Origin of the sequence: Actinomycetospora lutea, assembly GCF_028737205.1 — a bacterium.
Taxonomy (GTDB): domain Bacteria; phylum Actinomycetota; class Actinomycetes; order Mycobacteriales; family Pseudonocardiaceae; genus Actinomycetospora; species Actinomycetospora lutea.
The window spans coordinates 1-112,947 of sequence record NZ_JAQZAL010000005.1 but is presented as its reverse complement, the minus strand read 5'-3'; the positions used below and the strand labels follow the sequence as shown (position 1 = coordinate 112,947).

The following is a 112,947-nucleotide window of genomic DNA, read 5'->3' as shown; positions in this document are numbered from 1 at the left end:
CGCAATCCCGTGACCGGCTTCCTCGCCGCGACCGCCCTGAGCTTCGCCGTCATCTTCGTCGCCGAGCTGGGCGACAAGTCCCAGCTGATGGCGTTGACCTTCGCGACGCGGTTCCGTGCACTGCCGGTCCTGCTCGGCATCACCGCGGCCACCACCGTCACCCACGCCGTGTCGGTCGGCGTCGGCTACGTCCTGGGCGCCACCCTGCCGACGTTCTGGATCGCCCTGGCGGCCGCGATCGCCTTCATCGTGTTCGGGGTCTGGACCTGGCGCGGCGACGCGCTCAGCGACGACGAGAAGAACAAGAGCAGCGTCACCCGGCGCTCGGCGTTCGTCGCCGTCGCGGTCGCCTTCTTCCTCGCCGAGCTCGGCGACAAGACGATGCTCGCGACGATCACCCTCGCCACCCAGTACCCGGGCGCCGGCGGCGTCAGCGGCGTGTGGCTCGGCTCGACGGTCGGGATGGTCGCGGCGGACGCCCTCGCGATCGTCGTGGGCCGCTGGCTCGGGCGGAACCTGCCGGAGCGGGCCATCCGGATCGGCGCCGCGGTGCTGTTCCTCGTCTTCGGGGCCTGGCTCGCGGTGGAGGCGTTCCTGGGGGTCTGAGGCGGGCGACCTGAGAGCCCGATGGGTCCGTCGGACCAGCCCGTTGCCCCGCGACGGCGTGTCGCCGGGCCGGGCATGATCGTTCGTCGTGCCCGGGCTGCCGCCGGTCGCACCCACCGGACCGGGCTCTCAGCGTGGCCCGGGACGCCGGGGCGCCGCCCTAGCCTCACCGCTCGTGATCGAACGGACACGGCCGGACAGGACGACGCGCCCCCCGCGCCTGCGGAGGGCGTGACCCGTGGGTCGACACCACACCGACGTGCCCGGCGCCCGGTCCCGCGGGCCGCGCCGCGCCCTCGAGGCCGTGATCGTGCTGCTCCTCGCCGCGGCCTCCCTCGTCCTCGGCGTCGCGTCGCAGGAGCCGCCGCCCGCGAGCGGCCCCCGGGGCGGTGGTGCCGCGGCGCCGGCTCCCGCCCCCGTCGCGCTCGACCCGTCCGCCCCGCCCGGCGGGTGCCTCGCGTTGCCCCCGAGCGGCCCGGGGCCGGCGGCGACCGTCGCCCTCGACGCCGGGCACGGCGGCCCCGACCCGGGCAGCGAGGGACGGTCCGCCGACGGGACGGTGCTCCGGGAGAAGGACCTCACGCTCGCCGTCACGCGGGCGGCCGCAGAGCGCCTGCGGGCGCGGGGGACGACGGTCGTGCTGACCCGCAGCACCGACGCGCTGGGCACGCCGCTGGGCCGCGGCGCGGTGCAGGACGGTGCGCTGACCACCGACGCGAGCCAGCTCGACCTCCTCGGCCGCGTGCGCTGCGCCAACCTCGCCCGCGCCGACGCGCTGGTGTCGGTGCACTTCAACTCGTTCGCCGAGGCCGAGGTCGGCGGCACCGAGACGCTCTGGGAGCCCGGACGCTCCTTCGCGGCGGAGAACCGCGCGCTGGCGCAGTCGCTGCAGACCACCATCCGCGCCCGCCTCACCGCCGCCGGGCACGCGCCGCTCGACCGCGGGATCGCCGACGACTCGTCCGGTGCCGAGGCCGGCGGGGGCCACCTCGTGCTGCTGGGGCCGCGGATCCCCGGCTACATCGACGAGCCCAGCGCCATGCCCGGCGCGCTCGTCGAGCCGCTGTTCCTCACCAACCCCGGCGACCTCGCGGCGATCGCCGAGCCGGCCGGTACCGACGCGCTGGGGGACGCGGTCGCGACGGGCGTGACGGACTTCCTGGACGGCGCGAAGCGGCGCTGACGCGGCCGATCGCGCCGACCGGGAGCGAGGGGTCCGCGGGTGGCACGGAGATCACCCCGCTGATCCGGTGGGAGCTCCACTCGGGGGTACACCCCGACGTCGGTGGCGCCCGCGGGTCCGGGCCCCGAGGATGCGTCAGACGTGACCGCACGCGAGGAGGAGGACCGATGAGCGACCTCGAGGTCGACGTCGTGGTGATCGGCGCCGGCCCGGTCGGTGAGAACGTCGCCGACCGCGCCCACCAGCAAGGACTCTCCGCGGCGATCGTGGAGTCCCGCCTCGTCGGCGGCGAGTGCTCCTACTACGCGTGCATCCCGTCCAAGGCGCTGCTGCGCCCCGTCGACCTCTACGCCGCGACGCAGCGCATGCCCGGCGTGACGCAGGCGGTGCCCGGCGCCGTCGACGCGGAGAAGGTGCTGGCGCGGCGCGACCAGTTCGCCGGCGAGGACGACTCGAGCCAGGCCGACTGGCTCTCCGGCGCCGGCATCACGCTGCTGCGCGGGCACGGGCGGTTCACCGGCGAGCGCGCGGTGGAGGTGACCCACCACGACGGGTCGACGACCTCCGTCGACGCCCGCTCGGTCGTCGTCGCGACGGGGTCGGTGCCCGTGTTCCCGCCGGTCGACGGCCTGGACACCGTGAACGCGTGGACCAACCAGGAGGCCACGCAGGTCAAGGAGGTCCCGGCCTCGCTCGTGATCCTCGGCGGCGGCGTGGTCGGTGTCGAGATGGCCACGGCGTACCAGGGCCTCGGCGCCCGCGTGACGCTCGTCCAGCACTCCGAGCGCCTGATCCCGGCCACCGAGCCCGAGGCCGGCCGGCGCCTGCACGACGCCCTCACCGCGAAGGGCGTCGACGTCCGGCTCGGCACGTCGATGAGCGCGGTGCGGCGCGAGGGCGGCGAGATCGTCGCCGCGCTCGGCGACGGCACCGAGGTCCGCGCCGCCGAGCTGCTCGTCGCCGCCGGCCGCCGGCCCGCCACCTCGGACCTCGGCCTCGAGACCGTCGGGCTGGAGCCCGGCACGCACCTCGCGGCCGACGACACGACGACCGTGCAGGGCGACTGGCTCTACGCGGTCGGCGACGCGAGCACCGGCGCGCAGCTGACCCACATGGGCAAGTACCAGGCGCGCATCTGCGGCGACGTGCTCGTGGCGCGGTCGAAGGGCGCCGACCTCGGCGGGCGGTACTCCCACCACGCCACGACCGCGGAGCACACTGCCGTCCCGCAGGTGATCTTCACCGACCCGCAGGTCGCGGCGGTCGGGCTGACCGAGGCCGCCGCCCGCGGCGCGGGGCTCACCGTCCGCGCGGTCTCCTACGAGCTGGGGAGCGTCGCGGGCGCCTCGCTGCAGGCCGACGGCTACGACGGGTTCGCCTCGATCGTGGTCGACACCGACCGTGGCGTGATCGTCGGCGCCACGTTCGTCGGCCAGGACGTCGCGGACATGGTCCACGCGGCGACGATCGCGGTGGTCGGCGAGGTCCCGCTCGAGCGGCTCTGGCACGCCGTGCCCTCGTTCCCGACCATGAGCGAGGTCTGGCTGCGCCTGCTGGAGACCTACGGGCTGTAGTGGGGGCGGGCACCCGACCGTCACGCAGGTGTCACCGTCCGTGCTCGTGTCGGTCGCCACGACGCGGGCGGGCGCCCGGTAGGCACTGCGCCGGTGCCTGCATACTCGGGGGTCAGCATGAGTATTCGTCGCGTCGCCGTCCTGCCCGCGGGCCTGGTGTGGCGTGTCGTCGGCGCCGGGTGGTGGGTCAGTCGCGGCTGGTGGACGCTCCGGCCCCGGGTGCTCGCCGTCCGCGAGGTCAGGCCCCGTCCGGGGCGAAGGTCGGTCGACCGTCTTCGAGCCCGGCGCGGACCCGGGTCCCGATCGGGACCGCCGACCTCGCCCGTCCCATCGCCCGCACCCCCTCGTCGAGGTCGACGAGCACGAGCACGTACGGCTCGCCCGACGCGGGGTGCACGACGCTGACGGCCGCCACGGTCCCGAGCCCCGACGCCGACAGCCGCCGGGGCGCCGCCCCGCACCGCGGGCACCCGGTCCTGGGCACGGTCCAGCGGAGACCGCAGGAGGGGCACTCGTCGTGGGCGAGCGTCACGGGACCTCCAGCACCGCGCTCGCGTGCGCCGACATGACGCCGCCGTCGCCGTGCACGAACCCGACCCGCGGCGCGCCCGGCACCTGGCGCGCGCCCGCGGCCCCGCGCAGCTGCGTCACCACCTCCACGAGGTGCGCCATCCCGCCGCCGACCCCGCAGTGCCCGTACGAGAGCAGCCCGCCGTGGGTGTCGAGCGGGAGCGCGCCGTGCCGGGCGAACCGGCCGGCCGCGGCGTCGGCGCCCGCCGTCCCCGGCGTACAGAACCCGATCTCCTCGAGCAGCATCGCCAGCGTGACGGTGAAGCTGTCGTAGACCCCGGCGACGTCGACGTCGCCCACCGAGCGCCCGGCCCGGGCGAACGCCGTGGACGCCGCCCGCCGCGCCCCGAGGTCGGTGAGGTCGGCCTCGGTGAGGTGCTGGTGGCGGTGCGCCTCGCCCACGCCCGTGACGGCCACGCGCGCGGGCGCCGCGGTCACCACCACCGCCGCCCCGCCGTCGGAGACCGGGCAGCAGTCGAGCAGGCGCAGGGGCTCGGCGATCGGGCGGGAGGCGAGGACGTCGTCGACGGTGATCGGCGTCGTGAGGTGCGCCCCCGGCGTCGTCACGGCGTGCGAGCGCAGCGCCACCGCGAGCGGGGCGAGGTCGGCGGGCGCCAGCCCGTGACGCGCGAGGTACGCCGAGGCCAGCAGCGCGTAGTACGCCGGCACGGTCCCGCCCAGCGGCACCTCGAGCTCGGCGTGGCCCACCTGCGCCAGCGTGCGGGTGGACGACTCACCGGTCTGCCCGCTCGCCCGGTCCTCGCCGCCGACGACGAGCACCGCCCGCGCGTCGCCGGCCCGCACCAGCCGCACCGCCTGGGCGAGCATGACCAGCCCCGTCGCCCCGCCCGCGCTCGTCCCGTGGGCGATCGCCGGCCGCGCCCCGATCCGTTCGGCGAGCACGTCGGCGGGCATGAGGTGCCCCGACGTGGTGGCGTAGCCGCAGATCACGGCGTCGATCTCCGGCGCGACCAGTCCCGCGTCGGCGAGTGCGGCCCCCGCCGCGGCGGCCTGCCAGTCGAGCGCGGAGCGACCCGGCTGCCGGCCGAAGGGGGTCACCGCGACGCCGGCGACGTGCGCCGTGATCGCCATTCGCGCCACTGTCACCGACACTGGCGACGATGTCCATGGACCAGGTGTTCTCGCGCGTGCTCGTCGCCAACCGCGGCGAGATCGCGATCCGCGTGGCGCGGGCGCTCGCCGACCTCGGGATCGCGTCGGTCGCCGTCCACGCCACCGACGAGCCGGACGCCCCGCACGTCGCGAAGGCCGACGCCGCCGTGGCGCTGGCGGGGTCGGGCGTCGCCGCCTACCTGGACGTCGACGACGTGCTGCGCGCGGCCGCGGAGGCTGGCGCGGACGCGGTCCACCCCGGCTACGGGTTCCTCAGCGAGAGCCCCGCGTTCGCCCGCGCGTGCGCCGAGCACGGCATCGTGTTCGTCGGGCCGTCGCCCGCGGTGCTCGCCGACCTCGGCGACAAGACCCGCGCCCGCGAGCTCGCCGCGGCCGCCGGGCTGCCCGTGCTCGCCGCCGCCGACCGCGACGGTGCGGCGGCGCTGCTGGAGCAGACCGGCGCGGTGATGGTCAAGGCCGTCGCGGGCGGCGGCGGCCGCGGGATGCGTCGCGTCACCGACCCCGGCGCGCTCGCGGACGCGCTGGCCCGCTGCGCGTCCGAGGCGGGCGCGGCGTTCGGCGACGACCGCGTGTACGTCGAGGAGCTGCTGACCCCGGCCCGGCACGTCGAGGTGCAGATCGTCGGCGACGGCACCGGCGCGGTCGTCGCGCTCGGCGAGCGGGACTGCTCGGTGCAGCGCCGCCACCAGAAGGTCGTCGAGGTGGCGCCCGCGCCCGGCCTCGACCCCGCGGTGCGTGCGGCCCTGCACGCGGGCGCGGTGCGGCTGGGCGAGTCGGTGCGCCACCGGGGCCTCGGCACGGTGGAGTTCCTGGTCAGCGGCGACCGCTCCGCGTTCATCGAGGTCAACCCGCGCCTGCAGGTGGAGCACACGATCACCGAGGAGGTCACCGGCGTCGACCTCGTCCGCGCGCAGATCCGGCTCGCGGCCGGCGCGACGCTCGCCGACCTCGGGCTGGACCCCGCGCCCCCGCCCCGCGGCACCGCGATCCAGGCGCGCATCACCCTCGAGCACACCGAGCCCGACGGCACGACGACCCCGACCGCCGGCACGCTCACCGCCTACGAGCTGCCCTCGGGGCGCGGCATCCGCGTCGACGGCGCCGGCCACGTCGGCCTGCGGACGAGCCTGCGCTACGACCCGCTGCTCGCGAAGCTGATCGTCTGGGATCCGGACGCCGACCCCGACGCCGACCTCGCCGTCGTCGCCGCGCGGACCGCCCGCGCGCTCTCCGAGGTCAACATCGCCGGCGTCGGGACGAACGTCGACGTGCTCGCCGGCATCGTCGGCCACCCCGCCTTCGCCGCGGGCGCGCTGACCACCGACTTCCTCGACGACCACCGCGCGGCGATCCTCGCCGCGGTGCGTCCGCGGCGGTTCACGCCGGCACCGTCCGGCGAGCACCCGGGGTCCGTGGCCAGGCCGGTGCCCGACCGGGACGCCGTGCACGCCCCCGCGCCGGGCACCGTCGTCGCCGTCGAGGTCGCCGAGGGCGACACCGTGCGCGCCGGCGGGGCGCTGCTGGTGCTCGAGGCGATGAAGATGGAGCACGTGGTCGCCGCTCCGGTCTCGGGCACCGTGGGGACGATCGGGGTGGCCGCGGGCGACACGGTCGCGGCCGGGGACCCGCTGCTGGTGGTGGCGCCGGACGACGCCGCCGTCGAGGACCTGGACCAGCACGCCGCCGTCGACCCCGACCACGTCCGCCCCGATCTCGCCGAGGTGCTCGAACGCCACGCGATCGGCCTGGACCACCGGCGCCCCGCCGCCGTGGAGAAGCGGCGCCGCACCGGGCTGCGCACCGCCCGGGAGAACCTCGCGCAGCTCTGCGACCCCGACAGCTTCGTCGAGTACGGCGCGCTGGCGATCGCGGCGCAGCGGGCGCGGCGCTCGCTGGACGACCTCGTCGAGCGCACGCCCGCCGACGGCATGCTCGCGGGCACGGCCACGATCAACGCCGACCTCGTCGGCGCCGAGAACGCGCACGCCGTCGTCATCGCCTACGACTACACCGTGCTCGCGGGCACCCAGGGCTTCACCAACCACAAGAAGAAGGACCGCGCCTTCGCGATCGCCGCGGAGCGCCGCTGGCCGCTGGTCGTCTACGCCGAGGGCGGCGGCGGACGTCCCGGCGACACCGACGGCAGCTGGGCCTCGATGCTCGACGTCCCCGCGTTCGAGATCTTCTCGCGGCTCTCGGCGCGGGTCCCGCTGGTGTCGGTCGTCGCCGGGCGCTGCTTCGCGGGCAACGCCGCGCTTGCCGGGCTCTGCGACGTGATCATCGCGGTCGAGGGCGCCAGCCTGGGCATGGGCGGTCCGGCGATGATCGAGGGCGGCGGGCTCGGCGTCGTCGCGCCGGACGACGTGGGCCCGATGGACGTGCAGGTGGCGAACGGGGTCGTCGACGTGCTCGTCGCGGACGAGCAGGAGGCGACCCGGGTCGCGCGGCGCTACCTGTCGTACTTCCAGGGTCCGGTGGCCGACTGGGAGGCGCCCGACCAGCGGCGGCTGCGCCACGTCGTGCCGGAGAACCGGGTGCGGGTCTACGACGTGCGCGCGATCGTCGAGGGCCTCGCCGACGTCGGCTCGGTGCTGGAGCTGCGCCGCGGCTTCGCGGCGGGGATCGTGACCGCGCTGGTCCGCGTCGAGGGCCGCCCGATGGGACTGATCGCCAACGACCCCGCGCACCTCGGCGGCGCCATCGACCACGACGCCGCCGACAAGGCGGCCCGCTTCCTGCAGCTCTGCGACGCGTTCGGGCTGCCGATCGTCTCGCTGTGCGACACCCCGGGCTTCATGGTCGGCACCGAGTCCGAGACCCGCGCGACCGTGCGCCACTTCAGCCGCATGTTCTCGGTGGGCGGCAACCTCTCGGTGCCGCTCGGGCTCGTCGTGACGCGCAAGTGCTACGGCCTCGGCGCGCAGGCGATGATGGGCGGCAGCCTCAGGGCGCCGGCGTTCGCCGTCGCCTGGCCGACCGGCGAGTTCGGCGGCATGGGCCTCGAGGGCGCGGTGCGGCTCGGGTACCGCAAGGAGCTCGACGCCGTCGAGGATCCCGACGAGCGCCAGCAGCTCTTCGAGCGCTACGTGGCCGCCGAGTACGAGAAGGGCAAGGCGCTCGCCGTCGCCGGTGTGTACGAGATCGACGACGTCATCGACCCCGCGGACACCCGCCGCTGGATCACCTCGTCGTTCGTCCCGCGGCCGGTCGGCCCCCCGGCGGAGAAGGTCCGGCCGAACATCGACACGTGGTGAGCGTCAGCGCGCGCCGCGCAGGCCCAGGACGTCCAGCCAGGCGGTGATGCCGTCGAGGGCCGCCTTGCCGCCGGCCTCGGTCTCGGCGAGCGGGGTGAACGTGCGCTCGTCGCCCTCGCCGGTGACCTGCTTGGCGGCGAAGGGGATCGGCACGGTGGCCGGCACCGGCGACATGCGCAGCGCGATGAGCACGGGGAGCAGCGCCTCGGTCGCCCGCGCGCCCGCGGCCACGCCGCCGTACCCGAGCAGCGCCACGGGCTTGCCCGCCCACTCCTGGTTGAGGTGGTCGAGCGCGTTCTTCAGGGCGGCGTTGTAGCTGTGGTTGTACTCGGGGTGGACGATCGCGAAGGCGTCCGCGCGCGCGATCGTCGCGCTGAACGCCTTCGTCGAGTCGAGCGTGTAGCGGCCGAGGCGGGGGTGCTCGGGCTCGGCGAACATCGGGAGGTCGACGTCGGCGAGGTCGACGATCTCCACCTCGAACGCCCCGTGCTCGCGGGCGTAGGCGGCGAACCAGCGCGCGATCGGCTCACCGACGCGCCCGGGGCGGGTGCTGGCGACGATGATCTGCAGCAGGGGGCGGGCGGCCTCCGTCATGGGGCTCCTTCACGCGGGAAGACGGTTGAGCTGACAACCATCTTCCTCCTCGACGCCGCCACGCGCCCGGTGACCTACCCCGGCGGGGTCGTGCCGAGCCGCCGCGCGATCTCGTCGAAGACGTCGCTGAGGCGCTGTCGCGCCCCGGGGTTGGCCATGCCCTGCTGGCCGGGTCCCGGCCCGCGCACGGGGTCGAAGCTGTCGAGCGCGGGGTGGGGGAGGGCCGCGTCCCACGTGGTCTCCGCGTTCCGGCTGAGCAGGGCGACCACCTGCAGCTTCGGGAGCAGCTCGAGCAGGCCGGGCAGCCAGCGGGCGCCGGCGCGCAGGTCCTCGACGCCGGGGTTCTTCCCCTTCGGCAGGGGCTGGGGCACCGCGTTCCAGTGGGTGATGCGCTCGGGCTCGAGCCCGATGCGCAGGCACTCGTCGAAGCAGTTGCGCGAGGGGAAGTCCTTGTTCTCCAGCGAGAGCAGCCCCGACCCGCCGCGGTCACGGATCGCGTGCTCGCTGGGGTGGGAGAGCACGAACAGGACCTCGGCCCCGGTGCCGCCGTGCGCCGGGTCGGGGTAGGGGATGCCGCCGGGCTCCAGGCCCAGGGCCCCCGCGACCTCGTCGGCGTAGGCGATCAGGGGTGCGGCGTGCGGCGCCTTGAAGTCCATCATCTTCCGCGCGCGTCTCCGCGGGCCCTTGACGAGATACCCCCCGGGGGTATGGTGCGAGCCATGGACCACACCACCACCACCGGGACCCGAGGCTGGGCGTCCGTGTCCTGGTCCACCGCCGCCCAGGCCACACTGCACTGCCTGACGGGCTGCGCCATCGGCGAGGTGCTCGGCATGGTCATCGGGACCGCGCTCGGGCTGCACGGCGCGGTCACCGTCGTGCTGTCCGTGACGCTCGCCTTCGTGTTCGGCTACGCGCTGACCATGCGCGGCGTGCTGCGCGCCGGGGTCGGGTTCCGCCAGGCCCTGCGCGTCGCCCTGGCCGCCGACACCGTCTCGATCGCCGTCATGGAGATCGTCGACAACGGCCTCATGGTCGGCATCCCCGGTGCCATGGACGCCGGGCTCGCGAGCGTCCTGTTCTGGGGCTCGCTGGCCTTCTCGCTGGCCGTCGCGTTCGTCGTCACGGTGCCCGTCAACCGCTGGATGATCGGCCGCGGGCGGGGCCACGCCGTGGTGCACGCCCACCACGCGGGGTGAGCGCGGCCGGGCCGGGCGGAGGTGCCGCCCGGCATGCTCTCCTCGGGACGTGATCGACGCCGTGTCGGTCGTGGATCCGGGAGGACGCATGATCGACAGGTCGGTGATCGGGCGCGAGGCCGTCAGCGAGGTCGTGACCCTGGAGCGCAGCCGGCTGCGCCTGTTCGCCCGCCTGCTCGGCCATCCGCCCGACGGCGTGCACCGCGACGTCGCGGCCGCGCGCGCCGCCGGCCACCCCGACCTCGTCGTGCCGCCGACCTACCTCGCGGGCCTCGAGACCGAGACGGAGGCGATCTACCGGACGCTCGAGGACGTCGGCGTCGACCTCTCCGCCGTCCTCAACGGCGAGCAGCACTTCACCTACCACCACCCGCTGCACGCGGGCGACGAGATCGTCTTCACCACCCGGGTCACCGATGTCTACGCGCGCGGCGAGGGGCGTCTCGAGTTCCTGGTGCGCGAGTCGGCCGTGACGCGCGCCGGCGAGCTGGTCGCGCAGCTGCGCAACACCATCGTCGTCGTGCGCGAGGTGGCGGCGTGAGCGCGCTCGAGGTCGGCACCGAGCTGCCGCCCGTGGAGACCGGCCCGATCACGCGGGCGATGCTGGCGCTGTTCGCGGGCGCCTCCGGGGACCACAACCCGATCCACATCGACACCGACGTCGCGCGCGCCGCCGGGTTCGACGACGTCTTCGCGCACGGCATGGTCGCGATGGGCCACCTCGGCCGGGTGCTCGTCGCGTGGTTCCCGCAGGAGCGGCTGCGCGGGTTGGGCGGGCGGTTCCGCCGGATCACCCCGGTGCACGCGCGGCCCCGCTGTCACGGCCGTGTCGAGGAGATCGTCGAGGTCGACGGCGAGCGTCGCGCGCGCCTGGCGCTGTGGGTGACGATCGACGACGGCGACCCGGTGATCACGGGCTCGGCGGAGGTCGCGCTCGACTGACCCGTTCGGCCCAGCGTGCTCGGGGCGGGTGACACCTGGTGAGCATGTCCTTGACCGACTTCGGTCCGCCGGGGCGAGAATCGGGGTGGCTACCCCTGCCGACGACGCCCAGGAGCGGACCCATGAAGAAGCTTCTCAACGACCCGGCCAACCTCGTCGCGGAGTCGTTGCGCGGTGTGGAGCGTGCTCACCCCGAGCTGCGCATCGACCACGAGAACCGCATCCTCTACCGCGCCGACGCCCCGGTGTCGGGCAAGGTCGGGATCCTCTCCGGCGGGGGCAGCGGTCACGAGCCCGCGCACGCCGGCTTCATCGGCCCGGGGATGCTCGACGCGGTCTGTGCCGGCGAGGTGTTCACCTCGCCCGTGCCCGACCAGATGGCCGAGGCCACCAAGAAGATCGACGGCGGCGCGGGCGTCCTGCACCTCGTCTGGAACTACACCGGCGACGTCATGAACTTCGACATGGCCGCCGAGCTCGCCGCCGCCGAGACCGACACGCAGGTCGAGGCGGTCGTCATGAACGACGACGTCGCGGTGGAGGACAGCCTGTTCACCGCCGGGCGCCGCGGGACCGGTGCCGCCATCGCCGTCGAGAAGATCGTCGGCGCGGCCGCCGAGCAGGGCCGCAGCCTGTCCGAGCTGGCCGACCTGGCCCGCCGCGTCAACGACAGCTCGCGCAGCATGGGCATGGCGCTGACGTCGTGCACCGTCCCGGCCAAGGGCAGCCCCACCTTCGACCTGCCCGACGACGAGATCGAGATCGGCATCGGCATCCACGGCGAGCCGGGCCGGCGCCGGGTCCCGCTCGCCTCCGCGCACGACATCGCCGGGATGCTCGTCGACCCGATCCTGGCCGACCGCGACTTCACCGGCGGCGAGGGCGTGCTCGTGTTCGTCAACGGCATGGGCGCCACCCCGCAGCTCGAGCTGTACCTGATGTACAACGAGATCGCCGCCCTGCTCGACAAGGCGGGGATCGTCCCGGTCCGCACGCTCGTCGGGCCCTACGTCACCAGCCTGGACATGGCCGGCTGCCTGGTGTCGATCACTCGCTTCGACGACGACATGCTCCGGCTCTGGGACGCCCCGGTCGCCACCTCCGCCCTGCGCTGGGGCATGTGATGGCGGATGTCGACCTCGACACCCTGCAGCGCTGGCTGCGGACCTTCGCCGCGTCCGTCGCCGAGCAGAAGGACGCCCTGACCTCGCTCGACGCCGCCATCGGCGACGCCGACCACGGCGCCAACATGCACCGGGGCATGTCCGCGGTCGTCGAGGGCCTGTCCACGCCGCCCGCGGACCCGGCGACGCTGTTCAAGCAGGCCGGGATGACGCTGGTGAAGTCGGTCGGCGGGGCGAGCGGGCCGCTCTACGGGACGTTCTTCCTGCGCATGGCCCCGGCCACGGGCGGGGCGGCCGCGCTCGACCCCGAGACGTTCGCGAAGGCGCTGCGGGCGGGACTCGAGGGCGTGGTCGCCCGCGGCAAGGCCGAGCTCGGCGACAAGACCATGGTCGACGCGCTCACCCCGGCCCTGGACGCCCTCGACGCCGCCCTGAGCAGCGGCGAGTCGCTCGCCTCCGCGCTGCGGGCGGCGTCCGCGGCCGCCGACGAGGGCCGCGACGCCACCACGCCGATGGTCGCCCGCAAGGGCCGCGCGAGCTACCTCGGCGAGCGCAGCGCGGGCCACCAGGACCCGGGCGCCACGTCGACGGCCCTCCTCGTCGCCGCGGCGGCCACCGCCGTCGCGGAGCAGGGGGACGGGTGACGGTCGGGATCGTCGTGGTCTCCCACAGCCGGGCCCTCGCCGACGCGGCGGTGGCGCTGGCCGGGGAGATGGTCACCGGGGACGGCCCGCCGCTGGAGGTCGCCGCCGGGCTCGACGACGGGGGCTTCGGCACCGACGCCGTGGCCATCGGCGAGGCCATCGCGGGCGCCGACCGCGGCGACGGGGTGGTCGTGCTGATGGACCTCGGCAGCGCCGTGCTGTCGGCCGAGCTCGCCCTCGAGTTCCTCGACGACGACGTCCGCGAGCGCGTCGTGCTGTGCCCGGCGCCGCTGGTCGAGGGCCTGGTGGTCGCCGCGGTCAGCGCGGCGGGCGGGGCCCCGGCCGCCGAGGTGGCCGCCGAGGCGTCCGACGCGCTGCTGGCGAAGTCGGGCCACCTGGGGCCTGCGCCCGCCGAGGCCGCGACGCCCGAGCCGAGTGCGGGGGCCGAGGAGACCGCCACGTTCACCGTCGGGATGCCGCACGGGCTGCACGCGCGCCCGGCCGCGGCGCTCGTGGGCGCGCTGCGCGGCCTCGACGCCGACGTCCGCCTGCGCAACGTCACCGTCGACGGGCCCGAGGTGTCGGGCGCGAGCCTGTCCCGGGTCGCGACGCTCGGCGCGCTGCAGGGCCACGAGATCGCCGTCCGGGCCGGCGGGGGCGACGCCGCCGAGGCCGTCCGGCGCCTGCTGGCGCTCGCCGAGGACGACTTCGGCGAGTCCGCGACCGTCGCCCCGCCGGCGCCGGTGAGCACCGGTCGCCCGATCCCCGCCTCGGCGGGCATCGGGATCGGGCCGGTGCTCGCGGCGGGTGCCGCGACGGTCGCCGTGCCCGCGCCGGTGCCCGGGGACCAACGCCGTCGCCTGGACGACGCCCGCGCGGGCGTCCGCGACCACCTGCGGACCGTCCGCGACCGGGCCGCCCGCGACATCGGGGCCGCCGAGGCGGCGATCTTCGACGCGCAGGCGCTGCTGCTCGACGACCCGGAGGTGCTCGCCGACGCCGGCGCCCGCCTCGACGCCGGCACCGACGCGGCGCAGGCCTGGGCGGACGCGCTCGACGAGGTCGAGGGCCGGCTGGCGGCGGCCGCCGACGAGTACCTGCGCGCCCGGGCGGCCGACGTGCGCGACGTGCGCGACCAGGTGCTGCGCGCGCTCGGTGGCGTGGCGGACGCCGACACGGCGGGCGACGGGATCCTCGTCGCCGACGAGCTCACGCCCGCCGAGGCCGCCGTGCTCGACCCCGCCCGCACGCCCGCCGTGGTCCTCGCCGGCAGCAGCCCCACCGCGCACGCCGCGATCCTGCTGCGCGCCCGCGGCGTGCCCGCGGTCGTCGGCGTCGGCGCGGCGCTCGCCGCCCGGGCCCGCGAGGCCGCCGTCCTCGCCGTCGACGGGAGCACCGGCGAGGTGGTCGTCGACCCCGACCCCGCGGCGCTGGCGGACTTCCGTGCCCGCGCCGAGGCGCTGACCGAGCACCGCGACGAGGCGTCGCGCCGGGCCGGCGAGCCGGCGGTCACCCGCGACGGCACCACCGTGCTCGTCGGCGTCAACGTCGGCTCGGCCGCCGACGCGCGGGCCGGGGTCGGGGCGGACCTCGCGGGTCTGGTGCGCACCGAGTTCGGCTTCCTCGATCGTCGCGAGGCCCCCGACGTGGACGAGCAGGAGGCGGCCTACCGGGCGATCGCCGAGGCCATGGGCGGGCGGCGGATCACCCTGCGGACGCTCGACGTCGGTGGCGACAAGCCCCTCGACTACCTGCCGATGCGAGCCGAGGCCAACCCGTTCCTCGGCGTGCGCGGCATCCGGCTGGCGCTGGCCCGCCCGCCGCTGCTCGCCGACCAGCTGCAGGCGATCGTGCGCGTCGCCCACGATCACCCGGTCGACGTCATGTTCCCGATGGTCGCGGGCACCGACGAGCTCGCCGCCGCCCGCCGAGCGCTGGACGAGGCGGTCGAGGCCGTCGGCCGCGGGCGTCCCGCCGACCTCCGTGTCGGGATCATGGTCGAGGTCCCGGCGGCCGCCCTCAAGGCCGCCGCCTTCGCCCCGGACGTCGACTTCTTCTCGATCGGCACCAACGACCTCACCCAGTACACGCTCGCCGCCGAGCGCGGCAACGACGCCGTCGCCGCGCTCGCCGACGCCCTCGACCCCGGAGTGCTCGCCCTCATCGCGGCGACCGCCGAGGGCGCGGGGGAGGACGTGCTCGTCGCCGTCTGCGGTGAGCTCGCCGGCGACGAGCAGGCCGCCGCCCTGCTGATCGGGCTGGGGGTGCGCGAGCTCAGCGTCGCCCCCGGGTCCGTGGCGACCGTGAAGCAGGCGGTGCGGGACGTGGACCTCGCGCTCGCCCGCGACCTGGCCGCGGCCGCCCTGACCTGCCCGGACGCGACAGCGGTGCGGTCGCTCCTGCGCTGACGGAAATCGCCCTTGTGGGCGGTGTCCCGGCGGCCCCCCGCGGTGACATCGTGGGCAGAGCCTGCGGGGGAGACCAGCCATGACCTCTGCTGAGGATGCTGAGGATCGGCAGAGCGATGTCCTCACGCTGGACGACGCCGAGCTCGTTCGCCGCGCGTCAGCGGGTGATCGCGCGGCGTTCGCTGCGATCTACGACCGGTACGCGGACGCCCTGTTCGCCTTCGCGGTGGCGATGGTGCGGGACGGGCACGAGGCCGCGGACGTCGTCCAGGACGTCTTCGTGGTCGCCGCGACACGGTGGGGCCGGCTGCGGGACGCGGGGCGCCTCAGGCCCTGGCTCTACGCGATCACCCGCCACGAGGCGCTGCGGCGCACCCGGCGACGCGAGCAGCCCACCGAGGAGCTGCCCGACGTCCCGGCCCCGGGGGACGATCCCGCGCGTCGCATCTCGCAGGCGGAGCTCGCGCGGCTGGTGCAGGCCGCGTGCGAGGGCCTCGCCGATCGCGACCGCGCGGTGCTCGAGCTCCACCTTCGCCACGGGTTGTCGGGAGCGGATCTCGGCGCCGCGCTCGGCGTGGGCGCCGCTCACGCGGCCGACCTGTTCTCCCGCGCGCGGGAGAGCCTGGATCGGGCCGTCGGCGCGCTGGTCCTCGCCCGTCACGGCGCCGGCGACTGCGCCGAGCTCGCCGGGCTCCTCGCGGGCCGGGACGGGCGTCCGACCCCGCCCATGCGCAAGCGCCTCGCGCGCCACGCGGACCGGTGCCCGGTGTGTACCGAGCAGCGGCGACGTCGCGTGCACCCGTCGGCCCTGTTCGCCGCGATCCCGTTCGTCACCGCGCCGCTGTGGCTGCGGGACAGGACGGTGGGCTCGGTCGAGCTGGTCGCGCACACGCGGCCCCTGCCCCCGGGCACGGACGGCGAGTGGTGGCCGCCCCCGGTCAGGGAGGAGGCGGCCGCGGGCCGGTGGTTCCGCCGACGCCCGAGGGCGGTGCGCACCGTGCTGGTCGCGTCGGTACTCGCCGCGCTGCTCACCGCGGCCTGGATGCTCACGCGGCCGGCGATCGCCGTGTCGACCTCGTCGCCGACCTCGAACTCCGGCGAGATCGCACCGAGGCCACCGGGTGCCGGGCCCCCGGCCGCGCCGTCCGCGGCCCCGCCGACGACCGCGACGCCGCCCACCGCCGCGCCGCCGATCATCCCGGCCGAGGACGAGCCGTCCGACGGCGCCGACTCCCCGCCCGGCGAGCGCGCCGATCCGCCCGTGGGGGACGACGGGGACGGCGGGAACGGCGACGACGGGGGCGGCGAATCCGGTGGTGACGACGGTGGTGACGACGGTGGAGACGACGGTGGAGACGACGGTGAGAACGGGGACCAGCCACCGGACGACGGCGACGGTGGCGCCTCCGGCGACGACGGTGGCGGCGACGACGAGTTCCAGGTCGAATGACGGCGCGGGCACGACCCCGGGAAGCTCCCGGTCCATCGCGATGAGTCGGTCAGACTCGCGATCAGCGCATGACAACGGTGTCATTCGGCACTCGGGCCGGCTGATAGCGTCGGTGTGGTGAACGGGTCCTCGGCGCGGGTCGCTTCGGTGATCGCCGTCGTGCTCGTCGCGTGCGGGTTCGACCTCCTGGCCGACGAGTCGCTCCTGCACGTCCTCGGGGTCGCCCTGGCCGCCGCGAGCGTGGGCGTGGTCCGCCTCGCGCTGCGGGGCCGCCTGCAGGGCCTGTTCGTCGTCGTCAACCTGGCCGTGCTCGTGCAGCCCGCCGCGCATGCGCTGACGACGCTGACCCAGGCGGGCGCCGCGCGCCTGCACCACGAGCACGTCGTCCCCGAGCACCTGACCGCGCTGGCCCTCCAGCTCGCGATCACGCTGCTCGTCGTGGTGGTCGCGAGCAGCGAGCCGCTGCTCGTCGCGGGCCGCCACGCCCACCTGCGGCTGCTGCGGGCCGCCCTCGGGCTCGCGCCGGTGCCGGCGCCGGGCACGCCGCGGCCGCGCCCGCCGGAGCCCGCGGCCCGCGTGGGGCGCCCGGCCGCCCTCCTGCGGTGCCGCCCCCACCGGGGCCCGCCCGCCGTCGCCGTGTCCGTCGCCTGACCCCACCCGGCCGTCCGCCGGGCGGGGCTCCCCGCGCCGGCTCGGCCCGCCGTGCCCACGGACACCGCTCGACCCGCACCGGGGTCGACCCATCTCGAAGGCTGCCGCGTGACGCTGTCCGCATCCCTCCCGACCGACCTCCCCGCGACCGCGAGCCACGGGCCCGTGTCGCTGACCTGCCCCTGGTGCCGTGACCGGCTCGCGTTCACCCCGACCCCCGTCGCGGCGTTCGCCGGGTCGTTCGGTGTCCTGACCTGCGGCTGAGGCGAGTACCCCGTGCTCGACGGCATCCCGGTGGTGCGCCGCGGACGCGTGGACGTGCAGGAGCACGCGACGGGGCGCACCGAGGTCGACGGCCCCACCGCCGGCGACCTCGTGGCCCTGCTCCGCGCCGGCCGCGGCGTCGACGCGCTCGTGGCGATGCTGGCGTTCCCGCCGCGGCTGCCGGGTCGGCTCACGCGGCGCGGGCCCGTGGCCGCGCTGGCGCTCGCCGCCCGCCGCGCCGAGGTCCGCGCGATGCTCGACGAGGTCGACGCGCTGACCGCGCAGGACTGGATGGAGCTCGCCTACCTGCGGTCCTCGGAGCGGATCGACGATGAGATGTTCGGCTACTTCTTCGTCCGCTACGGGCAGCCGCGCTACCTGGCGTCGATCTCCCTGCTGCGGGCGCTGCCCGACACGGACGCCCCGGTGCTCGACCTCGCGTGCGGGTTCGGCCACACGATGTACCACCTCGGCGCGCGGGCGCGGCCGGTGCGCACGGTGGGGGTCGACCGCAACTTCTTCCAACTGTGGGTGGGGCGCCGCTACATCGCCCCCGGCCAGACGTTCGTCTGCGCCGACCGGGTCGACGCGCTGCCGTTCGCCGACGACGCGTTCGCCGCCTCCACGTGCACCGACGCGTTCCACTACTTCGACGACCAGCAGGGCGCGATGGACGAGCTGCGTCGCGTGGCCCGCGCGGACACGGTGCTCATCGACCGCGTCGGCAACCGCGCGATGGAGCCCCGCGACGCCGCGGGGGAGCGGGACGCCGCCGGCTACGTCGCTCTCCTGCGCGGAGCGCCGTGGCGTCTGACCAGCGAGGACGAGGTCGTCCGCGACTACCTCGACGGCCACGGCCCCCGCCTGGCCGAGCGGCGCCACCCCGCCGGGCTGCGCCGCAGCAAGTGGCTCGCGCTCTTCTCGAGCACCGACCGCAGCCTGTTCACCGACCACGGCCCGTTCGACGCGCCGCCCCACGCCGCGGGAGCGCTGGGGATCAACCCGGCCTACGCGGTGCGCCGCGACGGCGACGACGTCGTGCTCGCGTTCTCGTTCCCGTCGACCTGGTACGCGTTCGAGAACGCGGCGATGCTCGGCTACACCTCGCCGGGCGAGCGCCTCGACGCCGAGGAGTTCGAGGACCTGGTGGCCGGGCGGGCCGGCGGGTCGGTCGCGGAGCTCGTCGAGCGCTTCGTCCTGCTCGGGCTCCCGCCGCGCTACGCCCGCCGGCCGGGGTCGGCGCCGCACGCGTCGGTGCTGCGGGGCCTCGCGGCCGGGGTGCGCTCATCGGTGGCGGCTACGCGGGCGGGCGCGAGACGTCGTCGATGGTGAGCGTGCCCAGGTCGGTGTTGGCGATCCACACCTCGGTGCCGTCCGGGGAGACGGCCAGGGCGACGCCGTCGGCGAACTCCTCGACGAACCAGCCCGTGCTGACCGCCCGGGTCGCGACGTCGACGGCGGCGAGCTCCGGCGGGTCGGTGGCCAGCGTGACGAACACCCGGGAGCCGTCACGGGCGACCGCGATCCCCGACACCGGACCGGGCAGGGCCACCTCGTCGAGCGGGGCGGCCCGGTCGGGGTCGACGAGGGTCAGGGCGTGCCGCGGGTCGGTGCTGCCCAGGTAGATGGTGTCGCCGTCCGGGGCGGCGACGGCGAGGTGGGCGGGTGCGCCGAGCCGGATCGACCGCACGGGGGCGCCGGTGCGGACGTCGACGACCTCGGCGGTGGAGCGGCGGTCGTCGACGGCCAGCAGCCGGGTGCCGTCCACGCCCGCCGCGAGGCCCCCGGGACGCCGGTCGAGCCGGCCCACGGCCCGCCCGGTCCCCAGGTCGACGACCAGCACGCCGGCGCGGACCGGGACGAACACGGTGGTCCGACGGGCGTCGACCACCGGTGCGCCCACCGCAGGCTCCGGGAGCGGCAGGGTGGCCGCGACGGCCGACCGGCGCAGGTCGACCACGACGAGCTCGTCGCGCGCGCGGCGGGTGGTGGCCACGTACAGCTGCTCGCCGGCGGCGTCGGCGACGGCGCCGACGGTGCGCCCGTCACCGAGCGGGATCTCCGCGACGACGCCGCGCCCGCGGGTGTCGAGCACCGTGACCGTCCGGCTGCCCGCGTTGGCCACGACGGCCTCGGCGCCGCTCGCGGTGAAGGCCACCGCCACCGGACTGATCCCGATCGAGATCCCGGTGCCTGCGTAGCGGCGCACGGCGGCCACGCCCGCGACGACGACGAGGGCGACGAGCGCGACGACGAACGTCCGGCGGACCCACCGGGGCAGCGGCCGGGGGGCGATCGTGGACCACCGGTGCGGCGCGACGACCCGGTCGGCGGGGGGCGGCTCCGGGTCCGGCTCCGGCGGGTCGAGCGGCGCGGTGGGGCGTCGCCGCAGTGCCGCGGCGGCGTACGCGGCGAACGCGCCGGCGCTCGCGTACCGCGCCGCCGGGTCCTTCGCCATGCCGCGCGCGACGACCTCGCCGAGCGCGGCGGGGACGTCGTCGGGCAGGACGGGGGGCGAGAGGTAGAGGTGCGCCCCGACCAGCGCGGACGGGTCCCCGTCGCCGAACGGCGGCGCGCCGGTGAGGCACTCGTGCAGGACGCAGGCGAGCGCGTACACGTCGGACCGCGCGTCGGCGGGCTCGGCGCGCAGCCGCTCGGGCGCCATGTAGGCGAGCGTCCCGATCACCGCGCCGTCCTCGCCGACGCTCACCGAGCCCGCGGGGCGCGCGATGCCGAAGTCCGCGAGGTGGGCGAAGTCGTCCGGGCCGACGAGGACGTTCGAGGGCTTGACGTCGCGGTGCACCAGCCCCGCCCCGTGGGCCGCGTCGAGGGCGGCGGCGACCTGCGCGACCAGGGCGACCGCCCGCCGGGGGTCGAGCGGGCCGGCGCGGAGCAGCGTGGCGAGGTCGGTGCCGTCGATGAGCCGCATGTCGAGGTAGAGCTGGCCGTCGATCTCCCCGTAGTCGTGGACGGGCACGACGTGCGGCTCCCGCAGGTCGGCCGCCGCCTCGGCCTCGCGACGGAACCGCTGCCGGTAGCCCTCGTCGGCGCCGAAGCGGGCGTGGAGCAGCTTGAGGGCGACCCAGCGCGAGCGGCGGGTGTCCCACGCGTGGAACACCTCGCCCATCCCGCCGCTGCCCAGCGACCGGCCCAGGCGGTAGGGACCCAGCTCGGCGGCCACGCACTCCAGCGTCCACCAGCGACGACGCCGTCACCACCGCCCGTCGGGGCTCAGCGCGACGCGGACGCCCTTCCGCTCCGGCGCGCACCGGCCCGCAGCCTCCACCGAGCGCCGCACCGGTCACGGTCCGAGATCGATCTCGGGGTCGGCGTCCCCCGGTCGGCGGCTCGGGCGCGCGCCGCGTCCCGTCGATGGAGGGGGCGACGACGGACGGGGAGGCAGCGGCTTCCCGGCGAGGAGGAGGTCCACCCATCATCGACAAGACGGCCCGGCCGGTCGGCCGGCACCGCGCGGCAGACGCCTCTCGGTCTCCCCGGAGATGGTGGACGACCATCGGCCTCGGGGTGGTCGCCGTGGCGACCGCCGGCACGCTCGCCGTCCCGGCGCTGGCCGACAGCGGCCCGACGGCGAACCCGGAGACCAGCCCCGTGGCGCAGGCGGCGCACGCGGAGGCGGTCGTCCCGGGAACGCCCTGCTCCGTGTCGGCACGGGCGTGCGTGGACCTCGAGTCGCAGCAGGCGTGGCTCATCCGCGACGGCCGGGTCGTGCGCGGCCCGATGCGGATCGCCTCCGGCGGGGAGGGCAAGGCCACCCCGGTCGGGCACTCCTACCGCGTCTACCGCAAGGAGGAGCACCACGTCAGCAGGGAGTCGACGACCCGCGACGGGCGGCCGGCCCCGATGCCGTACTCGACGTTCTTCGCCGACGGGGGCATCGCCTTCCACGCCGGTGACCCCTCGCGGTCCTCGGCCGGGTGCATCCGCATGGAGACCGCCGACGCCCGCGCCACGTTCACCGAGCTGCAGAACGGCGACAAGGTCCAGGTCGTCAACGCCTCCGAGGAGGCCGCCGCGCGCGGCGCCTGAGAGGTCCGCCGCGCCAAGGGCCCTCGCGGCGTCACGGGGCTCGACGGGGTCCACCCGGCCACGACGTGGTGTCCCCGGTGAGCTCGGCCAGCACGGTCTCCCCGCGGGCCCTGGCCTCGACACCGCGTCGGGCGGCCTCGGCGTAGAGGAGTCCGTAGGTGAACCCCGGTTCCCCCGCGGCGTGGGCGAGCGCCACGAGCTCGAGGATCACCTCCCGTTCGACCACGGTGTCCTGGTGGTCCCCGAGGCGGGTCTGGACGGTCTTCGCGACGGCGGCGACGCGCGCGGCCTCGCCGTCGTGCACGCCCTCGGCGGACTCCGCGGCGTAGCGCAGACGCTTGGCCGCCTTGCGGACCTCGTGCAGGAGCTCGGCGCGATCCGGCTCGGAGCTCGCGCGGGCCACGGCCCGCACCGCGGCGCGCAGACGCCGGTCGTCCCGGCGGACGCACCGGGTGAGGACGCCGGCGGCGTCGTCGGCGGCGACCTCGGTGAGCGGGGGATCGTCGGTCAGGTGCTGCAGTCCCGCGACCAGGTCGGCGAAGCGGGCCCCGTCGACGATGGTGACCAGCTCGCGGTGGGCCCGGCGATAGCGCCGGCGGAGGACCGCGTGCACCCGCTGGTCGACGGGCCCGAGGACGTGGACCGCGGGGATCGTCGCGAGCATCTGCGTGAGGTGCTCCTCGGCGACCTCGGCGTCGCGCGCGGTCCCGGCCTCGCCGGCCACCCAGCGCAGCTCGTCGCGCAGCGGGTCGGTGACCTCCCGTCGCAGCACCGGCCGGTAGGTGGCCATCACGGTCCGTAGACGCCGGGCGCCGACCCGGAACTGGTGGACCGCGTCGGGCTCGTCGGCCCGCACCGGGTCGACCGTCCCGCGCAGGGCGTCCACCCGCGCAGCCACGATGTCCAGCACGACGCGACCGGCGTCGGGCCCGGTACCCATGAGGTCGTCCTACCACCGAGGGGGTGGCGGCGGCGATCTCGATTCCGAGACGGGCGGGTCCGCACACCCCGGTACTCGATGGGTTGGTCCCCGGGATGCCCGGGACATCACAGAGCGCCCAGCAGGATTCGCACCTGGGACACCGGCTTCAGGAGGACCGCCGAGTCCTTGGCGGGCCGTTTCTCGGAGGACCGGACGGTTGGTCACGGGCCCGGCGACCTGCCCGCTTCGTCCGCACCTGCTTCGCCCCTCGTCGCGTCAGCCGTCGGTGATGATCCCGGTGTCCGGCTCGACGACCTCGCGGGGCTCGTCGCCGTGCTCCTCGGCGAGGCGCTGCTCGTGGTGGGTGCCGTCGTGGTGGGAGCTGTGGTGGTGGCGGCATCCGTCGTGCTGGTGGTGGTCGTGCTGGTCGGAGGAGCTGTCGTGGTCTCGGTGCTCGAGGTTCCCGAGCCCCTCACCGGGCTCGTCGCGGGCGCGTATCCGTATCGCCACGGCGGTGGGACGATCACGTAGGTGGTGTTGGTGGCCACGTCGACGACGGTGAGCTCGTCGACGAGCACGGCCGCGGGCTGGACGACCACGATGTTGCTCTGCGCGAAGGTCGGCCACGCCGTTCCCTCGAACCGGAGCGACAGGTCGCGCGGGGGTGCGGTGAGCGGGTTCCCGCAGTAGCACTTGACCCGTGGGGTGCCGTACCCGTCGACCAGGACCGCGGTGCCGCTCTGGAGGATCGCCGCACGGCTGGTGAGGTGCCCGTCGGCATACCCGTAGTTGGTCACCGCCGTGTCCGCGCGGAGGACCACGGGACTGAGGTGCGCCAGGAAGTCACCGATCTGGCTCGGGTCGATGCCCTGGGCCTGCGCCCACGCCGCGCCCAGGTCGGGGTGGCCGGCCAGGAAGTCCGCCATCTCGTCGCGCCGACACGCGTTGCTCCCGCTGCCGCCGAACAGGCCCGGGGTGTTGCCCCCCACCGAGCCGGCCGCGTCGGGCGGCGAGGCCACGCCGGGAGCATCGGTACCGCCGGCCTGCGGCAGGAACGGGTTGGCCTGGGCGGTGTTCACCGGCTCCAGGGTCGTCTCACTCGCCGCCGCCGGCGGCCCCACCAGCACGACCAACGCGAACCCGGCCACGACGAGCACCAGCACGACCGCGGCCGCCCAGACGGCGATCAGCCGGCGCCGCGGGATCGTGACCGCGCGCCGGCGGCCTCCGGCGACCGTCTGGGCGGAGGTGGCGAGTGCCGGGGACGGGACCGAGGTACCCGGCCCGGCCGGCCGCACCGGCGGGACCATCGGGCGGGCGGGGGCGCTCCGACCGATCGGGACCGGGCCCGTCGGTGGGTGCATCGCGTCACGCGGTCCGGTGGGGCCCGCGCCGGTGCGAGGGTCGGACCGGTCCATGGTCGTCGTCACCGGCGCGGCCCCGCTGCGCGGCCCGGTGAACGTGCCGCCGTCGTCGACGAAGCCGCGGCCGGACATCACCGCGGCGCCGAGCACGATCGCGTGCTTGGGGTGGGCGTCGACCGCTGTGGGTCGCCCGAGCTCCGCGGAGACCATCTGCGAGACCAGCGGGATGCGCGACGAGCCGCCGACGAGCAGCACGGTGTCCAGGTGGTCGGGCGTCACACCCGCCGAGAGCAGCGTCCGGTTGAGCGTCTCGATGGTCGCCCTGATCGAGGGCCGGATCATCTCCTCGAACTCGCCGCGCGTGAGGCGCACCTCGGTCTGCAGGTCCGGAAGCATCACCGGGATCGTGGTCTCGGTGTCGGCCGAGAGGGCCTCCTTGGCCCGTACGCAGTCCTCGCGCAGGCGGATGACCGCGCTGGTGTCGTGCGGGTCCGACGGGTCGAGGGCGGAGAGCGGACCACCGAGGCTGCGGTCGACGTGGCTGAACACGGCCTCGTCGAAGTCGATGCCGCCGAGCCCTTCGAGGCCCTCGGGCGTCCCGAGGATCTCGAAGCCCCTGCCGGCCTTGCGCAGGACCGTGGCGTCGAACGTCCCGCCGCCGAGGTCGTAGACGGCGACGAGCGCGCCCTCCTCGAGCCGCTCGTTGGACGCGTAGTGCGCGGCCGCCCCCTCCGGCTCGGTGAGCATCCGGACCCGGCCGAGGCCGGCGATCTTCGGGATCTGGCTGAACAGCTCCCTCTTGTACGGGCCCCAGTTCGCGGGGTGGGTGAGAGTCACCACGTCGGGCGCGCCGCCCTCGCGCTCGCTGACCAGCTTCACCACGTCGCGCAGCTGCAGGCCCATCAGCTGGGTGGCCGCATACGGACTCCCACCGAGCACCAGGGGCATCGGGTCGCCGAGGCGTCGCTTCACCTCGCGGGCGACGCGGTCGGGCTCGGTCACGGCGCGGCGGTCGGCGGCGTCGCCGACGAGGATCGTGCCGTCGTCGCGGATGAGGACCACCGACGGCACCGCTGCCGACCGGTCGCCGAGCGTCACCATCTCGACGCGCCCGTGGCGCTCGACCGCCGCGGCGGTGAACGTGGTGCCGAGGTCGACACCGAGCCCGTATTCCACCGGTCTTCCCCCTCGCCTGTCTCGCGCGTCGGCACCCCTGCGTGACGTGGTCGGACCCCCCCGCCGTGTCGGACGTGCCGCCGAACTCCTCTCCGCCCCCGTGATCCGCGCGGCGGCGTTCTCATCCCCACGACGTGCAGAGGCGTTCACGGAGCGTCGTAGCCGATCGCGGCCCGGTCTCAGTCGTGTGAACCGACCAGCGTAGCGAGCTGCACGCTCCGTCAACACCGAGAACGAGTTGCTTGTCGAGCAGGCTCCGTGTCCTGCACCGTCAGCGCAGCGCCGACCCCGTGGTGGGAGCCTCCGTCGCGATCACGCAGGCCACGTACACGGAGTTCTTGCCCGGCGAGCTCACGACACCGTGCATCCGCGCGGGCAGGTAGCGATCGTCGGTCCGCACGCCGTCGCGGAGATCGGTCCGGAACGAGTTCGTGCACTGCTCACCGGACTGCGCCTCGGCGCCGCCCTCCCACGTCAGGTTCGGGTAAGCGAGAGTGGTCACGACCTGGCGCGTGTGCGGGCTCGAGCAGGGCACGGGAAGGACCTCGTCGACGGCCACGGTGGACCCGTCGGCGGGGATCGCCGGCGAGTTGAAGCAGTCGCCGGTCGTGAGCTGGAGCACCGTGACCGGTCCCGGACCGGACGACCCGGCCGACCCCGGGCCCGTCGCGGGAGCGGCCGACGACGGGCCCCGGACGAGCGTGACCACCATCGCCATCACGAAGAGGAGGACGGGGACACCGACCATCACCGAGGCGATGATGCCGACGACGCGGAGCGCGCTGCGTCGTGGCCGGTCCGGGGGCGGCGGGGGCTGACCGGTCGGCGGTGAGGGTGGCCCCCAGGCGGGGCCGCCCTGGCCGCCGGGGTACGGGCCGCCGGAGTACGGGCCGCCGGAGTATGGGCCGCCGGGATACGGACCGCCCGAGGACTGCGTGCTGGTCATGATCGTCTCCTGGTGCGAGGTGGTCGCGCCGTGCGCTCGTCACCGCCCCCGGCGTCGTCGCCGTCGTCGATCGCCCCGCCAGGGGGCGGGCCAGGAACAATCGTCCGCGAGGTCGGAAAGGCGGGACCATGACCGCGGGGTGAGGGTGTGCTGCCGGTCCTGGCAGGTTTCACTCACCTGACGGTGAGGTGCGGCCTCGCATCCGCCATGGCGCACGGGTCCACCCCGACCCCGGGCACCGCTCCCTGGCCCGACGCACTCCACTCGCGGCCTACCTCGCCCGACGGGGCCACGCCACCGGTCCAGCCAGCCGCGCGAACCTGTGAGGGTCCGGGGCTGTGCCGATGTCCTGAGACACCCCTGAGCGCCCCCGGCAGGATTCGAACCTGCGACACCGGCTTTAGGAGAGCCGTGCTCTATCCCCTGAGCTACGGGGGCCCGGCGAGAAGGGTAGCGGCCGCGCCCGCGCGGCGATCCCGGTCCCGTCCGGGCCGTTTCGGGAGGGCACCGGATCGGGAAACGGTTGGGCACTGCTGGCCGACGGCCGGCGGTCGGGGCGGCTCCGCCGGCCGTTGAGCCAGCAGCGACGGCGGGGTCGTCACCGCTCCGGCCCGTCCGTGATGTGGGTCACCCGATGCGGACGAGCGATCACGAAACCGTGCTCGTCTGCGGGCATGAACCTCGAGACCGTCACCGCCACGCTCCGCTTCCCCGACACGCTGGTCGTCGAGGCGGACGGCGACGTCTACGCGATCTGCGATTCCGACGGCACCTACGCGCAGCGTCCGCGCAACGGCTGGGCCACGGTGGTCACGTCCGACGCCCACGACACCGCGTCGGACCTCGACCGGCCCGGCGTGTTCCGTCTGAACCTCGGGCTGCCGCGGGAGCGTGCGGCCGAGGTGGTCGGGGGGCGCACCGACCCCGCCGAGCACGACCTCACCGCGCTCGACGTGCTGATGCCGCACCCCGTCTACGGCGCGTACGGCTTCGTCTGCGTGCTGAACCCCGATCGCACGTGGTCGGAGGTGCAGCGGCTGATCGACGAGGCGCACGCCCACGCGGCGGCCCGGGAGGGCGCGCGCCGCCCGCGCCGCGAGGGGTCCTAGGAGACTGCTGAAGAAGTCAGCGCGTCGGCGCTGGTGGTCGGCGCTGGGGCTGGGATCCTCCTCGGGTGCAGGGTCGCTCGGATGATCAGCGTGAGTTGCTGGATGTGGAGTCGGTCGCGGGGCACCTGCTCAAGCCGGGCAGCGTGTTCGCGTTCCTGGCCGCGCACCGGGCCCGGCTGTTCCCGCCGGAGCTGTTCGCCGACCTGTTCCCCACCAATAGGGGCCGGCCGAGCGTGCCGCCGGAGGTGGTGGCCACGGTGCTGGTCCTCCAAGCGCTGCACGGGCTCTCGGACCGGGAAGCGGTCGAGGCACTCACGTTCGATCTGCGGTGGAAGGCCGCCTGCGGGCTGGCGATCACCGACACCGCGTTCGACCCGTCGACGTTGACCTACTGGCGACGGCGCCTGGCGGGCTCCGACCGTCCGAACCGGATCTTCGAGACCGTCGCCCAGGTCGTCGCTGAAAGCGGCGCCGTGGCCGGCAAGACCCGCCGGGCGCTGGACTCGACCATCCTTGATGACGCGGTGGCCCGCCAGGACACTGTGACCCAGCTGATCGCTGCGATCCGCCGGGTCGCTCGGGAGGTTCCCGACGGCGCCGACATCATCGCCACCGTTGCCACGAGTGGCCACGACTACGCGCGGCCGGGCAAGCCCGAGATCGCCTGGGACGACCCGCAGGCTCGTGACGAGCTGGTCTCGGCGCTGGTCAACGACGCGTTGGCGGTGCTGGCCGGACTCGAGGCCCGCTATCCCGGTGGCGTGGGGCTCGAGGAGAAGGCCACGCAGGCGGTGGCGTTGTTGGCGCTGGTCGCCGGCCAGGACGTCGAGCCCGCGGAGGGCTCGGATGGCACCGATGGGCGGTGGCGCATCGCGCGGCGCACCGCCCCGGACCGAACGATTTCCACCGTCGACCCCGACACCCGTCACGCGCACAAGTCCCGGGAGCGCCGCCAGGACGGGTTCAAGGCCCACGTCGTGGTCGAGCCCGACACCGGACTGATCACCGCCACCGGACTGACCAAGGCCACCGGCCCGGACAACAGTGACGCCACCGTCGGCATCGGCCTGCTCGCCGACGACCCGAGCCTCGATCGTGCCGCCGGTGAGCCGGTCGAGGTGCTGGCCGACTCGGCCTACGCCACCGGCGACGCCCTGGCCGCGCTCGAGGCGGCCGGGCACCGCGCGATGGTCAAGCCCTGGCCGCTGCGGCCGACCGTTGCTGGCGGGTTCACCCTCGACGACTTCACCCACGATGCCACCAGCAACACGGTGACCTGCCCGAACGGGGTTACCCGCCCGGTCGCCGCCAGCGGGGCGGTGACCTTCGGGACGCACTGCCGCGGCTGCCCGCTGCGCCAGCGCTGCACCACCGCCATCGCCGGGCGCAGCCTGACCCTCGGGCCCCATCACGCCCTGCAACGCGCCCACCGGCTCCGGGCACGCAGCGCCGATCACCTCGAGAGCTACCGCCGGCACCGGCCGATGGTGGAGCGCTCCATCGCCTGGCTCACCCGCGGCAACCGGCGCGTCCCCCACCGCGGGGTGACCAAGAACAACGCCTGGCTGCACACCCGCGTCGCCGCGATCAACCTGCGACGGCTCCTGAACCTGGGTCTTCACCTCGACCGCGGTCGCTGGGCCCTCGCCGGCGTCTAAGCCGCCGGCACCGGCAGCCAAGGACTCGACACCATGCCCCTTCGAAGCCACCATCCCCACCGAGCGGGGCAACCTCTTGTCGCACCCACGGGTGCCGACCTCACCGCAGCACGACTGCCGAGGCGCCCCGCCCCCAACCCCTGTTCTTCAGCGGTCTCCTAGGAGAACTCGGGCGAGCGGGTGCCGACCTCGGACTCCGCCGGGAAGCGCGACGCCGGCACGTCGACGCGGCGCGAGTCCTCGGCGGCCTCGAGCAGCGCGCGGTGGAACCGGGCGATCTCGGGGCCGGCGTCGGTCTCGATCAGGCGCGAGCCGCGCTCGGTGGCGCCGACCGGCGTGCCGACCAGCTCGAGGCCCGGCTCCGGGCCGTCGACGCGGGTGACCTCGAGCTGCTGGAGGCGGTGGAACGTGACCTGGGCGTCCGTGTCGGGTCCGTCCGGGTCGCGGTCGGTCACGACGAGCACGTCGGCGGTGAGCAGCAGCTCGATGGCCCGTCGGCGCTGACGGCCCCGGCCGAACCAGCCGGTGGTGCTCGTGACCAGCTCGGTGCGCACGGCGTGCGTCACCTCGGGCAGGGGGTCGCGGTACAGCCCGCGGACCGCGGCCTGCTCCTTGATGAGCGAGATGACGGCCATCGGCAGGCTGTGCACACCGATGACGCGCGATGTCGACTGACGGTGGGTCCCCACGACACCCTCCCCCTGCGCGCCGGAGCCGGGGTTCCGTCACCCGGAGGTGCTCGCGACGTCGCACGGGTGTGTTCGGGGTGAATCAAGTGCGCGTTACAGCCGCCACCCGGACGGGGGACAGTGAACGCATGAGTGCCGACGAGGATCCGGACATCGCCCGGGCCGCCGACCTCCTCGGCCGTGCGGAGCGCGTGACCGTGTTGACCGGAGCAGGCGTCTCCACCGATTCGGGCATCCCGGACTTCCGTGGCCCGCAGGGTGTGTGGACCCGCAACCCGGCGGCCGAGCGCCTGTCGACGCTGCAGGCCTACGTCGAGGACCCGGAGGTCCGCCGCGAGGCGTGGCGCCAGCGCGCGGTGCACCCGATCTGGGACGCCCGCCCCGGCGCGGCGCACGCGGCGCTCGTCGACCTCGAGCGCTCGGGGCGACTGGTCGCCCTGCTCACCCAGAACATCGACGAGCTGCACCAGGCGGCCGGATCGTCGCCCGACCTCGTCGTCGAGCTGCACGGGACGATGCACCACACGCAGTGCCTGAGCTGCGGGGCCCGTGCGCCGATGGGCGAGGCGCTCGCGCGCGTCGCCGCCGGCGAGGACGACCCGCCGTGCCCGCGGTGCGGCGGCGTCCTCAAGTCGGCGACGATCTCGTTCGGCCAGGCGCTCGACGCCGGCGTGCTGATGCGCGCGCGCCGGGCCCCGGTCGACGCCGACGTGCTGCTCGCCGCCGGCACCTCGCTCGGCGTGCACCCGGCGGCCGGCGTCGTCGACCTCGCCGCGGCGGCCGGGGCGGCGGTGGTCATCGTCAACGCCGAGCCCACCCCCTACGACGACGTCGCGACGGTGGTGCTGCGCGGCGGCGTGAGCGGGATCCTGCCGCGCCTCGTCAGGGACCTGACCGGCTGATCCTCAGCGACCGGGCCCGTGCAGCCCGAAGATCAGGGTGGGGTCGGCGGGGTCCCAGGTGTTGTCGACCTGCGAGCGCCGGCCGATGTCGCGGCAGCGCTCGAGCAGGCGGCGCCCCACGGCGAGCCGGCCGCGCTCCCACGCGGCGAGGGCGGCGGTGACCTCGCCCCCGTCGGCGACGCCGTGGTCGTGCAGCGCGTCGACCAGCGCCCACGCGTCGTCGGCGGCCTTGGCCGTCCCGGCGGCGGCGTGCGGGCGGACCGCGAACGCCGCGTCGCCGAGCACCGCCACCCGCCCCGAGGTCATCGCAGGGACCTCGATGTCGTAGACGGCCTGCACGAAGGGCTGCTCGGCGCCGGCGACGACCTCGGCGATCGGCGGCGCGAGCTCGCGGCGCGCGGTGCCGCGGAACTCGTCGACCGCCTCGTCGGTGAGCATCCCGGGCGGCACCGAGACCCGCCGCTCCGCCCCGTCGCGGCCGGCGAGCAGCCGGTCCAGCGGCTCGCCGTCGGCCACGTTGCGGTACCAGACGAAGTTGGCCAGCCGCTCGCCCGGCACGGTGGTGCCGCCGGGGCCGGGGATGGGGTAGACGAGCACGTGGCTGTCGGTGATCACCTGGTAGGTGATCGCGTCGCGCAGCTCGGCGAACGCCGCGTCGGTCAGCTCCCCCTCCGCCAGGGTGCCGCGGTAGGCGACGTAGCCCGCGTAGCGCGAGGTCGCGGCGGGGAAGAGCCGCTCGCGGGTGATCGAGTTGATGCCGTCGGCGGCGACGAGCAGATCGACGTCCTCGGTCGACCCGTCGGCGAACGCGACCCGCGCGCCGTCGTCGTCGGTGGTGAACGCGGTCATCTCGCGGCCGAGGTGGTAGCGGTCGGCGTCGAGGAGCGCCAGGAGCTCGCGGTAGATCGCGTTCCACGACGAGAAGCGGTAGGCGTGGTCGATCCGGTGGCGGCACGAGCCGTCGGGCCACAGGTAGCGGATCGCGGACGTGCGCGAGCAGAACCCGTCCGGGTCGACCCCGCCGCGCTCGCGGAAGTAGCGCACGGTGGCGTCGAGCACCGCGATCCCCGCCCCGCGGGCGTCGAGCTCGGCGTGCGAGCGCTCGTGGACGTGCACGTCGCAGCCGAGGTCGCGCAGCAGCAGGGCGGCGGTGAGGCCACCGATCGAGCCGCCGACGACGGCGACGCGCAGGGAGACGGAGCGACCGGACGAGCCCGCCGACAGCGCAGCTCGACCCGTCGATGTCGTCACGAGGGCGGGACGCCGAACGTCGCGATCTTGTCGACGGTCAGCTCGAAGAGGATGCGGCTCTCGCCCACCGAGGCGTCCCGCAGCCCGTAGCTGCCGTCGTCGCCGGTGTACTTGCGCCAGATGCGGTCGAGCTGGTCGGTGACCCGCCGGCCGTCGGTGGGGTCGTCCTCGGCGATCTCCCGGTGGACGGTCGTCTTGATCGAGACCCAGTGATAGGGCTCGTCGGGGTTCATCAGCAGGAACGTCGCGTGCGGGTTGGCGCGCAGCCAGCCCACCTTCTTGCGGTGGTGCGCGAGGTTGAGGAGCACCAGCTCGCCCTCGTAGTCGAACCACACCGGCGTCAGGTTGGGCAGCCCGTCGTTGCCGAGCACGGCCACGGTCGCGGTGACCGGCCGGTCGAGGAGCTGGCGGTAGGTCGGGTCGAGCTCGCCGAGGTGGCCCACGGTGTGCCGGTCGCCGACCGTGAACTGGCCGGGCTGCACGCCCTGGGAGACGTCCTTGATGTTGGCGACCCTGATGGCCACGACGGCCTCCCGCGACGGTGTGGGCGTGATCCGATGGCCGAGCGTAGGTTCCGGTGATCAGGCGCACAACGCTCCGACGACGCTGAGCAGGAGTCCCGTGACGGCACGAGCGCTGGCGGTCCACCTCGCGCGGGCCTGGCGGGCGGCGGGCACCCCGGTGCTGTTCGGCGTGCCCGGCGGCGGGGCCAACCTCGACGTCGTCGGCGCGGCCGAGGAGGAGGGCCTGCGGTTCGTCCTCGCCCACGACGAGACCGCCGCAGCGATCATGGCCGGCGCGCACGGCCTGCTCACCGGCACGGTCGGCGCCGCCGTCGTCACCCGCGGCCCGGGCGTCACCGCCGCGGCGACGGGGCTCGCGCAGGCCACGCTCGACCGCTCGCCGTTGCTGCTGGTCAGCGACGCCGTGCCGCGGCAGGCGGCGGCCCGGGTGGCCCACCAGCGCCTCGACCAGGAGGCGGCCACCCGCCCCCTGGCCAAGTGGTCGGGCACGCTCGGGACGCGGGAGCCGGCGGCGGTGGCGCAGGCGGCCGTCGCCCTCGCGCGCCGCGGCCCGGCCGGCGGCGTGCACCTCCAGCTCGACCCGACCGCCGACGGCGGACCGCCGCCACGGCTCGACCCGCTCCCGGACCTCGACGGCACCGCGCTGGACCGGGCGCTCGCCCGCGCCCGGCGTGCGCGCCACCCGGTGGTGCTCGTCGGCCCGGCGGGCGTCGACGCGCCCGGGCTCGAGGCGCTCGCGGCGCGTGTCCCCGTGCTCGTCACCTACCAGGCCGCGGGCGCGGTCGCGCACGACGCGGGCGCCGGGCTGTTCACCGGCGGGGCCCTCGAGCGCCCGCTGCTCGAGGCCGCGGACCTGGTGCTCGCCGTCGGCGTCGACCCCGTCGAGCCCATCCCGTCCGCGTGGTCGCACGGCGCGCCCGTGGTGATGCTGCACCCCGAGCCCCTCGACGGCCGGTGGTTCGGGGAGCCGGAGATCGTCGTCGGGCCGCTCGCGCGGACGCTGCCGGCGCTGCTCGACGTCCTCGACCCGCGGTGGGAGCCCGGGACCGCCGCCGGGCACCGGCGCCGCACCCTCGCCGCCCTCGAGCCCGCGGGGGCGGGGTTCACTCCCCACGAGGTCGTCCGCGCGCTGGCCGGGTGCGCGGGGCCGACCACGACGCTGACCGTCGACGCCGGCGCCCACATGCTCGTGGCCATGCCGCTGTGGCCGGCCCGGGCGCCGCGCCGCGTCCTGATCTCCAACGGCCTGGCCACCATGGGGTTCGCCCTGCCCGCGGCGATCGGGGCGGCGCTGGCCCGGCCGGGGGAGCCGGTGGTGTGCTGCGTCGGCGACGGCGGGCTCGGGATGACCCTCGCCGAGCTCGAGACGGTCGTGCGCCTGGACCTCGACGTCACCGTCGTCGTGTTCGACGACGCCGCGCTGAGCCTGATCGAGATCAAGCAGACCGCGGGCCAGGGCGCGGCGAACGCGGTGCGCTACGGGGCGATCGACTTCGCGGCCGTGGCCGCCGCGATGGGCATGCCGGCCGACGTCGTCGCCTCGCGGTCCGCGCTGGACGCGGTCCTGGCCCGGTCCGGTCGCGGTCCGCGGCTCGTCGACGCCCGCATCGACCCCGCGTCCTACGCCGCGGTCCTCGCCGCGACGCGCGGGTGACGGCGCGGGTGACGGTGCGGGTGACGGCGCGGTCTCAGCGCGCGAAGTCGTCCAGCACGCGCTGGATCGGTGCCGGCGGCACCGCGACGTCACCGAGGAACGGCTGGTCGATCGCGATGGCGACGAAGAGCAGCACGCCGATCGTCGCCGCGAGGCTGCCCGTCATGAACAGGTGCAGGGCGGTGCTGCGCAGCCCGAAGATCAGCCCGAAGGCGATCGTGACGACCCCGCCGAGCACCAGCGCCACCCAGAGGACGCCGGGCAGGCCCTGGCCGACGAAGTCGAGGCGCTGGGACCGGTAGGAGACCACCTCGGCGAACCGGTCGGCCTCGACGGCCACGTACTGCTGCTGGATCGGGGTGTCGGTGGGCAGGGCGGCGAGGTGCGCGGCGGTGCGGTCGAGCGCGGCCGCGACCGCGGGGTGCCCGGGCTCGCCGCGGCCCATCGCGGGCCACTCGTGGGCGATCACCACCGCCGCGTAGTCGCGGACGTCGCCCTGGATCTGTTCACGGACCTCGGGCGGGAACGCGACGCTCTCGCGGTAGAGGCCGCGCAGCGCGCTCGCCTCCTGGCCGACGACCTCGCCCGCCTGGCTGAACTGCTGCCACGTCACGACGACGACGAAGGCCAGCAGCACGGCGTAGATGACGCCGACGATGGCGATGAGGTAGCCGGCGACGTCGTTGTGCTCGCCCTCGGCGAGGTGGGGCCAGCGCCGGCGCACCAGCACCTGCAGCCCGAGGACCAGGAGCGGCCCCACGACCACGAGCAGCACGAAGAGCAGCCAGACGGGGAGCATGGTCACCGCTGGTCCCGGTCCTCGGCGGGCACGGGCGGAGCGTAGCGGGCCCGGGGGACCGACCCGCCGCTGCGCGCCCGCCGACACGGGCGCACGATCGGCCCATGACCACAGTCGACCTCGCCCAGGTACCGCAGCGTCTCGCGACGGGCGCCTTCATCCTCAACTCCGGCCTGCAGAAGTGGTCGGGCGACGAGGAGACCGCTGCCGGGCTGCACGGCTTCGCCGCGGGTACCTACCCGTTCCTCGAGGACATGGACCCGCCGACCTTCCTCAAGGCCGTCTCCGTCGGGGAGATGGCCGTCGGCACCACGCTGCTCGCGCCGTTCGTCCCCGGCCGCCTCGCCGGCCTCGTGCTCAGCGGCTTCTCCGCGGGCATGCTCGGGCTCTACCTGCGCACGCCGGGCATGCACGACGGGAACCTGCGCCCGACCCAGCAGGGCACGCCCATCGCAAAGGACATCTGGATGCTGGGCATCGGCGTGGCGCTCGTGCTGGGCAACGGGGCCCGGCGCGCGGAGAAGAAGGCCGAGAGGCGGGTGGCGAAGGCCGAGAAGCGCGCGGCCGTCGCGGAGCTCAAGGCGGGGAAGAAGGCCGCGAAGGTGGCCGACCGGGCCTGACCCCCACCACGCCGGCGTCGTGCGCGCGAGACTGGCGGCGACACCGGCACGGGAGGTCCTGTGATCGAGGAGCGGCTCGGGGATCTGCGCCGGCGCCTGCGCGCGTCGGGGCCGGTCGTCGTCGCCTTCTCGGGCGGGGTCGACTCGTCGGTGGTGGCCGCGGTCGCGGTGGAGCAGCTCGGCGCCCGCGCGACCGCGGTCACCGCGGTGTCGCCCGCGCTGGCCTCGGGCGAGCTCGACGGGGCGCGGGAGGTCGCGCGGGCGCTGGGGATCGCGCACGAGGTGGTCGACACCGCGGAGCTGGAGCGTCCCGGCTACCGGCGCAACGACCGCGACCGCTGCTACCACTGCAAGAGCGAGCTCTACGACCGCCTCGACGGGCTCGCGGCCGGCCGGGGCGGGGCCGTCGTGGTCTCCGGCGCCAACGCCGACGACCTCGGCGACTGGCGTCCGGGCCTGCGCGCCGCCGCCGAGCACGGCGTGCGCCACCCGCTGCTCGAGGCCGGGATCGGCAAGGACGGGGTGCGGGCGATCGCGCGGCTCCTGCGCGTCCCGAGCGCCGAGAAGCCCGCCTCGCCGTGCCTCTCCTCGCGGCTGCCCTACGGCACGGAGGTCCGCGTCGACGTGCTGGCGCGCGTCGACCGGGCCGAGGCGGGCCTCAAGGCGCTGGGCCTGCGGATCCTGCGGGTCCGCCACTTCGGGACGCTGGCGCGCGTCGAGCTCGGCGCCGACGAGCTGGCGGCGCTCGACGACGGGGCCCGGGCGCGCGTGCACGAGGTCGTCCGGGCCGCCGGGTACGACGAGGTCGTCGTCGAGGACCGGCCGTTCCGGTCCGGCTCGCTCAACCTGGTGCTCACGCCGGTGGAGCGCGGGTGACCGAGCACGCCGAGCTCGACCACGACCGGCGCCGGCGCACCGGGGTCCCCGAGGTGGTGCTCGCCTCCGGCAAGACCACCGGGCAGACGCTCGCCCTGCTGGCGGCGCTGCGGCGGGGCGACCCGTCCGGGCCCGCGCTCGCCACGCGCTGCCCCGACGCGGTGCTCGCCGCCGCGCCCGACGCGTTCCCCGGCGAGCCCGTGGCCGTGGATCCGGTGGGCCGCACGGTCGTCGTCGGCGCGGTCCCCGTGCCGGTGGGGGACACGGTGCTGCTCACCGCGGGCACGGCCGACGTCCCGGTGGCCCGCGAGTGCGCCGCGACCCTGGCGGTGCTGGGCGTCGCGGCGGAGCTCGTCCCCGACGTCGGCGTCGCCGGCCTGCACCGGCTGCTCGGGCACCTCGAGCGGGTGCGCGCCGCGCACGTGGTGGTGGTCGTCGCGGGCATGGACGGGGCCCTGCCGAGCGTCGTCGCGGGGCTGGTCGCCGCGCCGGTGATCGGGGTGCCGACCAGCGTCGGGTACGGGGTCGCGGCCGGGGGCCTCGCGGCCACCGCGAGCATGCTGGCCACCTGCGCCCCGGGCCTGGTCGTGGTCAACGTCGACAACGGGTTCGGTGCCGCCGTGCACGCGGCGAAGATCGAGAGGTCGGCGGCCGGTGGGTGAGGCCTGCTGGGTCGACGCCACGGCGGGCGTCGCCGGCGACATGCTGCTTGCCGCCCTGGTCGACGCGGGGGCGGACGAGGACCGCGTGCGCGCGGCGGTCGCGTCGCTCGGGGTGCCCGGGCTCGCCGTGCACACCGACACCGACCGCCGCGGCGGTCTGCGGTGCCGCCGGGCGCACGTCACCGCGCCGGGCGACGACCCGACGCACCGGCACCTCGCGGCGATCCTCCCCCTGGTCGACCGCAGTGCCCTCTCCGGACGTGCTGCGGACGCCGCCCGCCGGACGTTCACGCTGCTCGCGGAGGCCGAGGCCGCGGTGCACGGGACGTCGTCGCAGAACGTGACCCTGCACGAGGTCGGCGCCCACGACGCGCTCGCCGACGTCGTCGGCGTGGTCGCGGCGGCCGACGACCTCGGGCTGCTCGCCGACGGCGCCGCGGTCGTGTGCTCGCCCCTGGCCGCCGGGAGCGGGACGGTCCGCGCCGCGCACGGGCGGCTGCCGGTGCCGGTGCCCGCGGTGGTGGAGCTCGCCGCCCGCCACGGGCTCGCGCTGGGCGGCGACGACCTGGCCGGCGAGCGCACCACGCCGACCGGGGCCGCGCTGCTCGCCGCGCTCGCCCGCCCCGGGTCGTTCCCGGCGCTGACCGTGCGCGCGGTCGGTGTCGGCGGGGGAGCGCGCGACACCCCGGACCGGCCGAACGTCACCCGCGTCGTCCTCGGGGCCGCGCCCGTCACCGACGCCGTCCGGACCGGCGAGGTGGTCGTCCTCGAGGCCACCGTGGACGACCTCGACCCGCAGCTCTGGCCCGCGGTGCTCGAGGCCGTGCGGGCGGCGGGCGCGTGGGACTGCTGGACCAGCCCGATCGTCGCCCGGCACGGACGGCCCGGGCACGTGCTGTCGGCGGTGTGCGACGAGGCGGTGCGCCCGGCCGTCGCCGACGCGGTGTTCCGGCACACCACGACGATCGGGCTGCGCTGGTCGTCCCGGCACCGCGCGACGCTGCCGCGGCGCGCGGTCACCGTGCGGGTCGGTGCGCACGAGATCGCCGTGAAGATCGCGCAGCTCGGCGACGGCACCGAGCGGGCGAAGCCGGAGATCGCCGACGTGGAGGCCGCCGCGCGCGCCCTGGGCCTGCCCGCCGCGGAGGTGGCCGAGCGGGCCCGGCGCGCGCTCAGGTCGTCGTGATCGCGATCGGCGGGTTCCCGCGCAGGGTGTTCGTGACGTAGCAGACCCGCTCCGCCACCGTGGCGAGCCGCGCGAGCTCCTCGCCCCGCGGTGCCTCGGCGCGCACCGCGATCTCCACCGCGGTGAAGCGCGGGCCGTCGTAGGTGCCCGTCGCGTCCACCGACAGCCCGCGCAGCGCGATCCCGCGCTTGGCGGCGCTGTGGGCCAGCGCGAGGGTGAAGCACGACGCGATCGCGCCGAGGAGCAGCTCGGTGGGCTGCGGTCCCTGCCCGGTGCCGCCGGCCTCGGGCGGCTCGTCGACGACGAGGGGGAAGCCGCCGGCGTCGACCGTGCAGCGCATGCCGCCCTCCCAGACGGCGCCCACGGAACGCTTCGTCACCGTGTCGCACCCGCGTGCAACACCGGTGCAACAGCGCGGAGCACAGTGTCTCGCGTCACAGCGTCACCGTCCCCGGAGGTGAGGGCAGCATGACCCGGTCCGTCGCGAGCGACGTCGTCGTCCCGCTGACCCCCGACCTCGGGCCCGTCCGGTGCGGCTGCGCCCCGTCGCGTCGCCGCAGCGCCCACCACGATCGCCTGCTGGCGGTGGAGTCCGACCCGGACGCCGTGCTGGACCTCTTCGAGATCGCCGTGACGTGGGGCGAGCTGGACTACACGCACGAGGACGTGCTGTCGCCGGAGTCGTGGCTCGACTTCGCGTCCGACCACGTGTGGCGGTGCCCCGACCGCGTCCTGCGGCTGTTCGCGCTCGCCGCGGACGTGGCGCTGCGGGGCGCGCCGGTGACCGGGGTCCGGTGCGCCCTCTGAGGCTCTCACCGGTCGTCCCGCGTCAGCCGGGTGACGCCCTCGCGGGTCAGGTCGAACGCGTCGGCCACCTCGTCGCCGCGGCGCAGGCGCACCCGCCCGGTCTCGTCGATGCGCCCGACCACGGCCGCCTCGAGCCCGCGCGCCCGGAACGGTCCGACGGCGTCGGCCTCGCGTCCCGGGGGCACGCAGAGCAGGAAGCAGAAGCTCGGGAAGCAGGTCAGCCAGTCGCCGAGGTCGACGCCGGCCGGGGTCGGCACGGCGTCCAGGTCGACCTCGACCCCGAAGGTGCCCCACTCCAGCAGCATGGCCAGCGAGCCGACGAGGCCCGCCATGCTGACGTCCTTGGCCGCCACGGCGGCGCCGCGGCGCGCGAGGGCGGCAAGCACCCGGACATCGCCGGCGCAGCGCCCGCCGCGCTGCTCGAAGGCGGGGAAGAAGGGGAAGTCGGGGCGCATCGTGCCGTCGAGGGCGGCCGCGACGACGAGGCCCTGCCCGGGCGCCACGCGGGTCACCGAGAGCGGCTGGTCCACGGCGCCCAGCGCGAACGCGGAGATCGACGGCTCGCCGTCGTGGCTCGTGAGGTGCCCACCGAGGACGGGGACGTCGAAGAGGGCGCAGGCGTGCCTCATCCCCTCGAGGGCGGCGCGGGCGTGGCCCTCGGACGCGCTGACCGTGTTGACGATGCCGAGCGGCTCGGCGCCCATGGCGGCGACGTCGTTGACGTTGGTGAGCACCGCGGCGAACCCGGCGCCCCAGGGGTCGCGCGCCACGAACGGCGGCCACAGCGCCTCGCCGCAGGCGACCACGCGCCCGCCGCCGGTCTCCACGACCGCGCCGTCGTCGCCGGGGCCCCGCAGCCAGTCGGCGCCGCCGAAGACCTCGCTGACCAGCCCGATCGCCGCCTTGCCACGGGTGCCGGGGTGCGTGGCGACGCGGCGGGCGAGCGCGTGGAGGTCGCGGACGGGAGCCTCAGCAGGGGTCACCCGGGTCACGTCCCATCGTCATCGATAGTGGTTGCCCGTTCATTATGTGATCTAACATCGGCTCATGGCGACCCCGAGCTTCCTGACGCTGCCTGACCGGTCGTCCGCGCCGCGGACGGTCGGGCTCACGCACGTCCTCGACCCGGGGGTGAGCCCCGCCGCGGCGGCCGACCTGCTCGCCGGCGCCGGGGCCTTCGTCGACATCTGGAAGACCGGCTGGGGCACCGCCTACGTCGACCCGCGGATCGCCGAGAAGATCGCGGTGCTCGACGGGCACGGGGTCGCCTCCTGCCTCGGCGGCACGCTGCTGGAGATCGCGTGGGCGCAGGGCGTCGCCGAGCAGTGCCTGGCGTGGGCGCACCGGGTCGGGTTCCGCCAGGTCGAGGTCTCCCGCGGGACGGTGCCGATGACCGTCGCCGACAAGCGCGCCCTCGTCGAGCGGGCGGCCGACCGCTTCGCGGTCGTCACCGAGGTCGGCGCGAAGGACCCCGACCAGCAGCACACCCTCGAGCAGTGGCGCGACGAGGCCGCCGCCGACCGCGCGGCCGGTGCGCACCTCGTGGTCGCCGAGGGCCGGCAGAGCGGCACCGTGGGGATCTTCGGCGCCGACGGCGGCGTGCGCGAGGACGTCGTCGAGGCCCTGGCCGACGCGGTCGGGCCCGCGCACCTGGTGTTCGAGGCGCCGCGCGCGCACCAGCAGGCGTGGTTCGTGCGCCGGTTCGGGCCCGACGTCAACCTGGGCAACATCGCGCTCGACGACGTCATGGGCCTGGAGACCCTGCGGCTCGGGCTGCGCTCGGACACCGCCTCGAGCACGGTCGGCGCCGCGATCAGCGCCGAGCTGGCGCGATGACGGCGAACCTCGTCCCGGGCCGCTACCGCGGCGTCGCGGTGGCGCGCGCGCCGCTGCCCTACGACGAGGCGACGCTGCGCGAGCGCTACCTCGGGCGCGAGGCGTACTGGAAGACCCGCTTCCTCGTCGTGCGCCCGCCCGACACCGACCACGGCCCGGTCGCGCTGCTCGCGGTGGCCCGCGCCGGTGACGACGAGCTGTTCAGCCCGATCGTCGAGGTCACGCTGCTCGCGGGTCCCGACGAGACGGTCCTGCTGCACCGCCCCGAGCTCGACACCGGCGTGCCCACGCTGCTCGCGGCCGCGGCGGCCGAGGTCCCGGAGGCGCGCGCGGTCGTCGTGCAGGGCCGCTACGAGCACGTGAACTTCATCCTCGACGCCCGCCCGCTCCCCGTCACCGTGCGGGAGGTGGTGCCGCCCCGGCCGGCGAAGCTCGCCGACCAGGCGCGCCGGGTGCTCGAGGTCAGCGAGGACCTCCCGCCGATGGCGCTGACGCCGCACACCGTCGACCTCGCCGAGCTCGCCGCGGCGCACCCGGCCGCGCACTACCTGCTGCCCTGCCGCGGCGGCGGGGGCGAGGTGCCGGGCGCGGCCGTGTCCTACCTCGACGAGCGCCCCCCGGAGGCCGACTGGACGCTCCTGGGCTGCGAGCGCTCCCGGCAGATCCACCGCTGGTTCTACGGCCGCGAGGCGCCCGGGGTGGACACCTGCCCGCTCGCCGCGGTCGCCGCCGAGGGAGCCGGCGCGGTGCTCACCAAGTGCTGCCTGCAGCAGGAGGAGCTCGCCGAGGGCACCGTCGAGGGACCGGACGGCGCGACGCGGTGGGTGTCGGTGCCGTGGGGGTCGTCGCTCGAGCACGTCCGCGAGGCCCTGGCCCGCCTGGCGCAGCGGGAGGAGCCCCGGTGGTCGCCCGCCTGACCGACTCGCCCGTCTACGCGCACCTCTGGACGACGCCCGAGCTGACCGCGCTCCTGGGCGAGGAGGCCCGCTGGCAGGCGTGGCTGGACATCCTCGTCGCGCTCGCGCGGGTGCAGGCGCGGGCGGGCCTCGTGCCGGCCGGGGCGGCCGAGCAGATCGCCGCCGGCGCGCGCGTGGAGCGGCTGGACTGGGACGAGGTCGCCACGCAGACCCGCGCGACCTCGCACTCCACGCTCGGGCTGATCCGGGGCCTGCAGGCCGTGCTGCCGGAGAGCGCCCGCGAGCACGTCTACGTCGGCGCCACCGTCCAGGACGTCACCGACACCTGGTTCGGCACGGTGATGCGCGACGTCGGCGCGCTCGTGCGCCGCGACGTGCGCGCGGTCTCCGACCGCGTGCTGGCGATCGCCACGACCCACCGGGCGACCCCGATCGCGGGCCGCACCCACGGCCAGCCCGGGGCCCCCGTGACGTTCGGGCTCAAGGCGGCGTCGTGGGCCGACGAGCTGGACCGCCACGTCGCGCGCCTCGACGAGGGCCGCCCGCGTTGGGCGGTCGGCCAGCTCGCCGGGGCCGTCGGCGCGCTGGCCTTCCACGACGACGACGGCGTCGACCCGCTCGAGCTGCGCGCCGCGTTCTGCGCGGAGCTCGGCCTCGGCGACCCGGGGATCTCGTGGACGACGAGCCGCGACCGCGTCGCCGAGTTCGGCGGCGTGCTCGCGATGATCGCCGGGACCCTCGCGCGCATCGGCGGCGAGGTGTACGAGCTGGCGCGCCCGGAGATCGGCGAGCTCGCGGAGCCGACCACCCCGACCGCCGTCGGCAGCATCACCATGCCGCACAAGCGCAACCCCGAGGTCAGCGAGCACCTCGACACCCTGGCGCGCCTGGCGCGGTCGTCGGCCGGCGTGCTGCTCGAGGGCGTGGTCGCCGCGCACGAGCGCGACGGGCGCGCGTGGAAGGCCGAGTGGGCGGCGCTGCCCGAGGTCTGCCTGCTCGTCGGCACGGCGGTGTCGCTGGCGCGGACATTGCTCGACGGCCTGGAGGTGCACGCCGACGCGATGGCGGCGAACCTCGCCCGCCACGGCGACCGGCTGGGCTCCGAGCGCGTGCTCGCGGCGCTCGCCCCGCGCCTGGGCAAGCACGCCGCGCAGGACCTGCTCCAGTCGGTGCTCGCCGACGGCGGCGACCTCGCCGGCGAGCTGGCGGCGCGGGGGATCGCGAGCGCCGACGAGGTGCGGGGCTGGCTCGCGCGCCCGGCCGACCGGGTGGCCGTGGCGATGGTCGACGCGACGGTGGCGCGGCTCCGCGAGGCCGGGTCGTGACCCCGCGGTTCCCGCTCGCCGTCCTGCCGACCCCGCTCGTGCGGGCCGACCGGCTGCGCGCGGCCCTGGGCTGCGGCCCCCTCTGGCTCAAGCGCGACGACCTCACGGGGTTCGGCGTGGCGGGCAACAAGGTCCGCGCGCTCGAGTACCTGCTCGGCGACGCCCTCGCGCGGGGCTGCGACGTGCTGGTCACCGGCGGCGGGCCCGACTCGAACTTCGTCGCCGCCGCGGCCCAGGCGGCACGCGTGGCGGGGCTGGACTGCGAGCTCGTGGTGTGGGGCGACGTCCGCGGGACCACGAACCTGGCGCTGGCGACCGCCGCGGGCGCGCGCATCCACGCCCTCGGCTCCGACGACCGGGGCCGCGTCGACGGCGAGGTCGACCGCCTCGGCGCGGAGCTCGCGGCGGCTGGTCGGCGTCCGCTGGCCGTGCCGCGGGGCGGGTCGACGCCGGTGGGGGCGCTGGGGTTCGCGGGCGCGGCGGCCGAGGTCGTCGCGCAGTGGGGCGGGTCCGACGCGCCGACCGTCGTGCTCCCGGTCGGCTCCGGCGGCAGCGTCGCGGGGCTGCTGGCGGGGCTGGCGGGCACCGGGTGGCGGGTGCTCGGGGCGTCGGTGAGCCGCCCACCCGACGAGATCACCGCGAAGGTCCTGGGGCTCGCGGGGGAGACCGCGGCGCTCGCCGGCACCGCGTCGCCGCGCCCGGAGCAGCTGACGATCGTCGACGCCCGCGGTCCCGGGTTCGGGGTGGCGTCGCCCGCCGACCGGGCCGCCGCCGACCTGGTGCTGGGCACCGAGGGCGTGCTCCTCGACGACACGTACGGCGCCAAGGCGGCCGCCGTCGCCGTCGAGCACCGCACCGACGGCCCCGCCCTCCTCTGGCTCACCGGCGGCCTCGTCTCCGCCCTGACCCACGTGAGCGAAGTTCCGGGCTATAGCCCCGAAGTTCGCTCACATACGACAGAAGGAGCACCGTGAGCACCTCCCGCGACGAGGGGCCGCCGGTCGGCGGCCCGGCGCCCGAGCTCGTGGCGTCGGGGTTCGCGCTGGAGAACGCCGACGCCCCGTTCCTGCACCGCGGGCTCAACCTCGCGGACATGGCGCACGTGCTCGACCTGTCCCGCCGCGGCCTCGTGCCCCCCGAGGCCCGGCGCGCGCTGCTCGAGCTGCTGCTCGTCGCCCAGGCCACGCCCGCGCAGGACTTCCCGTACGACCCCGAGCTGGGCGAGCCCTACAACTCCCGCGAGGCGTGGTTCGTCGCGCAGCTCGGCGACGTCGCGGGCTGGCTGCACGCCGGCCGACCGCGCCGCGAGGCCGTGCGGATCGCGCTGCGCCTGCACGTGCGCCACCAGATCGCCGAGCTCGTCACCGAGGCCGCCCGGTTCGGGCGCGACGCCGTCGCGCGTGCCGAGGAGCACGCCGAGACGGTGATGCCCGACCAGACCTACCTGCAGCACGCGCAGCCCTCGACGTTCGCGCACTACCTGCTCTCGTTCGTCTACTCCACCGTGCGCGACGGGCACCGCCTGCTCGCCGAGCTCGACTGGGTGGACACCAGCCCGGGCGGCGCCGGCTGCGTCAACGGCACCCGGCTGCTGGAGGACCGCGCGTTCGTCGCCGAGGCGCTCGGGTTCGACGGGGTCATCGAGCACACGCGCGACGCGATGTGGCAGGTCGACGGCCTGATCTCGGTGCTCGCGGTCGCGTCCAGCCTGGTCTCGAACCTCTCGAAGCTCGCCGAGGACCTGGAGATCTGGTCGTCCAGCGAGTTCGACTACGTCGACCTCGACCACGGCTTCACGCGCGCGAGCGTGCTCATGCCGCAGAAGCGCAACCCGTACTCGCTCTCGATCATCCGCGGGGCGTCCGGCGTGCTGATCGGGCGGCTGTCGGGCTTCCTCGCGGTGAGCAAGAGCCCGTCCGCGCGCAGCGACAACCTGATCTACGCCTACGGCGAGGTGCCGCGCGCGCTCGACCTCACCCTGCGGATCACCCGCCTCGCGTCCGGTGTCGTGCGCACCCTGCGCGTCAACGCCGACCGGCTCGCCGAAGAGGTCCGCGGCGGCTACAGCCAGGCCACCGACCTCGCCGAGCACCTCGTGCAGACCTGCGACGTCGACTACCGCACCGCCTACCTCGTGGTCGGGCGCGCGGTGCGGACCGCGAGCCGGGCCGGCGTGCCGGGCGTCGAGATCACCGGCGAGATGCTCGACCGGGCGGCGGTCGAGCACACCGGCCACGCGCTCGGGCTCGCCGGCACCGACCTCACCGACGCCCTCGACCCCTGGCGGATCGTGCTCTCCCGCGACGCCCAGGGCGGCGCGGCGCCCGCCGCGGTCGCGCGCATGACGGCCGACCTCACCGCCCGCCTCGATGACCTCGACGCGCGGGCCCGCGCGCGCCTCGCCGCGTTCGACGGCGCCGAAGCGGCCCTGCTGGAGACCGTCCGGCACGCCACCCGCCAGATGGAGGAGACCCGATGAGAGTCCTGCCCGACGAGATCGCCGTGGTCAACGTCGGCCTGCCGATGTTCGCCGAGGCCGTCCGCGCGCAGGGCGGCACCGTCACCCACGTCGACTGGCGCCCGCCCGCCGGCGGCGACCCGGACGCCGTGCGCGCCCTGACCCGCCTCGCCGCCGACCCGGCGATCGACACCGCCAACGCCGAGGTGCTGCGCCGCCTCGACACCGGCGTGCCGTTCCTGACCGCCGTGCGCCGCGCCGACGAGGTCGTGCCCGGCGTGGCGGGACGGATGCTCCTGCACTGCGGTCCCGCGGTCGACTGGGCGCACGCCTGCGACCCGCTGCGGCGCTCGATGCGGGCCGCCACCGTCGCCGAGGGCTGGGCCGCCGACGTCGAGGAGGCCGACCGCCTGCTCGCCGGCGGCGACGTCCGGCTCGAGCCCGCGAACCACCACGACATGGTCGTCCCGATGGCCAGCGCCATCGGGCCGTCGGCGCCGGTGCTCGTCGTCGACCTCACCCCCGACGACGGGTCGGAGCCCGTGCGCGCGTTCGCCCCGATCAACCAGGGTCCCGGCGAGGTGCCGTGGTTCGGCCGCGACACCGACGCGGCGATCGCGCGCCTGCGCCTGCTGCGCGACGTCGTCGGTCCCGCGCTGTCCGCGGTGCTGGAACGCTCCGGGCCGCTCGACGTCCTCGCCGTCGCCGCCCAGGGCATCGCCATGGGCGACGACCTGCACATGCGCACCCAGGCGGCCACCAACCTGCTCGTGCGCAGCTGGGTGGGGCACGTCGCGGCGCTGCCCGACGACGTCCGCGGACCCTTCGCCGACTTCCTCGCCGGCAACCACCTGTTCTTCCTCACCCCCGCGATGGGCGCGGCGAAGGCGCTGACGCTGTGGGCCGGGCGGGTGCCGGGCTCGTCGATCGTGACGTCGATGGCGCGCAACGGCACGACGTTCGGCATCCGCCTGCCGGGCTCCGAGCGCTGGTACACGACGGCCGCCCCGCCGGTCGGCGAGGCGCTCTACTACTCCGGGCTGGGCCCGGACGACGCCGCGCCCGACATCGGCGACAGCGCCGTCCTCGAGCTCGTCGGCCTGGGCGGCCCGGCGGCGGCGAACTCCCCGGCCGTCGCGGCCTTCCTCGGCGGCTCCATGGCCGACGCGGCCGCGGCCACCGACGCGTTCCGCCGGGTCTGCGTCGGGTCGAGCAGCCGGTTCACGCTGCCCGCGGCGGGGTTCGCCGGGACGCCGGTCGGTGTCGACCTGCGCAGGGTGGTGGCGACGGGCGTGACGCCCCGGGTCACCACCGGCATCCTCGCGGCCTCGTCGGGGCAGGGCCAGGTCGGCGCCGGGGTGGCGACGGCGCCGCTCGCGTGCTTCGTCGAGGCCCTGGCCGCGCTCGCCGGATGATCGTCGACGCCGGCCTCGGCGCCGCCGGGCTGCTGCGCCGTCCCGTCGCCGGGCGCGTGGTGTCGGTGCACCGCAAGGCCGCCTACCTGCGGCTGGACACGGAGCAATCAGGGGAGCACGCCGATAGGGGAGCCGGACACATCGACGGGGCGGGCGCGCTGGTCGCGCTCGTGGCGCCCGGGGTCGAGCCGGGTCCGGTGCACGTCCGGTGCACGACACTGCCGCCCTGCCGCATCGGTGAGGCGGTCACCGGCGACGGGAGCAGGCTCGCCGGTCCGCGCTGGGCGCTGCGGGGGCCGGGCGCGGTGTGGTGGGGCACGACGCCCGGCCCGGACGCGCTCGCGGCGCGTGACGACGACCTCGTGCGCGCGGCCCTCGTCCCGGGCGAGCTGCTGGCCGCCGCGGCCCGGGCGACGAGCCCCGAGGACCTCGCCGCCGCGGTCGGCGGGCGCGGCCCGGGCCTGACACCGGCGGGCGACGACGTGCTGGCGGGCGTGGTGCTCGTCGAGCGCGCCGCGGGCGGGCCGGGCGTCGAGGACCGCCTGGCGGCGGTGTGCGCCGCGGTCCGCACCACCGGGCCCTCGCGCGCGTTCCTCGCCTGGGCCGCCCGCGGCCAGTCCGTCGCCCCGGCGCACGACTGGCTGCACGCCGTCGCGGCCGGCGACCGGGCCGCCGCGACCCGCGCCCTGGCGCGGCTGCACGCCCTGGGCGCCGACTCGGGCCGGCACCTCGCGGCGGGGATGGCGCTGCGCCTGCTGACGCTGCCGGGTCAGCTGCCCCGCGTGGTGAGCCAGACCGCGCGCGCCGCCCCCGGCCCGGGATTGCGCCACCGGGTGTGACGGTCGGCGGGGAACTGGATGGTGTCGCCCGCGCCCAGGACGTGGCGCTCCCCGGCCACCTCGACCTCGAGCGCGCCCTCGAGCAGGTGCACCAGCTCCTCGCCGGCCTGCGGCCCCGCCGACGAGCCCTCCGCGCCGGGCTCCACCACCACCGCCGCGCCGCCGACCCGGAAGCGCTCCGGCGCGGCCGTGATCGCGGTGCGGGTGGTGCCCGATCCGTCGGTCACCTCCGCGCCCGCCCCGGCCGCGACGACGCTCGCGACGGTCGTGGGGCCCTCGTCACCCACGAAGTGGGCGATGGGCCGCTCGAGGGCGTCCGCGAGCTTCAGCAGCGTGGTGATCGTCGGGACCATGTCGCCGCGCTCCACCTTGTGGATGGCGGCGGCCGAGACGTCGGCCCGGCGGGCGAGCTGCTGGAGCGACAGCCCCGCCTGTTGGCGCAGGTCACGCACCTTGGGGCCGATCGCGTCGACGACGGTCTCCCAGACGCGCGGCGTGTCGGCCGGGCCTGCGGGCTCGGCTGCTGATCGGGCCATGGCGCTACTCCTTGACACCCACGACGCGGTCAGTATGGTCAACACGCATCAACTTTGGTGGACATCTTGTCGGATCCGGCGCGTGTCGTCGACCGGCTCGCAGCCACGCATCGTAGGGCTTTCGAGGAAAGGGTCCGCGTGCCGCACAAGACCGTGATCATCGGCGGCGGGGCCGCCGGTCTGGGCGCCGCCGGTGGGGTGAAGGCGGCGCGGCCCGACGCCGAGGTCGTCGTCTACACCGAGTTCGAGGACGTCGCCTACAGCCCGTGCGGCATCCCCTACGTCCACGGGCAGGAGATCCCGGACTTCGAGCGCCTGTTCCTGGCCACGAAGGAGCAGTACGTCTCGGTCGGCATCGACGTCCACTACGAGACCTCGGTGACGGGCATCGACACCGCGGCGCGCACCGTGCAGGTCACCGGCGAGGGCACGGTCGGCTACGACACGCTCATCGTCGCCACCGGCTTCGAGTACGCCGACCCCGGCGTGCCCGGCGGCGACCTCGAGGGCCTCTACTACGTCAAGAACATCCGCGCGGCGATGGAGTGGGACAAGGTCCTCGACTCGGTGAAGCGGGCCGTGGTCGTCCACGCGACCCCGCTGGGCGTCGAGATGACCACCTCGCTGGCCCACCGCGGCATCGAGACCCACCTCATCGACCCGAACCCCTGGCCGCTCGCCGACATGGCCGACGCGGACATCATGGCGCCGGTCGAGGAGTCCTGGCGCGAGCTCGGGGTGGTCGCGCACTTCAACACGACGCTCAAGGGCTTCGTGGGGCAGGGCCACGTCAGCGCCGTCGCGACCTCCGACGGCGAGCTGCCCTGCGACCTGGTGGTCGTCGCGACCCACAAGACGCCCAACGCGCGGCTCGCCGCCGCCGCCGGCCTCAAGATCGGCTCCACCGGCGGGATCATCGTCGACGAGCGGATGGCCACCTCGGTGCCCGGGGTGTTCGCGGCCGGCGACGCCGTCGAGGTCCCGCACGGGCTCACGCGGGTGCCGCTGCAGGGGCTCACCGGCAGCCACGCCTACGCGCAGGGCAAGACCGCGGGCACCAACGCGGGCGGCGGCTCGCGGGCCTACAGGGCGGTCTACGTCCCGTGGGGCACGCCGGCCGGCAAGTGGGTCATCGGCGGCGCCTCGTTCGGCGAGACCACGGCCACCGCGCTCGGCATCCCCTACGTGCTCGGGCAGGCCCAGGGCATCTCGCGGGCGCGCTACTACCCGGGTGTCAAGCCGGTGAAGGTCAAACTGCTGGCCGAGCCGGGGAGTCTGCGCCTCATCGGGGCCCAGATGGTCGGCCAGGAGGGCATCAAGGAGCGCGCCGACTTCCTGGCGATGGCCGTCAGGCACGGCTTCACGTTCCACGACCTGTCGACGATGGAGAACGTCTACTCCCCGGCCATCGGGGCGCTGAACGAACCGATCGTCGTCGCCGCGACCAACGGGCTCGAGGAGCTGCGCACGGCGGGGAAGCTCTGACATGGCCGGCAGCAGGGCGCGCCCGTCCTTCTCCCGGTGGCTGCGCGAGAACTCCCAGCACTACCTGCTGGTCGGCGCCCACGAGCAGATCGCGCGGCGCTACCCCGGCACCCGACGGCCGCGCCGCCCGCACGGGGCGCTCGAGCTCGCCTGGCTGCGCGTGTTCGCGCCGGTCTACCGGGCGCTGCCGTGGCCCCTGCGCCACCGGATCCTGCGCGCGATGCCGGGCAGCCACCGGCAGACCTGGGCGCCGCCACCGGAGCGGCGCGAGCCGGCCGTCTGACGGCCCCACCGGACAGCGGCGGGACCCACCCGCCGGGAGCACCACCGAAGACAGAGACGAGGGGTACCAGTGGTCCAGATCGTGGGTGAGCGTGTCAGCCCCGGCGACGCGATCGTCGACTACGAGGACAAGGTCTTCGACGACATCCAGGCCGAGGCGGGCGAGAAGGCCTACATCTTCATGCACACGGTGCCCTTCGAGGGCTCCGTCGGGCTGGTCAACATGCTGACCGCGACCCGCGTGAACCGGAAGGGGTTCGACACCAGCATCGTGCTCTTCGGCCCGGGGTCGCTGATGGCCTCGGCGTCACGCGGCTTCCCGAAGGTCGGTGACGAGGCGTTCCCCGGAGCGCTGGGCTACAACAAGCAGCTCACGACCTTCATGAACGAGGGCGGCAAGGTCTACGCCTGCCGGTTCTCCGCCGCGATGCTCTACGGCATGCGCGAGGTCGACATGATGGAGGGCGTGAAGCCGATCAACCCGCTCGACGTCCTCGACGCCCAGCTCACCGCGCGGCGCGAGGGTGCGCTCGTGATGCAGACCTGGACCGTCTGACCCCACCGCCCGCGGGGCGGCCGGACCCGACGCCGGCCGCCCCGGGACGTCCGCGGAGCCCGAGGAGGGGCCTGGAGCATGGACTCGATCGCCGACATGGGCGGGATGCACGGGTGGGGCCCCGCCCAGGTGCCCACCGACGAGCCGCCGTTCGCCGAGCCCTGGGAGGGTCGCAGCTTCGCGATCACGGTCCTCACAATGGGCCGGATCTCGGGGCAGAACCTGGACGCGTTCCGCCACGCCCTGGGACGGCTGCACCCCGTCGACTACCTCGTCGACGGTTACTACGGCCGGTGGCTGAACGCCGCGGAGCTGATGCTCACCGACTCCCGCATCCTCGCGCCGGGCGCCGTCGACGCCCGGGCGCGTCGCAAGCAGGGGCAGGACGTCACCGAGCCGGCGTTCCCCGAGCCGGCCCGCCCGGACTACAAGCCCACCGCGGCCGGCTCGCTGCGCGAGGTCGACGCCGAGCCGCGGTTCGGGGCCGGGGACGTGGTGCGGACCTTGGACCTGCAGCCCGAGGGGCCGACCAAGCTGCCGCGCTACGTGCGCCGGCGGTCGGGCACCGTGACCGCGATCCGCCCCCCGCACGTGCTGCCCGACACCCACGCCGTGTTCGCGGGGGAGAACCCCCAGTACGTCTACACCGTCGGCTTCCCGTCCACCGAGCTGTGGGGTCCGGACGCCGAGCCGTTCACGCTGCACGTCGATCTGTTCGAGAGCTACCTGGAGAACGCGTGAGTGAGGCCGCCCCCGCCGACCGCCTGTCCCCGGCGCTGCGCACCGAGGCGCTCGAGGAGCTCCTCGTGGAGCGCGAACTGATCGACCCGGCGGTGATGGACAAGTTCATCAAGACCTACGAGCAGGACGTGGGCCCGCTCAACGGCGCCAAGGTCGTCGCCCGCGCCTGGACCGACCCCGAGTACCGGGCGTGGCTCCTGCGCGACGGCACCGCCGCCATCAAGGACATGGGCTTCGGCGGGCCGCAGGGCGAGCACATGGTCGTGGTCGAGCAGTCCGACGAGGTGCACCACGTCGTCGTGTGCACCCTGTGCTCCTGCTACCCGTGGCCGGTGCTCGGGCTGCCGCCGAGCTGGTACAAGGACCCGGCGTACCGGGCGGGCATCGTGCGCACCCCCCGCCGCGTGCTGCGCGAGATGGGTCTCGAGGTGTCCGAGGGCAAGGACATCCAGGTCTGGGACTCCAGCTCCGAGGTGCGCTACCTGGTGCTGCCCCAGCGCCCCGCGGGCACCGAGGACCTCGACGCCGAGGCGCTCGCCGGCCTCGTCACCCGGGACGCGATGGTCGGCGTCGCCGAGGTGGCCGCGCCGTGACGACCGTGATCGCACCGCTCGACGTCGACGGGCCGGCCGCGCCGCCGCGCAGCAACGGCGAGCTGGTGTTCGCCGCGCCGTGGGAGAGCCGCGCCTTCGGGATGGCGGTGTCGCTGGCCGACGCGGGCGCGTTCACGTGGGACGCGTTCCGCGACCGCCTCGTCGCGCGCATCGCGGCGTGGGAGGCGGAGCACGGCGTCGGTGCTCCAGGGGCCCCGGACTTCCGCTACTACACCTGCTGGCTCGACGCGCTCGAGGACGTGCTGGTCGACGGCGGCTCCCTGAGCGGCGACGACGTCGCGGCGCGCTCGATCGAGCTCGCCGCCCGCCCGGCCGGGCACGACCACCGCGACGACGAGCATGGCCACGGGCACGGTCACTGACGCACGGCGCTCGCCCGCACGTCGTCGTACACGGCGATGTGCCGGCGGGCGCTCGCGGCCCAGGTGTAGCGCGCGAGCGTCTCCCGCCCGCCGGCGCGCAGCCGGCGGCGCAGGGCCCGGTCGGCGTACATCTCCTGCATCGCGCGCGCGAGCTCGGCGGGGTCGCCCGACGCCGGCATGAGCGCGTTGTGACGGTGCAGCAGGTACTCGCGGAACACCGGCAGGTCGCCCGCCACGACGGGCAGGTCGGCGGCCATCGCCTCGAGCACCGCCAGGCCCCAGCCCTCCGAGAGCGAGGGGAAGCAGAGCGCGTCGGCGCTGCGGTACCAGCCGCCGAGGTCGGCCTCGGACACCGTGCCGAGCAGCACCACGTCGCGGCCGAGCTCCAGGCCCAGGTCGGGCAGCCGGGCGAGGGTCTCGGCGCGGTAGGCCGCGTAGTCGCGGAACGAGTGCCCGCCGACGATCGCGAGCATCGGCGGGTGCGGCATGGTGGCCGTCAGCCGGCCGAGGGCCTCGAACGCGACGTGGGTGCCCTTGCGCGGCTCGACCCCGCCGACGCCGAGGAACAGGAAGCGGTCCTGCGCGCCGATCGAGGCCCGCAGCTCGGCGACCCGCTCGGGCGTCACGGGCGGGAACCGGTCGGGGTCGACGCCGTTGGGCACGACCGTCGACTCGCGCGCGTGGTCGTCGCGCAGGATGCGCCGCCACTGCTCGCTGACGACGAGCACCCGGTCGGGCTCGCGGATCGCCGCGCGCTGGCACTCGACCAGCGCCGGGGTGGTGAAGTCGTCGACGTGGTGCACCGTGCGCACCACCGCCACGTCGGCGCCGGCGTCCCGCACGCGAGCCGCGGCGCGCGCGGCGATGCAGTCCTGGGTGTGCAGCACGTCGAAGCGGGGGGCGAGCTCGCCCAGGGCGCCGGCGAGCCGGTCGATCGAGGCGAACACCTTGTCGGTCAGCGACCCGCCCGACGGCGGGGCCGGCAGCACCGTGAACGGCACCGTCGTCGGCCGGAAGAGCCCTGCCGCGGGGTCGCCCTGGCTGATGACGTGCACCGGCTGCCCGGCGGCCTGCAGGGCCTCGGCGAGCGCGAGCGTGTGCACCATCCCGCCGCGCGGCGAGGTGGAGTGGGTGACGAGGGCGAGCTCCCTCACCGGGCCTGCCCGATCGGGACGAGCTCCGCGAGGGCCGGATCCCGCCGGGCGATCGCCGCGGCCGCGAGGGCGGCGCGCGCGGCGGTCTCGGTGACCACGCACCCGGCGTCGCGGAAGGCACGCCGCTGCGCGTCGAGGCCCTGCGGGTCGCGCTCGGTGCCGAGCACGTAGACCACGACCCGTCCGCCGTCGGCGACGATGCGCGCGCACTCGGCGGCGAGCTCGCCCGCCGGGTCGGGGTGCGCGCCGTGACCGAGCACGACGTCGAGCACGATCGCGGCGACCTCGGGGTCGGCGCCCTGCTCGCGCAGGTGCTCGAGGCGCGCCTCGGGGTCGATCATGGGGTGCGGGCGGCCCTGGGTGTACTCCTCCTCGCCGAGGTCGAGGCACACGTGGCTCGACGGCGGCGCGGGGACGGCGAGGGCCTCGTCGAGCGGGGTGTTCGACCACACCGGGCCGAGCGCGTCGGCGAGCACGACCAGCGACTCGTAGCAGAGTGTCCCGCCGGAGTAGAGCCCGCGGACGAGCGTGCGGCGCGGGTCGAGGTCGGCGATCGCCGCGTCGACCTGCGCGCGCAGCCCGGCCGCCGGGTCGGGGGCGTCGCGCCCGAGCACACCCAGCACCGCCAGCGCGCCCGCCTCGAGCGTCGGGGCCTGGACGGCGGCGCCGCCGAGCGGCTCGTCCATGCCGATGAGGGCGGCGACGAGCGGGGTGTCGCCGGCCTCGGCGACGACGGTGCGCGCGACCTCGGGGTCCGGCGGCTTGGAGACGAGCAGGATCGCGTCGGTGGCCGGGTCGGCGGCCATCGTGCGCACGGCGAGCCGTCCCATCGGCCCGCCGACCCGGGCGCCGAGGTCGCGCCCGCCGAGCCCGACGACGTGGGTGACGCCGACGCCCCAGCGGTCGAGCAGCGCGGCGACCTCCTGGGCGCCGGTGCCCGCGGCGGCGACGATCCCGACCGCGCCGGCGCGCTCGGCGAGCGGGGCGACGACGTTGGCGAACCCGAGGCACGTCCGGCCGAGCATCGCGGTGCCCGCGCCGGGCCCCATCACCAGCCGGCCCAGCTGCGCGGCGCGGGTCTTGAGCGCGATCTCGTCGTCGAGCGAGACGTTGTCGCTGAACAGCAGGACGTCGAGCCCCGCGCTCAGGGCCTGGTGGGTCTCGAGGGCGGCGTAGTCGCCCGGCACTGAGATCACCGCGACGTTGCTGTCCGCCTGCCGGGCGACGGCCTCGGCGAGCGAGCGGGGGTCGGGCTCGGCGACCCCGGTGGCGGCGGCCTCGCGGGTGCGGAACGCCGCGTCGCGCCCGGCGTCCTGCGCGGCCGCGCGCGCCTCCTCGGAGTCGGCCCGCACCGCGAGGAACAGGTCGCCCGGCCCGGCGCCCGCCCACGCGGCGGGGTCGAAGCCCTCCTTCTCCAGGGTCTCGAGGTTCGCCTCGGTGGCCATCGCCACGGCCGCCCAGTCGACGCCGGGCACCTCGCGCATCGCGCGCGTGCCCGAGAGCTGCACGACCGAGTCGAGGTAGGTGTCGCGGAAGAGCAGGAGGCTCGTGCCCGCGCTCATCGCCCGTTCCCCACGATGCGCGTGCCGATCCGCTCGGCGTCGTAGGCGTCGCCGGCGTCGAGCGACGGCCCGGCGCGCTCGGCGGTGGTGATCACCGCCGTGCGCCCGCCCTCGCGGATGAAGCGCACGGCGGCCCGCACCTTCGGGCCCATGCTGCCGTCGGGGAAGTGCCCGTCCTCGAGGTGCTTCGCGGCCTCGTCGACCGACATCTGGTCGATCGCGCGGCGGTCCGGGGTGTCGAAGTCGACGTAGACCTTGGGGGTGTCGGTGACGAGCACCAGCGCGTCGGCGTTCACCGACACCGCGAGCCGCTGCGCGGTGAAGTCCTTGTCGATCACGGCGTCGATGCCCTCGAGGCCGTGGTCGCCCGCGATCACCGGGATGCCGCCGCCCCCGCCCGCGACGACGATCATGTGCTGCTCGATGAGGGCCCGCACGGCGTCGACCTCGACGATCCCGACGGGCTTCGGCGACGGCACCACGCGGCGGTGGCCGCGCTCGCCGTCGGGGATCATGTCCCAGCCGCGCTGCCGGGCGAGCACGCGCGCCTGCGCCTCGGTGAAGTAGGGCCCGACGGGCTTGGTCGGGCGCTCGAAGGCGGGATCGGCCGGGTCGACCATGACGTGGGTGACCACCGAGACGACGCCGGGCAGCCGCCCGCGGCCCTCGGCGAGCAGGGCCAGGCCGAGCAGGCTGCCGAGCTGGCCCTGGGTCATGGAGTTGACGCAGAACAGGGGGAGCGCGGGGACGATCGCGGCGGCCTCGTCCTGCTGGATGGCCAGGTTGCCGACCTGCGGCCCGTTGCCGTGGACGAGCACGACGTTCCAGCCCGCGTCCCGCAGCGCGCACACCGCACGGGCCATCGCGTGGGCGTTCTCGGCCTGCTCGGCGTAGGTCCCGGCCTGGCCGCCCCGGGTGATGGCGTTCCCGCCGAGGGCGACCACTGCGGTTCTGGGCATCGGTGTCCGTCACTCCTGATCCATGATGAGCAGCGCTCGTCTACTATAGTGGACATCATGAACGCTGCGGTGCGCTCCGGGGAAGAGGCGGCGCTCGACCGGGCGCGCGCCCGGTGGCGGGCGGCGGGCGACCGTCTCTGGTCGATCGCGGTGGTCGACGGCGAGGAGTACCGCCGGGTGGCCGAGCGCGTCGGCGGCGTCCTCGACGAGGTCCGGGCGGCGACGCCGACCCTCGAGGCCCTGGTCGCGCTCGACGCCGACCCCGGCCCGGCGCTCGCGCGGGCGGGCACGCGCGCCGTGCTCGACGCCGCCCTCGCGGTGCGCGCCGACGAGCTGGTCGCCGCCCGCGCGCGCGACCGGCGGGCCGCCGCGATCGCGGCCGCCCGCGCGGCGGGGGAGCGCTGGGTGGTCCTCGACGAGACGGCGGGCGCGACCCACCGCACGGTCGAGATGCACCTCGCCTCGGGGCTCGCCCTGGTCGCGACGGCCGACCCGTACGCGGGGGCCGAGCCCTACGCGCTGGGCGAGGTCGTGGTCGACGCCGTCACGGGCGAGGCGATCACCGGGCGGGACGGCGACGAGCGGTCGTTCGCCGACGCGGCGGCGTGGCACGACGAGCGCGCCCGCCGCCGGGAGGAGATCGACTCACGCCTTGACGGCGGCGACGCGATGCTTTCCGATAAGTGATGACCGTAGCCGAAAGTGGACGCGAGGCGGGTGGCGCATGACGGGCCTGATGGGCGAGGAGACGGTCGCGGCGCAGGGACCGGACCCCGCGGCGATCGCGTCGGTCATCGTCGCCGTCCAGAGCGCCGGGATCCGTCTCGAGACGCCCGTGGAGACCCGCACCGGCGGGGCGGGGCCCACCGACGCGGGCATGCTCTGGATCGAGGGCTTCCCGGTCACCGTGCCCACCACCCCCTCGTCGGAGTACGTCCTGCGCTCCGAGGACAACGGCGCCCAGGGCCTCTACCGCCACGGCGAGCGGCTGGCCTCGGTCACCGGCGCGCGCCGGCCCCGGTTCTACGACCGCGCGACCGCCGACGGCACGCCCTACTGGAAGATCGCTCTGCTGCACCTCGACTCGCTCGCGAGCACGGTCGTGCAGGCGTGCAACTACTGGAACACCGCCGACCAGTGCGCCTTCTGCGGGATCGGGGTCTCGCTCGACTCCGGCAGCACGGTGGCCCGCAAGACCCCCGAACAGCTCGCCGAGGTCGCGGTCGCCGCCAAGGAGCTCGACGGCGCCGTCGACGCCACGCTCACCACGGGCAGCTCGGTGGCCCCGGACCGCGGCGCCCGCTACGTGGCCCGGTGCGGGCGCGCGGTGAAGGACGCGGCCGGGCTGCCGGTCGAGATCCAGTTCGAGCCGCCGCGCGAGCTCGGGATCCTCGACGAGGTGCACGGCACGGGCGGTGCCGACGCGGTCGGCATCCACGTGGAGACCTTCGACCCCGCGGTGCTCGCGCGCGTCGCGCCCGGCAAGGCGCGCACGGGTCTCGACACCTACTACCGGACCTGGGAGCGCGCGGTCGCCCTGTGGGGCCGGGGGCGGGTGTCCACCTACGTCATCCTCGGCATGGGCGAGGACCCCGACCTCACGGTCGAGGGCTGCCGGCGCGCCGTCGACATCGGCGTCTACCCCTTCGTCGTGCCGCTGCGCCCGGTCGCGGGCAGCCTGCTCGCCGACGCCGCCCCGCCCGACGCCGCCTACACCGATCGCGTCTACCAGAAGGTCGCGGCCTACATGACCGAGCGGAACATGTCCTCGGCCGACGCCGTCGCCGGCTGCGCCCGCTGCCAGGCCTGCTCGGCGCTCAACGCGGTGCAGCCGCTGCTGCAGATCGGGCGCCGTCCGGGGTCAGCGGGGTCCGGGTCGTGACGCGCTCGGTCGCGCGGCCGGTGGTCTGCGCGGTCGCCGCGGACGCCGCCGAGCGCGCGGAGCACCACCGGGTGCGCCGCGCGGTGTTCGTCGACGAGCAGGGCATCTTCGCCGGCGACGATCTCGACTCCCACGACGCCCGCGACGACGTCCTGCACGTGGTCGCGCGCGTCGGCGACGACGTGGTCGGCACCGTGCGGCTCTTCCCGCTCGACGGGCGGACGTGGCAGGGCGACCGGCTCGCCGTCCTCGGCACCGCGCGCACCGCCGGCGCCGGCGCACCCCTGGTCCGCTTCGCCGTGGCGACCGCGGCGACGCGCGGCGGACGGCGCATGGTCGCGCACGTGCAGCCCGCCAACCAGCGCTTCTTCGAGCGCCTCGGGTGGACCGCGCACGGCACCGAGGACTACGCGGGCCGCCCGCACGTGTTCATGACGATCGAGCTAGCGGACGGTGTGCGGGACGACCAGGCGCCCGTGCTCGACGAACCGGGGACGCAGCTCGGCGGGTAGCGCCGCGGCGATACGGTCGCGCGCCGGGCCCCGCGCCGACGGGGCGCCGACCTGTGCGACGACGAGGTCCGAGCGTGTGCGCAGCGCGGCCGACGCCGCTTCCTGGGGCCGCCCGAGGTGGGTCAGGGCGAGCGCCTCGTACTTCGCCGACCGGTAGGTCCGGGCGGTCGCGAGCAGCTCCTCGGCGCGCTCGGGCTCCCAACGCGCCTGCATCTCGAGCAGGCGCATCGCCGCCCGCGGCCGGAAGGGCAGCGAGCGGCGCAGCAGCGGTGCGGCCTCCTCGACGGTCGCGCCGGCGTCGTCGTCCTTGCCGGCGAGCAGCAGGCAGTCGGCGCGCGCGAGCAGGGCGTGCAGCTCCTGCTCGAGCTCGAGCGCCCCGCCGCCGCGGTGGGCCAGGTCGACCGCGGTCTCGGCGTGCTCGCGCGCGCGCTCGAGGTCGCCGAGCTCCTGCCAGAGCCACGACGTCGTGGTCTCGATGCCCGCGCGGTAGTAGCCGACGCCGGCGTCGTCGATGAGGCGCCGGGCGCGGTCCAGGGCGCGCAGGGCCCCGGCGAAGTCGCCGGCGTCGCCGCGGGCGAGCCCGCAGAAGAACAGGCTCTGCAGCAGGCTGCGGAACTCCCCGGTCCGGCGGCACAGCCCGACCGCGCGCTCCAGCACCGCGCGGGCCTCGGCGAAGCGGTCCATGTGCTGCAGCAGCGCGCCGCGGTAGGCCATCGCCACCGCGCCCAGGGCGTCCTCGGTGCCCACGGCCAGCACCTGCTGGTAGGCGTGGGTGGCGCCGGAGTAGTCGCCGTCCCAGTGCCGCACCCGCCCGAGCAGCAGCAACGAGCTGCGCCGGGCCCCCGGGGCGGCCGCGGCGGACTCGGCGAGGTGCCCGGCCTGCTCGGCCAGCTCGACGGCGGCGAACGCGTCGCGCGCCCAGAGCGCGGTCCAGCCCAGGGCCTCCAGCGCGCGGGCCTCGAGCTCCTCGTCGCCCAGCGCGCGGGCCAGCGCGAGCGCGGCGTCGTGGTCGGCGTGCGCCCCGTCCGGGCCGTCGAAGCGCGCGAGGTCGCAGCGCGCCTGCCCGCGGCGCAGCAGCACGGTGGTGCGCAGCACGGCGTCGCCGGTGCGCTCGGCGCTCTCCAGCGCGGAGGTCAGCAGGCGCTCGGCGTCGCGGTGGGCGAACACCAGGTGGGCGGCGTCCGCGGCGGCCAGCCACGCCTGCGCGGCGGCCGCGTGGTCGCCGGCGGCCGAGTGGTGCCCGGCGGCGGCCTCGGGCCGGTCGGCGAGGAGCTCGGCGGCGCGGCGGTGGCGGCTGATGCGCACCGGGAGCTCGGCGCGGGAATAGGCGACGGTCCGGACGATGTCGTTGGCGAAGCGGTAGCGCTCGCCGTCGGAGACCAGCAGGCCCGCGCGCACGGCCCGCTCGGCGCGGCGGGCGCACTCCTCGGGCCCGACCCCGGCGAGCGCGGCGGCGTCGTCGAGCGAGAACGACGACCCGAGCACCGCGGCCTGGCCGAGCAGCAGCGCGACGTCCTCGGCCGTCGCGTCCAGCCGGCGGCGCAGCAGCGCGTAGAGGTCCTCGGGGATCACCGGACCGTCGGCCGGGGCGGGCGCGGGGTGGCGCAGCAGCTCGCCCACCAGCAGCGGCGAGCCCCCGGTCCAGGCGAAGAACGTGTCGGGGTCGTAGCCGGCGCCGGACGCGGCGAGCAGGGCGGTGACGGTGGCGCGCGGCAGCGGGCGGACGCGCAGGTGCGTGGCCACGTCGAGCAGGCTCTCGGTGCCGCTGCGCTCCTCGGCGGAGCGCTCGGTGGCGAGCACGAGGACCCGCCGGGCCGCGAGCCGTGTCGCGAGCACGTGCAGGGCCTCCACGGTCGTCTGGCTCGCGTGGTGCAGGTCCTCGACGACCAGCAGGATGGGGTGCACCTCGGCGGTGCGCCCGACGAGCTCGGCCAGCGCGAGCAGCGTGCGGCGGTGCCTGAGCTCGTCGGTGGCGGGGCGGGGGTCGGCGGTGTCCGGGGCCAGTTCGGGGGCGAGGTCGGCGAGCGCCTCGCGCTCGACGGGGTGCAGCACCCGGGAGCCGGCGGCCTGCCGGCCCACCAGCGTGCGCACCGCCTCGGCCAGCGGCTGGAGGTAGAGCGAGCGCTCGGCCTCCTGGCAGCGGACCTCGAGGACGGTGGCGCCCGCGTCACGTGCCTCGCCGGCCAGGACGCGGACGAGCGCGCTCTTGCCGATGCCGGCCTCGCCGGTGACCAGCACGAGCCCGCCGTGGCCGCGGGTCGCGGCCGACCAGGCGCGGCGCAGCTGGGCGAGCTCGCGGTCGCGCCCGCGGACCGCGACCGGCGCGGCGGCCGGGGTCCGGTCGTCGGGGAGCAGGAGCGAGCGGTAGATCTCCTGCGTGGCCGGCGACGGATCCGCGCCCAGCTCCTCGGACAGCGCCCGGCGCAGCTGCTCGTAGGCGGCGAGCGCGGCGCCGTCGGCGCCCTGGCGGATGTAGGCGCGCATGAGGGCGCGGGCGGCCGGCTCGTCGAGGGCGTCGGCGGCCAGCGCGCGGGAGGCGAGGTCGATCGCCGTCCGGTCCTCGCCGAGCGCCAGCGCCGCGGTCCAGTGGCAGGACCGCGCCCGCGACAGCGTCGTCGCGACCAGGCGCCGCACCTCCTGGGCCCACGGGGCGTCGGGCTCGCCGACCAGGGCCGTGCCCCGCCCGAGCAGCTCCTCGGCGCTCTGGGCGCCGGAGAGCGCGCGCAGCATGAGGCCCCGGTCGAGGTCGCGTTCGGCCTCCTCGGCGAGCGCGAGACCCTCGTAGACGTCGACGGTCGTGGTGGCGTCGCGGACGAGGCGGTAGCCGGTGGGGTCACCCTCGACACGGTCCCGGCCGATGCTGCGGCGCAGCCGGCTGACCAGCGCGGCGAGGTTGCGCCCCGGCCGGCCTGCCTGGCCGGGCGCGGCGTCGGGCCAGAGCGCGCCGATGATCGTGTCGGTCGGCACGAAGCGGCCCTGGTGCGCGGCGAGCACGGCGAGCAGCCGCTGGGCACGGCCGTTCGGGACGGTCACGGACGCGTGACCGTCGAACCCTTCGAGGGCGAACCGGCCGACGAGCCGGATCCGCAGACCGCCCGCTGTCATCGGCCTCATCGTACGTCCGCCTGGGTGGTCGCGGTCACACGCGCGGCGGTCGGCTCATCCCTCGACGGGCGGATCGAGGGTGGCGAGCCAGCGCACCCGGTCCTCCAACCAGCAGCGGGCCGCCTCCTCCGAGCCGGTGCGTTCCACGACGAGCAGATGGGCGAGCCGGCTCAGCCCGCCGACGAACCCGACGAGGACGTGCGGGTCCTGCAGCGCCCGGGCGAAGGTGTCGTCCATCGCCGTGCGGTCCTGCCGGGCGGTGGCCAGCACGTAGGCCGTGGCGAGACGGTAGGCCTCCCAGTCGTCCACCGCGCCTCCGAACGACCGCTATCGTCGATGAATGCCTACGATAGTGGACGGGCGTGGTGGTGTCAGCTCGTCGGGTTGGGCGGGCGGAGATCGGTGACCCCCTGTCCGTGGCGGAGGAGCGCGGGGACGTGGTGGAGCAGGGCGCCGACGACGGGCTGTTCGGGCCGACGTCGGTGACGTGGCGGGTCCAGCTGGAACCCGTGCTGTGGGTCGCGGGCATGCGGGCGCTGCTGCTGCAGTCGCTGCACCCGCAGGTGATGCGCGCGACCTACCAGAACTCGGCGCTGTTCGACCCGAAGAAGGCCTGGCCCCGGTTCCAGCGCACGGTCGGCTTCGTCGGCACCCGCACCTTCGGCACGCGCGCGGACGTCGCGACGGCCGCGAGCCGGGTGCGGCGGCTGCACGCGGGGCTGCGCGGCACCGACGCCGACGGCACGGCGATCGCCCTCGACGACCCGGAGAACCTGCTCTGGGTGCACAACGCCGAGATCGACTCCTACGTCGACGTGGCCCGCCGCGCCGGCGTCGTCGACGACGCCGAGGCCGACGCCTACGTGGCCGAGAGCGTGCGCGCGGCCGAGGTGGTGGGCCTCGATCCCGCAATCGTGCCGGCGTCCCGCGCCGAGCTCGCCACCTACTTCGACCGCGTGCGCCCCCGCCTGCGGCTCACCGACGAGGCCCGCCGCGGCGTCGGGGGCCTGCTCACCCCGCAGCCGAGCGCGCCGACCGGGATCGCGCTGACCCTGTCGTCGGTCGCCGCGATCTCGTTCTCCACCCTGCCCCGCTGGGCGCGGCGGATGTACGGGCTGCCGGGCCTGCCGACCACCGACCTCGGCGTCACCGTCGCCCTCAAGGCGCTCTACACCGCGACCACGGTGCTGCCCGACATCCCCGCGCCGCCCGAGATCGCCCGCGCCCGCCGCCTCGTCCGCGAGGCCCGCGCCGCGGGGTGACGTGGTCGCCTCTGGTGTCGGCCCGGGCGGCCATGCTGACATGCACCGTCAGCGGATCCCCGCGATCACCGGAGCGAGGAGGCACGCGTGGCCGTGACCGAGGCCTACATCGTCGACGCCGTCCGCACGCCCGTCGGCACCCGCAAGGGGGTGCTGGCCGACGTGCACCCCGCCGACCTCGGGGCGCACGCGCTCACCGCTCTCGTCGAGCGCACCGGCATCGACCCGGGCGCCGTCGAGGACGTCCTCATGGGCTGCGTGAGCCAGCTGGGCCCGCAGGCGGGAGTCATCGGACGCACGGCGTGGCTCTCGGCCGGCTACCCCGAGCACGTCCCCGGCACGACGATCAACCGGGCCTGCGGGTCGTCGCAGCAGGCCCTGCACTTCGCCGCGCAGGCCGTGCTCTCGGGCACCCAGGACATGGTCATCGCCGCCGGCGTCGAGAACATGGCGATGGTCCCCATCGACGCCAACGCCGCCGTGCTCGAGCGCATGGGCACCCGCCGCGAGGGCCCGGGCTGGATCGAGCGCTACGGCGAGCAGGAGATCAGCCAGTTCCGCGGCGCGCAGCTCATCGCCGAGAAGTGGGACCTGCGCCGCCCGCAGCTCGAGGAGTTCGCGGTCGAGAGTCACCGTCGCGCGGCGCGGGCGACCGACGAGGGCCGCTTCACGAGTCAGCTCGCCCCGCTGAACGGCCTCGACCGCGACGAGGGCATCCGGCCCGACGCGAACGTCGAGAGGATGTCGACGCTGCCCCCGCTGCGTGAGGGCTACGAGATCACCGCCGCGGTCTCGAGCCAGGTCTCGGTCGGCGCGGCGGCGCTGCTCGTCGTCTCCGAGGACGCGCTGCGCACCCACGGGCTGACGCCGATCGCGAAGGTCACGACGCTGTCGGTGGTGGGGGAGGACCCGGTGCTCATGCTCACCGGCCCGATCCCCGCCACGCGCGACGTCCTGCGCCGCGCGGGGCACACCATCGACGACATCGACCTCTTCGAGTGCAACGAGGCCTTCGCCCCCGTCGTGCTCGCCTGGGCGCTCGAGACGGGCGCGGCGCTGGAGCGCACCAACGTCAACGGCGGGGCCATCGCCATGGGCCACCCGCTGGGCGCCACCGGCGCGATCCTCGCGACCAAGCTGATCCACGAGCTGGTGCGCACCGGCGGCACCCGCGGCCTGCAGACGATGTGCGAGGGCGGCGGCCAGTCCAACGCGACGATCATCGAGCGGGTCTGACACCGTCGCCCCATGGAGCTGACTGATCGCGTCGCCGTCGTCACCGGGGCCGGCGGCGGCATCGGGCGGGCGCTGGTGGCCGCGCTGCGGGAGGCAGGCGCCCGGGTCGCGGCCACCGACCGGGACGGGGCGCTCGACGGCATTCGCGACGGGACGGACGCGGACCTCGTCCGCCCCCTCGACGTCACCGACGCCGACGCCACCGCCGCGCTGCTCGCCGAGGTCGAGGGCGCCCTGGGCCCCGTCGACCTGTTCTTCGCCAACGCCGGCGTCGCGGCGGGGACCGACCCCGTCGAGACCCCCGACGACGTGTGGGACACCGTCCTCGACGTCAACCTCCGCGCCCACATCACCGCCGCCCGCCTCCTGCTGCCCGGCTGGCTGGAGCGCGGCGCGGGCTACTTCGTGGCGACGGCCTCGGCAGCGGGGCTGCTGACCCAGATCGGGTCGGCGCCGTACGCGGTCAGCAAGCACGCGGCGGTGGCGTTCGCCGAGTGGCTCTCGGTGACCTACGGGGCCCGCGGGATCCGGGCCAGCGCGGTGTGCCCGATGGGCGTCGCGACCCCCATGCTCGAGGTCGACCCGGGCGGCATGGGCTCACGTGCCACCGGTGCCGTGCGGGCGGCGGGCGAGGTGCTCACCCCCGGGGCGGTGGCGGGCGCGGTCCTCGAGGGCGTGCGGCACGAGGAGTTCCTCATCCTGCCGCACCCCGAGGTGCTGACGTTCTTCCGTCGCAAGGGCGACGACTACGAGCGCTGGCTCGCCGGGATGCGCCGGTTGCAGGACTCCCTGGGCTGAGTCACGGGGCCGACCAGCGCCGGCGCAGCGAGTCCGCCTCGGTGCGCAGGTAGCTCCTGGTCAGCCCGGTGGTCAGCGCGCCGAACACCGCCGAGAGGCCGCGCTGGTCGAGCCCGAGCGCGATCCGCGTGGCGCCGTCGGGCAGCACCGTGAGCTCGTGGGTGGCCCGCGTTCGCCCGGCCGACGGGCCGCTGACCCACGAGAACGCCTCGCCCGGGCGCACCTCGTCGACGGTCCACACGAGCACGGGCAGGCGGGGCTGGGCGATCCGGACGCGCGCGCCCGGGACGAGCTCCGCGCCGTCGAGGATCTTCACCCGGCGCATCGTGGGCGTCCATTCGGGCCAGCGTTCGACGTCGATCAGCACCGCCCAGACCTCGTCGGCGGGCGCGGGGATGTCGGCGGTGCTGTCGTGGCGCACGGTGACGACGCTAGCGGGCCCGGGACACCGTGTCGGTGGTTCCGCAGCGGCCGATGTGGGGCGACGATGCCGCGCCATGACCGACACCTTGGCGCTGGCCCGCGAGGAGCGCGCCGAGCTCGCCGACTTCCTCGCCACCCTCACCCCGGAGCAGTGGGACGCCCCGACGCTGTGCACCGGGTGGAACGTCCGCGACCTCGTCGCGCACATCATCAGCTACGACGTGCAGGGCATGAGCGGGTTCGTGCGCACGCTGGTGATGTCGGGCATGTCGCCGGACCGGGCCAACCAGAAGGCGGTCGACGCCCTGCACGACCTCGACCCGTGGGGGCTGGTCGACCTCGTGCGCCGCTACCGGACGCCGGAGGGCCTCACCGCCCGGTTCGGGTACCGGATCGCGCTGACCGACGGCACGATCCACCACCAGGACATCCGCCGCCCGCTGGGCCTGCCGCGCACGATCCCGCCCGAGCGGCTGCGGGCGGTCCTGGCCTTCGCGGTGGTCGCCCCGCCGATCCACGCGGCGCCCCGCATCCGCGGCCTGCGCCTCGTGGCCACCGACGTGGACTGGACCTGGGGGCGGGGACCCGAGGTGACCGGGCCCGGCGAGGCCGTGCTCATGGCCGCGGCCGGACGCTCCGACGCCCTCGACGAGCTCGGCGGGCCGGGGGTCGCCACCCTCACGTCCCGCGTGATCAGGCGAGCCTAGGCTCGTCCCCGTGGACGTCCGCTTCTGGTTCGACCCGATCTGCCCGTTCTGCTGGATGACGAGCAAGTGGTTGCGGGTGGTCGCCCGGCAACGGGACCTCGCGATCGAGTGGCGGTTCATCTCGCTGCGGCTCGTCAACGCCGGCGTCGACTACGCCGCGCAGTTCCCGCCCGAGTACGAGGCGGGCCACACGGCAGGCCTGCGGGGGCTGCGGGTCGCGGCGCGCACGCGCAAGGAGCACGGGACCGAGGCGCTCGACCGCCTGCAGGAGGCGTTCGGGAACCACGTGTTCGAGCAGGAGTGGGTGCCCGACACCGCCGCGGCGCGCGAGACCCAGGGCTCGGAGGCGTTCCTGGCGAGCGTGCTGACCTCGGCGGACCTGCCGACCACGCTCGTCGAGGCGGCGACGGACACTGCCTGGGACGAGGTGGTCCAGGCCGAGACCGACGAGGCCCTGGCCCTGACGGGGCGCGACGTCGGCACGCCCATCATCCAGGTCGACCCGCCCGACGGGCTCGCGTTCTTCGGCCCGGTGATCAGCCGGATGCCCACCGAGGAGCAGGCCGGCGAGCTGTGGGACCACGCCGTCGGGCTGGCGCGGTTCCCGGGCTTCGCCGAGCTCAAGCGCAGCCTGCGCGAGCAGCCGCAGCTGCCGTCGTTCGGCGTCTCGACCGACCAGGTCGGCATCACCGAGGACTGGCACGGCGGGAGCCGGCGCCAGCACCGGTGACGGCTCAGAACACCGACAGCTGGTAGTCGCCGCGGCCCTCGTCCCACTCCATGGTCACCAGGTCGCGGGCCCGGGCGGCGCGGGCGAAGGACAGGAAGCCGTTGAAGCCGTAGCGCTTCTCCGAGAAGCCGGGATCGCGCTTGCGCATCTGGTCCTTGAGCCCGGAGAGCTGCGGCGGGCCGCCGGCGGCCTCCTCCAGGTCGCGGACGGTGGTGGCGAACAGGGCGAACGCCTCGTCCTCGGCCGAGGTGTCCTCCGGGAACGCCACCTCCGGGTCGCCGGCCGCGGTGCCCGGCGCCAGGGCCAGCACCCCGCGGCTCTCGAGGTGGCGCAGGAGCTCGCCGAAGCCGCGGAACCCCTGGTCGCCCTCGTCGAAGGTCGGGTCCTTGCGCAGGATCGCGCGCTTGAGGGTCGACGCGCGGACGGGACCGTCGGTGGCCCGGGCGAGTCCGGCGAGCGTGCTGGTGACGACCGTGGCGAGGTCGGGGTCGGGACCGCCGGCCGTGTCGGTGTCGTCGGGTGCCGGGTCCGGCTCCACGGGGGCGACCGGCGCAGCGGGCTCGGCGGGCGCGACCGGCTCCGGGGCGGCCGCCGGGGACGTCGGCCGCCGCCGCGACGGTCGGGCGGGAACGGGTCGCCCCTCGACGCCGGGGAGGCGGTCGTAGAACAGGAACTCGTCGCACGCGGCGGGCAGCAGCTTCGAGGTCGAGGACTGCACGCCGATGCCGATGACGCGCTTGTCCATCTCGCGCAGCTTGTGCATCAGCGGGGTGAAGTCGGAGTCGCCGGTGCCGATCGCGAACGTCGTAACGAACCCGCGCTCGTAGGCGAGCTCGATCGCGTCGACGGCCATCTTGATGTCGGCGGCGTTCTTGCGGGACCCGCCGATCCGCTGCGGGATCTCGATGAGCTCGACCTGGGCGCGGGCGAGCAGGCGGCGGTCCTCGTCGAACGCCGACCAGTCGCCGTACGCCCGCCGCGTCACCACCCGGCCCCGCTCGGCCAGCGCGTCGGCGACCGGCCCGAAGTCGAACGGGCTCACACCGAGGCCGTCGCGTGCCCCGATCGCGAGGTTCTCGTAGTCGAGGAACAGGGCGATGCGTTCGTCCTCCGGAGCCACCGGGGCAGCGTAGGCCCTCCCCGACACGGCGCCGCGCGCTGCGCCGACCGGCCCACCAGGGATGACGATTCCGTTGCAGACCTTGCGTGCTCGGATAGTACGTGCTCGGATTTAGGTCGGAGGTGGTCGACCGATGGACCAGAACCTGTTCAACGACATCTGCTTGCAGCAGCTGAAGCTCTCCGGGGTGCACGAGGGCGAGACCGTCGCCGTGCTGACCCGGGGCGCGGACCGCGGGGAGTACGCCGACGCGTTCCTCTGGGCCGCCCAGCAGCTCGGCGCGGCGACCTTCCACCTGCGCCTCCCGCCGCCGGCGAGCGCGTCGGGCGCGTGGGCGGTGGGCGACTCCGGTCTCGGGGACATCCCGCTGGCCGTGGAGGCGCTCAAGTCGGTCGACATGCTCGTCGACTGCACCTTCCTGCTCTTCTCCCCGGAGCAGTTCGCGATCCAGGACGCCGGCACCCGCATCCTCACCGCGGTCGAGCCGCCGGAGCTGCTGGCCCGGCTGATGCCGACCACGGAGCTGCGCGAGCGCGTCGAGTACGGCGCCGACCTGCTGGCCAAGGCCCAGACCATGCGCATCACCAGCCCCGCGGGCACCGACGTCACCTACCGGCTCGGCGTCTACCCCACGATGAGCGAGTACGGCTACACCGACACCCCCGGCCGCTGGGACCACTGGCCCGCCGCGTTCGTGTTCACCGGCGGCGCCGACGACGGCGTCGACGGGCAGATCGTGCTCTCGCCGGGCGACGTGCTGCTGCCGTTCAACACCTACGTGCAGACCCCGGTCACCCTGACGATCGAGCAGGGCTTCATCCGCGACATCCGCGGCGCATCCGGGCAGTCGAGCCTCGACGCGGAGCTGCTCGCGTCCTACATCAAGAGCTTCGACGACCCGCGCGGCTACGGCATGTCCCACGTCGGCTGGGGTCTCGACGAGCGCGCGCACTGGCACGGCCTGACCCAGTTCCCGGGCGGCATGGGCATGGAGCTGCGCAGCTTCTACGGCAACGTGATGTTCTCGATCGGCCCGAACAACGAGCTGGGCGGCCCGAACGACACGCCGTGCCACTTCGACATCCCGATGCGCGGCAACTCGCTCTACCTCGACGACGAGCTCGTGGTGGACGCCGGCGAGCTGACGATCCCCGAGATGCGTCCTACCGTGAAGCGATGAGGGACCACCACATCGGGATGATCGTCCCGAGCTCCAACCTCACGATGGAGACCGAGCTGCCGCGGATGCTCGCCGCGCGCGAACAGGTGCTCCCCGAGGACCGGTTCGTCTTCCACGCCGCCCGCGCCCGCATGCAGCACGTGACTCCCGAGCAGCTCGCGGCCATGAACGAGCAGGCGGCCCGCGCGGCCACCGAGCTCGCCGACGCCCGCCCCGACGTCGTCGCCACCGCCTGCCTGGTGGCGATCATGGCCCAGGGCCCCGGGTTCCACTGCACCGCCGAGGACGACATCACCGCGGCCCTGCGGGCGGAGGGTGCCTCCGCCCCCGTCGTCTCGAGCGCGGGCGCCCTGCTGTCGGGCATCGCGGCCCTCGGGGCGGAGCGGGTGGCGATCGTGACGCCGTACATGAAGCCGCTGACCCAGGCCGTCGTCGACTACCTCACCGATGCCGGGGTGGAGGTCGTCGACTCCCTGTCGCTCGAGGTGCCCGACAACCTCGCGGTCGCGCGGCTCGACCCCGCCGACCTGCGGGAGCACCACCGGAAGCTCGACATCAGCGGCGCCGACGCGCTGGTGCTCTCGGCGTGCGTGCAGATGCCCTCGCTGCCCTCGATCGAGGCGGTGCAGGACGAGGTCGGGATCCCGGTGCTCTCGGCGGCGACGGCGACGACGTTCCGCATCCTGTCCTCGCTGGGCCTCGAGACCCGCGTGCCGGACGCCGGCGCGCTGCTCGACGGCACCCGCGCCGACCCCGGCGCCGTCACCCGCGCGGCCTGAGTCGTCCCGTCTGTGTGACCGAAGGGCCCCTTTCGCGAGTAGATCGAGCGAAGGGGCCCTTCGCTCAGATCAGGGCGCGCAGGGCCTCGCGGGTCGTGGCGAGGGCGGCCGCGGGCTCGTCCCAGAAGACCATGTGCCCGGCGCGCGGGACCTCGACGATCGTGGCCCCGGGGTTCGCCTTCGCCGCCTCCTCCGCGCCGGCGGCGGTGACGACGGGGCTGTCGCCGCCGTGGACCAGCACGGTCGGCGCGGGGACCGAAGGCCAGGTGGCGAAGAAGTCCTCGGACTCGAAGCCCGCGTGGGTCGCGACGATCGCGTCGCGCGAGATCGAGCCCATCCAGTGGGCGCGCAGCTCCTGCTCGCGGCGGGGCCAACGGGGCCACGACTGCGCGACCTCGTCGGCGTCGGTACCGCGTCGGGCCTGGTCGAGCTGGCCGAGGAACGCGTCGAGCGTCGTCGGGTAGGGCCCGCGTCCGGGGCCGCTCATCGGGGGATCGACGAGCACGGTGCCGCGCAGGTCGAGGCGGGTGACGGCGACGGCGGTGATCCGCGCGCCCATCGAGTGCCCGAGCACGAGCGGGCGCTCGAGGCCGAGCTGCTCGATCACCGCGGCGACGTCGGCGGCGTAGGTGTCGAGGTCGTAGGCGTCCCCGTTGTCGGAGAACCCGCGGCCGCGCACGTCGAGGACCAGGGGGCGCACGAGGTCGGTGAGCTCGCGGGCGACGAAGTCCATGCTGATCGCCGGGCTCGTGATCCCCGGGATGATCAGCAGCGGGACGCCGTCGACGGGGCCGTGGTCGAGGACGTGCAGGCGGACGTCGCCCCCCGACGGCTGCCGCGAGCGCACCCAGCGGCTCACCGCCGCGGTCTCGGCGAGGTCGGCCAGCGCGGGCTGGGTCAGGACGCGCGCAGCTGCGGGTTCGGTCACCGATCGGCCTTCCGGAAGGGGTCGTCGAGGTAGGACACGGCGTCGTCGAGGGTGACGACGTCGGAGTACTTGGCCTGCAGGTCGTAGAGCGCGGCGTCGTGCGGGCCGCGTGCGCGGTCGCCGCAGGCCTCGGCGACGACGAGCGTGTCGAAGCCGGACTGGACCGCGTCGACGGCGGTCGCGCGCACGCAGCCCGAGGTCGTGGCGCCGCAGATCACCACCGTGTCGACGTGCAGGCCGGTGAGCAGCGCGGCGAGCGACGACCCGTGGAACGCCGAGGCGCCCTTCTTGAGGATGAGGTGGTCGTCGGGGGACAGGCCGAGGCGCGCGTCGAGGGCGACGGCCTCGCTGCCCTCGCGCAGTGCGCGCACGCCCGGGGCCTTGCGCAGCCACGCGACGGCGTCGCCGTCGGCCTCCGCGGCGGTGAACGAGACGGCGGTCGCGATGACGGGGACGTCGCGGTCGTGGGCGACCTCGACGAGCCGGGCCGCCGCGGCGACCTCCGCGGTCAGGTCGGCGCCCAGCGGGAAGCCGGGCTCGGTGAACCCGCGCGTGAGGTCCACGACCACCAGCGCGGGACGCGGGCCCCGCGGGACGGTGGCGCCGAAGCCGGCGCGGTCGTAGACGGCGTCGGTCTCGGCGCCGTGCAGGGTCTCGTCAGCGGTCACGGTGTCGCAGCTCCTCGATCAGCATCTTCTGGCCGCGCAGGCGGCCCCACAGGTAGCCCTGGACGACGCCGACCAGCGCGGCGCCGGCGAGCGCGGCCCAGCGCCCGGCGTGGGGCGGCAGCAGCATCGCGAGCCCGTCGAGCGCCTGGTCCTCGCTCGGCGTGTCGCGCGGCGAGGATGTGGCGATCCTGGCGTCAGACGCCAGCGATGCCGCATCGCTGGTACTGCCCGCGAGCTCGCCGGCCAGGTTGCGGGCGAACTGGTCGAGCAGGCGGCTCGACACCGTCGTGATCGCGCCCTTGCCGAACTGCGCGATCTTGCCGCGGATGAGCAGGTCGGTGTGCAGGTCGAGGGTCGAGCCGCCGTCCGCCTCGATCACCGAGAGCACGACGTCGGCCTCGGCGTCCCCGGCGCCGTGGGCGTCCGAGGCGCGCGCGGACAGGCGCAGCGTGCGCTGGTCGGGCACGACCTCGGTGAAGCGCAGGGTGCCCGCGTAGGCGGCGCTGATCGGGCCGACCTTGACCTTCACGCGCCCGCGGTACGCCTCGCCGTCACGGCCCTCGAGCGTCGCGCCGGGCAGGCACCCGGCGACGCGCTCGACGTCGTTGAGCAGCGCGAACACCGCGTCCGGCGCGGCCGGGACCGCGAGGTGGTTGTCGAGGATCACGACGGAATCTCCTGACGTCGCGAGCACGCCGTCGCGTGCACCGCGTCGACGATGGTCTGGTAGCCGGTGCAGCGGCAGAGGTTCGCCGAGAGCGCCTCGCGGATCTCCTCGCGCGAGGCGTCCGGCTGCTCGTCCAGCACGCCCTCGGCGAGCATGAGGAAGCCGGGCGTGCAGAAGCCGCACTGCAGGCCGTGGTGGTCGGAGAACGCCTGCTGGAGGTCCGACAGCCGGCCCTCGGCATCCAGCGACTCCACCGTGCGCACCTCGGCGCCCTCGGCCTGCACGGCGAACACGAGGCACGCGCGCACCGGGGCGTCGTCGAGGAGCACGGTGCACGCGCCGCACACCCCATGCTCGCAGCCGACGTGCGTGCCGGTGAGGCGCAGGTCGTGGCGCAGGACGTCGGCGAGCGTGCGGCGGGGCTCGACCACCACCTCCTGCTCGGTCCCGTTGACGGTCAGCGACAGCAGATGCGGATCGTTCACAGCCCGCCCTCCAGTGCGTCCAGTACGACCCGGGGATGGATCGGCGTGGCGTCGAGCTCGACGCCGGTGTGGCGCAGGGCGTCGTTGACGGCGTTGAGCACCGCGGCGGGCGCGCCGATCGTCCCGCCCTCGCCGGCGCCCTTCGCCCCGTTCTCGGTGAACGCGCACGGCGTCTCGAGGTGGGCGATCGACACGTCGGGGATCTCGGTCGCGGTCGGCACGAGGTAGTCGATGAACGACGCCGCCGACGGCTCGCCGTGGGCGTCGTAGGTGATCTCCTCGAACAGCGCGCCCGCGATGCCCTGCGCGATCCCGCCGCGGCACTGCCCCTCGACGACCTTCGGGTGGATCACGACCCCGCAGTCCTCGACGCACGCATAGCGCAGGATGCGGATCGCCCCGGTGCCCGGGTCGGCCTCGACGACCACGGCGTGCGTGGCGTTCGAGAAGGTCCCGTCGCCGGGCACGTCGAAGCTCGCGGTGGCGGTCAGCGCCGGCTCGACGTCCTTGGGGAGCAGGTGGCTGCGCAGGTAGGCGACGTCGGCGATGTCCTCGTACGTCAGGCGCCGGTCCGGGTCGTCGAGCTGGACCACGCCGCCGTCGCCGTCGAGCGCGACGTTGTCCGGGCGCGTCTCGAGCAGGTGCGCGGCGATCCGGCACAGCAGCTCGCCGAGCCGCTGCGAGGCGAGCGCGACGGCCGAGCCGCCGATCGTCACCGACCGGGACGCGAACGTGCCCCAGCCGTAGGCGATGCGCTCGGTGTCGCCCTGGCGCAGCTTGACGCGCGCCGTGTCGATGCCGAGGCGGTCGGCCACGATCTGCGCGAACGTCGTCTCGTGCGACTGGCCGTGGTTCATCGTCCCGCTGGTGACGACGACGGCCCCGGTGGTGTCCATCCGGATCTCGGAGAGGTCGAAGCCCGGCACCACGGTCATCTTGCGCTTGGCGAACGCCTCGGAGCCGTAGCCGGTGCGCTCGGAGAAGCAGCAGAAGCCGATCCCGATGTGCCGGTCGGTGCTCTCGCGCAGCTCGTACCAGCCCTCGTCGCGGATCGTCGCCTCGGCGAGGTCGAGCGACTCGCGGTAGGTGCCGGGGTCGTAGGTGACGGCGTTGACGCCGGTGTAGGGGAACTCGGTGATGACGTTGCGGCGGCGGACCTCCACCGGGTCCAGCCCCAGCTCGCGGGCGGCGCGCTCCATCACCCGCTCGATCGCCACGACGTACTGCGGGCGGCTGACCCCGCGGTACGGGGCGGTCGGGGCCTTGTTGCTGGTCAGCGCCCGGCCGCGCACACGGTAGGCGGGCACGCGGTAGACGCTGGGCATCTCCGCGGACGCCATGAGCGGCTCGATGCCCGCGGTGAAGGGGTAGCAGGAGTAGGCGCCCATGTCGCAGACGACGTCGACGTCGAGCGCGGTGATGTGCCCGTCGGCGTCGAACGCCGCGCGCGTGCGGTAGGTCTGCTCGCGGGCCAGGAAGCCCGCGGTCAGCGCCTCGCGCCGGTCCTCGATCCACTTCACGGGACGGTGCAGCCGCTGCGCGACGGCGGCCACGGCGACCTCCTCGCGCCCGACCACGCACTTCTGCCCGAAGCCGCCGCCCATGTCGGGCACGGTGACGCGCACCGTGCGCTCGGGGACGTCGAGGCAGCGGGCCACGAGCGTGCGCACCTGGTGCGGGACCTGCGTGCAGGTCTGCACGAGCAGTTGGTCGTCGCGGGCGTCCCACGACACGACGACGCCGCGCGTCTCGAGCGGGAGCGCGTTCTGGCGCCCGCTGCGGGTGGTCACCTCGACCGTGACGTCCGCGTCCGCGAACGCCTCGTCGACGCCCGGCGTGTCGAACATCGACACGTCGAGCAGCACGTTGTCCGGGGCCTCGTCGTGGACCGTCGTGCTCGCGCGCAGCGCGGTCTCCTCGTCGACGATCGCGTCGAGCGCGGTGTGCTCCACGACCGCGGCCTCGATGCCGTCCTCGACGGCGTAGGGGTCGCGCGCGACGACGATCGCGAGCGGCTCGCCCACGAACCGGATCTTGTCCTTGGCGAGGATCGGCATCGCCGTGGGCGTGAACTCCTCGGCGGGACGGTCGAGCAGCGCGACGATGTCGCCGAGCGCCAGGTCGCTCGCGTCGTAGGCGGCGACGACGCCCTCGACCGCGCGCGTGGCGGTCAGGTCGATACCGGTGATCTGCGCGTGCGCGACCGTCGCGCGCACGAAGCCCGCGTGCAGCATCCCGCTCAGGGTGATGTCGTCGACGAAGCGCCCGCGGCCGGTGAGCAGGCGCGGGTCCTCGTGGCGGGGGATCGAGGCGCCGACCCAGCGGCCCCGGTGCCCGTCGAATCGAGGGCCCTCGGCGCGCGGCTCGGTGGCGTGGCCGTCGCCGGGGAGCTCGGTCGCGGTCATCGCAGCCCTCCGGAGGCCTCGCGGCAGGCGTCCGCGACCAGCGTGCGGGTCAGCCGGCGGCGGTAGGCGGCCGTGGTGGTGGCGTCGTCGGGGGGATCGACGGCGGCGGCGGCCGCGTCGGCGACCGCGCCCCAGAGGGCGTCGCCGGCGGCACCGCCCGCGGCGAGCACCGCCTCGGCCTCGGGCACGCGGACCGGCGCGGGGGCGACGCCGCCGAGCACGATCCGCCCGCCGGTCGCGGCGGTCCCCTCGAGGTCGAGCGCCACGGCGGCGTCGACGACGGCGAAGTCGCCGTGGCGGCGCGCGAACTCGCAGAGCGCGGCGTGCGGGGCGGGCCGGGTGAAGCGGACCTCGACGACGACCTCGTCGAGGTCGACGGCGGTGGCGTAGAAGCCGTGGAAGAGCTCGTCGGCGGGGATCTCGCGGCGCCCGGACGGGCCCTCGGCGACGACGACCGCGTCGAGCAGCAGCGCGAGCAGGCACCACTCGGCGGTCGCGTCCCCGTGCACGAGGCTGCCGGCCACCGTGCCGCGGCTGCGGATCGGCAGGTGCCCGACCCAGCGCATGGCGCGGGAGAGCACGGCGAAGCCCTCCGGCAGCGTGGCCTTCTCCACGGCGTGGTGGGTGACCAGCGCGCCGAGGGTGAGGTGATCACCGTCGGAGCGGATCGCGGTCATCGCCGGCAACCGGCGCAGCGGCCCCAGGTCGACGAGTGCCGAGGGGCGGGCGAGCCGGAAGTTCATCATCGGCATGAGGCTCTGCCCGCCCGCGATGACCTTGGGGTCCTCGCCCGCCGCGGCCAGGTCGGTGAGCAGCGCGACGGCGTCGGCCACGTCGTGCGCGCGGTGGTAGGTGAACGCGGCGGGCTTCACGTCGCGGGCCTCCTTTCCGTGGAGCGTTCTGGCGAAGGGCACCCCCGGCCCGTCTAGCTGACCGAAGGTGCCCTTCGCCCGGAACGGGGAGCGCGGCGTCAGGCGCGGGTGCGCTCGGGGTCCGTCGTGGCGGGCTCGTCGGGCTCGTCGGCGGGCACGTCGGTGGTGATCCGGTCGAGCTCGCGGCCCGCGGTCTCCGGCGCGCCGACCCACATGAAGATCACGGCGCCGACGACCAGCACCCCGAGCAGGGTGAACGTCAGCGGCAGGCCCAGCACCGGCCAGAGCACGCTGCCGAACAGCAGCGGGGCGAAGCCGGTGATCGCACGGCTCGAGGACGACGCCCAGCCGAAGCCCGAGGCGCGCAGCTCGGTCGGGTAGAGCTCCGAGACGTAGGCGTACATGACCGGGATGACGATCAGCGCGAACAGCCCGAACGCCCCGATCGCGATGACCGCGGCCGTCGGCGTGCCGAGCAGCAGCGAGAAGGCGACCAGCGTCGCCGCGGCGACCGGGCCCGCGATCGCGATGACGCGCTTGCGGCCGTAGCGGTCGACCACCAGCACGGACAGGGCGACACCGACGATGCCGAGCGCGTTCATCAGCGTGGTCGAGGCGAACGCGGCGATCTCGCCGAAGCCCTCGGCCTTGAGGATCGAGGGCATCCAGCTCAGGGCGGCGTAGTAGACGAGCATGACGGCGATGAACAACGACCACGCGACGGCGGTGATGGTCGGGTTGAACGCCCAGACGCGGCGCAGCTGGTCGGCGGCCGCGGCCCACGCCCCACCGCGCTTGTCCTCCTCGACGGCGGCCGGGATGACGTACGGCTCGTGGGCGGCGCCGGTGCGCGCCACCATGTCGTCGATGACCGCGCGGGCCTCGGGCTCCCGGCCCATGCGGGAGAGGTAGAGCGGCGACTCGGGCACGCCGCGACGGACCCAGAACAGCAGCAGCGCCGGCAGGATCATCAGCACGAGCATCCAGCGCCAGTTGCCGTCGACCGGCACGAGCAGCGTCGCCGAGACCCCGGCGAGCGTCGCGCCGATGGGCCACCAGCCGTCCATCGCGGCCAGCACCCGGCCGCGCTGCTTCTTGGGCGAGAACTCGCTGACGATCGCGTAGTCGACGGGGATGCAGCCGCCGAGGCCGACGCCGGCGAGGAAGCGCAGCAGCAGGAAGACCTCGATGTTCGGCGACAGCGCGCCGAGCACCGAGAAGATCGCGAAGATCAGCAGGGTGATGCTGAAGGCCTTCTTGCGGCCGATGCGGTCGGCGACCGTGCCCCAGGCGACGGCGCCGACGGCCATGCCGATGAGGTTCGCGGTGGCGACGAGCCCCCGCTGGGCGGGCGAGAGCCCGAACTCGGTGCCGATCAGCGGGGTGAGGAACCCGTTGAGGGCGACGTCCCAGGCGTCGAACATGTAGCCGAGGCCGCCGATGAGGAAGATCTTTCCTTGGACGCCCCAGCGCCAGGGAAGATCCTGGACGATCTGGTCTCCGGTGCGCATCTGTTCGCTCCCGTCGCGGGTGGTGGGGGGTGGTGTCGGTCCGCGCGTCAGCGGGCGAACTGGTAGTGGATGGACTCGGTGTCGTGGTCCTGCAACGGGCTGCCGTTCCACAGCCAGTCGTACGAGACGTCGGACTCGCCGTCGAACCGGCGCAGCTTCTCGTCGCGCTCGCGCTGCTCGGGGCCGTCGGGCAGGTGGTAGAACGCCATGTTCTGCAGCGAGGCGTCCTGCACCATGCCGGCGTGCTTGGCGCGGCGGTCGACGTAGCGCACCAGGGCGCCGTCGATGTCGTCGCGGGTCACCCGGCCGAGCTCCTCGGCGAGGACGGCGGCGTCCTCCATCGACTGCGAGGCGCCCTGGGCCTGGTAGGGGAGCATCGCGTGGCAGGCGTCGCCGAGCAGCGCCACGCGGCCGTCGACCCACACCGGGTCGCGCCGGCGCCGGTACATCGCCCACAGCGAGACGTCCTCGGGCTTGGCCTTCGAGAGCATGGCCGGCACCCGGTCGTCCCAGTCGCCGAAGTCCGCGGCGAGCTGCTCCGGGGTGGCCGGGCCGCTCCAGTCGGCGGCGATGGTGTCGGTGCACGGTACGATGGCGACGACGTTGAGGTACTGGCCGCCGCGGATGACGTAGTGCACGAGGTGCTTGTCGGGGCCGTACCAGATGGTCGAGTGGTAGCGGTCCACGAGGAAGCGGGTGGCCGGGTCCGCGGCGATCAGCTCGCCGGGGATGAGCGCGCGGTAGGCCATCTCGCCGGAGAAGACGAGCGAGTCGTCGAAGCCCGCGAGGTCGCGGACCGCCGAGCGGATGCCGTCGGCGCCGACCAGGACGTCGCCGGCGAAGCGGCGGCCGTCCTCGGCGACCGCGACGGGACGCGTCGGGTCGGTGCGGTCGAGCTCGGTGACCTTGGCGCCGGTGTGCAGCGCGACGACCGGGCCGGGGCCCTCGGGGTCGGCGCAGGCGTCGAGCAGGACGCGGTGCAGGTCGGCGCGGTGGTAGTGCCAGTACGGGGCGCCGTACTGGTCGATCACCCGCTGCCCGAGGGGGAGCTGGGCGATGATGCTGCCGTCGGCCCAGCGGCGGCGGACCTGGTCCTCCGGCTGCGTGCGGATCGCCTCGAGCTGCGCCCGCAGCCCGAGCCCGATGAGGATGCGGCTGGCGTTCGGCGCGGTCTGGATCCCGGCGCCGATCTCGCCGAGCTCGGGCGCGGCCTCGACCACGGTGACGCGCGTGCCGCGCTGGCGCAGCGACAGCGCGGCGCACAGGCCGCCCAGCCCTCCTCCGACGATGGTGACCTCGAACGACTGGCTCGCCATCTGGCCGCCCTCCCGGTGTGGTGCTCGCGTTCGGCTGCGTTAAATCCGAGCACGTACTATCCGAGGACGCAATACCTCGACGGGTCCCGAGACGCGGCTGTAACAGATCGCGGGCGCGCGGATGGGCCGTTCGGCCTACGAGGGAGGGCTCGCCCGCTCAGAGCGCGTCGCGCTCGGCGACCCGCTCCCACTCCTGACCGAGGTCGTTGAGGAGCGACGCGAGGTGCGGGCGGTGCTCGGCCGGGCAGCCGGCGAGCAGGGCCTCGTCGAGTGCGCGGGCGCGGCGGTTGGTCTCCGCGAGCGCCGCGGTGCCCTCGTCGGTGAGCGTCAGGACCTTCGCGCGGGCGTCGTGCGGCGCCTCGTGGCGGGCGATGAGCCCGCGACGCTCCATGCGCCGGCAGACGTCGGCCATGGTCGAGGTGTCGAGGGCGACCGCGCTGGCCAGGGACGTCTGGTCCGCGTCCGGGTAGGCCCGCACGGCCGAAAGCACGGCGAACTGGGGGCCGGTGAGCACCGGGTCGACGTGGCGGGTCCACGCGGCGAGGTAGGCCTGGTAGAGCCGCCGCGCGCCGTAGCCGGGCGCGGCCACGAGGTCGGACGGCGGGTCGAGGCGGACGCGGCGCCGGGTCGTGTCCTTGCTGGTCGCCGCTCTCGTCACCGCGCTCACCCCGTCCGTCGCGCCCCACGTGACCCTCGGGCCACTCCCCGTTCCTCGGATAATACGTGCTCGGAACGAATGCGGGGCCCGACGTGACGCGTCCGATCGGTCGGTCCACGGCCTCGAGCGCGAGGCCGGTGCTGCGCGGCCCGAGGAGCCCGACGTCGTGGCGGAGCAGCAGGATCACGGGCACGACGACCTACGTGACCCGCGAGAGCGTCCCCGGTGTCTGCCTAGGAGACTGCTGAACAACGGCGTGTTGGGTGGGCGGGGCGCCTCGGCAGTCGTGCTGCGGTCAGCACCTGTGGGGTGCGACAAGAGGTCGCCCCGCCCGGTGGCGATGGTGCGTCGGCGAGGGTGGGTGTCCAGGTCGGTGAGCTGTCCTGTGGCCGGATCGTTCAGATGGTGCCGAGGGCCCAGCGGTCGTGGTCGAGGTGCAGCCCGAGGGTGAGCAGGCGGCGCAGGTTGATCGCGGCGACGCGGGTGTGCAGCCAGGCGTTGTTCTTGACCACCCCGCGGTGCGGGACCCGGCGGTTGCCGCGGGTCAGCCAGGCGATCGAGCGCTCCACCATGGGCCGGTGCCGTCGATAGCTCTCGAGGTGCTCGGGGAGCCCGGCGCGGGCGCGGTGGGCGCGTTGCAGGGCGTGGTGCGGCCCGAGATGCAGGGTGCGCCCGTCAGTGGCGGTGGTGCATCGCTCACGCAGCGGGCAGCCCCGGCAGTGCACCCCGAAGATCACCGCTCCGCTGCCGGTGACCGGGCGGGTGACCCCGTTCGGGCAGGTCACGGTGTCGGTCGTCGCGTGGTGGGTGAAGTCGTCGAGGGTGAACCCGCCGGGGATCGCCGGGCGCAGCGGCCACGGCTTGATCACCGCCTGGTGCCCGGCCGCGTCGAGTGCGGCCAGGGCGTCGCCGGTGCCGTAGGCCGAATCGGCCAAGACCTCGACCGGCCCGACCACGGCCGCGCAGTCGAGGGTGTCGAGGGTGGAGTCGTCGGCGAGCAGGGCGATCCCGACGGTGGCGTCGCTGTTGTCCGGGCCAGCGGCCTTGGTCAGGGCGGTGTTGGTGATCAGCCCGGTGTCGGGCTCGACCACCACGTGGGCGCGGTAGCCGTCCTGGCGGCGCTCCCGGGACTTGTGGGCATGGCGGGTGTCGGGGTCGACGGTCGAAATCACCCGGTCAGGGGCGACCTTGGTCGCGATCCGCCAACGCCCGTCGGTGCCATCCGAGCCCTCGGCCGGTTCGACGTCCTGACCGGCCACCAACGCCAACAACGCCACCGCCTCGACCTGCTTGGCATCCAGGCCCCGGCCGTGAGGGTGGCGCGTCTCGAGCTCGGCCAGCACCGCCAGCGCGTCGCCCACCAGCGCCGAGACCAGCTCGTCGCGCGCGGCCGGATCGTCCCAGGCGATCTGCGGCTTGCCCGGCCGCGCGTAGTCCTGCCCGCTGGTCGTGACCGCGGCGACGACCTCGGCGCCGGCGGGGACCTCACGGGCGACCCGGCGGATCGCAGCGATCAGCTGGGTGACGGTGTCCTGACGGGCCACCGCGTCATCGAGGATGGTCGAGTCCAGCGCCCGGCGGGTCTTCCCGGCCACCGCCCCGGTCTGCGAGACCACAGCCGCGACGGTCTCGAAGATGCGATCCGGCCGGTCGGAGGCCGCCAGCCGTCGCCGCCAATAGGTCAACGTCGAGGAGTCGAACGCGGTGTCGATGATCGCCAGCCCGCACGCGGCCTTCCACCGCAGATCGAACGTCAGCGCCTCGACCGCCTCCCGATCCGAGAGCCCGTGCAGCGCCTGGAGCACCAGCACCGTGGCCACCACCTCCGGCGGCACACTGGGCCGGCCCCGGCGGGTCGGGAACAGATCGGCGAACAGCTCCGGCGGAAACAACCGAGTCCGGTGGGTGGCCAGGAACGCGAACACGCTGCCCGACTTCAGCAGATGCCCCGCGACCGACTCCACATCCAGCAACTCACGCTGATCATCAGAGCGACCCTGCACCCGACAAGGATCCCAGCCCCAGCCCGGACCGCCAGCGCCGACGCGCTGACTTCTTCAGCAGTCTCCTAGCGGACGAGAAGTCCCTGCGGGTCGCGGCCGAGCCAGGCGACCAGCCGCTCGTGGGGCGCGGCGTCGGCGGCGACCGCGACCGGCGGGCCGAACGGGATGTCCCCGCCGCGGGGCTCGGCCGGCAGCACCCGGTGGGCGGTCTCCTCGACCGCGAGGGCCAGCTCGTCGTCGAGGCCCTCGGTGCGCCCGGTCGCCGCGGCGAGGTCCCAGGCGTGCACGGTGAGCTCCTGGACGTAGCCGAAGCCGACCAACCGGCCGGGCATCGTGCCCCACGGCACCGTGAGCACGCGGTCGAGGACCGCCTCGTCGTGCACCCACACGCGGTCGATGTCGACCCGCGCGGCGGCGATCTCGGCGTCGTGCGTGCCCCGGGCGACCTCGGGGGTGGAGGTGATGTCGGCAAAGTGGCCGCCGGCGCCGACGTGGGCGATGCGGCGGTGCACGCCGACGAGGTGGTCGAGCAGGGTGCGGACGTCCCAGTCGGCGCACGGCGTCGGGCGCTCGAGGGCGTCGGGCGCGGTACCGGCGACGAGCTCGCCGATCTGGTCGAGCGCGCGGGTCAGCAGGGGGCGGGGGTCGGGCGCGGTCATGGTGCTCTCCTTCTCCGGGGGATGATCAGCGGTGGTCGTCGTGGCGTGCCACGCGCAGGAGCAGCGCGGCCCAGGTGCGGTAGGGGCGGAGCCCGTCGATCAGGTCGTCGAGCGGGTCGTCGGCGTGGCGGCCGTGGAGGCGGGCGAGCGCGGCACGGCAGCGGGGCTCGCCGTCGGGCCACTCGTCGACCACCCCGCAGGAGCGCAGCCAGATCAGCGACGCCCCGAAGTCGCCGATGCCGCGGAGGCGCGTCAGCGCCGCGCGGGCGCCGTCCGGCCCGAGCGCGCGCAGACGGTCGACCTCGAGGTCGCCGGCCAGCGCGGCGTCGGCGACACCGTGCAGCCGGCGCACCTTCTCGGCATCGAGGCCGGGGAACTTCTCGACCGCCCGCAGCGCCTCGGGGCCCGGGAACGCGTCGACCTCGGCGCCCGCCACGGTGAGCGTCTCGCCGTGGGCCGCCGCGAGGCGCCGGAAGACGGTGCCGGCCTGACGCTCGCCGATCCGCGCCGAGACGACGCTCCACGCGGCGGCCTCGTACGGCGTGCCGAACAGCGTGGGGCGCAGGCCGGGGTGCGCGGCCATGAGCCGGCCGATCGCGGGGACCCGCCGTCCGACGTCGGGGTAGTCGCGCGCGTCGTGGTCGAGCGAGAGCAGGCGCGCGACCTGGGCGAGGGCCCGGTCGGGCGCGGCGTGGGCCCCGGCGATCTCGACCTCGACCGGCCCGTCCGGCGCGGCCTGGCGCAGCGCGACGGCGACGGGGCGCTGGTCGCCGTCGAGTGGTGCGGTGAGGCGCAGCGGCTCGCCCGCCGAGGGCGCGTGGCGGGTGATCGGGCCCCAGCGGCCGACGAAGGCGCGGGTCTGCTCGAGGTCGAACGGGCCGAGGGGCTCGAGGACACCGGTGGCGAGTGCGGCGGTCATGAGGAGAGAGTGCGACCTGATACACGACACCTGCTGTCGTGTTTCTCGGGCATTCTCGGGACGTGCGCTCGGACCGCCTGCTCGCGACGCTGCTGCTCCTGCAGACCCACGGGCGGATGCCCGCGCCCGAGATCGCCCGCCGGCTCGAGGTCTCGACGCGCACCGTGCAGCGCGACGTCGAGGCGCTGTCGTCGGCGGGGGTGCCGGTGTACTGCGAGCGCGGGCGGCGCGGCGGCGTCGCGCTGCTCGAGGGCTACCGCACCGACGTCACGGGGATGACCGACGACGAGCTGCGCGCGCTGGTGGCGCTCGGCGCCTCCGCGGACGGGGGCGCGCTCGGCACCGCGCTGGCCTCCGCGTCGCGCAAGCTGCTCGCGGCCGTGCCGGACGCGCGGCGCGAGGGCGTCGACCGGGCCCGGCGGCGCCTGCTCGTCGAGCACCAGGGCTGGCGGCGCGCGCCCGAGGACCTGCCCGCGCTGCCCGCGCTCGACGCCGCCCTGGTCGCCGACGAGCGCGTGCGCATCCGCTACGCCACCGGGGACGCCGCCGTCGCCACGTGGCGCACGGTCGACCCGTACGGCCTGGTCAGCAAGGCCGGCACCTGGTACCTCGTCGCGGCGCACCGCGGCCGGCCGAAGATGTACCGCGTCGGCCGGGTCCGCGAGGTCGCCGCCACCGGGGCGCCGGCCCGCCGCCCCGACGGGCGCGACCTCGGCGCGGTGTGGGCCGAGCTGCGCGACCGCCTGGAGGCGCCGACCGACGAGGTGGACGTGCGGGTGCGCGTCGACCCGGAGTGGGCCCCGACGCTGCGCCGGGTGGCGATGGCCGTGATGGCCGGGCCGTGGCGCCACGAGGGCACCGACGCCGACGGCCGCGAGGTCCTGGTCGCGCCGTTCCGCTCGCTGCTCGCCGCGCGGGCCGGGCTGCTGGGCTACGGCGACGCGGTCGAGGTGCTCGCCCCGGAGGCGCTGCGGGACGAGATGGCGGCGGCCGCCGCGCGTGTGGTGGCCCTCTACAGCGTGCCGTCCCCGCCCCCGCCCGATTAGGGTCACGCGCCATGACGAGCGTGCTGGTGACCGGCGGCGGCGAGCGACTGACCGAGGTGGCGGAGGCCATCAGGGCCACCGGGGCGGAGACCACGGTGGTCGACACGCTCGACCGCCTCGGCGAGGCGGTGGAGGGGCGGACGTTCGACGCCTACGTGCAGCTGCCGGTGGCGATGACCCCGCGCGGGGGCAGCCTGGTCGGGCGGGTCGAGCAGTTCCTGTCCGAGGGTCTGCTCAGCCGCTTCCGGGCCGCCGAGACCGTCCTGCCCGTGCTGCACGACGCCGCGACGGTGGTGCTGGTCGGCGGGCAGACGAACATCGACACCGAGGCGCCCGACGACCAGCAGGCGCGCACCGCGCTCATGCGGGTGCTCGCCCACGCCCTGCGCGCCGAGCGGGCGCCCGGGCACCTCCGGGTGCGCACCGCGGGGCCCGAGTGGAGCGGCGCGGACATCGCGGCGAGCCTCGACGGCAGCAGCACCCCCTCGCAGACCCCGTCCGAGCACGGCGCCGACCGCCAGGCGATCGGCAAGGCCTACGCCGACTGGCGCGCCGAGGTGCTGGGGCTGGTCCGCGTCGAGTTCTAGGTCGTCCGGACCGCACCGACCGGGTGCGGGCCCTCGGGACCGCCGTCCACCGACGTGGCGGCGGGCCCGAGGGCGCGCTCCGGTCAGGTGCTGGCCAGCGCCGAGCCCTGGCGGTACTCCTCCCACGGGATCGTCCAGTCGGCGATGTCGCCGTCGCGCGTGGTCAGCGGACGCTCCGAGCCGACGATCTCCACCGGGTCGCCCATCTGCACCCAGTTGAAGAAGAACTGGCCGTTGGCGGGCGAGAGGTTCACGCAGCCGTGCGAGACGTTGCTGCGGCCCTGCTGGCGCGTGGTGGCCGCGTTGACGTGCACGAACTCGCCGTTGTTGGAGATCCGCACCGCGAGCGGCAGGTCCTCGTCGTAGAAGCCGGGCGTGCCCTCGGCCGGACCGCCCCACGTGTCCGAGCGCATGCGCTTGACCTCGTGCTTCTCGAACGCGACGTGCACGCCGTACTGCGTCGGGTACTGCGCCCGGCCGTAGGACGCGGGCATGGTCCGCAGCTCCTGGCCGTCCTGATAGAGCACGAGCGTGTGGGCGTTGACGTCGCCGCGGGCCCGCTGGTCGCGGCCGACGGTGAACGAGAACGAGCGGTCCTCCGCGCCGTAGACGCCCTCGCCGCTGTCGACACCGAAGAGGCGGGCGGTGACGCTCACCTGCGTGCCCGGGCGCCAGTACTCCTTGGGTCGCCAGTTGAGCTGCTCGTCGGACATCCAGCGGAACGAGCCCTCGGTCGGCGTCGAGGTCGCCACCGACACCCGGCGCTCGACGGCGGCCCGGTCGGTGACGGGGGTGTCGAAGGTGATCGAGATCGGCATCGCGACGCCGACCGTCTGCCCGTCGGTGGGACGGATGCTCGCGATCTCGAGGGTCTCCTCGGGCGCGACCGTCCGGAAGGTCTGGTCGAGCGGGGCGCCGGGGCGGCCCTGCTCGTCGACGCCCGCGGCCTGCACGCGGTACTCGGTGCCGTAGGCGAGCTGCGGGCTCGTCCAGCGCGTGCCCGAGGGATCGGGCGTGCCGGCCAGGGCGGCGCCCCCGCTCGGGGTGACCGTCACCGACGTCAGCCGCCCGCCGGCGGCGGACACGATCAGCGGCTCGGCCGGGGCGACGTCCACCGCGCCCGGGGCGACCGACGCGGCCAGGGCGACCGGCGGCACGGGCGGCGGCGCCGGGGCACCGGCGCCCGCGCACCCACCCAGGAGAGCGATCAGGGCGAGCAGCACGACCACCGGGCCCGTCGTCGCCCGATCGAGCCCCCGACCCGTCCGCATGCGGCTGCTGTCCGTCCTCGACACACCGTCCCCCTCGTCCCGATCCGGGACATCCGATTCCTCATCCTCAACCATGCGAGACGCATCGGCACCGTGCGCGGTTGCGTGTCGACGGTGTCGATCCCGCATCGGACATCTCGGGCGCACCGAGAGCCACCGTCCGCCCCCGGACGGCTGGGTCGAACGGGTGACGCGCGGTCGGCGCGTCTCAGCACCGTCTCAGGCCGTCCGGCCACACTGGGCGGATGCGGATCCTCGTCGCGGACGACGACCGGGCGGTGCGCGACTCGCTGCGCCGGTCGCTGGCGTTCAACGGCTACCAGGTCGAGCTCGCCTCCGACGGGCAGCAGGCGCTCGACGCCCTGGCCGACGACGCCGGCCCCCGTCCCGACGCGCTCGTCCTCGACGTGATGATGCCGCGCGTCGACGGTCTCGAGGTGTGCCGCCGGCTGCGCAATGCGGGTGACGACATCCCCGTGCTCGTGCTCACGGCGCGGGAGGCGGTGTCGGACCGGGTGGCCGGGCTCGACGCGGGCGCCGACGACTACCTCGCCAAGCCCTTCGCGCTCGAGGAACTGCTGGCGCGCCTGCGCGCGCTGCTGCGCCGCACGTCGCCCGACGACGGGGCGGGCGCGCCCGACCCGGAGCCGCTGCGCTTCGCCGACCTCTCGCTCGACCCCGTGACGCGCGAGGTCCGCCGGGGCGAGCGCCCGATCAGCCTCACGCGCACCGAGTTCTCGCTGCTCGAGCTGTTCATGGCCAACCCGCGCCGGGTGCTGACCCGCAGCCGGATCCTCGAGGACGTCTGGGGCTACGACTTCCCGACCACCGGCAACGCACTCGAGGTCTACGTCGGCTACCTGCGCCGCAAGACCGAGGCCGAGGGCGAGGTCCGCCTCATCCACACCGTCCGCGGCGTCGGCTACGTCCTGCGCGAGACCCCGCCGTGAGTATGTGAGCGAACTTCGGGGCGATAGCCCCGAAGTTCGCTCACATGGGGACGGGCTACTTCGTGGCGACCTCGTCGGCGTACTTCTTCGTCATGTGGTCGACGGCCTCGAGCTGGGTGGCCGCGTACTCGTCGCGCTTGAGCCCGGCGCGCTCCTTGGCCGCCTGGGTCGACTCGGCGTGGCTGCGCCCGCCCCACGTCGTGCCCTGGAAGTGCGGGACGACGTTCTGGGCGATGAGCTCCCACGAGCGCTTCGTGGCCTGCGGGTTGGCCCACTCGTGCCCGAGCAGCAGCATCGCGCCGAAGCCGCCGGACTGGTCGGCGAGCCGCTGGACCTGGGCCTTCGCGTCGTCGGGCGTCCCGATCGCGCCGATGCCGGCCTCGTTGATGAAGTCGATCATCTCCTTGACGTCGCCGCCCTCGACCGCCATCTGCGGGAACGCCGCGGTCTTCTGGAAGTAGCGGAACCACGACTCGATCCCGTACTCGACGTCGCGGTAGGCCTGCTCCTTGGTCTCCGCGATGTGCATGAGCCCGACGAGGCGCCACTTCTCGCGGTCCGGCGTCGGCTGCCCGAAGTGCTGGGCGCGCTCCTCGACGACGTTCCAGTGGTGGGCCAGCGCGTCGAAGCCGTCCGGGGAGAGCGTCGCGCCGATCGAGAGCAGGCCGACGCCGTGCCGCCCGGCCATCCGCGGCCCGGTGGGGGAGGCGACGGCCGCGACGGCGATGTCGAAGCACGGCTCGGTGTAGGGCCGCAGCTGCAGCTGGGCCTCGACCAGGTTGTGGGTCTTCGTCTGCTCGGTGACGACCTCGCCGCGCAGCAGCCGCATGATGATGTCGAGGTTGACGTCGAGCAGCTCGCGCGTGTCGGTGGGGTTCAGCCCGATCATGGCCGAGTCGCTCGGGAGCGAGCCGGGGCCGACGCCGAGCATCGTGCGCCCGCGCGTGAGGTGGTCGAGCAGGACCATCCGGTCGGCCACCCAGAGCGGGTTGTGGTAGCTCGCCGAGGTGACGCCGGTGCCGAGCTTGATCCGCTTGGTCCGCTCCGCCGCCGCCGCGATGAAGATCTCCGGGGACGCGATGATCTCGCTGCCCGCCGAGTGGTGCTCGCCGATCCATGCCTCGTCGATGCCCAGCGCGTCCAGGTGCTCGACCAGCTCGAGGTCGCGCTGCAGCGCGAGGGTCGGGTTCTCACCGGCGCGGTGGAACGGGGCCAGGAACGTGCCGAAGCGCAGTCTGCTCACGGGGGTCTCTCCTCGACGTCTTCCGTCCGACCACCCGACCGTAAGCCGGGTCACAGCCATACGTACAGACCCTGTGACGCTGCGTAGCAATCGTGTCGAACGTCAGCGCGTCGTCAGCTCCGGGGCACCCAGAAGCGCAGCAGCGCGCCGCCCTCGGGCGCCCGGGCCGCGGAGACGCCGCCGTGGTGGCGGTCGGCGACCTGGGCGACGATCGAGAGCCCGAGCCCCGACCCGCTCATGGTCCGCGCGTCCAGCGAGCGGTAGAAGCGCTCGAAGACGAGGTCGAGCTCCTCGTCGGCGATCCCCGGGCCCTGGTCGGCCACCTCGAGCACGGCGGTGCCGGGCCGCTCCGGCGCGACGCCCTCGCGCAGGGTCACGCGCACCCGTCCCCCCGGCGGGCTCCACTTCGCGGCGTTGTCGAGCAGGTTCAGCGCCGCGCGCTCGAGGGCATTGGCGTCGCCGGTGACCTCGCACGACGCCAGCTCGACGTCGAAGGTGACGTTCTCGGCCGCGGCACGGCGCCGGGCCCGGTCGAGGGCGCGCTCCACGACGTCGGCGAGGTCGAGCGGCTCGGCGGTGACCTCGGGCGGGTCGTCGCGGGCGAGCTCGACGACGTCGCCGATGAGGTTCGCGAGCTCGTCGACCTGGGCGCGCAGGTCGGCCTGGAGCTCCTCGCGGTCCTGTGCCGACAGGGTCGGCGCGCCCGGCTGCCCGGACGCCCGGTCGGAGGCCATGAGCAGCTCGAGGTTGGTCCGCAGTGACGTCAGCGGCGTCCGCAGCTCGTGGCCCGCGTCGGCCACGAGCCGGCGTTGTCGTTCGATCGACGACGCCAGCGCGGCCAGCATGGCGTTGAAGCTGCTGGTCAGGCGGGCGAGCTCGTCGCCGCCGGTGACGGGGATCGGGCGCAGGTCGCCGGTGCGCGCGACGCGCTCGGTCGCCGAGATCAGCCGCTCGACCGGACGCAGCCCGGCGCGCGCGATCGCGACGCCGGTGAGCGCGGCGAGCAGCACCCCGGACGCGCCGGCGACGAGCAGCACCACCGCGAGCTTCGAGAGCGTCCGCCGCGTCGGGTCGAGCTCCTGGGCGAGCACGAGGGCGCGCCCCTCGCCCGCGTAGACCGCGACGACCCGGTAGACCTCGCCGTCGGCGATGCCCGTGCGCACCGACGTCGCCGGGGCCTGGCGCGCCGCGGACACCTCGGCGGCCCCGAGCGGCGGGCTGTTGCCGCGCAGGGTGACGAACTCGCCGTCCGCCGTGACGATCGCCACCCGCACCTCGCCGGCGGCCAGGGCGTCCGAGGAGACCCGCAGCAGGATCGCGGGGTCGGCGAGGTCGCCGGACGCGGCCACCGTCGCGCGCTGCACGAGACTCTCGTCGAGCTGGTCGTAGAGCGCGCGCTGGGCCGTGAAGAACACCGCGATCGCGATGAGCGCGACGAGCAGGCCGCCGCCGACCGAGACGAGGATGCCGACCCGCCGGCGCAGCGGGATGCCCTGCAGGATGTTCCGGATCAGCCCGGGCGGGGGCTCCTCGTCGTCGCTGACCGCGGCGCGCCCGTCCGGGGCGCGGGTCGGGGCGCCGAACGGGACGCCCGGGCGACCGGTGGGCGCTCCCGTGGTGTCCGCGGCGTGACCGTCGGCGCCGCCGACACGGTCGTCGACGGCGGCGGGACCCTCGGTCGACGGGCCGGCTGCGGGACGTTCCACCCCTCCAGCTTCCCCCGTCCCCGGACCGGGCGGGGGCGGGACGCCGGGCGACGCGGCCGGAGGGTCGATGCGAGAGGCTGGGGGCATGAGCGAGAACGACGCCGCGCCCTCCGCTCCGGACGGCCCCGGCCCCTCGGGCGGCGACGCCCCCGGCGGCTCGACGTCCGCCTCGCCCACCGTCCACGGTGCCGCGGAGACGGCGCCCACGGGCCCCGGTGGGGTGCGCTGGGCCGAGGGCACCGGCCGCGAGTACGAGACCGCGCGCGTCGCCACCGGTGAGGGGGCGGCGCCCTACAGCGCACCGAGCCAGGCACCGAGCCAGGCACCGAGCCAGGCGCCGACGCAGGCCACGCCACCGCCGCCCGGCCAGGCCCCGCCCGGTCTGGGTGCACCCCCGTCCTCGACGGGCGCGACGGCGGCGTTCGGGCCCGTGCCGTCCTACCCGCCGACGGCACCGCAGACCCGCGAGGCGCCGCTCGGCGGCCCGCCGACGTCGCCGGGCGGCCCGGGCACCGGCTGGGGCGCCGCCTCGGCCGGGCCGGCGACCCCGCCCGGCGGCTGGCCCCGCGACCCCGGCGGCGGCTGGGGCGCCGCGACGCCCGCCGGCCCGGGTGGCCCCGGCGGGCCGGGCGGCGGCTCCGGGTCGCGGCGTCGCGGCACGCTGGGGCTGGTCGCGCTCGCGCTCGTCGCCGGACTCGTCGGCGGCCTGCTGGGCGGCCTGATCGTCGGCGGCACCGGCGGCTCGTCCAGCTCCTCGCAGGGCACCGCCCTCGACGAGCCGGTGCCCGAGGGCGAGGGCCCGGCGCCCGCGCCGGGGTCGGTCGAGGCGGTGGCGGCGAACGTGCTGCCCAGCGCCGTGCAGATCCGCGGCCGGGCGGGCGAGGGCTCGGGGATCGTGCTCTCGGCCGACGGGCTGATCATGACGAACAACCACGTCCTGCAGGCCGGCCAGGGCGGCGGGCTGGAGGCCATCTTCTCCGACGGGCGGGCGGCGCCGGTCCAGGTCGTCGGGACCGCGCCGGCGGCCGACATCGCGGTGGTCCGGGCGAGCGGGGTCGGCAACCTGCGGGCGGCGACGCTGGGCAACTCCGACCAGCTCGTCCAGGGCCAGCCCGTGATGGCCGTCGGCTCGCCGCTCGGGCTCTCGGGCACGGTGACGACCGGCATCGTCAGCGCCCTGCAGCGGCCCGTCGAGGCCGGCGGGTCCGGCGCCGGGCAGAGCAGCGTGCTCGACGCGATCCAGACCGACGCCGCGATCAACCCCGGCAACTCCGGCGGTCCGCTCGTCGACTTCGAGGGCCGGGTGATCGGCGTGAACACCGCCATCGCGAGCGTCACCGGCAGCGCCGGGCAGGAGGGCGGCTCGATCGGTCTCGGGTTCGCGATCCCGATCAACCAGGCCCGCCGGCTCGCGACCGAGCTCGTCGACACCGGCCAGGCCACCCAGGCCGTCATCGGGGTGGGCGTGGCGAACGCGGCGCCGCGCGGGGCGGCGATGGCCGACGTGCAGCCGGGCTCGCCCGCGGCGACGGCCGGGATCGCGGCGGGCGACGTCGTGGTGGGCGTCGACAACCGGGTCATCGAGGACGCCAACGCGTTCGTCGCGGCGATCCAGTCGCGGGCGCCGGGACAGACCGTGACGCTGACGCTGCAGGCGCCGGGCGGCACGCGGCAGGTGCCGGTGACGCTCGGGAGCCGGGTGATCGGCGGCCGCTGACGCCGGCGGGCCGCGGAGCCTCAGGCGGGGGCGAGCTCGACGAACGTGCGGGTGCCCTCGTCGCGGGCGACCACGGTCAGCCCGGCCTCGGCGGCCACGGCGTCGACGGCGTGCGGGCCGAGCACCGCCCACGGGAACCACGGCGCGTCGCTCAGCGTGTCGAAGCCCAGCGTGTCGAAGCCCAGCGTGTCGAGGCCCCGCGTGTCGAGGGCGGGCTCGTCGAGGCACTCGAGGTGGGCGACGCCGCACCACAGCCCCGCGCCGGGCTCGAGCTCGAGCAGGACAGTGCCGCGCTCGGCGAGCAGGGCGCGGCAGCGGCGCAGGAGCGTCACCGGGTCGCCGCCGATGCCGATGTTGCCGTCGGCGAGCACGACGTGCTGCCAGCGGCCCTCGCCGGGCAGGCGCTCGAAGGCGTCGCGGTGCAGCACGGCCGCCCCGCGCTCGAGGCAGCGCTGGACGGCCTGCACGGACACGTCGACGCCCAGGGCGGGCACGCCCCGGTCGGCGAGCGCGACGACGAGCCGGCCGGGCCCGCAGCCGAGGTCGAGCGTGGGCCCGGCGCAGCGGTCGAGCAGCCAGTCGTCGTCGGTGTCGGCGTCGTCGTGCCAGCGCTGCACCGCCAGGGGCAGCACGACCCCGTCGTGGCGCACGAGGCGGTGGCTGCGCCCCGCGAGCGCCGCGTCGAACACGGTCCCGGTGTCGACCGGGCCCGTGAGCATCTCGGCCGCCGGCGGGGCCGGGAGGGGCGTCGACGTCGTGCGGGTCATCGTGGGAGGCCTCCGGGGGCGGCGGGGAGACGCATCGACGCGGAGCTCGACCCTGCGGTGGGGAGACGCAGCGAAGCGGAGCTCGACCCTGCGGCGGGGCGTCGCAGCGGGGCGGAGCCCGACCCCGTGGGCGGCAGGGCGTCCGCGACGGCGCGCGCGAAGCGGCCGGTGGGGACGAGGTCGGCGACGGCGAGGGCGTCGTCGGGGGTGTCGACGTCGGACAGGGCCGGCAGCTCGAGCACCCGGTCCGGCCGCAGCCCCTCGTGGCCGGCGCGGAGCTCGGCGAGCGTGCGGGCGCCGGTGTCGCCGCAGGAGGTCGGCACGTCGGCGATGAGCGCCGCACGGCGCGGGTCGGCCAGCGCGAGCGCCCACCAGCCCCCGTCGAGCGCGAGGCCGAGCGCTGCGTCGGCCGCCGTGGCGACGAGGTCGAGCGCGTCGGCGAGCAGCGCCGCGTCGACCTGCGGGGTGTCCATCCCGATCTGCACGCTCACCGCGCCCGGGAACGTGTCGGCGACGTCCTCGTGCGCGGCGGTGATCCGTTCGCCGAGGGTGTCGCCGCGCTGCGGGACGACGACGGTCCCGGCGAGCGCCGCGGCGATCTCGTCGTGGCGCTGCGCGTCGGCCGGGTCGCCCTCGAGCGCGACGAGCACCGCCGCGTCGCGGACGGCCCCGGCCGCCTCGAGGGTGTCGAGCAGGGCCGCGGCGGCGATGCCCGCCGCGCCGGTGGGGGTGGTGGCCGTCGTCAGGCGGGTCTTGACCCGGCCCGCGACGGGGGCCTTCGCGAGCACGAGGACGACCCTCGTGACCGGCGCACTGGTCCGCATGGTCCGCGCGTTCGTACGGGGCCTCGTGATCGGTTCGACCCCGATCCTCATCGACCGGTGCCGCGGTCGTCGGGTGCGGTGGACGGTGCCGTCGCCGTCGCCGGGCGGGTGCGCGCGATCGCCGTCGACATGTCCCGGACCGCACGGGCGGTGCCCTTGAGCGAGCCGGAGACCTTCGACCGGCCGCCGGCCCGCGGGCGGTAGGCGACGTCGACCTCGCGGATCCGCCACCCGGCGGCGCCGGCGCGGATGAGGAGCTCGAGCGGGTAGCCGAAGGCGCGGTCGGTGATCCCGAGGTCGAGCAGCGCCTGCCGGCGCGCCACCCGGATCGGGGCGATGTCGCGGACCGCCGCGCCCCGGGTGCGCAGGAGCCCGGAGAGCACGAGGTTGCCGACCCGCGCGTGCCAGGGCCAGACGCCGCGGGCCGCCGGCACGCGCCGGCCGACGACGAGGTCGGCGTCGGTGTCGAGCAGCAGGCGCACCATCGCGGGCAGCTCGGCGGGATCGAGGGAGCCGTCCGCGTCGATCACCGCGACGACCTCGGTGCGCGTCGCCTCGAGCCCGGTGTGCACCGCGGCCCCGTAGCCCGGCGTCGCCTCGTGCACGACGAGCGCGCCGAGCCCCGCGGCGATCCCGGGGGTGCCGTCGGTCGAACCGTTGTCGCACACCACCGCGTCGAACCCGTCGGGCAGGGCGGCGAGCACCCCGGGCAGGGCCTCCGCCTCGTCGAGGCAGGGGAGCACAACGTCCACGCGACCTTCCACCTCGGTCACGCTATGAGGTCGGGCGTGTGCTCGCCGCTCGGGGCTCCTCCCCGGGCCGGGTGGCCCCTCGGCCGCCAGGGCGTGCCGAGGATGCCCCGTCCGGGCGACCCACAGCGGCTTCACGGACCTCCTCACCCCGAGATCACCGAACCTCCGTACTGTCCGGCGGCGATGACCACCGAGCTGCGGGACCGCCCCGGACCCGCCGGCGAGCCACCCTCGGCGACCCGCCCCCCGCTGCGCCTGCGGGGCGACCTGCTGGCCGTGCTCGTCGCCGCGGCGCTGGTCACGGCATCGTCCGTGATCGGATGGCAGCTGATCGACGCGGGCGTCCCCGTGCTGGTCGGGTGGCCGCCGTTGCTCGCGGAGTGGCTCCCGCACGTCGGCCCGGGCACGGTGCCCGCGGTCCTCGTGGCCCTGCTCGTCGCGCTCGGTGGCCCCGCGGTGGCCCGCCGGCTGCGCTGGGGCCCGCTGCTCGCCGTGGCCTTCGCCGCCTCCGCAGCGTGGACCTTCGCCCTCGCGACGATCGACGGGTGGATCGTCGGGGTCGCCGAACGGCTGGCGACGCCGACCGAGTACCTCGCGGAGATCCCGCGCACGGGCGAGATCGGCGTCTTCCTGCAGACCTTCGCCGATCGCATCGCCGGTCAGACGCCCGACACCCTGGTCACCCACGCGTCGGGGCACCCGCCCGCCGCGACGCTCTTCTACGTCCTGCTCGACCGCGCCGGGTTCCCGGGCGGCGAGTACGCCGGCGCCGTCACCGCGACGGTCGGCGCCTCGGCGGTCGTCGCCGTCGCGATCACCGTCGCCGCGCTGGGCGACCGCGACCTCGCCCGCGCCTACCTGCCCTTCGGCGTGCTCTTCCCGGGCGCGGTGTGGGTCGGGGTGTCCGCGGACGGGATGTTCGCCGCGGTCCTCGCGTGGGGCGTGGCCCTGCTCGCCCTCGGCGCGGTCCGCCGGGGCCTCGCGGGGCACCTGCTGTGCGTCGTCGGCGGGGTGGTGCTCGGGCTGTCGCTGTTCCTGTCCTACGGGTTCGTGCTCGCCGGGCTGCTGCCGGTCGCGGTCGCCCTGCTGAGCCGCCGCGTGGCCCCGCTGCTGACCGGCGGGCTCGGTGCCGCGGCGGTCGTCGCCGCCTTCGCCGCGGCCGGGTTCTGGTGGTACGCGGGGTACGAGCAGGTCACGGTCCGCTACTACCAGGCCGACGAGTACGGGCTCCTGCGTCCCTACGGGTACTGGGTGTGGGCGAACCTCGCCGCCCTCGTGCTCGTGCTCGGCCCGGCGGTGGTCGCGGGCCTGCGCCGCGCTGCCCGGCGTCCCCGCGCGGCCCCGATCGTGCTGGTGGCGCTCGCGGCGGCCGGCCTCGCCGCGGTGCTCCTCGCCGACCTCTCGGGGCTCTCGAAGTCCGAGGTCGAGCGCATCTGGCTCCCGTTCGCGGTGTGGATCGTGCCGGTCGCGGCCCTGCTGCCCCGGCCCTCCTGGCGCTGGTGGCTGCTCGCCCAGGCCGTGCTCGCCCTCGCCGTGAACCACCTGCTGGCGACGGTCTGGTAGCTCCGCGGGGGTCCCGGCCGCGGTGAACGGGCGCGGTGCTCCTCCGGGGACGAGTCCCCGGTGGTCACCGGGACGTCAGCCGACGGCGTCGCGCAGCGGGTCGGTGGCGAACGCCGCGATGCCGTCGGCGAAACTCGTGCGGGCGCGGAAGCCGAGGAGGTCGGCGGCACGGGCGGGGTCGGCGGTGACGTGCCGGACGTCGCCGGGCCGGGCGCCGCCGACGATCTCGGGCGCCGGGCCGTCCATCGTGGCCGCGAGGGTGGTGGCGAGGTCGCCGATCGTGCGGACCTCGCCCGAGCAGACGTTGAGCGGCACGCAGCGGCCCTCGGGGGCCGGCGTCTCGAGGGCGGCGACGTTCGCGGCGGCGACGTCGGTGACGTGCACGAAGTCGCGCCGCTGGCGCCCGTCCTCCATGACGCGCGGGGCCTCGCCGCGCTCCAGCGACGAGCGGAAGATCGATGCGACGCCGGCGTACGGCGTGTTCTGCGGCATCCGGGGGCCGTAGACGTTGTGGTAGCGCATCGCCCAGACCCGCCCGCCGGTCGCGCGCGCCCACGCCACCGCGAGGTGCTCCTGCGCGAGCTTCGTCGCGGCGTAGGTGCTGCGCGGCTCGAGCGGCGCGTCCTCCCCGATCAGCTCGCCGGCGAGGTCGCGGCCGCAGTGCGGGCAGGGCAGGTCGTAGCGGCCGGCGTCGACGTCGGCCCCGGTGCGCGCGGGCGGGGGGACGACCCCGTGCTCCGGGCACGAGTAGCGCCCCTCGCCGTAGACGACCATCGAGCTCGCCATCACCAGCTCGCGGTGCCCCGAGCGGAACATCGCCGCCAGCAGGACCGCGGTGGCGAGGTCGTTGTTCTCGACGAACGCCGGGGCGTCGTCCGGGTCGACGCCGTGCCCGACCATCGCCGCCTGGTGGCACACCGCGTCGACCTGCGGGAGCAGCCGGTCGAGCAGGTCGGCGTCGCGGACGTCGCCGTGCACGAGCTGGTAGCGGTCGAGCCACTCCGGCGCCTTGCCCGCCGCGTGGGCCTGGGGGAGCAGGGCGTCGAGCAGCACGGGCGAGTGGCCGCGCTCGGCGAGGAGGTCGGCGATGTGCGAGCCGATGAACCCGGCCCCACCCGTGAGGAGAACGCGCACGCGGGCACGCTAGCCGCCCGGCGCCACGCACCGTGACCCGACCGTCGCCGGGCGTCCACTTCGTGCCGCTCGGGGGGTCCCGACTACCTTGGCGACCATGGAGAACTCGCCGCTGCACGGCGGCACGGAGGAGATGCTGGGACGGGCCCTCGTCGTCGTGGTCGACGACCGCGTCAGCCGGGGCGAGAGCGCGGACTCGATCGGGCCGCTGGTCACCGAGCTCCTCGGTGAGGCCAACCTGGTCGTCGACGGCACGATCGTCGTGCCGGGCGAGTCGGTGGCCATCCGCAACGCCCTGAACACCGCGGTGATCGGCGGGGTCGACCTCGTCGTCACCGTCGGCGGCACCGGGGTGTCGCCGCGCGCGGTGACCGCCGACGCGACCGCGGGCGTGCTCGACCGCCCGATCCCGGGCATCGCCGAGGCGATCCGGGCCTCCGGCCTCGCGGCGGGCGCCGTCGACGCCGGTCTCTCGCGCGGTCTGGTCGGCGTCTCGGGCAGCACCCTCGTCGTGAACCTCGCCTCCTCCCGCGCCGCGGTCCGCGACGGCATGGCCACCCTCACCCCGATGATCGCCCACGTGATCGCCGAGCTCTCGGGGATGGAAGAGCACTGAGTCCCGACCCGCAGCCCGACCCGCCCGGCGCGCCGGAGGCCGCCTCGCAGGCCGAGGCCCGGCAGCGGGCGGCGCGGCGGGCCGCGATCTTCGGCGACGACGCCGTGGCGTCCTCCGACGAGCGCGGGCCCGGCCGCGGGGCCGCGGACCCGGACCGTGACGAGGCCGACCGCCGCCGCTACGACGACGAGCGTCCCCCGCACCACGACCGGCCCTGACGGTCCGTCCCGCGGCGCGCGTCAGCGCAGCGTGACCGTCACCTCCTCCCGCAGCGACACCGTGGCGACCCGCGCCGCGAGCCCCGCGGGCAGGGCGACGACGACGACCGGTGCCGACCCCGCCGTGCGCTGGGCGGGCGGCAGCACGGCGAGCACCACCGCGCCCGGGGCGAGCACGGCCCCGTCGGTCACCTCGGGCGGGTCCGGACCGCCGCTCGCGGAGCCCTCGGGGCCGGCCGCCACGAGGTCGACCCGGGTGCCCGGCGCCAGCAGCGCGGCGACGCCCGCGTCGGCGAGGCGCACGGGCACCCCGGCCGCGTCCGGGACGCCCGCGGCGGCGACCGCGGCGACCGGCCCGAGCAGCCGCACGTCGGTCAGCGCCTCGCCCGCCCGGACCCCGCCGACCACCTGACGCCCGGCGACCGTCGCCGGCTCGCCCAGCGCCCCCGCCGGCACGAGGTCGGGCGGCAGCGAGCGCACCGCCACGTCGGCGGGCCCCAGCGCCACCCCCGGCGCGAGGTCGCGGGCGGCCACCAGCACGGGCGTTCCCGCCGGCGCGACCCCGGGCGCGGCGAGGAACGCGACCGCGAGCAGCGCCAGCAGCCCCGCCGCGGCCCGGCGCAGCGCCACCACCCGCCGCCACCCGGGCGCCGGGAGCCGCCACCCCGTCCGCCATCCCGTCCGGCGCCGTCGCTCCCCGCGTCCGGGTCCGTCGCGTTCTCGCACGTCGTCGACGCTAGGGCGAAAGCCCGCGCGGGACCCGTCGGTCACTCCGACGGCCGTGGACGCGATCGGACGATGGGGACGGCGTTCGGCCCAGCGCGATCGGGGCGTCCGCCCGGCCCGGCGCGGCGACCGCACCGGGACGGGCGGTAGTTTGCGGCCGAGGGTCGCCGACGAACGGAAGAGGGCGGGCGCAGGCATGGCCGTGGTGCTCGTGCTGCTCGCGACCATCGCGAACGCGACGGCCCTGGTCCTGCAGCGCAAGGCCGCGCAGGACAGCGCCCGCGCCCGCGGGATCAGCGCCGGGACCCTGCGCGACATGGTCCAGCGGCCGGCGTGGCTGATCGGGACGTCGATCTTCGCGGTCGCCGTGGCGCTGCAGGCGACCGCGCTGAGCCTCGGGTCGATCGCGCTGGTGCAGCCGGTGCTCGTCATGGAGCTGCCGTTCACGCTGCTGCTCGGCTGGTGGGTGCTCGGCGGCGCGCTGCGACGGCGGGAGTGGATCGCCGTCGCGATCATGTCCATCGGCCTGGTCGTCCTGCTCGTGACCCTGCAGCCCAGCGGCGGCGACGCGCTCGGCGCGGGCACGCTCACCTGGGTCCTCGGCACGGCCGTGACGATGGGCCTGCTCTGGGTCACCAGCTCGGTCGCGAAGCGGTCGCGCACCGTCACCCGGGCCGCGTGCTACGGGATCGCCGCGGGCATCGGGTCCGGGTTCGTCGCCGTGATCGTCAAGGCGATGTCCGAGGCGCTGCAGCGCGAGGGCGTGGTCGGCGTCTTCACGACGTGGCAGAGCTACCTGCTGATCCCGGTCGCGCCCGCCGCGTTCTTGGTGCTCCAGCACTCGCTGCGCGCCGGGCGGTTGCTCGCCTCGCAGCCGGGGCTGATCCTCGGCAACCCGCTGCTCTCGTCGACCTGGGGCATCGCGCTGCTGGGCGAGGAGATCAACGGCGGCTTCGCGCTCCTGGGCGGGCTCGCCGGGGCCGTGCTCATGGTGATCGGGGTGTTCCTGCTGTCGCGCTCGCCGCTGTTGGCCGCGCAGGAGGGCGGACCGCGGGACGGCTCGGGGGCCGCGCGACACAGCCCGGGGAAGCGCCGACGGCCGCTGTGACCGAGTCCTCCGGTCACCGAAACCTCACCTCTGTCACCCGTTGGGGTGATGTGCGGGAGAATCGGCAACCTTTCTGTCTCCCGGATCGTCTTCTCGGGTGTGAGGCCCTCGACGCCGACCGCTGGGGAGCGGGTGGGCGTCAGGTAGGTCCGGGACGCCGACTCGGGGTCGGCGTCCTGGACCACCCCTCGCCCACTACCTCCGGTGGGTCCGCTCAGGCCGACTTCGCCGTCGAGCCCGAGCTCGAGGTCCCGGACGAGCCGGACGAGCCGGACGACCCGGACGAGCTCGACGATCCGGCGTCCGAGGTGGCTTTGGAGTCGCCGGAGCTCTTCGACTCGCCCGAGCCCGACGACTCGCCCGAGTTCGACGACGACTCCGACGAGGACGAGACCTTCTCCGAGGAGCCGGACCCGTTGCGGGCGTCGTTGCGGTAGAAGCCGCTGCCCTTGAACACGATCCCCACCGACGAGAACACCTTGCGCAGCCGCCCGCCGCACACCGGGCACTCGGTCAGCGACGGGTCGGAGAACGCCTGGACCTGCTCGAAGCGGTGGTCGCAGGCGGTGCAGGCGTAGGGATAGGTCGGCACGTGCACTCCTGAAGTCGTCCGCCCCCGCGCCGGGGGTCGTGATGTCCGCGCAGAGTGTAGATGGCACTCGCGCCTCGAGAGTGCCAACACCGACAGGGTCACGACTGTTCCGATGTGGGACGGGGCGAGGACCGTTCCGGCGTGTCGCGCGAGCGAGGATGTGGCGATCCTGGCGTGTGACGCCAGCGATGCCGCATCGCTCGCACGTCTCGTCTCGTCTCGTCACGCCGACAACCACGTCACTCCGGACGACGGGCGCCAGACGGCGTGGACGCCGACGTCGTGGGGCTCGGCGGGGAGGTCGTCGGCGAGGAGGCCGTCGTCGCCCACGAGCGCCACGAGACGGGTCTGCGCGCCGGCGAGGGGCAGCGAGCGGTCGTAGTGCCCGCCGCCGCGGCCCAGGCGCACGCCCCGGTGGTCGACGGCGAGCGCCGGGACCACGACGAGGCCGGCGTCGGCGAGCACCGCGGGCCCCAGGCGCGGTCCCATCGGTTCGCGCAGCCCGTGCGGGCCGGCGCCGAGCGACTCGGGACCGTCGTAGGGCGCCCAGTCCAGCGGCGCGGCGCCGACGGTCACGGGCAGGAGCACCCGGCGCCCCATCGCGCGCGCGGCGTCGAGCACGGGCAGCGCGCCGTCCGGGGTCGCGCCGGGCTCCCCGCCGACGGCGACGAACAGGCAGACCGGGTCGGCGACGCCCTCGAGCAGCGCCGGCAGCCCGGCAGCCAGGGCGGCGGCGTCGGCCCGGCGCGCCTCGGGCGAGCGGGCCCGCCGCGCCGCCAGCAACGAGCGCCGGAGCTCGGCCTTGGTGGACGTCACCCCCGCAGCGTCTCGCCGTCCCCGACGTGGCGCGGCCCCTCGACCGTGACATCGCCCTCGACGACCACGTCCGCGCCGAACGTGACGTCCCCGGAGACCGTCAGCGACGTCGCCCGCGCCAGCGACGGCGCACCGCCGGCGAAGCGGCGCTCGAAGTCGCCGAGCATCTTGAATCCCTTGTCGAGCTCCACCACGGGCGCCGCGCCGGTGGGCACCATGCGCCCGTCGTCGGTGAGGTCGTAGAGGTCCGAGCGCGCGACGAGCAGGTCGTCGGTGGTCTTGACCGGCGCGAACCGGGTGCGCGGCACCTCGAGCGCCCGCGCCCCCTCGACCGACCCGATCGCCGCGCCCATCGCCGTCTCGAGCTGCAGGACCGGCGTGGAGGACGGGTCGGTCGGGTCGACGGTCTTCCGGTTGACGATCAGGGGCAGGAAGGGCGCCGCCGGGTCGGCCTCCTGCAGCGCGCGCAGGTGCTCGAGGTCGAACCACAGGTTGTTGGTGTTGAAGTAGCCGAACCGCTCGATGTCGGTGAACGAGTCGTCGCCCTCGGGGACCTGGGCGGTCTCGCGCAGCACGAGCGACCCACCGTGAGCCGAGTGGGACGCCAGGTGCCCGCCCTTGCGGTCCATCGCCGTGCGCCGCGCCACCTCGAGCGCGAACGGGACCTCCTCGGCGGCCATCCAGGCCGCGACCCGCACGTCGGGGACGGCGCCGAGGTTGTCGGAGTTCGACACGAACACCCGGCGCACCCCGGCGGCGAGCAGCGCGTCGAGCGCGCCGGACGCGGCCAGCGCGGTGTAGAGGTCGCCGTGGCCGGGCGGGCACCACTCCAGGCGCGGGTCCGCGGGCCACGACACCGGGCGCCAGTCGTCGGCGCGCAGCTTGGGCTCCGAGCCCTGCAGGAAGTCCAGCGGCAGCTCGTCGTCCTCGAGCCCCGCGTGCCGGCGCAGCGCCGCCAGCGAGGGCTCCCGCGTGCCCTGGGAGTCCATGAGCAGCAGCGGCAGGCGCGCGCCGTGGCGCTCGCGCAGCGCGAGGGTCTGCACGGCGACGGCGTCGAGGAAGCTCGTGCCCGGCTTGATCTCGAGCAGCGACTTGGGCCCGTCGAGGCCCATACTCGTCCCGAGCCCGCCGTTGAGCTTGATCACCGCGAGCTCGTCGAGCGCCCGGCGCGCGTCCTCGTCGGACGGCTCGGGCAGCGTGTCGAGCGTCGGCAGGTCGTCCACCGGCGCGAGCTCGTCGCCGGCCAGGACCGCGCTCTCCGGCTTGGCGAGCTGCTCGAGGCGGCGGCGGAAGGCCTCGACCTCGGCGGGGTGCGCGTCCCGCGCGGTGAGGGCGGCCAGGGCGTCGTCGACGTAGGACATGCGGCTCTTCCGTGCAGGCATCCGGGGCCCGGCCCACGATATCGGGCGCGTCGGAACCCACCCGGGCACGCCCGGCGTAGGACGATGACGCGCATGAGGAGGGGATCCGAGTGAGGACGGTCGAGGCCCAGCTGCGCCGCGTGCTCGACGCCGCGGTCCGTCCTGCTCCCATCCGGGTCGACATCTCCTCCGCCCAGGGCCTGCTCTGCGCCGAGGAGGTCGTGGCCGACCGGGCCCTCCCCGGCTTCGACCAGGCGGCCGTCGACGGGTTCGCCGTGCGCAGCGTCGACGTGCTGGGCGCGGCGGACGAGCCGGTCGAGCTCCCCGTCGTCGGCGAGGTCGCGGTCGGCTCGCGCCAGGCGCACCGCCTGCAGCCCGGCCAGGCCGTGCGCGTGGCCACCGGCGCGCCGCTGCCCACGCTGGCCGACGCCGTCGCCCCGCACGACCACACCGACGCCGCCGACGACCCCGCGAGCCGGGCGACCGGGCACCGCGCGCGCCTGACCGTCAAGACCCCGGTGCCCTCCGCGGCCTGGGTGCGGCGCGTCGGCGAGGACGTGTCGCCGGGCGACGTGGCCGTCCGGCGGGGCGCCGCGGTGGGGCCCGCCCAGGTGGGGCTGCTCGCCGCGGTGGGGCGCACCAAGGTCCTCGTGCACCCGCGCCCGCGCGTGTCGGTGCTCGCCGTCGGCGACGAGCTGGTCGACCTCGACCGCACGCCCGGCACCGGCCAGGTCGTCGACGTCAACTCCTACGCCCTGGCCGCCGCGGCCGCCGACGCGGGCGCCGAGGTGACCCGCCTGGGCATCGCGTCCACCGAGCCGTCGGCGCTGCGCGAGGCGGTCGCGTCGGCGCTGGCGCGCTCGGAGATCGTCGTGATCGCAGGCGGGGTCGGCGGGCAGCTGGGGGAGGACGTCCAGGACACGCTCTCCCAGCTCGGGCCGGTCGACATCTCGCGGGTCGCCATGCACCCCGGCTCCGTCCAGGGCTTCGGGCGCCTCGGCGCCGAGGAGATCCCGACGTTCCTGCTGCCGGCGAACCCCGTCTCGGCGCTCGTGGCGTTCGAGGTGCTCGTGCGCCCGCTCGTCCGCCTGACGCTGGGCAAGCAGGACCTCCACCGCCGCGAGGTCACCGCCGCGCTGCTCTCGCCGGTCAGCTCGCCGCCCGGGCGGCGCAGCTACGTGCGCGGCCGCCTGCTGCGCGACCGCGCCACCGGCGACTACCTCGCCCAGCCGCTGGGCAGCTCGGGCTCGCACCTGCTCTCGTCGCTCGCCGAGGCGAACGCGCTGATCGTCGTCGACGAGGAGACGACCGAGATCGGCATGGACGCCCCGGTGCACGTGTCGTTCCTCGCGCCCCGTAGCTGAGTGGGCAGCTGAGGTGGGCCGACCCCCGTGGGGCGGCGCTCGCCCGACCGGTCGCCACCCCGGCTGGCCGGCCCGCACCCGCGCGCTGCGCGTCCCCGCGGGCGTCGTCGAGCTGCGCCCGGTGCGCCTGCGCGACGGCGCCGCGTGGTCGCGGACGCGGCTGCGCGACGAGGAGCACCTCGCACCGTGGGAGCCGACGCTGCCCGGGCCCTGGGCGGAGCGCAACGCGCTCGTCGAGTGGCCCGCGCGCTGGGCGGCGCTGCGCTCGATGGGCCGGGCGGGGCAGGCGCTGCCGTTCACGCTGCTTGTGGACGGGGAGTTCGCCGGCCAGGTCGTGATCGGCAACATCGTCCGCGAGCCCCTGCTCTCGGCGTACGTGGGCTACTGGGTCGGCGCGCACGTCGCGGGCGGCGGCGCGGCGACCGCGGCGGTGGCGCTCGCCGTCGACCACTGCTTCGCGCGGGTCGGCCTGCACCGCGTCGAGGCGACCGTGCGGCCCGAGAACGTGCGCAGCCTGCGGGTGCTCGCCAAGCTCGGGTTCCGCGAGGAGGGACTGCTGCGCCGCTACCTCGAGGTCGACGGCGACTGGCGCGACCACCTCGTCCTCGCGGTCACCGAGGAGGACGTGCTGCCCGACGGCCTGGTCGCGCGGCTCCTGCAGGCCGGTCGCGCCGAACGCGCGTGACGCAACACCCACATGGCCCAGAGGTCGAGACTGGCGCGCCATCCGGTCGAGTGGTAAGCGGCCGAAAGCCTCGAGCGGCTGGTTCCCCTACTGGAGGGATCTCGTCACCGCTCGCACACGACACGCCGCCGCGGCTGCGGGGCGCACGGGACTCGTGTGACTAGCGTGGCGCCTGCGACGAGCCGGATCCGGTCGTCGCGGTCGTCCGGGGTGGGAGGTCTGCGGTGCCGAGCTCGGTCGTCTTCGCGGCCCTGGTCCTCGCGTGGCTGGTGGTGCTCGTCCCCGTCGTCGCCCGCCGCCGCCAGATGGTCCCGCGCCCCGCGGACGTCGACCTGAGCGCACGGGTGCTGCCGAGGACGGCCGGCGCATCCCTGATCGAGGAGGTCCCCGTGGCGACTGTGCAGACGGACGGACGCGCCCGCGGCGAGCGTGCGGCGGCGTCGACCGGCACCGGGAGCACCGCCCTCGCCGAGCGCGCGGACGAGACCCAGGAGGCCCTCGACGCCGAGCTCGACCTCGACGCCGAGCGCGACGACCTGGACGACCTCGACGAGCACGAGCACGAGCACGACGACGACCGGGGTCCCGCCGACGAGCCGACCCGCGTCGTCGGCCGCGAGCGGGTGCTGCGCCGTCCCGCGCCCGAGGAGCGCGCCGAGCCCGAGGACCTCGAGGACGACCTCGACGACGACCGGGAGTACGACCGGGAGTACGACCGGGAGTACGACCGGGAGTACGACGAGGACGACGAGCACGACGTCCGCGACCTCGACGACGACCTCGACGACGACCTCGACGAGCCCGGCCGGGAGCTGCGGACCTACCGGCCCGGGCGGGGCGGGTTCGATCCCGACGCCGCGGCCGCCGCCGCGCACGCCCGCTACACGTTCCGCCAGCGCATCGTCCTCGGGCTGATCGCGGTGGCGATCCTCTCCGCGCTCGCGGCGCTCGTGGTCTCCAGCGTGATGTGGTGGCTGCACGCGGTCGCGGACGTCCTGCTCGTCGGCTACCTCGTCTTCCTGCGCCGGCAGACGCGCATCGAGGAGGAGGTGCGCGCACGCCGTGCCGCGCGCCTGTCCGGGGAGCGGCGGGCGCTCGAGGCCCGCCGGGAGCGCCAGGCCGCGCACGACGCGCGCATGGCGGCCTACCGCGACGCCGACTGGATCGACGGCGAGTACGACGCCCACGACGACGGGTTCGCCGACGACGAGGAGGACGACCTCGACGACCGGGACGAGGCGCCCCGCTGGGCAGCCCCCCGCACGCCTCCGCCGCCGGTGCCGGACGACATGGAGCTGGTCGACGACACCGACGACGACCCCGCGTTCCACGACCTCGACGGCGAGCGGAGCTACGGCTACCGCCGCGCGGCGGGAGCCTGACCCGCCGTCCGACCCGATGTCCGACACTGATCCGCGGCGTTGCTAGAGTTGGCGCCGCACCAGGGGCTGTGGCGCAGTTGGTAGCGCGACTCGTTCGCATCGAGTAGGTCAGGGGTTCGATTCCCCTCAGCTCCACCCTTTCTCCCCGTCCGGCCGGGGGCTCACCAGTCGGCCCGCCGGGCGATCTCCTCCAGCTCTGCGCGGTCGGCCACGGCCTCGGCCGGGTCCTCCGGCCAGGACGCGATCTGCTCCTCGGCCCAGTCGGCCCAGCGGGCGACCATGGCGTAGAGGTCGGGAAGAACGCCCCGGCGATCATCCCCTGGGCGGCGCGGTGCTGGTACGGGCCCTCGCCGGCGGCGTAGTCGCGGGCCGCCTCCCGGTTGACGACGTTGCGCTCCCGCGCCCACGCCCGGGCCGCCGCGACCGTGCGCAGCGCGTCCTCCCGCGTGCCGTGCTCGGCGAACCCGAGCTTCACCAGCGCCTCGAACTCCAGCACCGGGCCCTCCCCGGGCTCGGCGAGCCAGCGCGCCAGGGCGGCCCGGCCGTCGTCGGTGATCGAGTAGACGGTGCGCGGCCGGCGCCCGACCGTCTCGGTCTCGGCGGCCGCGTAACCGTGCGCGACCAGCTTTTTGGGCTCCTCGTAGAGCTTGCTGGCCGCCCGCGGCCACATCCGCCCGAGGCTGCGGTCCATCTGCCGGGTCAGCTCGTAGGTGCTCCAGGGCTGCACCCCGAGCAGGCCGAGGACGGCGTAGGACGTGCTCGTCAGACGTGGACTTGACATGTACTCCCCTGGGGACGACCTTAATACTCCCCGAGAGAGTATCGGAGACCCGCGATGACCACGACCACCTCCGTCGACCCCACCAACCGAGCCCAGGCGACGGCGTGGGACGGGACCGAGGGCGACTACTGGGCCGCGCACCCGGACCGCTTCGACACCGCGCTGGCCCGCTACCAGCCGGCCTTCCACGCGGCGGCCGCGATCGGGCCCGGCGACCGGGTGCTCGACGTCGGGTGCGGCACGGGGCTGACGACCCGCGCGGCGGCGCGGGCCGCGCCGGGCGGGGAGGCGTTCGGCGTCGACCTCTCGGGCCGCATGATCGAGGTCGCCCGGGCCACGGCGGCGGCGGAGGGCGTCCCGAACGCCCGCTTCGCCCGCGCCGACGCCCAGGTGCACCCGTTCGGCACGGCGGCGTTCGACGGGGTCATCAGCCGGACCGGCGCGATGTTCTTCGGCCGCCCCGACGTCGCGTTCGCGAACCTCGCGCGGGCGGTCCGGCCCGGCGGGCGGCTCACGCTGCTGACCTGGCAGGCCGCGGACCGCAACGAGTGGATCGTCGCCTTCGCCCGCGACCTCGCGGGCCAGGGGCCGCCGCCGTCACCGGCGGGGCAGCCCGGCCCGTTCTCGCTCAGCGACCCCGACCACGTCCGGGACCTGCTGACCGCGGCGGGGTTCACCGACGTCGCGCTGGACGGTCTGGCCGAGCCCGAGGTCTACGGGCACGACGCCGACGAGGCGCACGCGTTCGTCGTGGGCCTGCTCGGGTGGATGCTCGCGGACCTCCCGCCCGCCGAGCGCGAGCGCCACAGCGAGGCCCTGCGCGCCACGCTGGCCGCGCACGAGGGCCCGGACGGGGTCGTGCTCGGGTCGGCGGCCTGGCTGGTCACGGCGCGTCGGGCGTGATCACCGCCAGGACGGCAGCCACAGCTCCGCGTTCCAGCGGTCGGCGGTGATCCACGTCCCGACGAGGATCGGCCAGAGCCAGGCGAAGTTCGCGACGACCAGGCCGGTGTAGACGCCGACGACGAGCGTGCCCGTGCGCCGGCGTTCCAGCCCCTGCTCGCGGCGCCCGAGAAACTCGCCGAGGGCCAGGACCACCGCCAGCACGAGGAACGGCGCCACGGGGGTCATGTAGAAGAAGTACATCTGCCGGTCGAGGTTGGTGAACCAGGGCAGGAAGCCCGCGCCGTAGCCGACGAGCACCGCGACGTGGCGCCAGTCGAACGCCGTCACGACGCGCCAGATCGACCAGCCGAGCACCGGCAGCGAGACCCACCACAGCGCCGGCGTGCCGATGAGCATCACCGCGGACACGCACGACGGCGAGCCGCAGCCGAGCTCGGCGGTGCCCGACTCGTAGTAGTAGAGCATCGGGCGCAGGCCCATCGGCCACGTCCAGGGCTTCGACTCCCAGGGGTGCGGCGCGCCGCGCGGGGTGTCGAGCGTGGCGTGGAACTCGAGGACCTTGGTGCTGTAGTAGACGAGCCCGCGCAGCCAGTCGGGCAGGAAGCCGAAGGGGCCGCCGACCGGCAGCTGCTGGCCGACGGCGTGGCGGTCGGTGCCCGTCTCGCTCGCGATCCACGGCAGCCAGCTCGCCAGGTAGCACAGGACCGGCACCGCCAGGAACGCCCACACCGCGGGGGCGACGTCGCGCACCAGCGTCCCGACGAACGGGCGGGCCACCCCGGCCGCGCGCCGGGCCGCGGCGTCGAGCCCGACGAGCAGCAGGCCGAAGAAGGCGATGTAGTAGAGCCCCGACCACTTCGCGGCCAGCGAGAGCCCCAGGCAGACGCCGGCCGCGAGGCGCCACCAGCGGATCCCGAGCCGCGGCCCGTACACGGTCTCGGCGATGCGCCCCTCGGCGACGACGACCGCGAGGCGGGCGCGCACGTCGTCGCGGTCGACCATCAGCGCCGCGAACGCGAGCAGCACGAACAGGGCCGGGAAGATGTCGATCATCCCGACGCGGGCGGAGACGTGGCTGACGCCGTCGGCGATGAGCAGCACGCCGGCCAGGGCGCCGAGCAGCGTGGAGCGGGTCATCCGCCGCGCCACGCGGATGATCACCAGGATGCACAGCGTGCCCGCGAGCGCCGAGGCCGCGCGCCAGCCCACCGGGTCGTAGCCGAAGACCCACTGGCCGACCGCCATGAGCTGCTTGGACAGCGGCGGGTGCACGACCAGCTCGTAACCGGGGTTGTCCTCGTACCCGCCGTTGCGCAGCACCTGCCACGCCTGGGGCACGTAGTGCTTCTCGTCGAAGATCGGCGTGCCCTGGTCGGTGGGCCAGCCGAGGTCCCAGAAGCGGACGACACCGCCGACCACCGTGAGGACGAGCGCCACCACCCAGCCGCGGAGGCGGTCGGTGGGCATCGGCCGCCCGAGCAGCTGCGCGACGGCCGGGGCGTCCTGCGGAGCGGGCAGCACGCCCGCTGCGTCCGGCGCCGGGCGCGCGATGGTGGCCGTCACGGCCACCGATCGTATGGTCTCGGTCGTGGTGACGCGGTCGGACGGGGTGCTCCTGCTGGGTGGTGTCACGCTCGGCGACCCCGCGGACGCCTCCCCGCGGGTGCGCGACGCGCTGGCCACGGCGGACGTCGTGGCCACCGAGGACACCCGCCGCCTGCGGCGCCTGGCCGCCGACCTCGGCGTCGAGGTGAGCGGGCGCGTCGTGGTGTTCCGCGAGGACAACGAGGTGGCCCGCACCCCCGGGCTGGTCGAGGACGTCCGCAGCGGCGCGACCGTGCTGCTGATCACCGACGGCGGGATGCCCAGCGTGTCCGACCCCGGCTACCGGGCCGTCGCCGCGTGCCTCGCGGCGGGGCTGGCGGTGCGGTGCCTGCCGGGCCCGTCGGCGGTGCTCACGGCGCTGGCGGTCTCGGGGCTGCCCACCGACCGGTTCTGCTTCGAGGGGTTCGCACCGCGCAAGGACGGCGAGCGCCGCACCTGGTTCGCCGAGCTCGCCGCCGAGCGGCGCACCGTCGTGTTCTTCGAGTCCCCGCGGCGCCTGCGGTCCCTCCTCGAGGCGGCGGTGGCGCAGCTCGGCGGCGAGCGCCGCGGCGCGGTCTGCCGCGAGCTGACCAAGACGCACGAGGAGGTCGTGCGCGGACCGCTCGCCGAGCTCTCCGCCTGGGCCGCGGCCCACGAGCCCCGGGGCGAGATCACGGTCGTGCTCGCGGGCGCGTCGCCGGCGACCCCCGAGCCCGAGGACCTCGCGGCGGAGGTCCTCGGGCTCGCCGCGGGCGGGCGCCGCCTCAAGGACGCGGCCCGCGAGGTGGGCGACGCCCACGGCGTCTCGACGAAGGCGCTCTACGACGCCGCCCTGCGCGCCCGGACCTGACCGTCAGGGGACCAGCACGAGCTTCCCGGCCACGCGACCGTACTGGTTGTCGTCCTGCGCCTTCCCGGCCTCCTCGAGCGGGTAGGTGACGACGGCGGTGGTGCGGAAGCGGCCGTCGGCGAGACACTCGGTGGCGTCGGCGAGCCAGCGGCGCTCGTCGGCGGGGTCGGCGCCAGAGCTGAACGTCACGCCGAGTTCCTGGGCGCCCGCGTAGTCCGCGATGGTGATGACCTTCTCGGGGCTGCCGGTCAGCGCGACGAGGTCGCGCAGCGCGCCCTTGCCCGCGGTCTCGAGCGCGAGGTCGACGCCCTGCGGGGCCAGCGCGCGGACGCGGTCGGCCAGCCCGTCCCCGTAGAGCACCGGGGTCGCCCCGAGCGCCCGCACGTCGTCCTGGTGGGCCGCGCCCGCGGTGCCGATCACGGTCGCCCCGCGGGCGACGGCGAGCTGCACGGCGTAGACGCCCACGGCGCCGGACGCCCCGTCGACGACCAGCGTGGTGCCGGTGTGGTCGCCCTCGCCGAGGCCCAGCAGGTCGAGCACCCGGTAGGTGGTCGTGGCGCCGACCGGCACCGAGGCCGCCTGCGCGAACGACAGCGACGCGGGCTTGCGCACCAGCGACGTCGCGGTCGCGACCGCCTTCTCGGCGTACGCGCCGGGCGCCTTGCCGAGCACCTCGTCGCCGACGGCCAGGTCGGTGACGCCCGCGCCGACCGCCTCCACGACGCCGGCCACGTCGTAGCCCGGCACCTGGGGCTCCGGCGGCGCGTCCGTGCCCGCCATGGCGCCGGAGCGCAGCTTCCAGTCGAGGGGGTTGACCGCCGCGGCGCGGACGGCGAGGAGCACCTGGCCCTCGCCCGGCACGGGGTCCTCGCGCTCGACGACCTCGAGGACCTCGGGCCCTCCGAAGCGGCGGTACTGCACGACTCGCGATGTCATGCCCCGCAGAACGCGCCGCGGGGTCCGCGCATGCCCCGTCAGCCGGAGGTCTTCTCGAGCGCGCGCAGCGCCACGGTCGCACCGAGCTCCCACGCCGCCTCGCGGTCGGCGGCGGCGACCGCGCCGGTGACCTCGCAGACCTCCGCCGCCTGCTCCCACCCCAGCGCGCCCGTGATCTTCAGGACGTCCCGGACCGCGCCCGCGGTGTCGGAGCCGCCGTGGACGTAGAGGCCGAAGGGCCGCCCGGCGGTCTGGTCGAGGCACGGGTAGTAGACCTGGTCGAAGAAGTGCTTGAGCGCCCCGGACATGGTGCCGATGTTCGCCGGCGTGCCCAGCACGATGCCGTCGCAGGCCAGCGCGTCGGCCGCACCCGCGGTCAGCGCCGGGCGGCTGACCACCTCGACGTCACCGTCGATCTCGTCGGTGCCCGCGCCCTCGAGCACGGCGCCGAGCAGCTCGTGCAGCGTCGGCGACGGGGTGTGGTGCACCACCAGCAGCCGGGTCACGGGTCGGGCGTCTCCTCCAGTGCGGCGCGCACGAGCCGGTGGAGCAGCTCCCCGGTGCGCGCCGCGGCGGCGTGCACGGCGTCGATGACCGCGAGGTGGTCGATCGCGTCCTCGGTGGTGCCCGCAGCGGGGTTGCTGACCAGCGCCACCCCGGCCACCCGCGCCCCCGCCGCCCGCGCGGCGATCGTCTCGAGCACCGTCGACATCCCGACGAGGTCCGCGCCCAGCGTGCGCAGCATCCGGATCTCGGCGGGCGTCTCGAAGTGCGGGCCGCGCAGCCCGGCGTAGACGCCCTCGACGAGGTCGGGGTCGATCGCGCGGGCCCGGGCGCGCAGCCCCGGGTCGTAGGCGTCGGTGAGGTCGACGAACGCGGGGCCGACCAGCGGCGACGTCGCGGTGAGGTTGAGGTGGTCGGCGACGAGCACGGGCTGCCCGACCGTGTACGAGGGGTCGATGCCGCCGGCCGCGTTGGTCAGCACCACCGTGCGGGCGCCCGCGGCGCACGCGGTGCGGACCGGGTGCACGACGTGCGCGGGCCCGTGGCCCTCGTAGAGGTGGGTACGCCCGAGCAGCACCAGCACGCGGCGCCCGTCGACCTCCACCGAGCGCGCCACCCCCGCGTGGTCGGGCGCGCCGGGCGGGGCGAAGCCGGGCAGCTCGGTGAACGGGACCTCGGCGACCGGCTCGCCGAACGCGTCCGCCGCCGCGCGCCAGCCCGAGCCGAGGACGACGGCGACGTCGTGGGTCAGCGCCCCGGTGCGGCGCACCAGGTCGGCCGCGGCGTCCTCGGGGGAGGGCGGCGGGGCCGGGGGGAGGGTCTCCGTCCCGGTCACCGCGGGGCCGCCTCGGGCGGCGGCACGGCGAAGCTGTCGGCGACGGCGCGGAACTGCTCGGGCGCGCCCACCGGGTCGGCGCTCGGCGCGGTCAGCCGCACCACCCACAGGTCGCTGCCCGACGGCACCAGGCGCGTCCAGGTCGTGCGGTCGTCGGGGCCCGACGTGGTGCGGTAGACGGTCTGCTGCGGCGGCTCCGCGCCCGGGGCGGCGGCGCCGACGTTCTCCACCGGGCCCACCGTGCTGCCGTCGACGCCCAGGCTCGCCGGGCGCGCGAGCAGCGCGAGGTAGTCCGCGGTCTTCTGCGACGGGTAGAAGCCGGCGACCCGGTCGACCCGCAGCTCGCGCTGCGCGTCGGGCGACACGAAGCGCACGGTGACCTCCCCGCCCGCCTGCTCGAGCCGGAACTGCTGCCAGCCGGCGGGGACGAGCGCGCTGAAGCCCAGGCCGGTGCCGCTGTAGCGCTCGTCGGTGTCGGCGTGGGCGATGAGCACCGTGCCCGCGACCTCCGGCCCCGACGGCGAGAGCGTCGTCGCCCACGCGCCCTGACCGGCCAGGGAGCGCGTCAGCGCGTAGGCGCCGACCGCCCCGAGCGCCGCCATCAGCACGAGCAGCGCGACCACGGCGGCGACCGCCCACGGCGAGCGGCGCGGCCTCGACGGCGTCGGCGTCGGGGAGAAGGGCAGCGGGCCGGGGTCCGGAGCCAGCTGCCCGGGCCGGCCCGTCGCGCCCATCCCGGACGTGGCGGGCCGCGGGGGTGCGGGACGCCAGCCGGGGGCCGGCGCGCCGCTCGGCGGGGTCCAGCGCGCGCCGGTCGGCGGGCCCGTGCGCGGCGGCATCGGGGGACGCCGCACCGTGCGCGTGACGTCCTCCGACGTCGACAGCCGCGGCCCGACCATCGTCGTGGCGGCGTCCGGCGGCGGGGGGACGCGCTGCGGGGCCGAGGAGGGAGCCGAGGGACCGGAGGGACCGGAGGGTGAGGTGGGCGCGCGGCCGTTGCCGGTGCCGTTCGCCGTGCCGTTGGCGCTCGTGGGGGGCGTGTCGTCCCCGGACCCGCCGTCCGCGGGGCCCTCCTGGCCCGCGTCCCCTGCGGTCCCCTCGCCGGCGGGCTCGTCGGTCTTCTCGGCCGCGGGCTCCTCGCCGCGCTCCTCGCCGGCGGGCGCCTCGGCCGTCTCCTCGGCGGCGGGTGCGTCGCCCCCGGCGGCCTCCTCGGCGGCGGTCTCCTCGGCGGCGGTCTCCTCGCCGGCGGTCGTCTCGACGACCTCGGCCGCGGTCGGCTCCTCGGCGGCGGCGTCCCCGACGGCCTCCCCGGCGGCCTCGTCGCCGGCCTGCTCGTCGGGCGTCTCCGCGGCGGGGTCGTCGGCGCCCTCGGACTCGACGGCCTCGGACTCGGGGCCCTCGGACTCGGCGCCGTCGGACTCGGCGCCGTCGGACTCGGCGCCGTCGGACTCGGCGCCGTCGGACTCGG

108 protein-coding genes, 2 tRNA genes and 2 pseudogenes are annotated in these 112,947 nt (G+C 75.6%); 60 read left to right on the top strand and 52 right to left on the bottom strand.

All coding sequences use genetic code 11. The features are described from left to right. Positions 1-9: 9 nt before the first annotated feature. The 3 genes from PHK61_RS07880 (at position 10) to PHK61_RS07870 (ending at position 3,363) form a co-directional block, all read left to right on the top strand. On the top strand, positions 10-606 hold the full coding sequence (locus PHK61_RS07880) for a TMEM165/GDT1 family protein (RefSeq protein WP_274280424.1): 597 nt from the start codon (positions 10-12) through the stop codon (positions 604-606). Between the two features lie 238 nt (positions 607-844). Next, a complete protein-coding gene (locus PHK61_RS07875; protein ID WP_274280423.1) occupies positions 845-1,789 on the top strand; it encodes an N-acetylmuramoyl-L-alanine amidase family protein in 945 nt (314 codons plus the stop codon). A gap of 167 nt (positions 1,790-1,956) precedes the next feature. Beyond that, entirely contained in the window at positions 1,957-3,363 is a 1,407-nt protein-coding gene (locus PHK61_RS07870) for a dihydrolipoyl dehydrogenase family protein (RefSeq protein ID WP_274280422.1), read from the top strand. 238 nt (positions 3,364-3,601) lie between these two features. Here the strand turns inward: PHK61_RS07870 and PHK61_RS07865 are convergent, their stop codons facing one another. Then, positions 3,602-3,895: a Zn-ribbon domain-containing OB-fold protein gene (locus PHK61_RS07865; RefSeq protein ID WP_274280421.1), complete on the bottom strand. Its 294-nt coding sequence runs from the start codon at positions 3,893-3,895 to the stop codon at positions 3,602-3,604. Further along, the gene (locus PHK61_RS07860) at positions 3,892-5,025 is read right to left on the bottom strand and encodes a thiolase family protein (protein ID WP_274280420.1); all 1,134 of its coding nucleotides are present in this window, start codon (positions 5,023-5,025) and stop codon (positions 3,892-3,894) included. The genes PHK61_RS07865 and PHK61_RS07860 overlap by 4 nt, the downstream gene beginning before the upstream one ends. A 29-nt stretch (positions 5,026-5,054) precedes the next feature. Here PHK61_RS07860 and PHK61_RS07855 point away from each other — a divergent pair, with 29 nt between their 5' ends. After that, entirely contained in the window at positions 5,055-8,321 is a 3,267-nt protein-coding gene (locus tag PHK61_RS07855; protein ID WP_274280419.1) for an acetyl-CoA carboxylase family protein, read from the top strand. A 3-nt stretch (positions 8,322-8,324) separates the two neighbouring features. Here PHK61_RS07855 and PHK61_RS07850 read toward each other — a convergent pair whose 3' ends face one another. Beyond that, the gene (locus tag PHK61_RS07850) at positions 8,325-8,915 is read right to left on the bottom strand and encodes an NADPH-dependent FMN reductase (RefSeq protein ID WP_274280418.1); all 591 of its coding nucleotides are present in this window, start codon (positions 8,913-8,915) and stop codon (positions 8,325-8,327) included. Positions 8,916-8,989: 74 nt separating this feature from the next. Then, positions 8,990-9,574 (bottom strand): uracil-DNA glycosylase family protein, encoded by a 585-nt coding sequence (locus PHK61_RS07845; protein WP_274280417.1) that lies wholly within the window; start codon positions 9,572-9,574, stop codon positions 8,990-8,992. 60 nt (positions 9,575-9,634) lie between these two features. Here PHK61_RS07845 and PHK61_RS07840 point away from each other — a divergent pair, with 60 nt between their 5' ends. The 10 genes from PHK61_RS07840 (at position 9,635) to PHK61_RS07795 (ending at position 18,929) form a co-directional block, all read left to right on the top strand. Further along, positions 9,635-10,114, top strand: a complete 480-nt coding sequence (locus PHK61_RS07840) for a DUF4396 domain-containing protein (protein ID WP_274280416.1) — start codon at positions 9,635-9,637, stop codon at positions 10,112-10,114. Positions 10,115-10,202: 88 nt separating this feature from the next. Further along, positions 10,203-10,655: an FAS1-like dehydratase domain-containing protein gene (locus PHK61_RS07835; RefSeq protein ID WP_274280415.1), complete on the top strand. Its 453-nt coding sequence runs from the start codon at positions 10,203-10,205 to the stop codon at positions 10,653-10,655. Beyond that, entirely contained in the window at positions 10,652-11,056 is a 405-nt protein-coding gene (locus PHK61_RS07830; RefSeq protein WP_274280414.1) for a MaoC/PaaZ C-terminal domain-containing protein, read from the top strand. The genes PHK61_RS07835 and PHK61_RS07830 overlap by 4 nt, the downstream gene beginning before the upstream one ends. 122 nt (positions 11,057-11,178) lie before the next feature. Further along, on the top strand, positions 11,179-12,180 hold the full coding sequence (gene dhaK, locus PHK61_RS07825) for a dihydroxyacetone kinase subunit DhaK (protein ID WP_274280413.1): 1,002 nt from the start codon (positions 11,179-11,181) through the stop codon (positions 12,178-12,180). Continuing rightward, entirely contained in the window at positions 12,180-12,824 is a 645-nt protein-coding gene (dhaL, locus tag PHK61_RS07820) for a dihydroxyacetone kinase subunit DhaL (RefSeq protein ID WP_274280412.1), read from the top strand. Before dhaK ends, dhaL begins: the two co-directional genes overlap by 1 nt. Further along, on the top strand, positions 12,821-15,232 hold the full coding sequence (ptsP, locus tag PHK61_RS07815; protein WP_274280411.1) for a phosphoenolpyruvate--protein phosphotransferase: 2,412 nt from the start codon (positions 12,821-12,823) through the stop codon (positions 15,230-15,232). The genes dhaL and ptsP overlap by 4 nt, the downstream gene beginning before the upstream one ends. Positions 15,233-15,311: 79 nt before the next feature. After that, positions 15,312-16,682 (top strand): RNA polymerase sigma factor, encoded by a 1,371-nt coding sequence (locus tag PHK61_RS07810; protein ID WP_274280410.1) that lies wholly within the window; start codon positions 15,312-15,314, stop codon positions 16,680-16,682. 117 nt (positions 16,683-16,799) lie between these two features. Continuing rightward, the gene (locus tag PHK61_RS07805; RefSeq protein WP_274280409.1) at positions 16,800-17,333 is read left to right on the top strand and encodes a hypothetical protein; all 534 of its coding nucleotides are present in this window, start codon (positions 16,800-16,802) and stop codon (positions 17,331-17,333) included. 108 nt (positions 17,334-17,441) lie between these two features. Beyond that, positions 17,442-17,597: a hypothetical protein gene (locus PHK61_RS07800; protein ID WP_274280408.1), complete on the top strand. Its 156-nt coding sequence runs from the start codon at positions 17,442-17,444 to the stop codon at positions 17,595-17,597. A 12-nt stretch (positions 17,598-17,609) separates the two neighbouring features. Then, a complete protein-coding gene (locus PHK61_RS07795) occupies positions 17,610-18,929 on the top strand; it encodes a class I SAM-dependent methyltransferase (protein WP_274280407.1) in 1,320 nt (439 codons plus the stop codon). On the opposite strand, the gene PHK61_RS07790 is transcribed toward PHK61_RS07795, so the two are convergent. Beyond that, positions 18,895-20,778 carry a serine/threonine-protein kinase gene (locus tag PHK61_RS07790; protein WP_274280406.1) on the bottom strand — a complete coding sequence of 628 codons (1,884 nt, stop codon included), beginning with the start codon at positions 20,776-20,778 and terminating at the stop codon, positions 18,895-18,897. The genes PHK61_RS07795 and PHK61_RS07790 overlap by 35 nt on opposite strands. A gap of 353 nt (positions 20,779-21,131) precedes the next feature. Here PHK61_RS07790 and PHK61_RS07785 point away from each other — a divergent pair, with 353 nt between their 5' ends. Further along, positions 21,132-21,644 carry a L,D-transpeptidase gene (locus tag PHK61_RS07785; RefSeq protein WP_274280405.1) on the top strand — a complete coding sequence of 171 codons (513 nt, stop codon included), beginning with the start codon at positions 21,132-21,134 and terminating at the stop codon, positions 21,642-21,644. Between the two features lie 31 nt (positions 21,645-21,675). Here PHK61_RS07785 and PHK61_RS07780 read toward each other — a convergent pair whose 3' ends face one another. The 4 genes from PHK61_RS07780 to PHK61_RS07765 all read right to left on the bottom strand — a co-directional run bounded on the left by PHK61_RS07780 (position 21,676) and on the right by PHK61_RS07765 (position 26,490). Beyond that, entirely contained in the window at positions 21,676-22,584 is a 909-nt protein-coding gene (locus PHK61_RS07780; RefSeq protein ID WP_274280404.1) for a CHAD domain-containing protein, read from the bottom strand. A gap of 203 nt (positions 22,585-22,787) precedes the next feature. Next, positions 22,788-25,106: an Hsp70 family protein gene (locus PHK61_RS07775; protein WP_274280403.1), complete on the bottom strand. Its 2,319-nt coding sequence runs from the start codon at positions 25,104-25,106 to the stop codon at positions 22,788-22,790. A gap of 271 nt (positions 25,107-25,377) precedes the next feature. Then, complete coding sequence (locus PHK61_RS07770; RefSeq protein WP_274280402.1) at positions 25,378-26,052, bottom strand: hypothetical protein; 675 nt, start codon at positions 26,050-26,052, stop codon at positions 25,378-25,380. A gap of 365 nt (positions 26,053-26,417) precedes the next feature. Next, positions 26,418-26,490 (bottom strand) — tRNA-Arg (locus tag PHK61_RS07765). A 236-nt stretch (positions 26,491-26,726) separates the two neighbouring features. Here PHK61_RS07765 and PHK61_RS07760 point away from each other — a divergent pair. Further along, positions 26,727-27,161: a DUF6194 family protein gene (locus tag PHK61_RS07760; protein ID WP_274280401.1), complete on the top strand. Its 435-nt coding sequence runs from the start codon at positions 26,727-26,729 to the stop codon at positions 27,159-27,161. A gap of 65 nt (positions 27,162-27,226) precedes the next feature. After that, on the top strand, positions 27,227-28,819 hold the full coding sequence (locus tag PHK61_RS07755; RefSeq protein ID WP_274280400.1) for an IS1182 family transposase: 1,593 nt from the start codon (positions 27,227-27,229) through the stop codon (positions 28,817-28,819). 158 nt (positions 28,820-28,977) lie between these two features. Here the strand turns inward: PHK61_RS07755 and PHK61_RS07750 are convergent, their stop codons facing one another. Further along, positions 28,978-29,508 (bottom strand): hypothetical protein, encoded by a 531-nt coding sequence (locus PHK61_RS07750; protein WP_274280399.1) that lies wholly within the window; start codon positions 29,506-29,508, stop codon positions 28,978-28,980. Positions 29,509-29,636: 128 nt separating this feature from the next. Between PHK61_RS07750 and PHK61_RS07745 the strand changes: the two genes are divergently transcribed. Next, positions 29,637-30,410, top strand: coding sequence for an SIR2 family NAD-dependent protein deacylase (locus PHK61_RS07745; protein ID WP_274280398.1), 774 nt, complete (start codon positions 29,637-29,639; stop codon positions 30,408-30,410). A 3-nt stretch (positions 30,411-30,413) separates the two neighbouring features. Here the strand turns inward: PHK61_RS07745 and PHK61_RS07740 are convergent, their stop codons facing one another. Together PHK61_RS07740 and PHK61_RS07735 are read right to left on the bottom strand one after the other, a co-directional pair. Then, complete coding sequence (locus PHK61_RS07740) at positions 30,414-31,661, bottom strand: FAD binding domain-containing protein (RefSeq protein ID WP_274280397.1); 1,248 nt, start codon at positions 31,659-31,661, stop codon at positions 30,414-30,416. After that, entirely contained in the window at positions 31,658-32,185 is a 528-nt protein-coding gene (locus tag PHK61_RS07735) for a pyridoxamine 5'-phosphate oxidase family protein (protein WP_274280396.1), read from the bottom strand. Before PHK61_RS07735 ends, PHK61_RS07740 begins: the two co-directional genes overlap by 4 nt. A 97-nt stretch (positions 32,186-32,282) precedes the next feature. On the opposite strand from PHK61_RS07735, the gene PHK61_RS07730 reads away from it, so the two are divergent. Then, a complete protein-coding gene (locus PHK61_RS07730) occupies positions 32,283-33,839 on the top strand; it encodes a thiamine pyrophosphate-binding protein (protein WP_274280395.1) in 1,557 nt (518 codons plus the stop codon). A 34-nt stretch (positions 33,840-33,873) separates the two neighbouring features. Here PHK61_RS07730 and PHK61_RS07725 read toward each other — a convergent pair whose 3' ends face one another. Beyond that, positions 33,874-34,638: a bestrophin-like domain gene (locus tag PHK61_RS07725; protein ID WP_274280526.1), complete on the bottom strand. Its 765-nt coding sequence runs from the start codon at positions 34,636-34,638 to the stop codon at positions 33,874-33,876. Between the two features lie 104 nt (positions 34,639-34,742). Here PHK61_RS07725 and PHK61_RS07720 point away from each other — a divergent pair, with 104 nt between their 5' ends. Genes PHK61_RS07720 through larC form a run of 4 tightly spaced genes read left to right on the top strand, consistent with a single transcriptional unit; the run spans position 34,743 to position 37,982 of the window. Further along, positions 34,743-35,258: a hypothetical protein gene (locus PHK61_RS07720; RefSeq protein WP_274280394.1), complete on the top strand. Its 516-nt coding sequence runs from the start codon at positions 34,743-34,745 to the stop codon at positions 35,256-35,258. Positions 35,259-35,318: 60 nt separating this feature from the next. After that, positions 35,319-36,134 carry an ATP-dependent sacrificial sulfur transferase LarE gene (gene larE, locus PHK61_RS07715; RefSeq protein WP_274280393.1) on the top strand — a complete coding sequence of 272 codons (816 nt, stop codon included), beginning with the start codon at positions 35,319-35,321 and terminating at the stop codon, positions 36,132-36,134. Then, positions 36,131-36,796, top strand: a complete 666-nt coding sequence (gene larB, locus PHK61_RS07710; protein ID WP_274280392.1) for a nickel pincer cofactor biosynthesis protein LarB — start codon at positions 36,131-36,133, stop codon at positions 36,794-36,796. Before larE ends, larB begins: the two co-directional genes overlap by 4 nt. Continuing rightward, positions 36,789-37,982 (top strand): nickel pincer cofactor biosynthesis protein LarC, encoded by a 1,194-nt coding sequence (gene larC / locus PHK61_RS07705; protein ID WP_274280391.1) that lies wholly within the window; start codon positions 36,789-36,791, stop codon positions 37,980-37,982. The genes larB and larC overlap by 8 nt, the downstream gene beginning before the upstream one ends. On the opposite strand, the gene PHK61_RS07700 is transcribed toward larC, so the two are convergent. Then, positions 37,969-38,361 (bottom strand): OsmC family protein, encoded by a 393-nt coding sequence (locus PHK61_RS07700; protein WP_274280390.1) that lies wholly within the window; start codon positions 38,359-38,361, stop codon positions 37,969-37,971. The two genes, larC and PHK61_RS07700, sit on opposite strands and share 14 nt — an antisense overlap. 89 nt (positions 38,362-38,450) lie before the next feature. Between PHK61_RS07700 and PHK61_RS07695 the strand changes: the two genes are divergently transcribed. Continuing rightward, positions 38,451-38,789, top strand: a complete 339-nt coding sequence (locus PHK61_RS07695) for a hypothetical protein (protein ID WP_274280389.1) — start codon at positions 38,451-38,453, stop codon at positions 38,787-38,789. 5 nt (positions 38,790-38,794) lie between these two features. On the opposite strand, the gene PHK61_RS07690 is transcribed toward PHK61_RS07695, so the two are convergent. Further along, on the bottom strand, positions 38,795-39,772 hold the full coding sequence (locus tag PHK61_RS07690; RefSeq protein WP_274280388.1) for an AIR synthase related protein: 978 nt from the start codon (positions 39,770-39,772) through the stop codon (positions 38,795-38,797). A 64-nt stretch (positions 39,773-39,836) separates the two neighbouring features. Between PHK61_RS07690 and PHK61_RS07685 the strand changes: the two genes are divergently transcribed. The 7 genes from PHK61_RS07685 to PHK61_RS07655 are packed head-to-tail and all read left to right on the top strand — an operon-like array spanning position 39,837 to position 47,579. Then, positions 39,837-40,625, top strand: a complete 789-nt coding sequence (locus PHK61_RS07685; protein WP_274280387.1) for a phosphosulfolactate synthase — start codon at positions 39,837-39,839, stop codon at positions 40,623-40,625. Beyond that, on the top strand, positions 40,622-41,542 hold the full coding sequence (locus tag PHK61_RS07680; protein WP_274280386.1) for a DUF7714 family protein: 921 nt from the start codon (positions 40,622-40,624) through the stop codon (positions 41,540-41,542). Before PHK61_RS07685 ends, PHK61_RS07680 begins: the two co-directional genes overlap by 4 nt. Beyond that, positions 41,527-42,867: a class-II fumarase/aspartase family protein gene (locus tag PHK61_RS07675; RefSeq protein ID WP_274280385.1), complete on the top strand. Its 1,341-nt coding sequence runs from the start codon at positions 41,527-41,529 to the stop codon at positions 42,865-42,867. Before PHK61_RS07680 ends, PHK61_RS07675 begins: the two co-directional genes overlap by 16 nt. After that, positions 42,864-43,841 carry a 1-aminocyclopropane-1-carboxylate deaminase/D-cysteine desulfhydrase gene (locus PHK61_RS07670; protein ID WP_274280384.1) on the top strand — a complete coding sequence of 326 codons (978 nt, stop codon included), beginning with the start codon at positions 42,864-42,866 and terminating at the stop codon, positions 43,839-43,841. Before PHK61_RS07675 ends, PHK61_RS07670 begins: the two co-directional genes overlap by 4 nt. Further along, complete coding sequence (argH, locus tag PHK61_RS07665; protein ID WP_274280383.1) at positions 43,838-45,346, top strand: argininosuccinate lyase; 1,509 nt, start codon at positions 43,838-43,840, stop codon at positions 45,344-45,346. The genes PHK61_RS07670 and argH overlap by 4 nt, the downstream gene beginning before the upstream one ends. After that, positions 45,343-46,740 carry a YlbE family protein gene (locus tag PHK61_RS07660; RefSeq protein WP_274280382.1) on the top strand — a complete coding sequence of 466 codons (1,398 nt, stop codon included), beginning with the start codon at positions 45,343-45,345 and terminating at the stop codon, positions 46,738-46,740. Before argH ends, PHK61_RS07660 begins: the two co-directional genes overlap by 4 nt. Further along, positions 46,737-47,579 (top strand): oxamate carbamoyltransferase subunit AllH family protein, encoded by an 843-nt coding sequence (locus PHK61_RS07655; protein ID WP_274280381.1) that lies wholly within the window; start codon positions 46,737-46,739, stop codon positions 47,577-47,579. Before PHK61_RS07660 ends, PHK61_RS07655 begins: the two co-directional genes overlap by 4 nt. Here the strand turns inward: PHK61_RS07655 and PHK61_RS07650 are convergent. Beyond that, the gene (locus PHK61_RS07650; RefSeq protein WP_274280380.1) at positions 47,510-48,115 is read right to left on the bottom strand and encodes a helix-turn-helix domain-containing protein; all 606 of its coding nucleotides are present in this window, start codon (positions 48,113-48,115) and stop codon (positions 47,510-47,512) included. The genes PHK61_RS07655 and PHK61_RS07650 overlap by 70 nt on opposite strands. A 138-nt stretch (positions 48,116-48,253) precedes the next feature. Here PHK61_RS07650 and PHK61_RS07645 point away from each other — a divergent pair, with 138 nt between their 5' ends. The 6 genes from PHK61_RS07645 to PHK61_RS07620 all read left to right on the top strand — a co-directional run bounded on the left by PHK61_RS07645 (position 48,254) and on the right by PHK61_RS07620 (position 52,155). Next, a complete protein-coding gene (locus PHK61_RS07645) occupies positions 48,254-49,600 on the top strand; it encodes an FAD-dependent oxidoreductase (RefSeq protein WP_274280379.1) in 1,347 nt (448 codons plus the stop codon). 1 nt (position 49,601) lies between these two features. Next, positions 49,602-49,883: a hypothetical protein gene (locus PHK61_RS07640; RefSeq protein ID WP_274280378.1), complete on the top strand. Its 282-nt coding sequence runs from the start codon at positions 49,602-49,604 to the stop codon at positions 49,881-49,883. 81 nt (positions 49,884-49,964) lie between these two features. Next, positions 49,965-50,438, top strand: coding sequence for an MSMEG_0572/Sll0783 family nitrogen starvation response protein (locus PHK61_RS07635; protein ID WP_274280377.1), 474 nt, complete (start codon positions 49,965-49,967; stop codon positions 50,436-50,438). Between the two features lie 78 nt (positions 50,439-50,516). After that, positions 50,517-51,179 (top strand): nitrile hydratase subunit beta, encoded by a 663-nt coding sequence (gene nthB, locus PHK61_RS07630; RefSeq protein ID WP_274280376.1) that lies wholly within the window; start codon positions 50,517-50,519, stop codon positions 51,177-51,179. After that, a complete protein-coding gene (gene nthA / locus PHK61_RS07625; protein WP_274280375.1) occupies positions 51,176-51,772 on the top strand; it encodes a nitrile hydratase subunit alpha in 597 nt (198 codons plus the stop codon). The genes nthB and nthA overlap by 4 nt, the downstream gene beginning before the upstream one ends. Next, positions 51,769-52,155: a nitrile hydratase accessory protein gene (locus tag PHK61_RS07620; protein ID WP_274280374.1), complete on the top strand. Its 387-nt coding sequence runs from the start codon at positions 51,769-51,771 to the stop codon at positions 52,153-52,155. The genes nthA and PHK61_RS07620 overlap by 4 nt, the downstream gene beginning before the upstream one ends. Here the strand turns inward: PHK61_RS07620 and PHK61_RS07615 are convergent. From PHK61_RS07615 to PHK61_RS07605, 3 genes are read right to left on the bottom strand one after another with little or no spacing between them, the layout of a single operon-like run. Further along, complete coding sequence (locus tag PHK61_RS07615; protein WP_274280373.1) at positions 52,149-53,309, bottom strand: MSMEG_0565 family glycosyltransferase; 1,161 nt, start codon at positions 53,307-53,309, stop codon at positions 52,149-52,151. The two genes, PHK61_RS07620 and PHK61_RS07615, sit on opposite strands and share 7 nt — an antisense overlap. Continuing rightward, entirely contained in the window at positions 53,306-54,871 is a 1,566-nt protein-coding gene (locus tag PHK61_RS07610) for a protein FdrA (RefSeq protein ID WP_274280372.1), read from the bottom strand. The genes PHK61_RS07615 and PHK61_RS07610 overlap by 4 nt, the downstream gene beginning before the upstream one ends. Then, positions 54,868-55,830 (bottom strand): carbamate kinase, encoded by a 963-nt coding sequence (locus PHK61_RS07605; RefSeq protein ID WP_274280371.1) that lies wholly within the window; start codon positions 55,828-55,830, stop codon positions 54,868-54,870. The genes PHK61_RS07610 and PHK61_RS07605 overlap by 4 nt, the downstream gene beginning before the upstream one ends. A 57-nt stretch (positions 55,831-55,887) precedes the next feature. Here PHK61_RS07605 and PHK61_RS07600 point away from each other — a divergent pair, with 57 nt between their 5' ends. The 3 genes from PHK61_RS07600 to PHK61_RS07590 are packed head-to-tail and all read left to right on the top strand — an operon-like array spanning position 55,888 to position 58,224. After that, the gene (locus tag PHK61_RS07600; RefSeq protein ID WP_274280370.1) at positions 55,888-56,517 is read left to right on the top strand and encodes a hypothetical protein; all 630 of its coding nucleotides are present in this window, start codon (positions 55,888-55,890) and stop codon (positions 56,515-56,517) included. Between the two features lie 37 nt (positions 56,518-56,554). Then, the gene (locus PHK61_RS07595) at positions 56,555-57,712 is read left to right on the top strand and encodes an MSMEG_0568 family radical SAM protein (RefSeq protein ID WP_274280369.1); all 1,158 of its coding nucleotides are present in this window, start codon (positions 56,555-56,557) and stop codon (positions 57,710-57,712) included. After that, entirely contained in the window at positions 57,709-58,224 is a 516-nt protein-coding gene (locus PHK61_RS07590) for an MSMEG_0567/Sll0786 family nitrogen starvation N-acetyltransferase (protein WP_274280368.1), read from the top strand. Before PHK61_RS07595 ends, PHK61_RS07590 begins: the two co-directional genes overlap by 4 nt. Here the strand turns inward: PHK61_RS07590 and PHK61_RS07585 are convergent. Further along, complete coding sequence (locus PHK61_RS07585) at positions 58,156-61,329, bottom strand: ATP-binding protein (RefSeq protein WP_274280367.1); 3,174 nt, start codon at positions 61,327-61,329, stop codon at positions 58,156-58,158. The genes PHK61_RS07590 and PHK61_RS07585 overlap by 69 nt on opposite strands. A gap of 54 nt (positions 61,330-61,383) precedes the next feature. Next, the gene (locus tag PHK61_RS07580; RefSeq protein WP_274280366.1) at positions 61,384-61,638 is read right to left on the bottom strand and encodes a hypothetical protein; all 255 of its coding nucleotides are present in this window, start codon (positions 61,636-61,638) and stop codon (positions 61,384-61,386) included. A 107-nt stretch (positions 61,639-61,745) separates the two neighbouring features. Here PHK61_RS07580 and PHK61_RS07575 point away from each other — a divergent pair, with 107 nt between their 5' ends. The 3 genes from PHK61_RS07575 to PHK61_RS07565 all read left to right on the top strand — a co-directional run bounded on the left by PHK61_RS07575 (position 61,746) and on the right by PHK61_RS07565 (position 64,625). Next, on the top strand, positions 61,746-62,591 hold the full coding sequence (locus tag PHK61_RS07575) for an oxygenase MpaB family protein (RefSeq protein WP_274280365.1): 846 nt from the start codon (positions 61,746-61,748) through the stop codon (positions 62,589-62,591). A gap of 93 nt (positions 62,592-62,684) precedes the next feature. Next, complete coding sequence (locus tag PHK61_RS07570; RefSeq protein WP_274280525.1) at positions 62,685-63,827, top strand: acetyl-CoA C-acyltransferase; 1,143 nt, start codon at positions 62,685-62,687, stop codon at positions 63,825-63,827. 12 nt (positions 63,828-63,839) lie between these two features. After that, positions 63,840-64,625, top strand: coding sequence for an SDR family oxidoreductase (locus PHK61_RS07565; protein WP_274280364.1), 786 nt, complete (start codon positions 63,840-63,842; stop codon positions 64,623-64,625). Between the two features lies 1 nt (position 64,626). Here PHK61_RS07565 and PHK61_RS07560 read toward each other — a convergent pair whose 3' ends face one another. Then, positions 64,627-65,046, bottom strand: a complete 420-nt coding sequence (locus tag PHK61_RS07560; RefSeq protein ID WP_274280363.1) for an SRPBCC family protein — start codon at positions 65,044-65,046, stop codon at positions 64,627-64,629. A gap of 76 nt (positions 65,047-65,122) precedes the next feature. Between PHK61_RS07560 and PHK61_RS07555 the strand changes: the two genes are divergently transcribed. Further along, positions 65,123-65,755, top strand: coding sequence for a maleylpyruvate isomerase family mycothiol-dependent enzyme (locus PHK61_RS07555; protein WP_274280362.1), 633 nt, complete (start codon positions 65,123-65,125; stop codon positions 65,753-65,755). Positions 65,756-65,765: 10 nt separating this feature from the next. Beyond that, positions 65,766-66,485 carry a mycothiol-dependent nitroreductase Rv2466c family protein gene (locus PHK61_RS07550; protein WP_274280361.1) on the top strand — a complete coding sequence of 240 codons (720 nt, stop codon included), beginning with the start codon at positions 65,766-65,768 and terminating at the stop codon, positions 66,483-66,485. A gap of 4 nt (positions 66,486-66,489) precedes the next feature. Here PHK61_RS07550 and PHK61_RS07545 read toward each other — a convergent pair whose 3' ends face one another. Next, positions 66,490-67,605 carry an NYN domain-containing protein gene (locus PHK61_RS07545; RefSeq protein WP_274280360.1) on the bottom strand — a complete coding sequence of 372 codons (1,116 nt, stop codon included), beginning with the start codon at positions 67,603-67,605 and terminating at the stop codon, positions 66,490-66,492. Positions 67,606-67,738: 133 nt separating this feature from the next. Here PHK61_RS07545 and PHK61_RS07540 point away from each other — a divergent pair, with 133 nt between their 5' ends. Together PHK61_RS07540 and PHK61_RS07535 are read left to right on the top strand one after the other, a co-directional pair. Beyond that, positions 67,739-68,785: a 2,5-dihydroxypyridine 5,6-dioxygenase NicX family protein gene (locus PHK61_RS07540; protein WP_274280359.1), complete on the top strand. Its 1,047-nt coding sequence runs from the start codon at positions 67,739-67,741 to the stop codon at positions 68,783-68,785. Beyond that, a complete protein-coding gene (locus PHK61_RS07535) occupies positions 68,782-69,564 on the top strand; it encodes a maleate cis-trans isomerase family protein (RefSeq protein ID WP_274280358.1) in 783 nt (260 codons plus the stop codon). Before PHK61_RS07540 ends, PHK61_RS07535 begins: the two co-directional genes overlap by 4 nt. 64 nt (positions 69,565-69,628) lie before the next feature. Here PHK61_RS07535 and PHK61_RS07530 read toward each other — a convergent pair whose 3' ends face one another. The 12 genes from PHK61_RS07530 to PHK61_RS07475 all read right to left on the bottom strand — a co-directional run bounded on the left by PHK61_RS07530 (position 69,629) and on the right by PHK61_RS07475 (position 82,655). Further along, positions 69,629-70,492 carry an alpha/beta fold hydrolase gene (locus tag PHK61_RS07530; protein WP_274280357.1) on the bottom strand — a complete coding sequence of 288 codons (864 nt, stop codon included), beginning with the start codon at positions 70,490-70,492 and terminating at the stop codon, positions 69,629-69,631. Then, positions 70,489-71,160: an isochorismatase family protein gene (locus PHK61_RS07525; protein WP_274280356.1), complete on the bottom strand. Its 672-nt coding sequence runs from the start codon at positions 71,158-71,160 to the stop codon at positions 70,489-70,491. The genes PHK61_RS07530 and PHK61_RS07525 overlap by 4 nt, the downstream gene beginning before the upstream one ends. Further along, positions 71,150-71,827, bottom strand: coding sequence for an SRPBCC family protein (locus PHK61_RS07520; protein ID WP_274280355.1), 678 nt, complete (start codon positions 71,825-71,827; stop codon positions 71,150-71,152). The genes PHK61_RS07525 and PHK61_RS07520 overlap by 11 nt, the downstream gene beginning before the upstream one ends. Then, entirely contained in the window at positions 71,824-72,312 is a 489-nt protein-coding gene (locus PHK61_RS07515) for a (2Fe-2S)-binding protein (protein ID WP_274280354.1), read from the bottom strand. The genes PHK61_RS07520 and PHK61_RS07515 overlap by 4 nt, the downstream gene beginning before the upstream one ends. Further along, on the bottom strand, positions 72,309-74,717 hold the full coding sequence (locus tag PHK61_RS07510; RefSeq protein WP_274280353.1) for a xanthine dehydrogenase family protein molybdopterin-binding subunit: 2,409 nt from the start codon (positions 74,715-74,717) through the stop codon (positions 72,309-72,311). The genes PHK61_RS07515 and PHK61_RS07510 overlap by 4 nt, the downstream gene beginning before the upstream one ends. Next, positions 74,714-75,589, bottom strand: a complete 876-nt coding sequence (locus tag PHK61_RS07505; RefSeq protein ID WP_274280352.1) for an FAD binding domain-containing protein — start codon at positions 75,587-75,589, stop codon at positions 74,714-74,716. Before PHK61_RS07505 ends, PHK61_RS07510 begins: the two co-directional genes overlap by 4 nt. A gap of 98 nt (positions 75,590-75,687) precedes the next feature. Then, entirely contained in the window at positions 75,688-77,100 is a 1,413-nt protein-coding gene (locus PHK61_RS07500; protein WP_274280351.1) for an MFS transporter, read from the bottom strand. Positions 77,101-77,147: 47 nt separating this feature from the next. After that, positions 77,148-78,416 carry an FAD-dependent monooxygenase gene (locus tag PHK61_RS07495; RefSeq protein WP_274280350.1) on the bottom strand — a complete coding sequence of 423 codons (1,269 nt, stop codon included), beginning with the start codon at positions 78,414-78,416 and terminating at the stop codon, positions 77,148-77,150. Positions 78,417-78,573: 157 nt separating this feature from the next. Beyond that, positions 78,574-79,074, bottom strand: coding sequence for a MarR family winged helix-turn-helix transcriptional regulator (locus PHK61_RS07490; protein ID WP_274280349.1), 501 nt, complete (start codon positions 79,072-79,074; stop codon positions 78,574-78,576). Between the two features lie 398 nt (positions 79,075-79,472). After that, on the bottom strand, positions 79,473-81,077 hold the full coding sequence (locus tag PHK61_RS07485) for an IS1182 family transposase (RefSeq protein WP_274280348.1): 1,605 nt from the start codon (positions 81,075-81,077) through the stop codon (positions 79,473-79,475). 65 nt (positions 81,078-81,142) lie between these two features. Then, a complete protein-coding gene (locus PHK61_RS07480; RefSeq protein WP_274280347.1) occupies positions 81,143-81,736 on the bottom strand; it encodes a TIGR03086 family metal-binding protein in 594 nt (197 codons plus the stop codon). A gap of 25 nt (positions 81,737-81,761) precedes the next feature. Further along, positions 81,762-82,655, bottom strand: coding sequence for a DNA-3-methyladenine glycosylase family protein (locus PHK61_RS07475; protein ID WP_274280346.1), 894 nt, complete (start codon positions 82,653-82,655; stop codon positions 81,762-81,764). A gap of 62 nt (positions 82,656-82,717) precedes the next feature. On the opposite strand from PHK61_RS07475, the gene PHK61_RS07470 reads away from it, so the two are divergent. Continuing rightward, a complete protein-coding gene (locus PHK61_RS07470) occupies positions 82,718-83,701 on the top strand; it encodes a helix-turn-helix transcriptional regulator (RefSeq protein WP_274280345.1) in 984 nt (327 codons plus the stop codon). A gap of 11 nt (positions 83,702-83,712) precedes the next feature. Continuing rightward, positions 83,713-84,288 carry a hypothetical protein gene (locus tag PHK61_RS07465; protein ID WP_274280344.1) on the top strand — a complete coding sequence of 192 codons (576 nt, stop codon included), beginning with the start codon at positions 83,713-83,715 and terminating at the stop codon, positions 84,286-84,288. A gap of 83 nt (positions 84,289-84,371) precedes the next feature. On the opposite strand, the gene PHK61_RS07460 is transcribed toward PHK61_RS07465, so the two are convergent. Beyond that, on the bottom strand, positions 84,372-85,559 hold the full coding sequence (locus tag PHK61_RS07460; protein ID WP_274280343.1) for a L,D-transpeptidase: 1,188 nt from the start codon (positions 85,557-85,559) through the stop codon (positions 84,372-84,374). Positions 85,560-85,804: 245 nt separating this feature from the next. Here PHK61_RS07460 and PHK61_RS07455 point away from each other — a divergent pair, with 245 nt between their 5' ends. Then, positions 85,805-86,509 (top strand): response regulator transcription factor, encoded by a 705-nt coding sequence (locus PHK61_RS07455; protein ID WP_274280342.1) that lies wholly within the window; start codon positions 85,805-85,807, stop codon positions 86,507-86,509. Between the two features lie 55 nt (positions 86,510-86,564). Here the strand turns inward: PHK61_RS07455 and PHK61_RS07450 are convergent, their stop codons facing one another. Both PHK61_RS07450 and PHK61_RS07445 read right to left on the bottom strand, forming a co-directional pair. Then, entirely contained in the window at positions 86,565-87,752 is a 1,188-nt protein-coding gene (locus PHK61_RS07450) for an LLM class flavin-dependent oxidoreductase (RefSeq protein WP_274280341.1), read from the bottom strand. Positions 87,753-87,865: 113 nt separating this feature from the next. Then, positions 87,866-89,458, bottom strand: a complete 1,593-nt coding sequence (locus tag PHK61_RS07445; protein ID WP_274280340.1) for a HAMP domain-containing sensor histidine kinase — start codon at positions 89,456-89,458, stop codon at positions 87,866-87,868. 85 nt (positions 89,459-89,543) lie between these two features. On the opposite strand from PHK61_RS07445, the gene PHK61_RS07440 reads away from it, so the two are divergent. Beyond that, positions 89,544-91,175: a S1C family serine protease gene (locus PHK61_RS07440; protein ID WP_274280339.1), complete on the top strand. Its 1,632-nt coding sequence runs from the start codon at positions 89,544-89,546 to the stop codon at positions 91,173-91,175. Positions 91,176-91,195: 20 nt separating this feature from the next. Here PHK61_RS07440 and PHK61_RS07435 read toward each other — a convergent pair whose 3' ends face one another. From PHK61_RS07435 to PHK61_RS07425, 3 genes are read right to left on the bottom strand one after another with little or no spacing between them, the layout of a single operon-like run. After that, positions 91,196-91,942 carry a class I SAM-dependent methyltransferase gene (locus PHK61_RS07435; RefSeq protein ID WP_274280338.1) on the bottom strand — a complete coding sequence of 249 codons (747 nt, stop codon included), beginning with the start codon at positions 91,940-91,942 and terminating at the stop codon, positions 91,196-91,198. After that, entirely contained in the window at positions 91,939-92,766 is an 828-nt protein-coding gene (locus PHK61_RS07430) for a DUF2064 domain-containing protein (protein WP_274280337.1), read from the bottom strand. The genes PHK61_RS07435 and PHK61_RS07430 overlap by 4 nt, the downstream gene beginning before the upstream one ends. Positions 92,767-92,813: 47 nt before the next feature. Beyond that, on the bottom strand, positions 92,814-93,518 hold the full coding sequence (locus tag PHK61_RS07425; protein WP_274280336.1) for a glycosyltransferase family 2 protein: 705 nt from the start codon (positions 93,516-93,518) through the stop codon (positions 92,814-92,816). A 183-nt stretch (positions 93,519-93,701) separates the two neighbouring features. Between PHK61_RS07425 and PHK61_RS07420 the strand changes: the two genes are divergently transcribed. Continuing rightward, positions 93,702-95,081: a hypothetical protein gene (locus PHK61_RS07420; RefSeq protein ID WP_274280335.1), complete on the top strand. Its 1,380-nt coding sequence runs from the start codon at positions 93,702-93,704 to the stop codon at positions 95,079-95,081. Positions 95,082-95,156: 75 nt separating this feature from the next. Here the strand turns inward: PHK61_RS07420 and PHK61_RS07415 are convergent, their stop codons facing one another. Continuing rightward, positions 95,157-96,215: an NAD-dependent epimerase/dehydratase family protein gene (locus PHK61_RS07415; protein ID WP_274280334.1), complete on the bottom strand. Its 1,059-nt coding sequence runs from the start codon at positions 96,213-96,215 to the stop codon at positions 95,157-95,159. Between the two features lie 97 nt (positions 96,216-96,312). Here PHK61_RS07415 and PHK61_RS07410 point away from each other — a divergent pair, with 97 nt between their 5' ends. Further along, positions 96,313-96,831, top strand: coding sequence for a MogA/MoaB family molybdenum cofactor biosynthesis protein (locus PHK61_RS07410; protein WP_274280333.1), 519 nt, complete (start codon positions 96,313-96,315; stop codon positions 96,829-96,831). A 239-nt stretch (positions 96,832-97,070) separates the two neighbouring features. Here PHK61_RS07410 and PHK61_RS07405 read toward each other — a convergent pair whose 3' ends face one another. Further along, positions 97,071-97,775, bottom strand: coding sequence for an SAF domain-containing protein (locus tag PHK61_RS07405; RefSeq protein ID WP_274280332.1), 705 nt, complete (start codon positions 97,773-97,775; stop codon positions 97,071-97,073). 196 nt (positions 97,776-97,971) lie between these two features. Here PHK61_RS07405 and PHK61_RS07400 point away from each other — a divergent pair, with 196 nt between their 5' ends. After that, a complete protein-coding gene (locus PHK61_RS07400; RefSeq protein WP_274280331.1) occupies positions 97,972-98,883 on the top strand; it encodes a DMT family transporter in 912 nt (303 codons plus the stop codon). A 214-nt stretch (positions 98,884-99,097) separates the two neighbouring features. Here the strand turns inward: PHK61_RS07400 and PHK61_RS07395 are convergent, their stop codons facing one another. The 3 genes from PHK61_RS07395 to PHK61_RS07385 all read right to left on the bottom strand — a co-directional run bounded on the left by PHK61_RS07395 (position 99,098) and on the right by PHK61_RS07385 (position 101,673). After that, positions 99,098-99,475, bottom strand: a complete 378-nt coding sequence (locus tag PHK61_RS07395) for an FmdB family zinc ribbon protein (RefSeq protein ID WP_274280330.1) — start codon at positions 99,473-99,475, stop codon at positions 99,098-99,100. 222 nt (positions 99,476-99,697) lie between these two features. Next, positions 99,698-100,291 carry a 5-formyltetrahydrofolate cyclo-ligase gene (locus PHK61_RS07390; protein WP_274280329.1) on the bottom strand — a complete coding sequence of 198 codons (594 nt, stop codon included), beginning with the start codon at positions 100,289-100,291 and terminating at the stop codon, positions 99,698-99,700. Further along, entirely contained in the window at positions 100,288-101,673 is a 1,386-nt protein-coding gene (locus PHK61_RS07385) for a UTP--glucose-1-phosphate uridylyltransferase (protein ID WP_274280328.1), read from the bottom strand. Before PHK61_RS07385 ends, PHK61_RS07390 begins: the two co-directional genes overlap by 4 nt. Positions 101,674-101,762: 89 nt before the next feature. Here PHK61_RS07385 and glp point away from each other — a divergent pair, with 89 nt between their 5' ends. The 4 genes from glp to PHK61_RS07365 all read left to right on the top strand — a co-directional run bounded on the left by glp (position 101,763) and on the right by PHK61_RS07365 (position 105,218). Continuing rightward, a complete protein-coding gene (gene glp / locus PHK61_RS07380; protein WP_274280327.1) occupies positions 101,763-103,016 on the top strand; it encodes a molybdotransferase-like divisome protein Glp in 1,254 nt (417 codons plus the stop codon). A 13-nt stretch (positions 103,017-103,029) separates the two neighbouring features. Then, a complete protein-coding gene (locus PHK61_RS07375; protein ID WP_274280326.1) occupies positions 103,030-103,701 on the top strand; it encodes a GNAT family N-acetyltransferase in 672 nt (223 codons plus the stop codon). Between the two features lie 224 nt (positions 103,702-103,925). Further along, complete coding sequence (gene sepX, locus PHK61_RS07370; RefSeq protein WP_274280325.1) at positions 103,926-105,083, top strand: divisome protein SepX/GlpR; 1,158 nt, start codon at positions 103,926-103,928, stop codon at positions 105,081-105,083. A 62-nt stretch (positions 105,084-105,145) separates the two neighbouring features. Continuing rightward, positions 105,146-105,218 (top strand) — tRNA-Ala (locus PHK61_RS07365). Between the two features lie 451 nt (positions 105,219-105,669). Here PHK61_RS07365 and PHK61_RS32015 read toward each other — a convergent pair. Continuing rightward, a pseudogene (locus PHK61_RS32015) lies at positions 105,670-105,774 on the bottom strand (PadR family transcriptional regulator); the annotation flags it as partial. A 144-nt stretch (positions 105,775-105,918) separates the two neighbouring features. On the opposite strand from PHK61_RS32015, the gene PHK61_RS07360 reads away from it, so the two are divergent. Further along, positions 105,919-106,767 (top strand): class I SAM-dependent methyltransferase, encoded by an 849-nt coding sequence (locus PHK61_RS07360; protein WP_274280324.1) that lies wholly within the window; start codon positions 105,919-105,921, stop codon positions 106,765-106,767. Here PHK61_RS07360 and PHK61_RS07355 read toward each other — a convergent pair whose 3' ends face one another. Further along, positions 106,768-108,333 carry a dolichyl-phosphate-mannose--protein mannosyltransferase gene (locus PHK61_RS07355; RefSeq protein ID WP_420791370.1) on the bottom strand — a complete coding sequence of 522 codons (1,566 nt, stop codon included), beginning with the start codon at positions 108,331-108,333 and terminating at the stop codon, positions 106,768-106,770. Between the two features lie 13 nt (positions 108,334-108,346). On the opposite strand from PHK61_RS07355, the gene rsmI reads away from it, so the two are divergent. After that, positions 108,347-109,204, top strand: coding sequence for a 16S rRNA (cytidine(1402)-2'-O)-methyltransferase (rsmI, locus tag PHK61_RS07350; RefSeq protein ID WP_420791369.1), 858 nt, complete (start codon positions 108,347-108,349; stop codon positions 109,202-109,204). A 3-nt stretch (positions 109,205-109,207) separates the two neighbouring features. Here the strand turns inward: rsmI and PHK61_RS07345 are convergent, their stop codons facing one another. The 4 genes and pseudogenes from PHK61_RS07345 to PHK61_RS07330 form a co-directional block, all read right to left on the bottom strand. Continuing rightward, positions 109,208-110,140: an NADP-dependent oxidoreductase gene (locus tag PHK61_RS07345; protein WP_274280323.1), complete on the bottom strand. Its 933-nt coding sequence runs from the start codon at positions 110,138-110,140 to the stop codon at positions 109,208-109,210. 38 nt (positions 110,141-110,178) lie between these two features. Continuing rightward, a complete protein-coding gene (locus PHK61_RS07340) occupies positions 110,179-110,646 on the bottom strand; it encodes a flavodoxin family protein (protein ID WP_274280322.1) in 468 nt (155 codons plus the stop codon). Beyond that, positions 110,643-111,479, bottom strand: coding sequence for a purine-nucleoside phosphorylase (locus PHK61_RS07335; protein ID WP_274280321.1), 837 nt, complete (start codon positions 111,477-111,479; stop codon positions 110,643-110,645). The genes PHK61_RS07340 and PHK61_RS07335 overlap by 4 nt, the downstream gene beginning before the upstream one ends. Then, positions 111,476-112,947, bottom strand: a pseudogene (locus PHK61_RS07330) (hypothetical protein); the annotation flags it as partial. The pseudogene PHK61_RS07330 and the gene PHK61_RS07335, both read right to left, overlap by 4 nt.

Coding starts and splice junctions, on each gene's coding strand:
- PHK61_RS07870 (WP_274280422.1), top strand. CDS start 1,957: ATGAGCGACCTCGAGGTCGACGTCGTGGTGATCGGCGCCGGCCCGGTC.
- PHK61_RS07860 (WP_274280420.1), bottom strand. CDS start 5,025: ATGGCGATCACGGCGCACGTCGCCGGCGTCGCGGTGACCCCCTTCGGC.
- PHK61_RS07855 (WP_274280419.1), top strand. CDS start 5,055: ATGTCCATGGACCAGGTGTTCTCGCGCGTGCTCGTCGCCAACCGCGGC.
- PHK61_RS07850 (WP_274280418.1), bottom strand. CDS start 8,915: ATGACGGAGGCCGCCCGCCCCCTGCTGCAGATCATCGTCGCCAGCACC.
- PHK61_RS07845 (WP_274280417.1), bottom strand. CDS start 9,574: ATGATGGACTTCAAGGCGCCGCACGCCGCACCCCTGATCGCCTACGCC.
- PHK61_RS07840 (WP_274280416.1), top strand. CDS start 9,635: ATGGACCACACCACCACCACCGGGACCCGAGGCTGGGCGTCCGTGTCC.
- PHK61_RS07835 (WP_274280415.1), top strand. CDS start 10,203: ATGATCGACAGGTCGGTGATCGGGCGCGAGGCCGTCAGCGAGGTCGTG.
- dhaK (WP_274280413.1), top strand. CDS start 11,179: ATGAAGAAGCTTCTCAACGACCCGGCCAACCTCGTCGCGGAGTCGTTG.
- dhaL (WP_274280412.1), top strand. CDS start 12,180: ATGGCGGATGTCGACCTCGACACCCTGCAGCGCTGGCTGCGGACCTTC.
- PHK61_RS07810 (WP_274280410.1), top strand. CDS start 15,312: ATGACCTCTGCTGAGGATGCTGAGGATCGGCAGAGCGATGTCCTCACG.
- PHK61_RS07780 (WP_274280404.1), bottom strand. CDS start 22,584: ATGGGTACCGGGCCCGACGCCGGTCGCGTCGTGCTGGACATCGTGGCT.
- PHK61_RS07770 (WP_274280402.1), bottom strand. CDS start 26,052: ATGACCAGCACGCAGTCCTCGGGCGGTCCGTATCCCGGCGGCCCATAC.
- PHK61_RS07760 (WP_274280401.1), top strand. CDS start 26,727: ATGAACCTCGAGACCGTCACCGCCACGCTCCGCTTCCCCGACACGCTG.
- PHK61_RS07745 (WP_274280398.1), top strand. CDS start 29,637: ATGAGTGCCGACGAGGATCCGGACATCGCCCGGGCCGCCGACCTCCTC.
- PHK61_RS07725 (WP_274280526.1), bottom strand. CDS start 34,638: ATGCTCCCCGTCTGGCTGCTCTTCGTGCTGCTCGTGGTCGTGGGGCCG.
- PHK61_RS07720 (WP_274280394.1), top strand. CDS start 34,743: ATGACCACAGTCGACCTCGCCCAGGTACCGCAGCGTCTCGCGACGGGC.
- PHK61_RS07695 (WP_274280389.1), top strand. CDS start 38,451: ATGACCCGGTCCGTCGCGAGCGACGTCGTCGTCCCGCTGACCCCCGAC.
- PHK61_RS07685 (WP_274280387.1), top strand. CDS start 39,837: ATGGCGACCCCGAGCTTCCTGACGCTGCCTGACCGGTCGTCCGCGCCG.
- PHK61_RS07680 (WP_274280386.1), top strand. CDS start 40,622: ATGACGGCGAACCTCGTCCCGGGCCGCTACCGCGGCGTCGCGGTGGCG.
- PHK61_RS07660 (WP_274280382.1), top strand. CDS start 45,343: ATGAGAGTCCTGCCCGACGAGATCGCCGTGGTCAACGTCGGCCTGCCG.
- PHK61_RS07655 (WP_274280381.1), top strand. CDS start 46,737: ATGATCGTCGACGCCGGCCTCGGCGCCGCCGGGCTGCTGCGCCGTCCC.
- PHK61_RS07650 (WP_274280380.1), bottom strand. CDS start 48,115: ATGGCCCGATCAGCAGCCGAGCCCGCAGGCCCGGCCGACACGCCGCGC.
- PHK61_RS07640 (WP_274280378.1), top strand. CDS start 49,602: ATGGCCGGCAGCAGGGCGCGCCCGTCCTTCTCCCGGTGGCTGCGCGAG.
- nthB (WP_274280376.1), top strand. CDS start 50,517: ATGGACTCGATCGCCGACATGGGCGGGATGCACGGGTGGGGCCCCGCC.
- PHK61_RS07610 (WP_274280372.1), bottom strand. CDS start 54,871: ATGAGCGCGGGCACGAGCCTCCTGCTCTTCCGCGACACCTACCTCGAC.
- PHK61_RS07605 (WP_274280371.1), bottom strand. CDS start 55,830: ATGCCCAGAACCGCAGTGGTCGCCCTCGGCGGGAACGCCATCACCCGG.
- PHK61_RS07600 (WP_274280370.1), top strand. CDS start 55,888: ATGAACGCTGCGGTGCGCTCCGGGGAAGAGGCGGCGCTCGACCGGGCG.
- PHK61_RS07595 (WP_274280369.1), top strand. CDS start 56,555: ATGACGGGCCTGATGGGCGAGGAGACGGTCGCGGCGCAGGGACCGGAC.
- PHK61_RS07585 (WP_274280367.1), bottom strand. CDS start 61,329: ATGACAGCGGGCGGTCTGCGGATCCGGCTCGTCGGCCGGTTCGCCCTC.
- PHK61_RS07565 (WP_274280364.1), top strand. CDS start 63,840: ATGGAGCTGACTGATCGCGTCGCCGTCGTCACCGGGGCCGGCGGCGGC.
- PHK61_RS07555 (WP_274280362.1), top strand. CDS start 65,123: ATGACCGACACCTTGGCGCTGGCCCGCGAGGAGCGCGCCGAGCTCGCC.
- PHK61_RS07540 (WP_274280359.1), top strand. CDS start 67,739: ATGGACCAGAACCTGTTCAACGACATCTGCTTGCAGCAGCTGAAGCTC.
- PHK61_RS07535 (WP_274280358.1), top strand. CDS start 68,782: ATGAGGGACCACCACATCGGGATGATCGTCCCGAGCTCCAACCTCACG.
- PHK61_RS07510 (WP_274280353.1), bottom strand. CDS start 74,717: ATGACCGCGACCGAGCTCCCCGGCGACGGCCACGCCACCGAGCCGCGC.
- PHK61_RS07500 (WP_274280351.1), bottom strand. CDS start 77,100: ATGCGCACCGGAGACCAGATCGTCCAGGATCTTCCCTGGCGCTGGGGC.
- PHK61_RS07495 (WP_274280350.1), bottom strand. CDS start 78,416: ATGGCGAGCCAGTCGTTCGAGGTCACCATCGTCGGAGGAGGGCTGGGC.
- PHK61_RS07480 (WP_274280347.1), bottom strand. CDS start 81,736: ATGACCGCGCCCGACCCCCGCCCCCTGCTGACCCGCGCGCTCGACCAG.
- PHK61_RS07475 (WP_274280346.1), bottom strand. CDS start 82,655: ATGACCGCCGCACTCGCCACCGGTGTCCTCGAGCCCCTCGGCCCGTTC.
- PHK61_RS07465 (WP_274280344.1), top strand. CDS start 83,713: ATGACGAGCGTGCTGGTGACCGGCGGCGGCGAGCGACTGACCGAGGTG.
- PHK61_RS07460 (WP_274280343.1), bottom strand. CDS start 85,559: ATGCGGACGGGTCGGGGGCTCGATCGGGCGACGACGGGCCCGGTGGTC.
- PHK61_RS07455 (WP_274280342.1), top strand. CDS start 85,805: ATGCGGATCCTCGTCGCGGACGACGACCGGGCGGTGCGCGACTCGCTG.
- PHK61_RS07440 (WP_274280339.1), top strand. CDS start 89,544: ATGAGCGAGAACGACGCCGCGCCCTCCGCTCCGGACGGCCCCGGCCCC.
- PHK61_RS07435 (WP_274280338.1), bottom strand. CDS start 91,942: ATGACCCGCACGACGTCGACGCCCCTCCCGGCCCCGCCGGCGGCCGAG.
- PHK61_RS07430 (WP_274280337.1), bottom strand. CDS start 92,766: ATGCGGACCAGTGCGCCGGTCACGAGGGTCGTCCTCGTGCTCGCGAAG.
- PHK61_RS07420 (WP_274280335.1), top strand. CDS start 93,702: ATGACCACCGAGCTGCGGGACCGCCCCGGACCCGCCGGCGAGCCACCC.
- PHK61_RS07410 (WP_274280333.1), top strand. CDS start 96,313: ATGGAGAACTCGCCGCTGCACGGCGGCACGGAGGAGATGCTGGGACGG.
- PHK61_RS07400 (WP_274280331.1), top strand. CDS start 97,972: ATGGCCGTGGTGCTCGTGCTGCTCGCGACCATCGCGAACGCGACGGCC.
- PHK61_RS07385 (WP_274280328.1), bottom strand. CDS start 101,673: ATGCCTGCACGGAAGAGCCGCATGTCCTACGTCGACGACGCCCTGGCC.
- PHK61_RS07360 (WP_274280324.1), top strand. CDS start 105,919: ATGACCACGACCACCTCCGTCGACCCCACCAACCGAGCCCAGGCGACG.
- rsmI (WP_420791369.1), top strand. CDS start 108,347: ATGGTCTCGGTCGTGGTGACGCGGTCGGACGGGGTGCTCCTGCTGGGT.
- PHK61_RS07345 (WP_274280323.1), bottom strand. CDS start 110,140: ATGACATCGCGAGTCGTGCAGTACCGCCGCTTCGGAGGGCCCGAGGTC.